The sequence below is a fragment of the Streptomyces sp. NPDC006458 genome (assembly GCF_040612135.1).
GTDB lineage: Bacteria > Actinomycetota > Actinomycetes > Streptomycetales > Streptomycetaceae > Streptomyces.
The window spans coordinates 24338-136932 of record NZ_JBEXPR010000001.1 but is presented as its reverse complement, the minus strand read 5'-3'; the positions used below and the strand labels follow the sequence as shown (position 1 = coordinate 136932).

The window sequence follows — 112595 nt, the reverse complement described above, 5'->3', positions numbered from 1 at the left end:
GCTGCTGCTCGACCCGATGCTGCGGGAGTCCCTCGGCCACCAGGGGCGTCGTCATGTCCTCGCCGCGCACGACGTACGGCACACCGCGGCGGCGGTCGCGGACGTGTACCGCGAACTGCTGGGCGGCGTACGGCAGATGGCGCCCGCCGGGGCCGGGCGGGAACTCGCGGCTGCGCGCCCCGCGCCCCTCGCCGAGGACCTCACGGCGCCCACCCCGCCCGCCCGGGACGGCGCACCCGCCGAGGACCCCGGGGCGCACCCCGCGGCACATCCGTCGACTCTCCCGCCCACCGAAGACCCGGCGGCGCGCACCACGCCCACCGAAGACCCGGCGGCGCACCCCACGCCCACCGAAGACCCCGCAGCGCACCCCACGCTCACCGAGGACCCTGCGGCGCGTCCCGCGCCCACCGAGGACAGGGAGCACATCCACTCGTGACCGCGGAAAGCACCGTCCCCTCGCCCGGCGCGCAGGCGCGGGACCACGGATCCACGCCCCTCACCCTGTTGCCGCGCAGCCATCGCCGCGCCTCAGGCTTCCTGTTCCCCGCGCGCAGACCCCGGGCCCGTCCCGCGTCCCCGCTGCCGCTGCTCGCCGCCGACGCCACGGCCGCGCTGCTGGGCACCCTGGCGCTGACCGACCGGCACCCGGTCCTGGTGGGTCTGCTGGTGGCCGCGGCCATGCTGCTGCGCCCGCACCGGCCCATGCGGGTGCCGGGCGTGCTGGACGAACTGCCCGCCGTCTGCGGGCGGATCGTGGTGGCCTGGCTGAGCCTGGCCGCGCTGCTCGCGGCATACTCCCCGCAGCACGCGCTGTCCGCCCGCACCCTGGCCGTCGGCATCCTGGTGCAGTCGGCGACGGACCTGACCGGGCGGGCGCTCGTGCACTGGCGGCGCCGGACCGCGCTGCTGCGCCGCCCGCGCGCCGCGCTCGTCGTCGGCCCGGCGCCCACCGCGCAGCGCGTGGCCGCGGCCGTGCTGCGGCACCCTCGCTGCGGGGTGCGGCCGGTCGGTGTCGTCGCCGGCCACCACGGGGGCGCCGACGGGCTGCCGGTGCTGACCACCGGCGGGGAGGTGCAGCGGGCGCTCATCCAGAACGCCGTACGGGACATCCTCGTCGTGCACCCCTCGGCGCGGGTGCAGCAGGCGCCGCTGCTGCGGGCGCTCGCCGAGTCGGGGTGCGCGGTGTGGGAGCTGGACGCCGACTCGCCCGCCCACGAGGCGCGTGAGCTGCTCGCCGGGTTCTCCTGCCGCAGGCTGCGGCTCGGCTCGGGCCTGCGCGGCAACCTCGGCAAGCGGGTGCTGGACGTGGTGGTGTCCGGGGCTCTGCTGGTGGCGGTCAGCCCGCTGCTGCTGGTGTGCGCTGCGGCGCTGCGGCTCATCGCGGGGCCGGGGGTGGTGTTCCGCCAGGAGCGCATCGGCAAGGACGGTCGCCCCTTCACCCTGCTGAAGCTGCGCACCCACCGCCCGGTGAACGCGCACGAGGCCGCCACCCGCTGGAGCGTGGCGAACGAGCGGGACATGCCGTGGTTCTGCCGCTTCCTGCGCCGCAGCTCCATGGACGAGCTGCTCCAGCTGTGGAACGTCTTCCGCGGCGACATGAGCCTGGTCGGCCCGCGCCCCGAACGCCCTTACTTCGTCGGCCAGTTCAGCCAGGCCCACCCCGGCTACGCGGCCCGGCACCGGATGCGCACCGGCATCACCGGGCTGGCGCAGATCAACGGGCTGCGCGGCGACACCTCCATCGAGGACCGGGCCCGCTTCGACAACGCCTACATCGACAACTGGTCGCTGTGGCAGGACGTCTGCATCCTGGCGCGCACCGCGGCCACGCTCGTCCGCCCGACGGGGAGCTGACCCGATGACCCTCGCCCTGCCGCTGACGCCCCGCCGGACACCGTCGCCGGTGTGGCCGGTGGTGGCCGTGGTCGCGCTGCTCGGCCTGCCGTTCACGCCCGGCGCGGAGGGCGGCGCGGGCCCGGCCGACGCCCTGTCCGCGCTGGTCGTCGGCTTCTGCGCGGTCCGACTGCTGCGGCAGCGGCGCCGGCCGCTGAGCCGTACGGCGGCGATCGTGCTGGCCCTGCCGGTGGTGGGGCTGGCGCTGGCCGCGGTCGGCGCGTCCTCGCCGGGGGCCGGGCCGGCCGGACTCGGCCGTTATCTCCAGGTGTTCGTGCTGGTCCCGGCCGCGGTCGTGCTGCTGATCCGGAACCGGGCCGATTTCCGGCTGCTGGCCTGGGCGTTCGTGGCCCTGGCTGGCTGGGAGGGCGCGGTCGGCGTCCACCAGTACGTCACCGGCACCGGCGCGTCCTACCAGGGCCGGACACTGCGGGCCGTGGGCACCTTCGGCGCGCAGGACGTGATGGGCATGGCGACCGTGGTGTCGTTCGGCCTGGTCTGCGCGGTGGGACTCGCCCTCGGGCGCGGGCCGGTCAGACAGCGCGGCATCGCCCTGGCCTGCGCCCTCGCGCTGCTGGTGCCGCTCGCGCTGTCCTTCAGCCGGGGCGCCTGGATCGCCACGGCCGTGACCTGCGTGGTCCAGCTGTGCCTGGCCGGGATGCGGCGGGCACTGAAGGCGGGCGCGGCCGCGCTCGCCGCGGGCGTGCTGCTGGTCGGCGGGTTCGGGTTCGGCACGGCCATGCTCCAGGAGCGCATCGCCAGCATCACCCAGGTCACCGACGCGCCCGACCAGTCGGTCACCGACCGGTACACGCTGTGGGCGGCGGCGACCGGGATGTGGCGCGAGCGGCCGCTGACCGGCGTCGGCCTCAAGGGCTTCCCCGAGCACCGCGACGCGCACGCCTCGCTCGCGCTGTCCTCGGGCAGCGACACCGAGGGCGCGGGGGCCGCCTTCCGCAGACAGCCGCTGCTGTCCCCGCACAACATGTACCTGCTGGTCCTCGCCGAGCAGGGGCTGATCGGACTGCTCGCACTCGCCGGGAGCTGGCTGGCCCTGCTGGTGTGCGCCCTGCGCCGACTGCCCCGGGCCCTCCGCACGTGCACGGGGCTCGACTGCGCGCTGGTCTCCTGCGGCCTGCTGACGTGGCAGCTGACCGACTTCTTCTACGCCGACATCGGCGGCCCCTCGACCGTGCTGACGGCCGTGTGCTTCGGGCTCGCGGCGTGGTGGGGACTGGCGGGCGGAGCGGACGCGGCGCACGGCGGCACGGCCTCCGCCGAGGGGGTCGTGGCACAGGACGGTCCGGCCTCCGCCGAGGGGGTCGCGGCGCGATGACCGTGACACCTTCCCGGCCACCCCGGGCCGAGGACACGGCAGGCCTGCCGCCGGCCCGTCCCAGCGAGCCGACCGGGCAGGCAGCCCGCCCCAGCCAACCAACCGGGCAGGCAGGCCGACCCAACGAGCCGACCGGGCAGGCAGCCCGCCCCAGCAAGCCGACCGGGGAGGCGACCCGCCCCAGCCAACCGACCCGGCGGGCGGCCCGCCCCAGCGAGCCGGCCGGGGAGGCGGCCGGGCACCCGCACGCCCCGGACCGGCCCACCGCCCCGGCCGCCTGGCCCACCGCCCGGACCACCCGTGCGACCGGCCTGCTGCACGCCTCCGACGAGCCGGTCGCACGGAGCGGACACCTGCCCCCCGCCGCCCGGACCGAACACGCCACCGGACGACTGCACGCCCCCGAAGGCCCCACGGCACCGGCCGGGCCGCCCCCCGCAGACCCGCACACCCCGGACCCGTCCCCCGCACACCCGCACACCCCGGACCCGCCCACCACGCCCACCGCGCCCACCGCGCCCACCGCGCCCACCCATCGCACCACCGGACACCCGCCTCCCACCGACCACCCCCCGCACACCGAGGCCCCCACCGACCACCCCCACCCCACCAGCCGGTTCCTCGCCCGTGCCGCGCTGGTCACCGCGTCCCTGTCGATGGCCGGGGCGGTGCTGGGTCTGGTGCGTGACCAGGCTCTGGCCCGCCTGTTCGGGGCGGGGAGCGGCACGGACGCCTTCCTGGTCGCCTGGACCGTGCCGGAGTTCGCGGCGACCCTGCTGATCGAGGACGGCCTCGCCTTCGCGCTGATCCCCGCGTTCAGCGTGGCCCTGGCCCGGGGGTCCCGGGGAGGCGGCGGGGACCCGGTGCGGGCGCTGGTGGCGGCCACCCTGCCCCGGCTGGCCCTGACCCTGGTCGCGGTCGGCGGCCTGCTGGTGCTGATCGCTCCCCAGCTGGTCGAGGCCCTCGCCCCCGGCCTGCCCGACCCCGGCCTCGCCGTCGACTGCACCCGGCTCACCGCGACCTGCGTGGTCAGCTTCGGCCTCGCCGGGTACTGCAGCGCCGTGCTGCGGGCGCACCGGCGGTTCTTCGCACCGGCGGCGATCTACGTCGCGTACAACACCGGCATCATCACCGGCATGTTCGTCCTCGGCGGCCGCTGGGGTGTGCGCTCGGCCGCGATCGGCGTGGCGGTGGGCGGCTGTCTGATGTTCGTCGTCCAGCTCCCGGCGCTGCTGCGGCAGTTGCGCCGTACGGCCCCCCGTGAGCAGAGCCGGGAGCAGGAGCGCGACCGCAGGGTGGGGATCGCCCTGATCGCCACCGTGCTGCTGTTCGCGCTGTGCCGTCAGTCCCAGATCCTCGTCGAGCGTTTCCTCGCCTCGCACCTGCCCTCCGGTGCCATCTCGCATCTGAACTACGCGCAGAAGGTGGCGCAGATGCCGATGGTGCTGTCGCTGATGCTGTGCACGGTCACCTTCCCGGTGGTCGCCCGCGCCCTGGCCGAAGGCGACACCGAGCGGGCCCGCAGCCGTGTGGAGCGGGATCTGGCGCTGGCCTCGTGCATGGTGCTGCTGGGCACGGCGGCGGTCGTCGCGTGCGCCCCGCAGATGGTCGAACTGCTCTTCCAGCGCGGCGCGTTCAGCGCGCGGGACACGGACGCCACCGCCGACGTCATGCGGGTGTACGCGCTCGGACTGCTCGGGCAGACCCTGGTCGGGGCCCTGGCCCGCTCCTACTTCTCCGCGGCCCGCGCCAGCTGGTACCCGGTCGGCGCGATGGCACTCGGCATCGTCGCCACGTCCTGGATCGGCGTCCTCGCGGTCGGCCCCTGGGGGGTGCGCGGCATCGCCGCCGCCAACGCCGCCGGCATCACCGTCACCGCCGCGCTGATGCTGGCCGGCATGCGCGGCCGCGGCGTCCCCGTCCGGATGCGGCCGGTGCTGCGCGAGCTGAGCCGTCCGGTGCTGGCGGCACTGGCCGCGGGCGCCGCCGGGGCGTTCGCGGCGAGCCGCTGCGCGGGGGCGCTGCCGGGCCTGGCCGCGGGCGGCACCACCGTCACCGTCGTCTTCGTCCTGCTGGGCTGGGCGCTGGGCGCCCAGGGCATCGCACCGGCACTCCGATCCGTCCGTCCCGCGACCCGAAGGCTCCCGTATGGCCGTAACCGTTGACACCGGCAGACCACCGTCGAGGACATCGGCCCCCTGGGTGGCCATGTACCACTCGGTGGCCGACTGCACCGACGACCCCTACCGCATCACCGTGACCCCCGAACGGCTCGACGGACAGCTGGCCTGGCTGCGCAGACGCGGCCTGACCGGTGTCGGCATGGCCGATCTGCTGGCCGCCCGCGCCCGCGGCCGGGCGCACGGACTGGTGGGGCTGACCTTCGACGACGGGTACGCCGACTTCGTCGGCGCGGCGCTGCCGGTGCTGCGCCGCCACCGCTGCAACGCCACCCTGTTCGTGCTGCCCGGCCGGCTCGGCGGCGACAACGCCTGGGACCCGCTGGGCCCGCGCAAGCCGCTGCTCACCGCCGAGGGCATCCGGCACGCGGCCGCCGAGGGCGTGGAGATCGGCTCGCACGGTCTCACCCACATCGATCTGACCAGGGCGGACGACCGGGTCCTGGCCGCCGAGCTCGGCGAGAGCAGAGCACTGCTCGCGGAGTTGACCGGTGCTCCGGTCACCGGGTTCTGCTACCCGTACGGCACGGTCGACCGCCGGGTCGTCGACTCCGTCGCCCTCGCGGGCTACGACTACGCCTGCGCCATCGACCCGGGCCCGCTGACCGGCCCGCTCGCCCTGCCCCGGGTGCACATCGGGCAGCGCGACACCGCCGTACGCCTGTATCTCAAGCACCGGCTGCACCGGCTGCGCCGACGCCCCGTGGGAGGCCTGTGATGAAGGCGCTGCATGTGATCACCGGGCTCGGTGTGGGCGGCGCGGAGCAGCAACTGCGGCTGCTGCTGCGGCATCTGCCGGTCGACTGCGACGTGGTGACACTCACCAATCCCGGCGCGGTCGCCGACGGACTGACCGCCGACGGGGTCCGTGTGACGCACCTCGGCATGGCGGGCAACCGCGATCTGGCCGCCCTGCCCCGGCTGGTCCGGCTGATCCGCGGCGGCGGTTACGACCTCGTCCACACCCACCTCTACCGGGCCTGTGTCTACGGCCGTCTCGCCGCCCGGCTGGCCGGGGTGCGGGCGATCGTCGCCACCGAGCACTCCCTGGGCGACGCCCAGATGGAGGGCCGCCGCCTGACCAGGGGCGTGCGCGGCCTGTATCTGGCCACCGAGCGTCTGGGCCGCTCCACCGTCGCGGTCTCACCGACGGTGGCCGACCGGCTGCGCCGCTGGGGCGTGCCCGCGCCCCGGATCGAGGTCGTCCCCAACGGCATCGACCTGACCCGCTTCCGCTTCGATCCGCTCCGGCGCCACCGCACCCGCCAGCGCCTCGGCCTGCCCGAGGGCGCGTACGTCGTCGGCGGTGTCGGCCGTCTCACCGCCGGCAAGCGCTTCGACGTGCTGGTCCGCGCCCTGGCCCTGCTGCCCGGCGACCACTGGCTGCTGCTGGTCGGCGGCGGTCCGGAGGAGAACGTGCTGCGGCGCACCGCGCACGAGGTCGGGGTCGCCGACCGGGTGCTGTTCACGGGCGAGCGCCCCTACCTCCCCGACGGCTCGCCCGGACCCGATCTGCCCTCGCTGACCTCGGCCATGGACCTGCTGGTCTCGCCGTCCCCCGAGGAGGCCTTCGGGCTGGCCGTCGTGGAGGCCCTGGCGGCGGGACTGCCGGTGCTCTACGCCTCCTGCCCCGCCATCGAGGACCTTCCGCCGAGGACCGCCCGCGCGGCCCGCCGGGTCTCGGGCGGCGCCGGGGAGTTCGCCCGCGCGGTCGCCGAGACCGGCGCCGCCGCTCCCGCGCCGCGCACCGCCCCCGAGGCGGCCCGGCACTACAGCATCACCCGCAGCGCCGCCCGGCTCATGGACGTGTACGCGGCCGCGGTCGCCCCCTCGACGTCCCCCGCACCCCAGGAAGTGAGCTCCTGATGACCGACAACCCCACCGCACAGCACCGCGCGCCCCGCCCGCTGGCCCGCGCCAGGGCCCTGCCGCCGTGGACGCTGCTCGCGGCCGGCGTGCTGGCCGGGGGCGTGCTGGGCGGCGCGTACGGCGCGCTGAAGACACCGACGTACACCGCGACCGCGTACGTCGTCGCCGTCCCCGCCGACAAGTCCGACCCGGCGTCCGCGCTCGGCTTCGCCCAGGCGTACGGCCGGGTCGCCACCCAGCTCGCGGTGCTCGGGGACGCGCAGGTGTGGGCGGGTGTGCCGGCCGCGACGCTCCGGTCCGGCGTGACGACGGCGACCTCCCCGGACGCCCCCATGGTCGCGATCACCGCCACCTCCTCGCGGCCCGACCTGGCCGCCGACATGGCCAACGCCGTCTCCCGCGCGCTGACCCGGCACGCGGCCGACAGCTCGGACGCCACCAACGTCGAACTCCAGCAGTTCGCCCGCGCCATCAAGCCGGTCGAGCCGTCCTCCGCCTCCCCCGCCCTGACCGGCCTGGTCGGCGCGAGCGCAGGCGGGCTGCTCGGCGGCATGGCCCTGCTGGTCCGGCCCCGGCGCGCCCCGCGCGGCACGGAACCCGCGGCCTCCCTGCCCGCACCGGCCGTCGCCGCCGACACCCGCGGCGCCCTGTGAAGCCGTCGTACTCGACCGAACTGATCACCGCCGACGCCGACTTCGCCGCCCTCGCCCCCGACTGGGCGCGTCTGTACCGCCGTTGCGCCGCCGCGACGCCGTTCCAGAGCCACGCCTGGCTGCACTCGTGGTGGCTGTCGTACGGCCGACGCGGGCGGCTGCGGCTGCTCCTGGTGCGGGCACCCGGGGGCGAACCGGTCGCCGCCGCGCCGCTGATGGCCGTGCGGCGGCCGCTGCCCGCGCTCGTGCCGCTCGGCGGGGCGATCTCCGACTACGGGGACGTCCTGCTGGACGACACGCACACCGAGGGCGCGGTCACGGCGCTCACCGAGGGTCTCGCGGCGGCCGCCCGCACCGCGCTGATCGACTTCCGCGAGGTCCGGCCGGGCGCCGCCGCCGAGCGGATCTTCGACCGCTGGGACGGCCCGCGCCACCGGGTGAGCGACTCGGTGTGCCTGGAGCTGCCCGCGCTGCCCATGGACGAGCTGGTCGCCCGGCTGCCCTCGGCCAAGGCCCAGCAGCGGGTGCGCGCCAAGCTGCGCAAGCTGCACGCGCTCGGCGTGCGCCGCACGGTCGTACGTCCCGACGACGTGGACGACGCGCTGCACCGGCTGCTCGAACTGCACCGGCTCCAGTGGCAGGGCCGCAAGGTGACCGGCGAGCATCTGCGGCCCCGGTTCGGGGAGCACCTGGTGCGCTCGGTCGGGCCGATGGTGCGCTCCGGGGACGCGGTGGTCACCGAGTTCCGGCTGGACGACGACGTGGTCGCGGTCGATCTGACCCTGGTCTCGCCACGCCTGGCAGGCGGCTATCTCTACGGCGCCCACCCCCGGCTGCGCGAGCGGAAGGCGGACGTGGCGGTGATGCTGCTGGACGCCTGCGCCGAGCACACCCGCACCGGCGGCCACGGCACGCTGAGCCTGCTGCGCGGGAACGAGCCGTACAAACACCACTGGCGTCCCGAACCGGTCGTCAACCAGCGGCTGTTGCTGGCCCGCCGGCGCACCGCCCCGCTGCTCGGGGCCGCCCTCGCCGAGGTCGCGGCCCGGCGGCGGGCCAAGGAACTGCTGCGCCGGAAGGAGCACGACGGTGGCGGCAGGTCCTGAGCGGGCCCGCCGCCATCCGGCGCCTGTGCGGTCAGGGCAGCCGCGACCACCAGTCGAACTTGACGCACAGCTTCCCGCCGAGCCAGTACTCGACCCAGTCGCCCATCTCCAGCGGCGAACAGTCGGCCGGGGGCTGCGGGGGCTGGGTGGGGGCCGTCGGTGTCGGCGTGGGCTCGGCCGGCGTCGGTGTCGGCGCCGGTTCCCGCGTACGGCCCGACAGCACCTGGCGGTACACGGCGGAGGCCTCGGGGTTCTGCCCGCACTGCCACACGCCGTGCGGACAGTAGTCCGTCACCGTGTTGTACAGCGGCTTGTGCTCGTCCATCCAGGCGAGCATGCGGCGCATGTACTCGGCGTTGTCGCCGTTGCGGAACAGCCCCCACTCGGGATAGGAAATGGCCTTTCCATGGGCCTTCGCGAAGTCCACATGGGCCTGAAGTCCGTAGGGCTCCTTCACCTGTTCGTCGAACGACAGGCCTTCCGGCTGGTCGTAGGCGTCCATCCCGACGATGTCGACGGTGTCGTCACCGGGATAGCACTGCGTCCAGGCAATGGCGTCCCGACCACGGCTCGGCGTGAAGTCGAAAATGAACTTCTGCCCGGACACGGACCGCATGGTGGTGACGATCCTGTTCCAGTACGCCTTCCAGGACTCGGGGTCCGGTCCGCAGCGGTGGGTGTACGTGATGCCGTTCATCTCCCAGCCGAGCACGATCACCGTGTCGGGCACCCGCAGCTCGACCAGCCGCTCGGCCAGGGTGCGGAAGTGACGGTCGAACGCCCCGGACGCGCCCTGCCGCAGCAGCCGGCGCACCTCGGCGTCGGACAGACCCGCCTCGTTGCGCTCCAGCATGGGCACGTTGAGGACGAGCATCCGGTCCTCCCGTTCGGTGCGCCAGTCGGCCCACACGTCCAGGAAGCCGGGCAGCCCCTCGATGTTGCTCCAGCGGTCGCCGGGCAGGTAGGTGTGGCCGACGCGCAGGTCGGCGCCGCCCAGCCAGGCGCTGAGCTCGGCGATCCGGGCCACGCCACGGGCGCCGTAGTCGAGGTAGGCACCGAAGGCGGGCTTCGGCTGCGCGGCCGGGGTGGTGGCCGTCCCGGGGGTCTCGGCCGGGGCCGGGGGCCGCACGGCCTCGCCGGAAGCAGCCGGGGCCTGGGCCGCTGCCGGGTCGGGGGTGGCTGCCGGGTCGGGGGACGCTGCCGGATCGCCGGCCGCGGGCGCGGGGGACGCCGGCGCGGGAGCGGGAGGGTCGCCGACCGCCACCACCGCGAGTCCCGCGGCGAAACCGGGGCCGCACGCCAGGGCGGCCGACGCCGCGACCGTCGCCGCGACCAGCGCCAGGCGCCGGGACCGGGACCGACGTTGCTGTGGGGCCATACCTGCTCCCTTCTTCTCTCTCGCGCTCAGTACTGACACTCAGTCATATGAATGGGCTTCCCGCCAGCGCCGTTACGGCGTCCGTGTGCCCCGCTCGCCCGCCCGGGTGATCCGACGTAAGGAAATCCGTCCGTGCCCCTGTTCGATGTTCGCGTTCCCGCCGTGCTGCTGCGGATCGACCGCAACCCCTTTCACCACGGAACGCTCGGGGCGGTCCGGTCCCTGGGCCGGGCGGGGGTGGAGGTCCATGTGGTCGCCGACTGCGCGCACAGTCCGGTGCGCGCCTCGCGCTTTCTGCGCGGGCTGCACGCCCCGCCGCCGCCCGGCGCCTCCGACGCGGTGATCGCGGCCGTCCTGGGCACGGTCGCCGCCCGGGTCGCGCGGCCGGCCGTACTGGTGCCGATGGACGACGCGGGCGCGGTCGCGGCGGGCCGGCTGCACGGCGAGCTGGGCTCCGCCTATCTGCTGCCCGGCCCCTCCCGCACGGCGCCCGAACACGTCGCCGACAAGGCGGAGCTGGCCTCGGTGTGCGCGGCGCTGGACGTACCGCATCCGCGGACGCTGCTGCCGGACAGCCCGGCCGAGGCCGCCGCGGCCGCCTGGCGGCTGGGACTGCCGGTGGTGGCGAAGTGGAGCCGTCCGTGGCTGCTGCCACCGGGCAGCGGACTGCGCAGCACGGTCCTGGTGCAGTCCACCCGCCAGGCGCGGGAGCTGCACGCGCGCGGTGCCGAGGCGGGCTGCGCGCTGCTGCTCCAGGAGTTCCTGCCGCCGGGTGAGAACCGCGACTGGTTCTTCCACGGCTACGCCGACCGCACGGGCTCGGTGCACGGTGGCGGGTCCGGTCGCAAGCTGCGGTCCTGGCCGCGCGCGGCGGGCCTGACCTCGGTCGGCACCTGGACGCCCAATCCGCGGGTGCGGGCGCTCGCCGAGCACATCGTCACAGGGCTCGGCTACCGCGGCATCCTCGACCTGGACTTCCGGCTCGGCGACACCGGCCACTACCACCTGCTCGACTTCAACCCGCGTCCCGGCGCCCAGTTCCGGCTCTTCGCCGACGGCGCCGGACTGGACGTCGTCCGCGCGCTGCATCTGGACCTGACCCACCGGCCGCTGCCGCAGGGGCGGCCGCGGCCGGGTCGGGAGTTCGTCGTGGAGAACTACGCGCCGCTCACCGCGCTGCGGCCGGCGTCCGCGGGCCGGGAACTGGCCTGGCACGCCGCGGACGACCGGTCGCCCGGCCGGGCGCTGCGCTCGATGTGGTCCCGGCATGTGGCGGGCAGGCTGCTGGACCGGCTGCCGGCGGCGCGGCAGGAGCCGCCGGCCGAGGTGCACCGCGTGGTCCGCCAGGGCGGGGCGCCCGTCGAGACCGACTCGGGCGCGGGCCGGCGCATCGACGACGAGAAGGCCGGCAGCCACTGACGTACGCGTGCGCCCCGGGTGACGAGGGGAGGGATGTCACCCGGGGCGCGGCGCGGCCGGTCACGGCCGCCGGGGCTCAGCGCTCGGCGCTCAGCGGTGGGACCCGGTCCGGCGGCCCCGGCGGAAGAGCAGGGCTCCGGCCGCGATCAGCACGGCGCTGACACCCGAGGCGGCGATCAGGGCCTCGCCGCTGCCGGTGTCGGGCATGTGCGGGCCGTGGCCGGGGGGCTTGGTGCCGCCCGTGTGGGGCGGGTGCGTCGTCGGGGGCTGCGTGGTGTGCGGGGGGTGCGTCGTCGGCGGGCTCGTGGTGTGCGGCGGGTGCGTGTGGGGCGGCTTGGTGTGCGGGGGCCTGGTGTGCGGCGGCTTCGTGTGCGGGGGCTTCGTGGGAGGCGGCGAAGTCGTCGGCGGGTGCGTGGTGTGCGGGGGCTTGGTGTGCGGCGGGTGCGTGTGGGGCGGCTTCGTGTGCGGCGGGTGCGTGGTGTGCGGGGGCTTCGTGTGCGGCGGGTGCGTGTGCGGCGGCTTCGTGTGGGGCGGCTTCGTGTGCGGCGGGTGCGTGGTGTGCGGGGGCCAGGTGTGCGGGGGCCAGGTGTGCGGGGGCCAGGTGTGCGGGGGCCAGGTGTGCGGGGGCCTGGTGTGCGGGGGCTTCGTGTGCGGCGGCTTCGTGTGGGGTGGCTTCGTGTGCGGCGGGGACGTCGTCTGCGGCGGGGACGACGGGGTGTCGCCGTAGCCGCCGTCGGAGGTGTCCCCGTCGCCGTAGCCGCCGTCGGAGGTGTGCTCGTCGCCGTAGCCGCCGTCGGAGGTGTCCCCGTCGCCGTAGCCGCCGTCGGAGGTGTCCCCGTCGCCGTAGCCGCCGTCGGAGGTGTCCTCGTCGCCGTAGCCGCCGTGGCCGCCCTGGTCGTCGCAGCGCTTGCCGAAGGGGCCGTCGCCCATGTCGATCGCGTCGAAGGCCTCGTCGCACAGGCCGGGAACGGAGGAGTCGGACGATTCATCGCTGTAGCCGGAGTCGTCGTCCGAGGCGGATCGCTGGTGGCCCGACGTCGCGCCGGGTGAGGCACCGGGGGTCGCCCCGGACACGTAGTCCGCGAGGGCGGGGCTGCCGCACAGGGCCAGAATGCTCGTCGCGGCGGCGGCCGCGACCATTCCCTTGCTCAGGGTCTGACGCACGCTCGTGTTCTTCCTGCTTGATGGGATGAGAAAGGCCGGCCCCGGAGCGGTGTTGAGGAACGGTCCGGGGCCGGCCGTGGCGCGGCCGCGCGATTGCTGTCGAACGACGTCAGTCGTTGACGCAGGCGTTGCCGAGCGTCGGGTTCAGCAGGGCGATCACGTTGACGGTGTTGCCGCAGACGTTGACCGGGATGTGCACCGGGATCTGGACGACGTTGCCGGACAGCACACCCGGGGAGCCGACGGCGACGCCCGTGGCGTCCGAGTCGGCGAAGGCCGGAGCGGCTCCGCCAAGGGCCAGGATCGCGCCCGCGACGAGGGCAGCGGTCTTCTTCATGGACTTTCCCTTCTTCTGCGGTCATGCCCCTATGACGGCCGAAGCCGAGCGGGCTCGACTGGAGTGGGCCCGCACCATGACCGGCAGGTTGTAGAACGAGGGATAGACGGAAGAGGCAACTGATGAACGCGAGTCGCGGGGGAATTCACTCGTACGTCCTCACAGAATTGACGCCGAGTGCGAGCAGGAGAGGCAACGCTTCGCCTGAGTGGTGGAAAATCAGGGTGATACGTTTGACGCGGACGAGGCCGCCGGAACGGGCGGGTAAAACGCCTCGTTCCGAGCGGCCCCTGACGGCGGATCAGCCGTTCTGCACACCGTTGCCGGACAGTGCCGAGATGTCGCTGAGGATGTGCGACAGCGGCTCGTCGCCCTTGGCCTGGGTGGAGTTCTCGGCGCACTGCTGGTTCTGCGGGGCGGCCAGCACGTTGATGTCCTGGACGGCGACCGGCACCAGTACCCCGAGGAGCGGGCCGACGTTGGCCTTGACCGGCAGACCGGCGCAGAGCTTGTTGACGGAGCCCTGCACCAGGGTGGCCTGCGGGCTCATGTCGCCCTTGGTCACCGAGTTGCCGAACGCGGACTGGGCGCCGTTGCCGCTGGCGGAGTGGGTGCCGTCGTCGTTACCGATGGCAAGCGCCTGGGGGGCGGCCGCCGCCGCCACACCCACGACGGACGCGGCGACCGCCGCAGCGGCCATTGCCTTCTTCAGCATTTCGCTTTCCTTTCCTGACCCACCACGCGGGTTTCGTCCCGCCTCGCGGGTTCCTGCCGACCCATCAAGCGGGTGCCTGCTCCCGCATCAACCCCAGGACACGGGATTGGTTGCGGGCATTCACCCGGAAGGATCGTTCGGCGGACGGACATTCATGGAATCCGGCCCGAATGCCCTGACGCACCCCCGCTCACGTGGGCCATTCGAGTGAATGGGGGCAACCAAGCCCGCCGAGGGGAGTTGGTCAGGAAGCTCCGGTGGACGGGGTTTCTCCAGAAGGGACTCAGCTAGTGATCAAGAAGGTTCTGGCCATCGCCGCGGTCGCCGCCTCCGTTGCCGGTGGCGCCTCGCCGGCCATGGCGATCGGCAACAACGACGGCACCCAGTCCGCCAGCGGCAACGGCGCCTCGCAGTCGTTCGGCAACTCGGCCACGTACGGCAACATGAGCCCGCAGATGGCGCTCATCCAGGGCTCGCTCAACAAGCCCTGCATCGGCCTGCCCGCCAAGGCGAACGTCGGCTCCCTGCTGGGCCTCGTGCCGATCGCCGTCCAGGACGTCAACGTGCTGTCCTCCCCGCAGAACCAGCAGTGTGTCGAGAACTCCACCCAGGCCAAGGGCGACGAGGCGCTGTCGCACATCCTGGACGACATCTCGGTGCTCGCCGGCAACGGCGCGGGCAACGGCTGATCCGTCGCGGCACATGGGCTCCCCGTGTGAGCCCTGGGGCTGTATTCCGCAGCCCCGCCCAGCGGGCCGCCGAATTCTCGGCGGCCCGCTGGCTTACCTTGCGTCGCGTGACGATCAAGAAGACCCTGCGGCTCGCCGTGCCGTGCCTCGCCCTGGCCACCACCGCGGGCCTGCTCGGCGCCGCCGTGCTCCCCGACCGGCAGGCGCCGCGCGCCATGAACATCCTCCTGATGGGCACCGACACACGGGACACCACGACCGCCGAGGAACAGCGCGAGTTCTACGCGGGCGGCATCGCCTGCGACTGCACGGACTCGCTGATGCTGGTTCACGTCTCGGCCGCCCGGGACCGGGTGAGCGTCGTCAGCCTGCCCCGTGACTCCCTCGCCGAGATCCCCCCGCACCGCGACGGGACCGGCCGGGAGTACCCGGCTCATCCCGCGAAGATCAACGCCGCGTACGCCGAGGGCGGCCCACGGCTCACCGTCGACACCGTCGAGTCGATGACCGGCGTGGAGGTCGACGGCTACCTCCAGGTGGACTTCCGGCGGTTCATCGACAGCGTCGAGCAGGTCGGCGGGGTCGAGGTGTGCACCGCGCGCACGCTGCGGGACCCGGCCACCAAACTCGACCTGTCGCCCGGCAAGCACCGGCTCGGCGGCGGGCCGTCGCTGCAGTACGTGCGCTCCCGCAAGACGGACGACAGCGCCGACCTCGGGCGCATCCAGCGCCAGCACCGGTTCCTGGTCGCGGCGCTGCGCGGGCTCCAGGGGCGCAACCTGCTGACCGACCGCGAGGGCATGAAGCCCTTGGTGCGGACCTTGATGGGCCAGGTGGAGCAGGGCCTCGACGCGGGCGGGCTGCTGGAGCTGGCGGCGGCCCTGCAGAAGGTGCCGCCCTCGGCGACGGAGTTCACCACGGTGCCGGTCTCCGGGTTCAACCCGGAGATCCCGAAGATCGGCTCGACACTGGCCTGGGACCGTGTGAAGTCCGCCGAGATGTTCACCAGGCTGCGCGAGGACCGGCCGCTGCTCAAGGTGGGCGAGGATCCCCTGCCCAAGGACCCGCCCGGTTTCGAGCCCGCAGCACCCGTCCGCGGCAGCGCGCTGGCCTGCGAGTGAGCCGTGCGGGACGGAGCCTGCGGGACGGGGCGTGCCGGACGGGGCGCACCCGGGGGCGTTCGTCCCATGATCGGAGTGCGCTGCGCCGATCGGGGGGTTTTCCGCAACCCGGGCCCCGTTCCCGCCGTTGACGATCATGCAACTCCCCACCGGAGTCCGGTTTTCGAAGGGAACGATCATGAAGAAGCTGTGGGCAACCGCGGCTATCGCCGCCACCGTCGTCGGCGCCGCCTCCCCGGCCATGGCGATCGGTGACGGCGACGGCACCCACTCCGCCAGCGGCAACGGCGCCTCGCAGGAGTTCGGCAACTCGGCCACGTTCGGCGACATGAGCCCGCAGCTCTCGCTGGTCCAGGGCTCGCTGAACAAGCCCTGTGTCGGTCTGCCGCTGAAGGCGAACGTCGGCTCGCTGATCGGCGCGATCCCGATCGCCGTTCAGGACATCAACGTGCTGTCCTCGCCGCAGAACCAGCAGTGTGTCGAGAACTCCACCCAGGCCAAGGGCGACGAGCCGCTGTCGCACATCCTGGACGACATCTCGGCCCTGTCGGGCAACGGCGCGGGCAACGGCTGAGCATCCCCGCTCCCCCGCGACGGCGGGCCACCGGTTCACGGTGGTCCGCCGTTCGCATGCCCGGGGCGGTCCGGCTCCCCAGCCGCGGTACGGCTCCTCGATCTCGTCGGCGCGGGCCGCCGGACCGCCCGCCGCTCGGCCTTCACGGACGGGGTGAGCATTCCGTCTCCCTTGGTGAACTCGTCCTCCACGAGGGCGAAGGCACACATGGACCCGGCGCGCGAGACGGCCTTGTCGGCATGGTCGACGGCCCGCTGTACCTCGGGGCGCGTCCGCGGGTCCCGGACCAGCTCGGCCGGGGGCGCGCCGGGGGACGGTCCTGCGACAACGGCCCTGGCCGGCTCACGGCGACGACGCCGTTCGGCCCACGACCACGCCCCCGCGCCCCCGGCACCCATGGCCCCCGCTCCCCCGGCACCCATGGCGACAACCCCGGCACCGGCCCTCGACAACGACCCTGGCGGGCCCGCGACAACAGGCCGCACGGCGGTCCACCGCCCCGGCCGGCCCACGACGAGGAGCCGGACCTGCCGACGGCGACGGCCCGGGGCAGCCGACGACGGCCCCGCGACAATCCGCCGCGCGCCGCCCCCGAGGCTCACATCATTCGGTCCGCCTGGCGTACCGCGTCGGCCAGTTGGCCGACCGCCGGGTCCTCGGTGCGGTCGGCCAGTTCCTCGGTCTGCTCGGCGAGGCGGGCGAGACCGGGGGTGCCCGGCAGCGGGCGGAAGCGCTCGGCGTCGCCCGAGCCGCGCAGCGCGTCGGCGAAGTACGCGGCGGCCACGGTCACCTGGAAGCGGGGGGCCGCGGTGCGCACCGAGTCGTGCAGGGACGACGACTCCAGTTGCCCGGAGCGCTCGTGCGGGGTCCGCGTCGCGGGGTCGAGCCAGCGGACGGTGGCCGTGGCGAGGTGTCCGGAGGCCCCCGGCGCGGTGCGCACCGCGTACAGCGCGGTCACCGTGTGGCCGGGGCCGACCTCGCCGCCGTCGACCCGGTCGTCCCGGAAGTCCTCGTCGGCGACGGCCCGGTTGTCGTAGCCGACCAGACGGAACTCCTGCACCGTGGCCGGGTCGAAGGCGACCTGGGCCTTGGCGTCGCGGGCGGTGAGGTCGACATGCCGGGGCAGTTGCTCGCAGAAGACCTCACGGGCGTCCTCCTCGTCGGACACATAGGCGGTGTGCCCGTCGCCGCGGTCGGCGAGGCGTTCCATCAGGGCGTCGCCGTAGTCGCTGCCGACGCCCACGCCGAAGAGGGTGATGCCGTACTCGCGGCGGGAGGAGTCGATCTTCTCCAGGATGGTGTCCGCGTCGGTGTCGCCTGTGTTGGCGAGGGCGTCGGAGACCAGCACGACCCGGTTGGTGGCGCCCTCGCGCAGACCCTCGACGGCGGTGGCGTAGCCGTTCTCCACGCCCGCGCCGAGGTTGGTGGAGCCGAGGACCTCCAAGCGGTCGACGGCCTCGTGGATCTCCTCGCGACGGTCGCCGAGCCGGGTCATCGGCAGGACCGTCTCGGCCTCGTCGGAGAAGGTGACCAGGGCGACGGAGTCGTCGTCGCGCAGCCGGTCGGTCATCACGCCGAGGGACCGCTTGGCGAGGTCCAGCCGGCCGGGCTCGGCCATGGAGCCGGAGACGTCGACGACGAAGGTGAGCGCGGCGTGCGGGCGTTCGCCCCGCTCCTCGGGCAAGCGGGTGGCGAGGCCGACCCGGACCAGCGACCAGTCCTCCTCGGAGGTGCGGGCGCCGTCCACGGAGACGGTGAAGCCGTTGCCGTCGGGGCGGTCGTACTCCTGGCGGAAGCTGTTGACGAACTCCTCCGGGCGCACCTGGGAGGGGTCGGGGGTGCGGCCCTCGGCCAGGACGCGGCGGGTGTAGCCGTAGGAAGCGGTGTCCACGTCGAGGGCGAAGGTGGAGAGCAGGTCGGGGGCCCGCTCGGTGTCCTCGCGCAGATCCTGCTCGTCGCCGGTCGGCCGCGGGGCCTGCGGGGCCGGGAAGCCGGAGGACTTGTTCCCGGAACTGTCCTCGCTGTGGCCCGCACCGCCCTCGCCGCAGCCCGTGAGCAGCAGGCCGCCCGCCGCCACGAGGGCGGTCAGCGCGCCGCCGAGCCGCCTCGCGCGCCGCCGTGTCCGTGTGCCGTAGCGCTTCATCTTCCGTGCCCCCTGGGTTCGTTGACGTCGTGGTACGTCTGCGACTGTGACGTCGCGGGGGCGCGGAACGTGCGTGACGGGGCGTTGCGGATGGGTCTCGAAGCGGGCACGAACACGGCCCGTCGAGACCGGTGGGTGATCTTCCGGTGACCTAGGAGACGACGTCCTTGCGGGCGAAACCGCGGAAGGCCAGCGCGAACAGCACCAGGGCGTACGTTATGGAAAGCGCGGTCCCCTGGATCATGCCGGACCACTCCATCCGGGGCTGGATGGCGTCGGCCCAGGCGAACTGCCAGTGCGCGGGCAGGAAGTCGCGCCAGCCGCCGAGGGCGGTCACCGCGTCCAGCACATTGCCGACGATGGTCAGACCGACCGCGCCGCCGACCGCGCCGAGCGGGGCGTCGGTCTTGGTCGACAGCCAGAACGCGAGCCCGGCGGTGACCAGTTGGGACACAAAGAGGTAGGCCACGACCACCACCAGCCGCTGCGCCGCGGTCGCCGCGTCCAGCTCGCCGCCGGTCGGGATCGCCAGTGGGCCCCAGCCGTAGGCGACGGTGCCGACGGCGAGGGCGACGACCGGCAGCAGGATCATCGCGGCGAGGCTCATGCCCAGCGCGACCACCAGCTTCGACCACAGCAGGCGCGCCCGGGGCACGGGTGCGGCCAGCAGATAGCGCAGGGAGGACCAGCCGGCCTCCGAGGCGACGGTGTCGCCGCAGAACAGGGCGACGGGGATGACCAGCAGGAAGCCCGCCGACACGAACAGGTTGACCGCGGCGAAGTTGGCGCCCGACGCGGTGGCCGTGTCCAGCAGGGTCACCTGGCCGTTGCGGCCGCCGGGCTCGCCGCCGATGGCGAAGGCGACGACCAGCACGAAGGGCAGGGCGGCGAGGATCGCGGCCATGACCAGGGTGCGGCGGCGCCCGAGCTGGCGGACCCACTCCACGCGCAGGGGCAGGGTGCGGCCCGCCCGGTAGCCGGAGGCGGCCTCGGTGAGCGTGCTCATGCGGTACCTCCGATCAGGGTGAGGAAGGCGTCCTCCAGGCGGCGGTGCGGTCCGACCGAGATGACGGGCACGTCCAGCCGGACCAGTTCGGCGACCAGCCGCTGCGGGGTGCCGTCGGGGTCCTCGCTGTCCAGCCGGATCAGCAGGCCCTCCTCGGTGCCGGTGGCGGCGGCGACACCGGGCAGCGCGGCCACCTTGTCCACCACCGCCTCCTCCAGCGGCGCGGTCGTGCCGACCAGCAGTGTGTCGCCGTTGCCGGTGATCTCGCCGACCGGGCCGGCCTGCACCAGGCGGCCGCGGTCCATCACGACCAGGTGGGTGCAGGACTGCTCGACCTCGGCGAGGAGATGGCTGGAGACGATGACCGTACGACCGGCCGCGGCGTAGCGGATCATCACCTCGCGCATCTCGCGGATCTGGGGCGGGTCGAGGCCGTTGGTCGGCTCGTCGAGGATCAGCAGGTCGGGCAGGCCGAGCATGGCCTGGGCGATGGCGAGGCGCTGGCGCATGCCCTGGGAGTAGGTGCGCACCGCGCGGGCGAGCGCGTCGCCGAGCCCGGCGATCTCCAGGGCCTCCTCCAGGTGGGCGTCCTCGGGCGGGCGGCCGGTGGCGCGCCAGTACAGCTCCAGGTTCTCCCGGCCGGACAGGTGCGGCAGGAAGCCGGCGCCCTCGACGAACGCGCCGACCCGGGACAGCACGGGCGCGCCGGGGCGGACGGCCTGGCCGAAGACGTGGATCTCGCCGCCGTCGGGCCGGATCAGGCCCATCAGCATGCGCAGGGTGGTGGTCTTGCCCGCGCCGTTCGGCCCGAGCAGGCCGAGGACCTGGCCTCTCTCCACGCGGAAGGACAGGTCGCGGACGCTGTAGCGGTCACCCCTGGCGTACTTCTTGCTGAGGTCGGTGATCTGCAGGGGCACCTCGGCCAGGGCCGGGTCCGGCGCGGGCGCGGTGGTGCGGCGGCGGGCGCCGAGCAGCAGGGCGAGGGCGACGGCGGCCGCGGCTACGGGCAGCCACCACACCCAGGCGGGCAGCGGCGCGGCGGCGGTCTCCACGCGCGGGGCGGTGGGCACGGACAGGGGGCTCTCGACGGAGACCTTGTAGGTCGCCGGGGCGGCCGGGGAGGCGTAGCCGAGGTCGGTGGAGGCGAGCACCAGGCGCAGCCGGTGGCCCTTGTCGATCTCGTGGTCGATGGCCGGGAGGGTGAGGGTGACGTCCTTGCCGTCGCGGGCGCCCTCGACGCGGACGGGCGCGACGAGCTGGGCGGGCAGCACCTGGCGGGTGCCGTCCGGCCCGACGTCGTAGACCTTGCCGAACAGGACGGCGTCCTCGGTGCTGGACTCGACGTGGACGGTGACGGCCGGCGAGCCGGTGACGCGCAGCGGGGCCGTCAGGGGCGCCGAGTCGAAGCGGGCGTGCTGGCCGGGGAAGTCGAGGGAGACGCCGACTCCGAGGGAGGACAGCCGGGCGAGGCCGCCGCCGGTGCCGAGGCCGGGCAACGCGGACACGGCGGGCGGGACCGCCCCGGCCGGGTTGGCGAAGGTCTGCTCCCGGCCGCTCAGGGTGACCTCGCGGGGGTGGGCGCGCAGGCCCGGGTAGGTGTCGGCGCTCGCGCCGCGCAGCTGGGCGGTGCCGTCGGTGGTGTCGATGCCGCCGGTGCGGGTGACGCGGAAGGCGGGGCCGGTGTCCGCGGACCTGTCGTCCTTGAGGTAGCGGTCGAACCAGGCCGTCACCCGGGAGCGGACGCGGTCCGGCTCCAGGTCACCGCCGTCGTGGCCGCCTGCGATCCAGTCGACGTCGACCGGGGCGCCGTTCGCCCGGATCGCCCGTGCGGCGGCGTCGGCGTGGCCGAGCGGGAAGAGGGAGTCGGACTGGCCCTGCACCAGCAGGGTGGGCACCTTGATGCGGTCGGCGACGGCGGACGGGGAGCGGGCGTCCAGCAGGGCGCGGGCCTCGGCGTCGGGTGTGCCGGACTCGGCGACCCGCTCGTACATCCGGCACAGCCGGGGCTCGAAGGCCTGGCAGCCGCCGCCCGTGGTGACGAAGACGCCCGCCCACAGCTTCTTGAACACCCCGTCGGGGAACAGGGCGTCGGAGAGGTTCCAGTAGGTGATCGCCGGGGCGATGGCGTCCACCCGGTCGTCGTGCCCGGCGGCCAGCAGGGCGACCGCTCCGCCGTAGGAGGCGCCGGCGACGCCCACGCGCGGGTCGCCCGGCTCGTCCAGCCGGACCTGGGGGCGGGTGGCGAGCCAGTCGATCAGTCCGGAGACGTCGGCGACCTCGCCCTGCGGGGCGTTCAGCCCGATCCTGCCGGTGGAGGCGCCGAAGCCGCGGGCGGACCAGGTGAGGACCGCGTAGCCGTCTCGGGCGAGGTCCTCGGCCTGCTCGCGGACGTCGTCCTTGCTGCCGCCGAAGCCGTGCCCGAGCAGCACCGCGGGGCGGCGGCCGGCCGTCGCGGTCGTGAAGTACGAGGTGTCGAGCCGCACCCCGTCCGCCACGGTCATGACCTGGTCGGTGCGGCGTACCGGGGGCGCGTCGTCGTCCGCGACGGCCGACGCGACCGTCCACGTACCAGCCCCCGCGAGCACGAGGACGGCGGCCGCGGCGGCGAGCAGCCGCCTGGGCCGCCGCAGCGGGCCGGGCACTCGAAGATCCATGGTGTCAACGGTACGGGGCACCGCTGACAGGCTCAGCAGACCGCAGACCGAACTCCCCGACCTCCCTGAGGCGTATACCGGGTCGTGCGCGTACCGCGGTCGTGGTACACGGACGTATGGAGATCCGCAGAGCCATGACAGCCGCCGAACTCAAGGCGGCGGAGCATCTCTTCGACGACCCCGTGCGCCCGGAGTGGGCGGACCGCTTCCTGGCCGCCGCCGGGCACCATCTCTTCCTCGCCTACGAGGGCGCGGAGCCGGTCGGGTTCGTGTCCGGGGTGGAGACGGTCCACCCGGACAAGGGCTCCGAGATGCTGTTGTACGAGCTGGGGGTCGACGCGGCGCACCGGCGCCGGGGCATCGGGCGGGCGCTGGTCGAGCGGCTCGCCGAACTGGCCCGCGAACTCGGCTGCTACGGGCAGTGGGTGCTGGTGGACACCGGCAACGACGTGGCGCTGGCGGCCTATCGGAGCGCGGGGGGTGTGACGGAGGGCAGCTGCACGGTGCTGACCTGGGAGTTCACCTGAGCAAATCCGTTTGTCCACAAGGCTGTCAGTGGGTTTCGATACAGTCGCCGTTCACAACTGACACACAGCAGCGGGGTGGGGACAGATGAAGCTGCGGCACACAGCCGCCTGGGTCGGCGTCACGGCCATAGCACTCGTGACGACCTCGGCGTGCGGGGCGGACAGCGCGCGCAAGGCCGCCGACGCGGTCGACAGCACCGACGTGATCATGGCCGCGCTGGCGCGGGCGACGGACCGTACGGAGGACGTCGGTTCGGCGCAGGTCGACATGACCGCCGACATGGGCACCGGCACGCCGGTCAGCATGGACGGCACGTACTCGTGGGGCGACGGCTTCGCGTTCGACGTCGAGATGGACACGGCGGCCGTCCAGATGCAGGCGCTCCAGGACACGCCGACGACCCGCATGCTCTTCGTGGACGGCGCCTACTACTACGACGTCGACCCGCAGCCCTCCGGCCCGCTGGCGGGCAAGGAGTGGATGAGGATCGACGCGTCGGCGGTGTTCGGGGAGAAGGGCGCCGAGGCGTTCAGCGGCAGCGCCGGCACGGGCAGCCCGGCCGCCTCCATGCGCACCCTGAAGTTCGCGCGCAACGTCTCCGACCTCGGCGAGGAGACCGTCGACGGCAAGTCCACGGTGCACTACCGCGCCGAGCTGGGCCAGAAGGAGCTGGGCAAGTTCGCGGACGCGTACACCGGCGAGGACAACCCGTTCAACTCGGTGACGGGCGCCATCGACACCATCGTGATGGACATCTGGGTCGGCGAGGACGACCTGCCGGTCCGGCTGAAGCAGGACATGGGCAACGCCAGCGTGACCATGGACTTCAAGAAGTTCGGCGCCACGGCCGCGGTGACGGCGCCGCCCGCCGCGCAGACCGGTGACCTCACCGAGCAGGTCAAGGAGATGCAGCAGGGCTGAGCCCGGGCACCTGGGCACCCGGGCTCACGAGGACATCAGTGATTGCGCGGGAAGCCCAGGTCCACGCCCGCCGGGGCCTCGGACGGGTCGGGCCAGCGCGTGGTGACGACCTTGCCGCGGGTGTAGAAGTGCGTGCCGTCGTTGCCGTAGACGTGGTGGTCGCCGAAGAGCGAGTCCTTCCAGCCGCCGAAGGAGTGGTAGCCCACGGGGACGGGGATCGGCACGTTCACGCCGACCATGCCGGCCTCGATCTCCAACTGGAAGCGTCGGGCCGCGCCGCCGTCCCGGGTGAAGATCGCGGTGCCGTTGCCGAACGGCGAGGCGTTGATCAGGGCCACGCCGTCCTCGTAGGTGTCCACGCGCAGCACGCACAGCACCGGGCCGAAGATCTCCTCCTGGTAGGCCTTGGCGGTCGTGGGCACCTTGTCGAGCAGCGAGATGCCGATCCAGTGGCCGTCCTCGAAGCCGTCGACGGTGTAGCCGGTGCCGTCGAGCACGACCTCCGAGCCCTCGGCGGCCGCGCCCTCGACGTAGGACGCCACCTTGTCGCGGTGGACCTTCGTGATCAGGGGGCCCATCTCGGAGGTCGGGTCGTTGCCGGGGCCGATCTTGATCTTCTCGGCGCGCTCGCGGATCTTGTCCACCAGCGTGTCGGCGATCGAGCCGACCGCCACGACGGCCGAGATGGCCATGCAGCGCTCGCCGGCCGAGCCGTAGGCCGCCGACACGGCGGCGTCCGCGGCCGCGTCCAGGTCGGCGTCCGGCAGGACCAGCATGTGGTTCTTGGCGCCGCCCAGGGCCTGGACGCGCTTGCCGTTCGCCGAGGCCGTGGTGTGGATGTAGCGGGCGATCGGGGTCGAGCCGACGAAGGACACCGCCTTTACGTCGGGGTGCTCCAGCAGCCGGTCCACGGCCACCTTGTCGCCGTGCACGACGTTGAACACGCCCTCCGGCAGACCGGCCTCGGCCAGCAGCTCGGCGATCCTGACGGACGCCGAAGGGTCCTTCTCGGACGGCTTGAGGACGAAGGTGTTGCCGCAGGCGATGGCGATCGGGAACATCCACATCGGGACCATCGCCGGGAAGTTGAACGGCGTGATGCCCGCGACCACCCCGAGCGGCTGGCGGATCGCGGCCACGTCCACGCGGCTGGCGACCTGGGTGGACAGCTCCCCCTTGAGCTGCACGTTGATGCCGCAGGCCAGGTCGACGATCTCCAGGCCGCGGGCGACCTCGCCGAGGGCGTCGGAGTGCACCTTGCCGTGCTCGGCGGTGATCAGCGCGGCGATCTCGTCGCGGTGGGCGTCGAGCAGCGCGCGGAACTTGAACAGGATGGACGTGCGCTGGGCCAGCGAGGACTGGCCCCAGGTCAGGTAGGCCTCCTTGGCGGCCGCGACCGCCGCGTCGACCTCGTCGACCGACGCGAAGGCGACCTCCGTGGTGACGGCGCCGGTGGCCGGGTCGGTGACCGGGCCGAAATTGCCTGACGCGCCCTCGACGGTCCTGCCGCCGATCCAGTGGTTGACGATCTTCGTCATGCCCAGTTGCTCCTTCACAGATGGCGGCGTCGGGTCGACACGTGCCGGTCGTACTCCTCGCGGGCCTTCACCGCCGACGCTCGGGTCGCGGTCTCGGCCACAGGAACATCCCACCAGGCCTGCGCGGGCGGCGCGCCCGACACTGTGTCTGCCGTTTCGGTCTCCACGTAGACACATGTGGGAGTGTCGGCCGCCCGTGCCCGAGCGAGGGCCGTCCGCAGGTCGGCCACCGTCCGCGCCCGCAGCACGGTCATGCCGAGGCTGGCCGCGTTGGCCGCGAGGTCGACCGGGAGCGGGGCGCCCGTGTAGCCGCCGTCCGCGGCCCGGAAGCGGTAGGCGGTACCGAAGCGCTCGCCGCCCACCGACTCCGACAGGCCGCCGATGGAGGCGTAGCCGTGGTTCTGCACCAGCAGGATCTTGATGGCGATGCCCTCCTGGACGGCCGTGACGATCTCCGTGGGCATCATCAGATACGTCCCGTCCCCCACCAGCGCCCACACCGGCCGCTCGGGCGCGGCCAGCTTCACCCCGATGGCGGCCGGGATCTCGTAGCCCATGCACGAGTACCCGTATTCCAGGTGGTACTGGTCCACCGACCGGGCCCGCCACAGTTTGTGCAGGTCGCCGGGGAGCGAGCCGGCCGCGTTGACGAGGATGTCCGTCCCGTCGACCAGCGCGTCGAGCGCGCCGAGCACCTGCGGCTGGGTGGGGCGCGCGGCGGGGTCGGCGGCCGCGAAGCAGGCGTCCACGCGCCGCTCCCAGTCCGCCTTGCCGTCGGTGTACCCGGCGAGGTACGCCTCGGTCACCCGGTGTCCGTGCATCGCCAGGGCCTCGGTGAGCTCGGCCAGGCCGCTGCGGGCGTCCGCGATCAGCGGGGTGCCGGCCAGCTGGTGGCCGTCGAAGGGGGCGATGTTGAGGTTGAGGAAGCGGACGTCCGGGTGCGCGAAGAGGGTGCCGGAGGCCGTCGTGAAGTCGGTGTAGCGGGTGCCGACCCCGATGACCAGGTCGGCGGCGCGGGCGAGCGCGTCGGCCGTGGCGGTGCCGGTGTGGCCGATGCCGCCGACGTCCTGGGGATGGTCGTACGGCAGGACGCCCTTGCCCGACTGGGTGGCGGCCACCGGGATGCCGGTGGCCTGTGCGAACTCGGCGACGGCGGCCTCGGCGCGGCTGTGGCGCACCCCGCCGCCCGCGATCAGCAGAGGCCGCCGCGCGGCGCGGATCAGCCGCACGGCCTCCGCCAGCTCGGCCGGGTCGGCCCCTGGTCGTCGTACGGCCCATGTGCGCGTCGCAAAGAACTCCTCCGGCCAGTCGTACGCCTCGGCCTGCACGTCCTGCGGCAGGGCCAGGGTGACCGCGCCCGTGTCGACGGGGTCGGTGAGGACGCGCACGGCCTGGAGCAGGCTGGGGATCAGCGCCTCCGGCCGGTGGACGCGGTCGAAGTACCGGGACACCGGGCGCAGACAGTCGTTCACCGACACATCGCCCGCGTACGGCACCTGGAGCTGCTGGAGGACGGGGTCGGCTGGGCGGGTGGCGAAGATGTCGCCGGGCAGGAGCAGCACCGGCAGGTGGTTGATCGTGGCCAGGGCGGCGCCGGTGACCAGGTTGGTCGCGCCGGGGCCGATGGAGGTGGTCACCGCGTGGGTGGACAGGCGGTTCGACTGGCGGGCGTAGCCGACGGCCGCGTGCACCATGGACTGCTCGTTGCGGCCCTGGTGGAAGGGCATGACGTCGGCGTGCTCCACGAGCGCCTGGCCGATGCCGGCGACGTTGCCGTGGCCGAAGATGCCCCAGGTCGCGGCGATCAGCCGGCGGCGTTCGCCGTCGCGCTCGGTGTACTGGGCGGCGAGGAAGCGGACCAGTGCCTGTGCGACCGTGAGCCTGACGGTCATCGGTATCCCTCCGTGTGGTCCGGGTGGAAGCAGATCCGCCACTCCCGTGTCGCGCCAGGGCCCGCCATGACGTTCAGGTAGTACATGGCGTGGCCGGGCTGGGCGATCGACGGGCCGTGCCAGCCGTCGGGGACGAGCACGGCGTCGCCGGAGCGGACCTCGGCGAGGGCGTCGGCGCCGCCCTCGCGCGAGGGGGAGACGCGCTGGTAGCCGAAGCCGTGCGGGCCGTCGATCTCGAAGTAGTAGATCTCCTCCAGCTCCGTCTCGCGGCCCGGCCGGTGCTCGTCGTGCTTGTGCGGCGGGTACGACGACCAGTTGCCGCCCGGGGTGATCACCTCGACGGCGATGAGCCGGTCGCACTCGAAGGCGTCGGCGGAGGCGAAGCCCCGCACCTGGCGGGCGCAGACACCGCTGCCGCGCTGCTCGACGGGAACCTCCGGCGCGGGGCCGTGGCGGGCGGGGAGTCGTCGCTCGCACTTCGCTCCTGCCAGGGCGAAGCGGCCTCCCGCGCCGGAGGCGATCTGTGTCCGGGTGTCGCGGGGCACGTACGCGAAGTCGGTGACCGACGCGAACACGCTCTCCCTGCCCAGGAGCTGGATAACTCCGTCCGGTGTGTGGACGCTACAGCCGCCCTGGAGCGGCAGCACGATCCACTCGCTGTCCCCTGTGTCGAACACGTGCGTGTCACCCGCGGCGAGTTCGAGCACGCGCAGACTGCTGTGGGTCCAGCCGGCCCGTTCGGGGTCGATGTCGACGGCGTACGCGCCGTGCGCGCTCGCGCCCCGGGGGATGTGCAGCTCCTTGCTCATGGCGGCCCTCACAGCAGTCCTACGGCGGTGTCCACGGCGGCGGCCACATCGCCGTCCGCCGGGTAGAGCAGCGAACGGCCCACGACCATGCCGCGCACGGTGGGCAGCCGGAGCGCCCCGCGCCACGTCTCGTAGGCCCCGAACTGTTCTTCGACGGAGCCTCCGACGTCTCCGCCGAGCAGCACGGCCGGAAGGGTGGTGGTCTCCATGACCCGGGCCATGTGGTCGGGGTTGTCGGTGACCGGGACCTTCAGCCAGGTGTACGCCGAACTGCCGCCCAGGCCCGAGGCGATGGCCAGGGACCGGGTGACGGCGTCGGCCGACAGATCGTTGCGCAGCCGTCCGTCGGGGTCACGACGGCTGATGAACGGCTCGACGAACACGGGGAGTCGGCGCGCGGCCATGGCGTCGATCGTGCGGGCCGCCGTCTCCAGGGTGGTGAGCGAGCCCGGGTCCTCGTAGTCGATGCGCAGCAGCAGTTTGCCCGCGTCGAAGCCGAGCCGTTCGAGGTCCTCGGGGCGGTGGCCGGTGAACCGGTCGTCCAGTTCGAACCGGGCTCCTTGCAGCCCGCCGCGGTTCATCGACCCCATGACGACCTTGTGGTCGAGGGCGCCGAGCAGCAGCAGGTCGTCGAGGATGTCGGCGCTGGCGAGCACCCCGTCGACGCCGGGCCTGGACAGGGCCAGGAGCAGCCGCCCGAGCAGACCGGCGCGGTCGGCCATGGCGAGCCCGTGGTCGCCGACGCCGAGGACACCGCGGGCCGGGTGGTCGGCGGCGATGATCATCAGCCGTCCGCTGTCGCCGACCAGGGGGCGCCGAGGGCGCCGGGCGGCGGCCTCGGCGACGGCCCCGGGGTGGTGGGCGCGCAGCCGGACGAGTTCGGCGACGTCCGCGGCGGGGAGGGCGGGGCCGTGCTCCGCCGGCTGGGGGGACGGGTGCGCGGGGCCGTGCTCCGGTGCCTGGTCCGGGTGGTGCGCCCTGCCGACCCGGCCGCCCCTCACCGCACCGCTCCCTCGCTGAGCGCCGCCGCCACCTCGGCCGCGGTCGGCATCGCCGAGGAGCACTCCAGCCGGGAGGCGACGATCGCGCCGGCGGCGTTGGCGTGGCGCACGGTCGTCTCCAGGTCCCAGCCCGCGAGCAGACCGTGGCACAGGGAGCCGCCGAAGGCGTCCCCGGCGCCCAGGCCGTTGAGGACGGTCACCGGCAGCGGCGGGACCTCGGCGCACTCGCCGTCGGCGCCGACCGCGAGGACACCCTTGGGTCCCTGCTTGACGACGGCGAGCCGGACCCCGGCCGCGAGGAGCGCCCGTGCCGCGGCGTGCGGTTCGCGCAGTCCCGTGACGACCTCCACCTCGTCGAGGTTGCCGACGGCGACGGTGGCGTGGCGCAGGGCCTCGGCGTAGAAGGGGCGGGCCGCCTCGGGGTCGCGCCAGGCCGTGTCCTTCCACAGCGTGGGGCGCCAGTCCAGGTCGAGGACGGTCGTGCCGGACCGGGCGCGGTGGGCGAGCGCCGTGAGGGTCGCCGTGCGGCTCGGCTCCTCGCTCAGGCCGGTGCCGGTGACCCAGAAGACGCGGGTCTCGCGGATCGCGTCGAGATCGAGGTCCCGGGCGTCGATCTCCAGGTCGGGCGCCTTGGGCCGCCGGTAGAAGTACAGCGGGAAGTCGTCCGGCGGGAAGACCTCGCAGAAGGTGACCGGCGTGGGCAGCGCGGCCACGGGCGTCACGAAGCGGTCGTCCACGCCGAACTCGCCCAGCGCCTGGTGGAGATACGTGGCGAAGGGGTCGTCCCCGGTGCGGCTGATCAGGGCCGTACGGCGGCCGAGGCGGGCGGCGGCGACGGCGACGTTGGCCGCGGAGCCGCCGAGGAACCTGCCGAACGTCGTCACCTGCGCCAGGGGAACGCCCGTCTGGAGCGGATAGAGGTCCACGCCGATCCGCCCCATGGTGATCAGGTCGTACGCCATCGAGTTCCCTTCGTGCGGTCGGGCCGGCTCACGGACGGGTGTCCCCTGACGGTTTGTAGTCCGGTCGCGGCAACCCTGTCAATGTTTTGTCCGGACATTCGGACCAGCGCTTGACACCCCTTCCGGCGGGCCGCACGCTGACGCCCATGACGACGACGCCGGCGCAGTCGCTCCCGACCTCACTGTCCCGCATCCGCATCGGTTCGGCGCCCGACTCCTGGGGCGTCTGGTTCCCCGACGACCCCCGTCAGGTGCCGTGGCCGCGCTTCCTCGACGAGGTCGCGCAGGCCGGGTACGAGTGGATCGAGCTGGGGCCGTACGGGTATCTGCCCACCGACCCGGCGGTACTCGCCGAGGAGACCGCGCGGCGTGGCCTGAAAGTGTCGGCGGGCACGGTCTTCACCGGCCTGCACCACGGCCCGGCCGTCTGGGAGAAGACCTGGGCGCATGTCGCGGACAACGCGGCGCTGGCCCAGGCCATGGGGGCCCGGCATCTGGTGGTCATCCCCTCCTTCTGGCGGGACGACAAGACGGGCGAGGTGCTGGAGCCGGACACGCTCACGCCCGAACAGTGGCGGAATCTGACCTCGCTGACCGAGCGGCTCGGCCGTGAGGTGCGCGAGCGCTACGGGCTGACGATCGTGGTCCACCCGCACGCGGACACCCACATCGACACCGAGGAGAACGTCGCCCGCTTCCTCGACGGCACCGACTCCTCGCTGGTCTCCCTGTGCCTTGACACCGGCCACTACGCCTACTGCGGCGGCGACAGCGTCGAACTGATCGAGACCTACGGCGAGCGCATCGGCTACCTCCACCTCAAGCAGGTCGACCCGGAGATCCTCGCCGAGGTGCGCGAGGCGCGGACCCCGTTCGGGCCGGCGGTCGCGCGGGGCGTCATGTGCGAGCCGCCGGCCGGGGTGCCCGCACTGGAGCCGGTCCTTGAGGCGGCGCGGAAGCTGGACGTCGACCTGTTCGCGATCGTCGAGCAGGACATGTACCCGTGCGAGCCGGAGCGCCCGCTGCCGATCGCCCGGCGGACCCGGGCGTTCCTGAGGTCGTGCGGGGCGTAGTGCGCGGGCCGCGCCGGCGGACGGCGCCATAGCACAGGGGGCCCGCCGCCGGGCGGGTCCGGCGCGGGCCGATGCATCACTTCTGTCACAGACATCACTCTCTCGTCACACATGTCCCGGATGTGCGGGACCCCCGTCACACCTGGACCACAGCCGCTTTCCCTCCGCCACCGGGCGTCGTTCATGGGGCACAGGCCTGGCGATCGCCAGCACCGCGCCCGGCTCCCCCGACGGCCGCCCCCGGCCGCGCCGTGGCGCACCGCAGGGAGGTGCGACTCATGACCGACCGACGGCTGTGGTCCTACAAGGAGATCGCGGCGCACATCCAGGTGCAGCCGGACACCGTGCGCTCCTACCGCAAGCACGGCCTCCTGCCGCCACCCGACCACGTGGAGGGCGGCAAGCCGTACTGGTACACCGACACCGTCCTCGCCTGGGTCGCCTCCAGGCCCGGAAACCGGGGGCGCCGGGCCGACTGACCACCGGGAAAACGAGCTGTGCCCCGCCCCCGGGGTGGGGCACAGTGCCGGCATGGACTTCTCGATCAAGCCGGTGCTGACCGGCGAGCGGACCGTGCTGCGGCCCTTCACCCAGGACGACGTGCCGGTGATGGCGCGCATCCTGTCCGACCCCGAGGTGCTGCGGCTGACCGGCAGCCCCGTCGAGGAGTTCGATCCGGACCGGCTGCGGGCCTGGTACGGCAGCCGCGGCGAGCAGAGCGACCGGCTCGACCTCGGCATCGTCGACCGGGCGAGCGGCGAGCTCGTCGGCGAGGCCGTGCTCAACGAGTGGGACGAGCACAACCGCAGCTGCAACTTCCGCATCCTGATCGGCCCCGGCGGCCGGTGCCGCGGCCTCGGCACGGAGGCCGTCCGGCTGATCGTGGGCCATGCCTTCGAGCAGCTCGGCCTGCACCGCGTGTCCCTGCACGTCCTGGCCCACAACCCCAGGGCCCGGCATGTCTACGAGAAGGCCGGGTTCGTGGCGGAGGGCGTCGACCGGCAGGCGGTGCGCCAGGGGGAGGAGTGGATCGACGCCACCCGGATGGCCCTGCTCGCGCCCGAGTGGGCGGCCCTCACCGCCACGGCTCGATGACCGTCACCCCGGCACCCGTGGCCGTGCCCATCCCGGCGAGCGCCTCCGGTACGGCGTCCAGGCCGATGGCCGACGTCACCAGCAGGTGGGGCCGCAGCACGCCCGCGCGGACCGCCTCCAGCATCGCCGGGTAGGTGTGGGCGGCCATGCCGTGGCTGCCGAGGAGTTCCAGTTCGAGGGCGATGGCGCGGGCCATGGGGACGGGGGTCGTGCCGTCGGCCGAGGGCAGCAGGCCGACCTGGACGTGACGGCCCCGCCGGCGCAGGCTCGCGACGGAGGCGGCACAGGTGGCGGGCGAGCCCAGGGCGTCCAGCGACAGGTGCGCGCCGCCCCCGGTCAGTTCGCGCACGGCGCCCGCGGTGTCGGGGACCCGCGAGGCGTGAAGGACGTGCGCCGCCCCGAAGTCACGGGCCAGTTCCAGGGCACGCGGCGAGACGTCGACGGCGACCACGCGGGCGCCCGAGGCCGCCGCGATCATCACCGCGGACAGCCCGACCCCGCCGCAGCCGTGCACCGCGACCCACTCCCCCGGCGCGAGCCGGCCCTGCTGCACGACCGCCCGGAACGCGGTGGCGAACCGGCAGCCGAGCGAGGCGGCGGTGGCGTAGGACAGGTCGTCGGGGATCGCGACGAGGTTGACGTCGGCGTGGTCGAGGGCGACGTACCGCGCGAAGGAGCCCCAGTGCGTGAAGCCCGGCTGGGTCTGTCGCTCGCACACCTGGTGGTCGCCCGCCGCGCACGAGGGGCAGGTACCGCAGCCGCACACGAAGGGCACGGTCACCCGGTCGCCGGACCGCCAGCGGGTCACCCGCCCACCGGTCGCCTCGACGACTCCGGCGAGTTCATGGCCGGGCACGTGCGGCAGGGTGATGTCCGGGTCGTGGCCCATCCAGCCGTGCCAGTCGCTGCGGCACAGGCCCGTCGCCTCGACCCGCACCACGACCCCGTGCTCCGCCGGACGCGGATCGGCCACCTCGCGCACCTCGGCCGGCTCGCCGTACCGCTCGAACACCACCGCTCGCATACGCCACCCCTTTCCGCGGCGAACTCTAGGGGCGCCGGAACGGATCTCCACAAGGGCGCGACCCCCCGCTCGTACCGCCCGTGGCGTCGCACTGCACCAAAGGTCCACTCCACATAAAGTGCGGACAAACCCGCCCTGTCCGAGCTCCAGGAGCACGAGGGGACACCGCCCGTGAGCCACTCCCCGCCGCCCGGCACACCGCGCGCCCGCATCCCCGGCCCCCAGTATCCGCCCGACGACATGCGGGTCCGCCGCGGGCTGTGGCGGCGCTGTCTGTGGGGCGGGCTCGCCCTGTGGGCGCTGACCGCGACGGTGACGTACGCGACGAGGAGCACCGCCCCGCTGCCCACGCTGATCCTGCTGGGCAGCTTCCTCGTGCCCGTCGTGTTCGTGCTGTGGGCCTACGAGAAGCACGGCCGCGACCTGGGCGTGGGGACGGTCCTCGGTTGCTTCCTGACCGGCGGCGCCCTCGGGGTGCTGGGCGCCTGGCTGATGGAGTACTACCTGCTGCGTCCGTCGCTGCGGCTGTTCACCGGGGTCGGGCTGATCGAGGAGGCGGCGAAGCTCGGCGCGCTGATGTTCATGCTGCGCGGGCGGCCGCGGATCCGCGGGACGCGGGCCGGTCTGGTGCTCGGCGCGAGCGTCGGGCTCGGCTTCGCGGCCATGGAGGGCGCGGGCTACGCGTTCGGCGCGGCCGTGTCCACCGAGGGCGTGGGCCTCAGGGCGCTGCTGGAGACGGAGATCCTGCGCGGGCTACTGGCCCCCTTCGGACACGGGCTGTGGACGGCGATCGCCGGCGGTGTGCTGCTGGCGCACCGCCGCGCGGACGGGCGTTTCCGGCTCGACGCGCCGGTGTGGGGCACCTGGCTCGGCGTCTCGCTGCTGCACGCGGTGTGGGACTGCACGCACGGCATCGCGGTCTGGCTGGTGGCCCGGCTGACCGGTATCGGGGTACGGCCGGATCTGTTCTCCGAGGGGTATCTGCCGCGGCCGACCGAGGCGCAGCAGCACATGTTCGCCGTGTTCTCGATCGCCGGGCCGGCCGTCGTGGCCCTGGCGGGGCTGCTGTGGGCGCGCTCGCTGACGCGCCGGAACCCCTCTTTGAGAAATACCCCCTAGGGGTATACAGTCGGGGAGTGCGGGCGCCACCGTGGACCCGCGTCAGCCCCATACGCCTCGACGAGGAGTAACGAGATGACCGCCCAGACCGACACCGTCACCGCCGTCTACAAGGTCAGCGGCATGAGCTGCGGCCACTGCGAGGGCGCCGTCTCCGGCGAGCTCTCCCAGATCCCCGGCGTCTCCTCGGTGCAGGCCGTCGCCGCCAGCGGTGAGGTCACCGTCGTCTCCGCCGCCGTGCTGGACGAGGAGGCCGTACGCGCCGCCGTCGACGAGGCCGGCTACGAACTGGTCGGCCGCGCCTGACCCCCTGCGCGTCACGGGCCGTACCGGGCCGCCGATACTGGCCCGGTACGGCCCGCTCTCTTTTTCTGGAGTACGGCGATGACCAGCACCCCCCAGGCACCCCCGGCCACGGCCGAGGTCGAGCTGCTGATCGGCGGGATGACCTGCGCGGCCTGCGCGGCCCGCATCGAGAAGAAGCTCAACCGCGTGGAGGGCGTGACCGCGACGGTCAACTACGCCACCGAGAAGGCCCGGATCAGCTACCCCGAGGGCATCGAGGTGGCCGACCTGATCGCCACCGTCGTAAGAACCGGCTACACGGCCGAGGAGCCCGCCCCGCCGGCCCCCGCCGAGGAGCCCGGCGAACCCCCGGGGGACGACCCCGAGACGGCGGCCCTGCGCCGGCGACTGACCGTCTCCGCGCTGCTCGCCGCGCCCGTGGTGCTGCTCGCGATGGTCCCGGCCCTGCAGTTCGACAACTGGCAGTGGCTGTCCCTCACTCTCGCCGCGCCCGTCGTCGTCTGGGGCGGGCTGCCCTTCCACCGGGCCGCCTGGACCAATGTCCGGCACGGCGCGTCCACCATGGACACCCTCGTCTCGCTGGGCACGCTCGCCGCGTTCGGCTGGTCACTGTGGGCGCTGTTCCTCGGCGACGCGGGCATGCCCGGCATGCGCCACGGCTTCGACCTCACCGCCTCCCGCGCGGACGCCTCCGCCACGATCTATCTGGAGGTCGCCGCCGGGGTCACCGCCTTCCTGCTGCTCGGCCGCCGGCTGGAGGCCCGCGCGAAGCGGCGCGCCGGGGCGGCCCTGCGCGCGCTGCTGGAACTGGGCGCCAAGGACGTGGCCGTGCTGCGGGAGGGCCGCGAGGTGCGGGTGCCGGTCGCCGCGCTGACCGTCGGCGATCTGTTCGTCGTACGCCCCGGCGAGAAGATCGCCACTGACGGCGTCGTCACCGAGGGCGCCTCCGCCGTCGACGCCTCCATGCTCACCGGCGAGTCCGTGCCGGTGGACGTGGCGCCCGGGGACGCGGTGGCCGGCGCGACCGTCAACGCCGGGGGCCGGCTCGTCGTGCGGGCCACCCGGGTCGGGGCCGACACCCACCTCGCGCGGATGGCGAAGCTGGTGGAGGAGGCGCAGAGCGGCAAGGCCGCGGTGCAGCGGCTCGCCGACCGGGTCTCCGCGGTGTTCGTGCCCGTGGTGCTGCTGGTGGCGACCGCCACCTTCGGGCTCTGGCTCGGCGCGTCCGGCGACACCACCGCCGCGTTCACCGCCGCCGTCGCCGTGCTGATCATCGCCTGCCCGTGCGCGCTGGGCCTGGCCACGCCGACCGCCCTGCTGGTCGGCACCGGGCGCGGCGCCCAGCTCGGCATCCTCATCAAGGGACCCGAGGTGCTGGAGTCCACGCGGCGCGTCGACACGATCGTGCTCGACAAGACCGGCACGGTCACCACCGGCCGGATGACCCTGCGCGAGGTGTACGCCGCCGAGGACACCGACGAGAAGGAACTGCTGCGGCTCGCGGGCGCCCTGGAGCACGCCTCCGAGCACCCGATCGCGCGGGCCCTCGCCGCCGGCGCCGAGGCGCGGATCGGCCCGCTGCCCGCGGTCGAGGGCTTCGAGAACGTCCCCGGGCGCGGCGTACGGGGGCGGGTGGACGGCCGCGAGGTGGCCGTGGGCAGGCTGTTCGACGTGGTCCCGGACGACGTGGCCCGGGCCCGCCGGGAGGCCGAGAGCGGCGGGCGTACGGCCGTACTGGCCGGCTGGGACGGGGTGGCTCTCGGCGTTCTCGCGGTCGCCGACACCGTGAAGGACACCAGCGCCGAGGCGGTGCGCGCGCTGCGGGCCCTGGGGCTCACGCCGGTGCTGCTCACCGGGGACAACCGGGCGGTCGCCGAGGCCGTGGCGCGCGAGGTGGGGATCGACCAGGTGGTCGCCGAGGTGCTGCCCGAGGACAAGGTGGACACCGTGCGGCGCCTCCAGGCCGAGGGGCGGGTGGTCGCCATGGTCGGGGACGGGGTGAACGACGCGGCCGCGCTGGCCGCCGCGGACCTGGGGCTGGCCATGGGCACGGGCACGGACGCGGCGATCGAGGCGGGCGATCTCACGCTGGTGCGCGGGGACCTGCTGGTGGCCGCGGACGCGATCCGGCTCGCGCGGCGCACCCTCGCCACCATCAAGGGCAATCTCGTGTGGGCCCTCGGCTACAACGTGGCCGCGCTGCCGCTGGCCGCGGCGGGGCTGCTGAACCCGATGATCGCGGGGGCCGCGATGGCCTTCTCATCGGTCTTCGTCGTCACCAACAGCCTCCGGCTGCGGACGTTCCGTGCGGCAAAACATGGGGGCGGTATGGAGTCCGGGGCGACCCTCACATAAGCTCTTCACAAGTCTCGCGCATCTTCCTTACGCTGGGGCATCGTTCGCCGAACGGATCTCTTGCGCATCTAACGGGACATTTGCAAGAGACGCAGATCACAGTGATGTGAACGTAACCATCGAAGGGGTTCGAAGGTCTAAGTTGGCGATGTCGGAAGGCGTCTTGGGGGGCGCCGACTGGCATCTGAGGATGTCTTGGGGGACTTCCTCAGAGATTGCGTTGCCGGGGCCACGCACACCGGGAAGCTTTGAGCGGCCCTCCCAAGCGTGTGCGTTGTCCCGGCAGACCGCACCCGAGAAAGCAGCCGCGGACCTTACGTCCGCTCTGCTCGACAGCGATTCAGGCGCTGTGTCTCTCACAAGCGCCCGGCCGGATCCCGTGGGGGGAATCCGCACCGGGACATGGGAAGGCGCCCTGGTCGTCGGCCCGTGGGGGGACCGGCGCCAGGGCGCCTTCTGCTGTTCGCACGCCGTTTTCCGCGGTCCGCCCGCCGCCTTGCGCTTCCGTACGCCCCCTGCCTTCTGTACGCCGCTTCCGCTTCAGTACGCCGTTTCCGGTCCCGTACGCCGTTTCCGGTTCCGTACGGCCTCGGACACCCGCGCACGGCGAGGCCCCGCGCCCGAGAGGTCGGGGCGGGGCCTGGAATGCTGCGGCTCTGCGCGTCGGGCGCGGGAGTGTCAGCGCTCCTCGACGGGGACGAAGTCGCGCTCGACGACGCCCGTGTAGATCTGGCGCGGGCGGCCGATGCGGGAGCCCGGCTCCTTGATCATCTCGTGCCACTGGGCGATCCAGCCCGGCAGGCGGCCGAGGGCGAAGAGGACCGTGAACATCTCGGTCGGGAAGCCCATGGCCCGGTAGATGAGGCCGGTGTAGAAGTCGACGTTCGGGTAGAGGCTGCGCTGGACGAAGTAGTCGTCGGAGAGCGCGTGCTCCTCCAGCTTCAGGGCGATGTCCAGCAGCTCGTCGGACTTGCCGAGGGCCGAGAGGACGTCGTGCGCGGCGGCCTTGATGATCTTGGCGCGCGGGTCGAAGTTCTTGTAGACCCGGTGGCCGAAGCCCATCAGGCGGACGCCGTCCTCCTTGTTCTTCACCTTGCGGATGAAGGAGTCGACGTCGCCGCCGCTCGCCTGGATGCCCTCCAGCATCTCCAGGACGGACTGGTTGGCGCCACCGTGCAGCGGGCCCCAGAGGGCGGAGATGCCGGCCGAGATCGACGCGAACATGTTCGCCTGCGACGAGCCCACCAGGCGCACCGTCGACGTCGAACAGTTCTGCTCGTGGTCGGCGTGCAGGATCAGCAGCTTGTCCAGCGCGGAGACGACGACCGGGTCCAGCTCGTAGTCCTGCGCCGGGACCGAGAACGTCATGCGCAGGAAGTTCTCGACGTAGCCGAGGTCGTTGCGCGGGTAGACGAACGGGTGGCCCACCGACTTCTTGTACGCGTAGGCCGCGATCGTCGGAAGCTTGGCGAGCAGACGGATGGTGGAGAGGTTGCGCTGCTGCTCGTCGAACGGGTTGTGGCTGTCCTGGTAGAAGGTGGACAGGGCCGAGACCACCGAGGACAGCATCGCCATCGGGTGCGCGTCGCGCGGGAAGCCCCGGTAGAAGTTCTTGACGTCCTCATGCAGCAGCGTGTGCTGCGTGATGTCGTTCTTGAACACGGTGAGCTCGTCGACGGTCGGCAGCTCGCCGTTGATCAGCAGGTACGCCACCTCCAGGAAGGTGGAGCGCTCGGCGAGCTGCTCGATCGGGTAACCGCGGTACCGCAGAATGCCCGCCTCGCCGTCCAGGTACGTGACGGAGGATTTATAGGCGGCGGTATTGCCGTAGCCGCTGTCCAGGGTCACGAGACCGGTCTGGGCACGCAGCTTCCCGATGTCGAAGCCCTTGTCCCCTACGGTGCTGTCGATCACCGGGTAGGTGTACTCGCTGCCGTCGTACCGCAGTACTACAGAGTTGTCGCTCACGTCTTCCCTCACCGACGTAGTGCCTCATCTTCGAGGTGCCCTGACTGTCTCTACCATCCCCCATTTGGCGCATGAGAGTGCACTCGGGGTCGACCATTGGGCTTATCGGCGGCACTGAGTGCCGCCAACTTGCCCATCCTGCCCCCTCCGTCGGGCCACGGGAAGTGCTCTGTGACCTTTGCGACTCGTTTGATCGATCATTTTTCGTCGCATGGGGGACGGGGCGTGGATTTGGGTGGATCCGGGCGGTCCGGACGGGGTGCCGGCCGGGTCCCTCGGTCAGCCGCCCGCGAGCCGGAAGTCCAGTGCCGTACAGCGCCGGCCGGCCGACACCGTGCGCACCGCCTGGGCTATCGCCCGGCGTGACCCGACGAGGACGACCAGCTGTTTGGCCCGGGTGACCGCCGTGTACAGCAGGTTTCGCTGAAGCATCATCCATGCTCCCGTGGTGACGGGGATCACCACGGCGGGATATTCACTCCCCTGGGAGCGGTGAATGGTCACGGCGTACGCGTGGGCCAGCTCGTCCAGTTCGTCGAACTCATAGGGAACCTCCTCGTCCTCGTCCGTCAGCACCGTGAGCCGCTGGTCCACCGGATCGAGCGAGGTGACCACGCCCACGGTGCCGTTGAAGACACCGTTCCGCCCCTTGTCGTAATTGTTGCGGACCTGGGTGACCTTGTCCCCCACGCGGAAGACTCGCCCGCCGAACCGCTTCTCGGGCAGGTCGGGGCGCCCTGGGGTGATCGCCTGCTGGAGCAGCCCGTTGAGCGTGCCCGCCCCCGCGGGACCCCGGTGCATCGGCGCCAGCACCTGTACGTCCCGGCGCGGGTCCAGTCCGAACCTGGCCGGGATCCGCCGTGCCGCCACGTCCACGGTGAGCCGGCCGGCCTCCTCGGTGTCGTCCTCGACGAAGAGGAAGAAGTCCTTCATGCCGTCGGTGAGGGGATGCTGCCCGGCGTTGATGCGGTGCGCGTTGGTGACGACCCCCGACTGCTGCGCCTGCCGGAACACACGCGTGAGCCGCACCGCCGGAACCGGGCTGCCCTCCGCCAGGAGGTCGCGCAGCACCTCCCCCGCCCCCACGCTCGGCAACTGGTCGACGTCCCCGACGAAGAGCAGGTGCGCGCCCGGCGGCACGGCCTTCACCAGCTTGTTGGCCAGCAGCAGATCCAGCATCGACGCCTCGTCCACCACCACGAGGTCGGCGTCCAGCGGCCGGTCCCTGTCGTAGGCCGCGTCCCCGCCGGGCTTGAGTTCCAGCAGCCGGTGGACCGTGGACGCCTCGGCCCCGGTCAGCTCGGACAGCCGCTTGGCCGCGCGCCCGGTGGGAGCGGCGAGCAGCACCTTGGCCTTCTTCGCGCGGGCCAGCTCCACGACGGAACGCACGGTGAACGACTTGCCGCAGCCCGGCCCGCCCGTGAGCACGGCGACCTTCTCGCTCAGCGCGAGCTTCACGGCGGCCTCCTGCTCGGGGGCGAGCTCCGCGCCCGTGCGCGTCCTCAGCCAGGCGAGCGCCTTGTCCCAGGTGACCTCGCGGAAGCCGGGCATACGGTCCTCGTCGGTCCTGAGCAGCCGCAACAGCTGAGCGGACAGGGCGAGTTCGGCGCGATGGAAGGGGACCAGGTAGATGGCGGTGACGCGCTCGCCCTCGGGGTCCGGGCCGGGCACCTTCTCCCGTACGACGCCGGGTTCCTCCCCGTCGGGGCCGGGTTCTGCCAGCTCCGCGAGGCACTCGATGACCAGGCCGGTGTCCACCTGGAGCAGTCTCACGGCGTCGGCGATGAGCCGCTCCTCCGGCAGATAGCAGTGGCCCTGGTCCGCCGACTGCGACAACGCGTACTGCAGACCCGCCTTGACGCGCTCCGGGCTGTCGTGCGGGATGCCGACCGACTGGGCGATCTTGTCGGCGGTGAGGAAACCGATGCCCCAGACGTCGGCGGCGAGCCGGTAGGGCTGCTCCTTCACGACAGCGATCGACGCGTCCTCGTACTTCTTGTAGATGCGCACGGCGATCGACGTCGACACCTCGACCGTCTGGAGGAACAGCATGACCTCCTTGATCGCCTTCTGCTCCTCCCAGGTGTCGGCGATCTTCTTCGTCCGCTTGGGCCCGAGGCCCGGCACCTCGATGAGCCGCTTGGGCTCCTCCTCGATGATCCTGAGCGTGTCCGTCCCGAAGTGCTGGGTGATCCGGTCGGCGAAGACCGGCCCGATCCCCTTGACCAGCCCCGAGCCGAGATAGCGGCGGATGCCCTGGACCGTGGCCGGCAGCACCGTCGTGTAGTTCTCGACGGTGAACTGCTTGCCGTACTGGGGGTGCGAGCCCCAGCGGCCCTCCATCCGCAGCGACTCCCCCACCTGGGCGCCGAGCAGCGCGCCGACGACCGTCAGCAGGTCACCCGCGCCCCGGCCGGTGTCCACGCGCGCGACCGTGTAGCCGTTGTCCTCGTTGGCGTACGTGATCCTCTCCAGCACGCCTTCGAGGACAGCGAGGCGCCGCTCTCCGGTGGGGTCCGCCGTTTGGTTGGGCATGGTCCGACGTTACCGGTGGGGTGTGACAGCGGAACGCGCCTTCGGCGTCCGGACCGGGCCGGCGGGCGCGGCACCGAACGGCCCTGTCACCACCCGGCCCTGTCAGGCGTCGAGCTGGTGGTCGGCCCAGACGTAGCTCGCGGGCAGCAGGTCCCCGACGGGAACGGCACGCATCCGGCCGGCCTCACCCACGATGACCTCAAGCGTGGGGAAGTAGTCGAGGAGGACCTGACGGCACCGCCCGCACGGGGGAACGACCCCCCGCTCGCGATCGCCCACAGCCACGATCGTGTCCAGCTCGTAGACGCCCTGAGCGGCCGCGGTGCCGATGAGGACCAGCTCGGCGCAGGGGCCTCCGGTGAAGTGGTAGGCGTTCACCGCGGTGACGATCCGGCCGTCGCGGGCGCGGGCCGCGGCCGCCATGGTGTGGTTGTCGCCCCGGCAGCGCGTGCTCGCCACCTGCGCGGCGGCCTCGACGAGTTCCTGGTCGACCGCGGGGACCCGCGTGGTCATCGTCACTTCCTTCGTCGCGCCGGGCCGGTTCCCCCGCAGCGTAAGGGCGCGCCCCGGCCTGATGTCGGGCGTGGCGCGCACCTCGGCTTTCCCTCCCCTTCAGAACCCCCGCGGATCCCCCCGGATCCCCCACCCAGGAGTCCTGATGCCCGGTACGACACACATGCGGGGCGAAGGGTTGCACGGACACCGCCGGGAAGTTTTCGAGGCGGCATCCATAGGATGGCGCCTGCTCAAGCAGGAGCCGTGCGGTACGCGTTGGGGGCGTGACCATGCTGGTGAACGAGTACCGGACCGACGTCGTGCCGCCCGGTGAGCGCTGGGACCTGTGGCAGGACATCGTCACGCGCACGCATCTGCCGAACCTGCTGCGCAGTGAGCACGAGGCCGACTTCCGGGCCGTCGTGCGGGTGCTGACGCTGGGCGAGGTGCAGGTCGCGGACTTCGCCTTCCCCGGGTTGGAGGCGGTGCGCAACCCTCGCGCGATTCGGCGGTACAACCCCGAGGTGTACCAGATCAACTGCCAGTTCCAGGGCACCGGAGGCATCGCGCACAACGGGCGGCAGTCCCTCTTCACGCCGGGCGACCTGGTGGTCGTCGACAGCGGCCTGCCGTACGAGGCCCGGCACACCCCGCCCGTGCCCGGCGGCGACGCGGCCTGCGTCGTCGTGACCGTACCGCGGGCGTCGCTCCCGCTGCCGCCGCGCGCGTTACGCCAGGTGCTGGCGGTGCCGGTCCCGGTAGGGCGGGGCATGGGCGGGGTGCTGTGGCGCTGGCTGGCCGATCTCGCCGTCCGGGCCGAGGAGTTCACCGAGGCCGACGCGGTCACGCTGGGCGGGATGACGACCGATCTGCTCACCTCCGTGCTCGGGCAGGCGCTGGACGCCGAGGACACCATGACCCCCGAGTCCCGGCGCCGGGCCCTGCACACCCGCACCCTGGACTACATCGACCGCAACCTCGGCGATCCCTCCCTCTCCCCGGCGGGTGTCGCCGCCGCGCACGGTGTCTCCGTACGGCATCTGCATCAGCTGTTCGCCGAGGAGGGCGCCACCCCGGCCGCCTGGATCCGGCACCGCCGGCTCGAACACTGCCGCCGCGACCTCGCCGACCCCGGGCTGCGGTCCCGGCCGATCGCCGCGCTGGCCGCCCGCTGGGGGTTTCGCGACCCGGCCGCCTTCAGCCGCCAGTTCCGTCGCGCGTACGGCATGTCGCCCCGGGACTACCGGCATCGGAGCTGAGCGCGCCAGAACGGCGCGATGGCACAGGAACGTGCAGAAATCGCCAAGATCCGTGCACTCATGGCTAATGAATTACCGCGACCGCGTGGCCATGCTTTTCCTCCGCACCACTTCTTCTCCGCAGGGGAAGCAGGGGGGAAGCCGGTGTGCGACGCGCGCGGACGCTGCCGTGGGCACCGCACGCCACCGTACGGGGTGATGGACATGCGTGTGGGAATCACCGTCGAGAGCCGGACGACCGGGACCGGCGTGCATGAACTGTGGCGCCGGCTGGCGACCGAGCCGGCCCTGCGCGGCCGGGTCCGTGTCGACAGCTCGCTCGTCCTGCCGCCCAGCGCGGCGGAAGCGCGCCCGCTGGTGCTGCTGGTGGTGCTCGAACCGGGCGCGGTCACCGAGGCGTTCGCGGGCGGCCTGGTCGCCTGGCTGGCGGCCCGCCGCGAGTGCACGGTGAACCTCACCCGCACCGACGGCACCAGGATCGTCCTGACCTCCTCGATCGTGCGCCGGTTCACCTTCCTGGAGCGGGCGGCCTTCGTCCGGGACCTCGGCACGGTCCTGGACGCGGCGGCCCGCGGCTCGGAGACGGACGGGGGCGACCGGGTGCGCTGAACTCCCCTTCGGGGGCCGCCGGTTCAGCCGGTCACGTGCCGTACGAAGCGCTCGGCCGTCTCCGTCAGGACCTCGCGGCCGTCCCGAGCCCAGAGCGCGTCGTTGAACAGCTCGACCTCGATCGCCCCGGTGTACCCGGCCTTCTCCACGTACCCGAGCCACTCCCGCATGTCGATCGAGCCGTCCCCGATCTGCCCCCGGCCGGTGAGCACGCCCCGCGGCAGCGGGGTCGTCCAGTCGGCGAGCTGGAAGGTGTGGATACGGCCGGACGCGCCCGCGCGGGCGATCTGATCGGGCGCGGTGTCGTCCCACCAGATGTGGTAGGTGTCCACCGTGACGCCCACCTGTCGTGCCGGGAACCTCTCCGCCAGGTCGAGGGCCTGGCCGAGGGTGGAGACGACACAGCGGTCGGCCGCGTACATGGGATGCAGCGGCTCGATGGCCAGGCGCACACCGTGCTGTTCGGCGTACGGCCCCAGCTCGGCGAGCGCGTCGGCGATCCGCTCGCGCGCGCCGCGCAGGTCCGTCGATCCCGACGGCAGTCCGCCCGAGACGAGGACCAGTGTGTCCGTGCCCATGATCGCCGCCTCGTCCACCGCGCGGCGGTTGTCGTCCAGGGCCCGCGCACGCTCCTGCGGCTCGATCGCCGTCAGGAATCCGCCCCGGCACAGGGTCGTGACGGTCAGACCCGCGTCGCGCACCAGCCCGGCCGCGGCCGCCACGCCGTACTCCTGGACGGGTTCGCGCCACAGGCCGACGTGGCCGATGCCCAAGTCCTCGCATTCGTGGACGAGTTCGGGGAGGGACAGTTGCTTGACCGTCATCTGGTTGACGGAGAACCTCGCGAGGCCGCTCACTGGTCCACCCCGTACACCGCCAGCAGGCACTTCATCCGCTCCTCCGCGAGCTTCGGGTCGGGGAACAGACCGAGTGAGTCGGCGAGTTCGTAGGCGCGGGCGAGGTGCGGCAGGGAACGGGCCGACTGCAGGCCGCCGACCATGGTGAAGTGGCTCTGGTGGCCGGCCAGCCAGGCGAGGAACACCACGCCCGTCTTGTAGAAGCGGGTCGGAGCCCGGAAGAGGTGGCGGGACAGCTCGACCGTCGGGTCCAGCAGTCGGCGGAAGCCGTCCGTGTCCCCCGTGTCCAGCACCCGCACCGCCTCGGCGGCCAGCGGGCCGAGCGGGTCGAAGATGCCGAGGAGGGCGTGACTGAACCCCTTCTCGTCGCCCGCGATCAGCTCGGGGTAGTGGAAGTCGTCGCCGGTGTAGCAGCGCACGCCCTGCGGCAGCCGCCGCCTCAGGTCAACCTCGCGCCCCGCGTCCAGCAGCGAGACCTTGATGCCGTCGACCTTGTCCGGGTGGGCCGCGATGACCTCCAGGAAGGTGCCGGTCGCCGCGTCGAGATCGGCCGAGCCCCAGTAGCCCTCCAGCGCCGGATCGAACATCGGGCCGAGCCAGTGCAGGATCACCGGCTCGGCGGCCTGCCGGAGCAGATGGCCGTAGACCTCCAGGTAGTCCTCGGGTCCGGCCGCCGCGGCGGTGAGCGCCCGGGAGGCCATGAGGATCGCCTGCGCCCCGCTCTCCTCGACGACCGCGAGCTGCTCCTCGTAGGCCGCGCGGACCTCGGCGAGGGTGCCCGCGGCGAGCTGGTCGGTGCCCACGCCGCAGGCGATGCGGCCGCCGACCGCCCTGGCCTCGGCGGCGCTGCGGCGGATCAGCTCGGCCGCGCCCGCCCACTGAAGGCCCATCCCGCGCTGGGCGGTGTCCATCGCCTCGGCCACCCCGAGCCCGTGCGACCACAGATGGCGACGGAAGGCGAGCGTGGCGTCCCAGTCGACGGCGGCGGGCGAGTCGGGGGTGGTGTCCGCGTACGGGTCGGCGACGACGTGCGCGGCCGAGAAGACCGTACGGGAGGTGAGGGGCGGGCCGGGGCGCGCAGCGAGGGGCTCGGCGCGCGGCTCGTAGGTGCGCAGGTCACCCTTGGCGTCGGGCAGTCGGACGGTCACAGCGCGATCTCCGGAACGTCGACGCGGCGGCCCTCGGCCGAGGACCTGAGGCCCAGTTCGGCGAGCTGGACACCGCGGGCGCCGGCCAGCAGGTCCCAGCGGTAAGGGGCGTCGGCGTAGACGTGCTTGAGGAACAGCTCCCACTGGGCCTTGAAGCCGTTGTCGAAGGCCTGGTTGTCCGGGACCTGCTGCCACTGGTCGCGGAAGGCCTCGGTGGCGGGGATGTCCGGGTTCCAGACGGGCTTGGGGGTCGCGGACCGGTGCTGGACCCGGCAGGTGCGCAGCCCCGCGACGGCCGAGCCCTCGGTGCCGTCGACCTGGAACTCGACCAGCTCGTCGCGGTGGACGCGCACGGCCCAGGAGGAGTTGATCTGCGCGACGGCGCCGCCTTCGAGCTCGAAGACGCCGTACGCGGCGTCGTCGGCGGTGGCGTCGTAGGGCTTGCCGTCCTCGTCCCAGCGCTGCGGGACATGGGTGGCGGTGAGGGCCTGCACGGAGGTGACCCGGCCGAACAGCTCGTGCAGGACGTACTCCCAGTGCGGGAACATGTCGACGACGATGCCGCCGCCGTCCTCGGCCTGGTAGTTCCAGCTCGGGCGCTGGGCCTCCTGCCAGTCACCCTCGAAGACCCAGTAGCCGAACTCCCCGCGCACGGAGAGGACTCGGCCGAAGAAGCCGCCGTCGATCAGCCGCTTCAGCTTGAGCAGTCCGGGCAGGAACAGCTTGTCCTGGACGACGCCGTGCCTGATGCCCCTGGCGTGCGCCAGCCGGGCCAGTTCCAGGGCGCCGCCGAGGCCGGTGGCGGTGGGCTTCTCGGTGTAGACGTGCCTGCCCGCGGCGATCGCCTTCCGGATCGCCTCCTCGCGGGCGGAGGTGACCTGGGCGTCGAAGTAGATCTCGATGCTGTCGTCGGCGAGGACGGCGTCCAGGTCGGTCGAGACGTGCTCCGGGTCCAGGCCGTGGCGCTCGGCGAGCGCCTTCAGCGCGTGCTCGCGGCGACCGACCAGGACCGGCTCGGGCCACAGCACGGTGCCGTCGCCGAGGTCGAGTCCGCCCTGGTCGCGCAGGGCGAGGATGGAGCGGACCAGGTGCTGGCGGTATCCCATGCGCCCGGTCACACCGTTCATGGCGATACGCACTGTCTTACGTGTCACGTCGTTCCCTTCGTCGGCGTCGTACGGGCCTGCCGTGTGCCGCGGGCATCCGGGGCGCGCGGGTGCGGGCCGCGGGTGCGGGCCGCGGGTGCCTCCGTGACCCGCGCGCATCCGGCTGTCTGTCGAGTCGTCACAGCAAGCGCGTGCAGCAAGCGCTTTCTATGTGCAGAGAAGCTAGCCGCTGATCAGCGGTCGGACAAGGCCGCAACGGTCTCGATTCGTTCGAGGGGGCGAACATCCGGGGCCAGGCGCCGTAAGGTCTGCTCGCAACCGGCCGCCCTGAGACGGCCGGTGTACGACGACGTACGACGAGGTAGACATATGCGCGACCGGAGGACTACGAGATGACGGTGACCCTGGCGGACGTGGCGGCCCGCGCCCAGGTCTCCCCCGCGACGGTGTCGCGCGTACTGAACGGCAACTACCCCGTCGCCGCCTCCACCCGTGAGCGGGTGCTCAAGGCGGTCGACGAACTCGACTACGTCCTCAACGGTCCCGCGAGCGCGCTCGCCGCGGCCACCTCGGACCTGGTCGGCATCCTCGTCAATGACATCGCCGACCCGTTCTTCGGAATCATGGCCGGGGCGATCCAGTCCGAGATCGGCGGCCCCGGCGGCCGGGCGGGCGGCGAGCGGCTGGCCGTCGTGTGCAACACGGGCGGGTCACCCGAGCGCGAGCTGACCTATCTGACCCTGCTCCAGCGGCAGCGGGCCGCGGCCGTGGTGCTGACCGGCGGCGCGGTGGAGGACGCCCCGCACGCGGCGGCCGTCGCGGTGAAGCTGCGCAAACTGGCCGAGGCCGGGACGCGGGTGGTGCTGTGCGGGCGACCGCAGGTACCCGACACCCAGGCCGTCACCTTGTCCTTCGACAATCGCGGCGGCGCCCAGCGGCTGACCGAGCACCTGCTCACCCTCGGCCACCGTCGGCTCGGCTACATCGCGGGCCCGGAGGAGCACACCACCACCCGCCACCGGCTGGAGGGCCACCGCGCCGCGCTGGCGGCGGTGGGCGTCCAGGACGACGCCGCCCGGACCGTCCACGGCCGCTACGACCGGCAGTCCGGCTACGACGCCACGCTCGAACTCCTGCGCAGAGACCCGACCCTGACCGCCGTGGTCGCCGCCAGCGACTCCGTCGCGCTCGGCGCGTGCGCGGCCCTGCGGGAGTCCGGGCTGCGCATCCCGCAGGACGTGTCCGTCGCCGGGTTCGACGATCTGCCGTTCAGTGTGGACGTGGTGCCGGCGCTCACGACCGTACGGCTGCCGCTGGCCGAGGCGGGGGCACGGGCCGGGCGCATCGCGATGGGGCGGGAGGAGCCGCCGCCGGGCGGGATCGCCGCGGTGCGAGGGGAGTTGGTGGTGCGGGGGTCCACGGGGGTACCGACGGGGTGACGCTCCGCGGGGCCAGGGGGTGTCGCCGACGGGCTGGGCGCCTCGCGGGTTCATGGGTGTTGCCGAAGGGCTGGGCGCCTCGCGGGTTCATGGGGTGGCGCCGACGGGCTGGGGCGTCCTGCGGGTTCATGGGGTGTTGCCAAAGGGCTGAGACACCCCTTGCACCCGTGGGCACGCGGGCCAGGGAGTGTTGCCGAAGGGCTGGGGCGCCCCGCAAATCCATGGGGTGTTACTGCGCGGCGCGTTCCTGGGCACTGCGCTCCACGCAGAACTCGTTGCCCTCGGGGTCGGTCAGGGTCACCCAGCCGGTGCCGTCGGCGCGGCGGTGGTCGCCGTGGATCTTCGCGCCGAGGGCGAGGAGCCGGTCGACCTCCTCGTCGCGGGTGCGGTCCTGCGGCTGGAGGTCCCAGTGGACCCTGTTCTTCCCGGACTTGGCGTCCTCGACGCGGACGAAGAGCAGGGTGGCCGCGGACGTGGTGACCAGGGCTTCGGGGTCGCCGGGGTGGTCGTCGTCGCCGAGCTCGCCGTCCAGTGCCCCGGCCCACCAGGAGGCGAGGGTGAAGGCGTCGGCGCAGTCCACGGTGATGTGACGGATGAGTGAGGTCATGGGGGTCACCGGATCATGGGGGCGGGGGCCCCTGCAAGGGAATTGCGCGCGCGGGGTGTTCGTCGCGGCTGCCGCCCGACGTCCTTGACCTCAAGTCCGGTTGAGGACGTTGGGTGTCGGTCATGAGCACCCCCGAAGAGATCAGAGAGATCGACACCCTCGTCCACCGCTTCTTCCGCGCCCTGGACGCCCGCGACTTCGCCTCCGGCTGGATGCGGCCCTACGTCACCGGCGACGCCCGGATGGAGACGCCGCTCGGTGTCAGCGCGGGGGCGGAGGCCGTGCGGGCCGCCGAGACGGCGCTCGGGCGGTTCGTTCGCACCCAGCACATCGCCTCCGGCCTCCTCGCGGAGATCGACGGCGACCGTGCCACCGCCTCCTGGAACGCGCTGATGACCCATGTGCACGCCGACGAGTCGGTCTTCACTGTCGGCGGCTTCTACGAGGGCGACCAGGTGCGTACGGGCGGGGGCTGGCGGTTCGAGCGGGTGGCGGTGCGGGCGGTGTGGACGAGGGGGAGACCGCCGGTGGGGGTCGGGGGTGGGGGTGGGGACTGAGGTCGGGGGCGGGGCCGGGTCGGGCCGAAGCCAGGTCGGGACCTGAGGTCGGGGCCGAGGGCCGGGACCGGGACCTGAGGTGGGGCCGGGGCCGGGCAGAGGTCGGCCGCCGGCCGAAGCCGGGGTCGGGGTCGGGGCCGGGCCAAAGCCGGGGCCGAGGTCGGGGCCGAGGGAACGGGAACGCGAGGGCCGACGACGTCCGTAGTCTCGGGCGGCGGGCCCTGGACCTGCTGACCCGCGGCCTCGCGCGCCCGCCCGCCATCGGCGCGGTCGCGCGGGGTCTGCTGTGGGTCGCCCGGGCGGCGCGGGCGGCGCGCTGCCACGATCCGGCCTACTTCACCCGGGTCTTCACCCGGGAAGTCGGGGCGCCCCCGAACAGGCTCCCGGAGGCGGCAGCAGCCGGGCCGAAGCCGGGGCGGCGCCGGGGTCGAGGTCGGGCCGAAGCCGAGGTCGGGACCTGAGGTCCGGGCCGGGGGGCCGGGACCGGGACCTTAGGGGGGCCGAGATCGGAGCCGGGGCCCAAGGCCGGGATCGGGGCCAGGGCCCGAGGCCGGGATCGGGGCCAGGGCCCGAGGCCGAAGTCGGGGCCGGGGTCTGAGGTCGTCTCGTGGGAAGAAGTTTCTCGGTGAGCGATGAGTTGTCGGCGCCCCGCCCGTCTATAGGGCGTAACCACTTGGCGTACGAATGAAGGAGCACTCCAATGCGGATCGTCATCACCGAATTCATCAGCCTCGACGGTGTCGTACAGGCCCCGGGCGGTCCGAAGGAGGACACCGACGGCGGCTTCGCGCACGGCGGCTGGACCGGCCCGTACTTCGACCCGGAGGTGGTCGGGGGCGCCTTCGACGCGGCGCTGGGCGAGGCGGACGCCGTGCTGTTCGGGCGCCGGACCTGGGCCGTGATGGCGTCGGCGTGGCCCGCGCGGGCCGGTGACCCCTTCGCCGACCGGATCAACTCCATCCGCAAGTACGTCGTCTCCGACAGCCTCGGCGAGTCCGACCTGACCTGGGAGAACACCGTCCGTATCCCCGTCGCCGAGGCGGTCGCGGAGCTGAGCAAGCTGCGCGAGGCCGAGGGCGGCAACGTCCTCGTGATGGGCAGCGCGACCCTTGCCCGCACTCTGATCGCCGAGGGCCTCGCGGACGAACTGCGGCTGATCGTGATGCCGGTGGTGCTGGGCGGCGGCAAGACGATCTTCCCCGACGGGGGCGAGAAGTTCCCGTTCGAGCTGGTGTCCACGGCGAAGGCGGGGACGGGGACGCTGGTGAACGTGTACCGGCGCGTCGAGGGCGAGTGAGGGCCGCGCCCCCGCGCGAAGGGAGTTCGACGGGTCGCATGGACGCGCTGCGGGCGGGGGTCTACGCTCGAACGCGACGGAACCTCTGACTGAGTCAGCGATCGGGTCGAGCCCGCGGACGTCGAGCCCGCGGACGTCGAGCCCGTGGGTATCGAGCCCGTGGACGTCGAGTCGAGCCCCCAGGCGCCGGGCCCGTAGGCGGGCAGCCGGGAAGCGGGGCAGCCGGTTGGCGCGCAGCCAGCAGGCGGGGCAGCCCGTGGCCCGGGAGCGTCGCGGGTGGTCCGTCGCCCGAGAAGGCACCGATCCCCGGGGGCAGACCATGACCGTCCAGGACATCCGCTCCTTCAACCGCTTCTACACGAACGTCATCGGCGCCCTCGACTACGGCCGCCACCTCTACGCCCCGTACACCCTCACCGAGTCCCGCGTCCTGTACGAGCTCGCGCACGCGCCCCGCACGGACGCCGCCGATCTGCGGGCGCAGCTGCACCTGGACGCGGGCTACCTGAGCCGCATCCTGAACAAGTTCGAGCGGGACGGACTGATCGAGCGCGGGCCCTCGGAGACCGACCCGCGGCGCAGAAGGATCACCCTGACCGCACCGGGCCGGGACACCGCGGGCCTGCTGGACGAGCGGGCCCAGGAGGCCGTGGAGGCCCTGCTGGCGAAGGTGGGCCCGGCCGACCGGCCGCGGCTCGCGGAGGCCCTGCACACCGTGTGGACACTGCTCGGCGACGGCCGCGCGCCCCGCCCCGAGGACGTCGTCCTGCGCGAGCCCGGCCCCGGTGACCTCGGCTGGATCGTGCAGCGCAACGCCGCGCTGTACTCCGCCGAGTACGGCTGGAACGCCGACTACGAGGGCCTCGTGGCGAGGATCGTCGCGGACTTCGCCCAGGACCACGACCCGCGTCAGGAGCGGGTGTGGATCGCCGAGCTGGACGGCCGCCGGGTGGGCTGCGTGATGTGCGTACGCGACGAGGCGCCGGGTACGGCCAGGCTGCGGCTGCTGCTCGTCGAGCCGGACACGCGCGGGCTGGGCGTCGGGGACCGCCTGGTCAGGGCGGTGACGGAGTTCGCGCGCGGGGCCGGCTACCGCGAGCTGGTCCTGTGGACCAACGACGTCCTGTCCGCCGCACGCCGCATCTACGAGCGGCACGGCTTCGTCCTGGTGGCACAGACACCGCACCGGTCGTTCGGCCAGGACCTGGTCGGGCAGGACTGGCGACTGGACCTGCGGGCGAGCGGGGACCGCCTCGGGGGGTCGTGCGGAGAATGAGGCGGGCGGTGCCGCGGAGAGTCACCGAGAGGTGACGCGAGCACGTACCGCGCGCTCGGGGCCGGGCGCCAGTAAGGTCACGAGCATGAAGCTGGCGTTCTCCACCCTCGGCGTTCCCGGTCTGCCCCTGCCCGACGTCCTGCGGCTCGCCTCGGCCCACGGGTTCCACGGCGTGGAGCTGCGGGCCCACCCGGAGGAGCCTGTCACCCCGGCGCTCGGCAGAGCCGAACGGGCCCAGGTGGCGGCGCAGTTCGAGGCTTCGGGCATCGAGCCGCTCTCCGTGGCCGGGTACACGCGGGTGGCCGGGCCGGGCCCGGACGAGCCGGTGGTGACCGAGCTGCGCGAGCTGGTGGACCTGGCCCGGGATCTCGGTGCACCGTACGTCAGGGTGTTCCCGGGCGCCGACGCGGACCAGCCCGCCGAGGACGCCGACGCCGCGGCGGCCCGCCGCCTGGCCACGGCCGCCGAGCACGCCGCCGACGCGGGGGTCAGGATCCTGCTGGAGACCCACGACTCGCACCGCACGGGCGCGGCCGTCATCCGCATCCTGGGTCTCGTGGGCCATCGCAACGCGGGCGCCCTGTGGGACGTCATGCACACCTGGCTCGGCGGCGAACAGCCCGCCGAGTCCTACGCCGCCCTCGCCCCCTACCTCGGCTACGTCCAGGTCAAGGACATCGCCTCCCCCGACGACACCCTGCCGCTCGCCCTGGGCGCCGGCGTCCTGCCGCTGACGGAGTGCGTCGACGTCCTCTCCCGGCACGGCTGGGACGGCTGGCTGTGCTGGGAGTACGAGAAGCGCTGGTACGAGTCGGCCCAGCCGCTCCCCGAGCTCCTCTCCTCCGGCCACGACCACCTGTTCCGCCTCCTCAACGAGTCGGCGTAGCACCCCGCGCGACGAGCGGCTCCCGGGGCCCGAGACACCACTCCAGCACGGCGGGCCAGGGCCCGTAACCGTCGTCGACGCTCAGATGCCCGGCCCCGGGGAGGATGTCGACGGGGGACCGGAGCGGCTCGGCGTACTCGGCGCGGGCGCCTTCGGGGCAGCAGGGATCGTCGTCCCCGGCGACGAACCGGGTGGGCGAGGGCAGCGCGAGATCGAGGTCGGGCAGCGCGAATTCGGCGATCTCCGGCTGCCGGACGACGAAGGAGCGCGAGGGCGGCGCGACGAGCAGCACCCGGTCGACCCCGACCCCCGCCACCTCCCGCCGCACGGCGCGCTGTCAGCCCTGTCGGCCCGGCTCCCCCGGGTCCGCGTGGACGTCACGGAGGCGGAACCCCCCGACGTGTTCACCGCCCTCGACACCGGCCGGCTCGACCTCGTGATCGCCGTCGACTTCGCGGCGACGCCGCCGCACACCGACCGCCGCTACGTCCGCACCGACCTGCTGACGGACATCCTGGACGTGGCCCTGCCCCCGGACCACCACCTGGCCCACGCCGACCGAGTCGCCCTGCGCGACCTGGCCACGGACCCCTGGCTGGTCGGCGACCCCCGCAGTTGCTGCGGCGCGGTCACCCGCTCCGTCTCCGCGGCCGCCGGCTTCACCCCCGACATCCGCCACGCCGTCAACGACTGGTCCGCCCTCACGGCCCTGGTGGAAGCGGGCACCGGCGTAGCCCTCGTCCCCCGCCTGCTCCACCCCCTCCACCGCACCCTCCACCTCCGCCCCACCACAGGCGAACCCCCGTCCCGCAACATCTTCGCCGCCGTGAGAACGGGCTCGGAGAGCGACGCGGTACTGGACGCGGTACTCGAGGAGTTGCGAACGGCGGCGGGGAGACGGTCGGGGGCGGCGTGAGGGTTGGGAGTGCCGCCGGGTCACCTCCAGTGCAGGGACTTGGCGACCGCCTCGAAAAGGCCGACCAGTTCCTCGGCGAAAGGATCCAGCGGCGTCGAGAAGGTGAGAAGCAGCGAGGCACCGGTTCCGGGGATTCCCACCGCGTACTCGACTGTTGTCACCGGGAGTTGATTGCCCGTCGTGTCACCTGCGTCGGGCACGACGCGGGTACGTCGTCTGAGCGCAGCCCCGGCGAAGGGCAGCACAACGTCGTCGACCACCTGCGCCCGGTGCCTCCCGGTGACCACCAGTCCGAGCTGCTCTCCCGGCGGGACCACCGTCACCAGCAAGGAGGCGGACAGCGGAACGGGGCCGACCGATGCAGTCGAGACATAGATCTCGACGCCGCCATTTCGACAGCCGTCCTCAGCTCGGTCCCGGAGATCACGAACCACCGCACGCTTGAGAGCCGCAGCGTCATCCTTGCCGTCGAACACCCGGTCGACGAGGACGCGGATCGAGCGCTTCCATTCCTCAGGCTCCAAGGGGATACGAAACCAGTCGTCCGGAACCACCAGGCCATAGTCGCCAGGAGGTGAACCGGGATCCGTTGCCCTTGCCCGCCCCGCCTTCGCATCCACCAGGCTCAGGTCCCCTTGACTTCAGCCAGTTCCAGCGACTGGGCAAGCGTCTCAGCCAGTTCGAGCAGCGCTTCGCTGAAGATCAGATTCGTCCAGGACATCCGGAGGACGAGGATGTTCTCCACCTGCGGGGGCACCACCGCATACGTCACTGTTTCCAGAACGGTCTTCTTTCGGAAGACCCCACCCGTATCGACCGACTGGATCTCCTGGATCCTCACTCCGGGACCTGCCGGCAGGACGATCTGCTCGACGCCCTGCCGGTCGGGCGAGGTGGGCAGAACGTCACGCAGCAGTTCCGGCAGCCGGTCCACCGAGCGATACCCCTCCCCGTCGTAGTCATGGACTTCGTAGACCGCCGTCACCGCTTTGGCGGCGTCCACGACGTAGGCATAGACGAAGGTGGGGTCGCTCATCTCCGCGGACTCCGCCACGCGCGCCAGAACGGACGCCAGGCCACGCACCTCGCGTCGGGGCGTCGAACCGTCCAGGTACCGCTCCGCCGCCTGCTTGGACCAAGCCTTCAGATCGGTCGCATCGCCGACAGGGAGCCGGATGCTGCCTTCCGGCTCCGCGATGAGGCAGTGCCATGGTGTTTCCTCGTTCACGCGCGCTCCCCTGTGGGCGGTCAGCCCACGGTCCAAGCCTGTTTCCACTTGCTGTACGGGTTGTCCCACTCGGTGAGGCCATGAAGCTTGTCGTTCCCGTCGCCTACCGCTGCCGCTGCCGTGTATCCCGCCCATCTATGGCCGGCAGACCGCACATAGTCCGTGAACTTCATGCCGCCCATGGCCTCGAACTTGCCGAGAATCGGGACCTCCTGAAGGGCCTTGCTGGACGCCACCCATTCGGGATTGCCGAGCGGCCGAGCACCTGCCCAGGCATCCCGGCCCAAGAGGTTTCCGACGTCCTTGAAGTCCTTCAGTGCCTTGAACGCGTCCACGGTGTCCTGGCCGATCACTTTCGGGTTCAGCACGTGTCTGAACTCACCCAGCCCGCCAAACGAGCCGGGCAGTGTCCCCGCCAGTCGCTGGGCAGCCTCCTCGGCAGCCCTGTTGGCCGCTTTGGTCGCCTTGCCCTTCAGCGTGTTCGCCGCCTTGGCGGACCTGTCGGCCAAGGCGTTTCCGACGAGAAACTCGGTCCGCGCGGAACGACTGGCGTTCTGCACGCCCCGCACCCCTGCCGCGGCGGCTTTCCCCGCGCTCAGCGCGGCCCTCCCGAGTCCGAGAGTGAGCAGCGCGATGCCATCGAGCACCAGGTCCGCGATGCTTGCGTCGCCGGTGAACACCAGGACCAGGTGGCAGGCGAGTGCCACTGCCGTCGCCAACAGGGCGATCGCATCGAGCACACCGGCCAACGCCCAGCCGACGACGGGGATCCAGCCGACGAGGAGAGAGGTCACGGCACAGACAGTGGCCACCCAGCCTGCGATGTCTGCGATGCTCTTGAGCGCACCCTTGATGTTCTCCCAGGCGCTGTCCTTGAGTTTGTCGTGATCGATGAGATCCTCAAGCGCGCGAGCCGCCTTCTCGGCTGCCCGATTCCGCGTGTCCTTCGCCTCGTGAACTCGCTCGACGGCAGCCTGGATCCGCTCGACGGCCTCGTCCCGCTTCCGCGTCAGCTCCTTCTTCCGCCGCTCATGGTCGTCGGCGCGCTCGTCGAGGGTGTCGAGGGTCCGACTCAGCGCGTCCCGCTCGTCGCGGTCGATCTCGGCATCGCGGCGGGCCCGGTCCGCGGTCTCCTGAGACGAAGCGAGGATGGATGCGTACTTCGTGTCCGGCTCGTCGTGCTGTTCACCGAGCAGGTCGGCGGCGGTCTCGAAGCGGTCCAGCACCTGTTTGAGACGCCCTACCGTCCCCTCGGCGGACTTACGGAACTCGTCCGCCGCGTCGCTCTGCCAGCCGTCCACACCGCAGAGCGCTTCGATGTTTCCGGACTGTTTTCTGATCCTGTCCGCCACACCGCGGAATCGCCTGCCCAGCCTGGCCACCTCCGCCGGGTCACCCGCCACGGGATCGGAGTCGAGTCCGACCGGCGACCAGTCCTTGGGACGAGACACGGTCAGGCCTTGCCCTTCGACTTCTTCCGCCGCCTCCGGACGGCGTCGGCCAGGGCCGTGTCGATGGCGTCGTAGGCTTCAGCCGCGGCTTTCGTGACACCCGCGAGCTTTTTCAGATCCTCTTCGAGCCTCGAACGCTTGTAGTCCCAGTTGGCCGCGAAGTCATTGAGCCTGTCCGTCAACTCCGCATGACCGATGACTTCTTGGTTCCAGCCGTACTTGTCCTCGTCGTCGAGTCGTTCCAGCTCTTTGACGATCTTCGAGAGATCAGTTGCCACGCTCTTGATCACATCGAGGTCGTCGACCCGGGTCCTGTCCCCCACTCCGCCTCCGCCATGACGCGTTGTCCGTTCCAGTGATGAACGAACGAGGGGCGCGGAGGACGCGCCCCGCGAGCGTCGACCTCGTCAGCCCTCGCCCCGCGGGAAGGAGATCTCCACGCGGCGGTTCTTCTTGCGGCTGGCCTCGGTGGCGTTGGAGGCGATGGGGTACTGCTCGCCGTAGCCGCGGACCTCGAAGGTGATGCCGGCTTGGTCGAGGGCGTCGTCGAGGATGTCGTGGACGGCGTTGGCGCGTTGCTTGGAGAGGACGTCGCCGTGCGCCGAGGAGCCGAGGTTGTCGGTGAAGCCGAAGACCCTGACCTTGGTCGCGTTCTGTGCCTTGATCTCCTCCGCGATCGCGTTGATACGGGACGTCGCCTCCGGGCCGAGTTTCGCGCTGTCCTTGCCGAAGAGGACCTCGGCCTGGAGGGCGAACTTCACGTCCGCGTTGGTGTCCTCCCGGCGTTCGTCGCCGCTCTGTTCCTCGACGACCTGCTTGATGTCCAGCACCTTCGGCTCCGCCAGGGTCGCGCCCTCGGGGAGCTTCAGGTCGGGGTCGTTGCCGTCCACTTCGACGGGGGCCGACGCGGTCGGCTCCGTGCCCGGGGGGACGCTGGGGGTGTCGTCCGCCTGGGCCGTCGTCGTGGCCAGGAGGAGCGTCGTGGCTGTCAGGGTGAGGCTCAGGGCGAGGCGGGTCGGGGTCATGGGACGGCTCATCCGGTGATCTGGATGGGGGCGGCGGCGAACATAGGCAGTTGGAAGGTGACTTCCGACGCATCGGCAGGCGGCGCCGGGAACTGCATGAACACCGGGATGGTCTCTCCCGACTTCACCGTCGAAACGGCCGTTGTGGTGAGTGGACGACCGTCGGTGTCACGCAGCACGTAATACCGCTTCTTGCCCTGTGCGTCGACCAGGGTGGCACCACCGAACGACCGACCGTGCCGAAGTACCTCCGTCTCGTCCCCACTCAGCTGGGCGGGAATCGTCACCGACTTGTCGCTGTCGTTCTTCAGTTCACCCCCCACTGTGACAAAGCCGCCCGAGTCCCGCTGTGCAGAAGTGATCTGGAGCTGAAGGCCGTTGGGCCCCTTCAACTCGGCAAGGGGCGTTCCCGACTCCCCTTCCTGCGTGCTCGCCTGGGACCCCGTGTCACGAGAAGTAGGAGCCGAAGTCTCAGGCTTCTTGCCGTCGTCACCCCCGCCCCCGCCCCCGCAGCCGACCAGACCAACAGCAAGTCCGGCTGCGACGGTCAACGCGACCATCCCCCTGTGGGCCTTAACCGTGAACCGAACGCTCATGACTCCGCTTCCTTCTCCCTCACTCGTCGCTTGCTATCAGTCAGCCAGATGGACGTCGAAGAGGTCCTCGGGTTTCGGAAGGTCGACCAAATCTTCCGGATCGAGATCCCAGACCTGTCCCTCACACTCCAGACGTGGCAGCACGTCGTCGTCGGCGCCCTCATCAGGCGGATCGAACCCGCAACGCGGTTCGATCACAGCTCTGGCTGTCTCCGTCGACTTCTTCCCCTCCGTGCCGGGGACGATGGACTCCCCGACAGGCTTGTTGGTCGTCGCCTCCACGCGGACTGTCAGCGAATCGTCCCAAAAGCACTGCGCATCGGCGTCGTTCAGCGCGGCCAGCTCGTAGGCACGATCACACGCATCCATTACCGGCCCGTTGCCGGCGAGGATGTCCTGCCACTCAGCGGGGTCGAGGATGACCTCGATCCACGCCTCGGTGAGCTGGTCCCGCGCCTCCAGTGCCGCCGCCAGCGCGGCCGCGTCGGCCGCCGTCTGGGCGCCGTTCCGATTAGCCGCCGCCTGGCCGACCGCAAGATACGCGAACGCAAGAAAGAGCAGGCCCGCCACCACCACGATGTAGATGGGGAAGGCCTGCCCTGCGTCGCCGAACCTGCTGAAGCGCGTCAGCCGCCGACGACCTCGTTGATCTTGTCGGTAATGGCGTTGTAGATCGACTGCCCGATGTCCGTCCCCGTGATCGCCAACACGATCGCCACCACCACCGCGATGATCCCCAGGTACTCCACCGCGGTCTGACCCTTGTCGTTGCGCATGGCGCTGCCCTCTCGCCGCACTGGAAACTCTGCCGTCTTCGCTAGCAGTATCCCGGGAGTGAGCCGGGGAAGAGGGCCCGTGGGCCCAACCGGGGGCCCAAGGTCCGGTCATGAGTGGCCTCCCGGACAACCAGGGGCTGTTCCCAGCCACTTGGCGGCCGCTTCGCCGCGGGTGGTGCTGTGGAGTTTGGCGAAGATGCGGTTGATGTGATTCTTGACGGTCTTCTCGGAGATGAAGCAGGCGGCGGCGATCTGGTGATTGGTCATGCCGGAGGCGATGAGGTCCATGATCTCGGCCTCCCTGGAGCTGAGTCGGTAGCCCGCTCGGTCGGGGCCTGACGTTGTCGACTGTCTCACAGCTGCTTGCAGTTGCGAAAGGTTTTGAGGTTTTATATCCCGTGTATTCGAAGGGGCTTGCTCATCGATCATTGCAGTCGCACCTCCCCGCAACTGCGCCAGCACCACCGCCCCGGCGCTCGCCGTGAAGTGGGGCCGGCCGCGCTTCACGTCCCGTACGGCCGTCACCAGTTCGTCCGTCGTGAACTCGCCGTGGACCAGGTAGCCGACGGCACCGCGCCGCAGGGCCTCCTGGACCGTCTCGGACTCGCGGCTGTAGGTGAGCATCAGCACCGGGGCGAGGCGGACCAGGTGCGGGAGGGCCGAGAGGCCGTCCAGGCCCGGCATCCGGACGTCCAGGAGGACCACGTCCGGGGCGTGCCGGGCGGCCGCCTCGCACGCCTCCCCGCCGTCCGCGGCCTGGGCCACCACCGTGATGTCCTCCCGGTCGGAGAGCAGCGCGGCCAGGCCCGCCCGGACGACCGGGTTGTCGTCGGCGACGATGACACGCAGCCGCCCGTCCTGCCCCGCTCTCACCCCGGCTCCTTCCCCGTCGGCAGCGGCATCCGCAGACGTACCTCCGTGCCCTGGTCCGCCTCGCCCGGCCCGATGTGCACGTGCGCGCCCAGGAAGTCCGCCCGCTCCGTCATGCCCAGCAGGCCGAAATGGCCCGAGTGGCGCAGGTTTTCGAGGGTCGTCCCGGGCGGGAGTCCGACGCCGTCGTCGTTCACCGTGAGCGTCAGGAGGCCGTCATCGACCGTCAGCCGGACCCTGATCCGGGTCGCCTCCGCGTGCCGGTCCGCGTTGTCCAGCGCCTCGCCGACGATCGCCAGAAGGTGGCGGGCCTGCACGCGCGGCAGCTTCGGGGGCGGGGAACCCGCGTCCGTGCGCGTCTCGTACGTCGTCCTCGGCCGCGGTCCCGGCGCGAAGTGCGCCACCCGCGCCGCGAGTTCCGCGTCGAGGTCCACCTCCGCCGCGCTCTCCTGACCCGATGCCCGTCTCAGGTCCGACAGCAGCTCACGGGACTCCGACGCGGCCCGCCGGGCCGAGCGGGCGATCAGGTCCGCCCGCGCCCTCAGGGCCGCCGGGTCCGGGCAGGGCCCGGCGGCCGAGTGGGCCAGCGCCTCGGCGGCCAGGGCCACCCCGTGCAGCGTCTTCGCCACCGAGTCGTGCAGATCCCGGGCCAGCGCGGCGCGTTCGAGGTTCACCGCCTCCGACACCGCGAGCCGCGACCGCACAGCCGACAGCGCCTCCGTCGCCTCGCCGAAGCGCAGGAGCAGATTGCGCAGGGTCGAGCCGACGGCCCCCGTGACGACGCACAGGCCGGGCAGGAGCAGGGACTCGGCGAGGTCCTCGCCGGGGCCCAGCGTGGCGTGCACCAGGAGCAGGATCAGACCCTGCAGCGAGGCGAAGCAGGCCGCGCCCCGCCAGCCGTAGACGATCCCGGCCAGCAGGGGCGTACAGACGCTGACGTACGCGAGCGTCGTGTCCGGGCCCGCCGAGATCAGCAGCAGGGCGCCGAACAGGGTGTCCGCCGCCAGCAGGCCCGGGTGGCGCAGGAGGAGCGGGCCGAAGCGCTCCCAGTCGCGGAAGAGGACGTAGGAGCCCATGAAGGTGACCACCACGGCCGCCCCGACCAGGCGGACGCCGAGGCCGGGGCCCGCGCCCAGCAGGGCCGCCGGGGCCGCCACGGCGATCATGGCCAGGCGGAAGCCGAAGACCTGGCGGCACATCGCCTGCACGGCGTTCACCTGGAGGGGCAGGGCCACCGAGTCGGCCGCCACGGAGGCCGTCCCCCACCGTCTGAGCAGCCCCGCGTTCCCGCGTGCCGTCGTCGCGATCGTCGCCACCGGTTCCCCCTACCGGCCCGTGACCGAGCCGAAGTCGGTGCCGGAGCCCAGGAGCAGGCCGGCTCCCAGGAGCAGCATCGTGGCCGGGACCATGAACGTGGTGATCATCATGGTGGCCTTGGGGACCGCGCGGGCGGCCTTGCGGCGGGCGTTCTGGGCGTCCGTGCGGCGCATGTCCTTCGCGAGGGCGACCAGGGTGTCGACGATCGGCGCGCCCAGCTCCTCGCCCTGCTGCAACGCCGTCACGAACATGGCCACCTGCTCGCTGTCGTTGCGGCGGCGCAGTTCCGCGAAGGCCTGGCGGCGGCTCATGCCGAGGTCCATCTGGCGCAGGGTGATGCGGATCTCGTCGGCCCAGGGGCCCTCGTAGCGGGAGGCCACCCGGTCCAGCGCCTGGCGGAAGCCGAGGCCCGCGCCCACCACGACCGCGAGCACGTCCAGGAAGTCCGGCAGGGTGCGCTCGATGACGTCCTTGCGGACGCGGATCGCCGACCAGATGCCGACCTCCGTCCACAGCGCGCCGAACGCCAGCAGGAGCAGGGCGACGAGGTAGTCGCCGCGCAGCAGGAACACCAGCGTTCCCACGCCGCCGAGGGCGCCGTAGACCGCCCGGCGGGCGGCGTAGCGGTCGATGGTCAGACCGCCGGGGTTGCCCGCGAGGTCGATCTTGCGGCGGTATCTGGCGACCTGCCGGGGGCCCATCAGGCGCAGCACCGCGGGGGCGTAGCGCATGCCCATGCGGTCGATGAGGGAGTCGACGGCGCCGGTGCGGGTGGCGCCGACCTCCAGGGCGAGGGCGAGGTCGCTGGGCAGTTTCGCGTCCGCCCGGTACATGCGGATCCCGGCGAAGGCGCCCCAGACGCTGAGGCCCATCAGCAGGGCGAGCAGCAAGGCCATCCCAACCTCCTCAGACGTCGATGCGGGACAGGCGGCGGATGAGGAAGAAGCCGACGGCGTACAGCCCGAAGGCGATGATCACGCAGGCCTGGCCGACCGGGGAGCCGGTCATCCGGTCCAGGGCACCGTCCTTCACGCCGTTCATCAGGAACAACGAGCCGACGCCCATGACCGGTACGGCGTACGAGGTCATGCTCACCTGGGAGAGCTGGGTGCGGATCTCGCGCCGGGTCTCCTTGCGCTCCTCCAGCGTCTCGGTGAGGTTGCGCAGGGCGCCGACGACCTGGCCGCCCGCCCGGTTGGAGAGCACCAGGGTCGTGACCAGGACGACCAGTTCGCGGGATGGCAGGCGCTCCGCGAGTTCGCCGAGCGCGTCGTCCATCGAGGCGCCCATCGCCAAGTGGCTGGCGACCTTGGCCAGTTCCTCACCGGCGGGTGCCTCCAGCTCCTCCGCCGCCATGCCGACGGCGGTGCGCAGGGCGAGTCCGGCCTGGGTGGCGTTGGCCAGGATGCGGGCCAGCTCGGGGAGTTGGTTGATGAACCGCTCGATGCGCTTCTGTCGCTGCCAGTTGAGGAACTGCCAGGCCGCCCAGACGCCGAGCAGTCCGGCGATCGGGCCGAAGAACGGGGCGAGGGCGGCCTGCCCGACCAGCCAGAGACCGGCCACCGCGAACAGCATGGCGGCGAAGAACTCGCCGGGCGTGAGGTCCAGTCCCGTCGCCGCGAGGCGCAGTTCGATGCGGCGGCCGAGGGCGGTGCGGCGCAGTCGGCGGTCCAGCCCCCGGAAGTGGCGCCTGCGGCCGGACGCCACGCCGTGGCCGCTCTCGATCGCCAGGCGCTCCACCAGGGCCTGCCGCTGGGCGCGGCCGGTGGCGTACGCGTGCACGCCGAGGACGGACAGCACGCAGGCCAGCAGGGTGAGGCCGGTGGTGAGCTGGACTAGGTTGCTCAGTTCCATGGGGCGGTCCTACCTGGCTTCTCGGGTGGCGAGCTGGTCGTCGTGCCTTGCGACGCCGTAGGCCTGCGGGATGGGCTGGCTCGCCATGTAGAGGCGGTCTGCGGTGCGGCGCGGGAGCGGGAAGTACCGGAAGGCGCCGTGGACCCGGCCGTCGGGGGTCATGGGCCGGGCGTCGAAGCGCGCCACCGTGGCCAGGCGGTACGGCTCCCCGCCGTGGCTGTCCAGGACGGCGATCTCCGTGATGCGCCGGGCGCCGTCCGCGAACCGGGTCAGCTGGACCAGGACGTCCACCGCGCTGTTGATCTGGTCGTGCAGGGCCACGAACGGGATCTCCACGTCGGACATCGAGGCCAGGGTCTGCAGCCGGGTGAGGGCGTCCTCGGCGCTGTTGGCGTGGACGGTGGCGAGCGAGCCGTCGTGGCCCGTGGACATGGCCTGGAGCATGTCCAGGGACTCGCCGCCGCGGACCTCGCCGACGACGATGCGGTCGGGGCGCATCCGCAGGGAGTTGCGCACCAGTTCGCGGATGGTGACGTGGCCCTTGCCCTCGACGTTCGGCGGCCGGGACTCAAGGCGGATCACATGGGCCTGCTGGAGCTGGAGTTCGGCGGAGTCCTCGATGGTGATGATGCGCTCGCCGTCGGGGATCAGGCCGGACAGGGCGTTGAGCATGGTTGTCTTGCCGGTGCCCGTCGCGCCGGACACGATGATGTTGAACTTCGCCTGCACCAGGCCCGCCAGCAGGAACAGCATGTGCTCGTCCAGCGAGCCGAAGCCGATCAGCTCCTGGAGGGTGAAGGAGCGCGGGAAGCGGCGGATGGTGAGGATCGGGCCGGTCAGGGACAGCGGCGGGATGATGACGTTCACGCGTTCGCCCGAGGGCAGGCGGGCGTCGACCATCGGGTTGGACTCGTCGACCCGGCGGTTGACCGTCGACACGATCCGCTCGATCGTCTGCATCAGCTGGTCCGCGGAGGCGAACCGCATCGGCAGCTGCTCGACCCTGCCGCCGCGTTCCACGAAGATCGCGTCCGGGCCGTTCACCATGATCTCGGTGACGGAGGCGTCCTCAAGGAGCGGTTCGAGGATGCCGAGGCCCAGGGCCTCGTCCACCACCCGGCGGATCAGCTGCGAGCGCTCCACGGTCGACAGCACCGGGCCCTCGCGGCTGATGATGTGCCCGAGCACCCGCTCCAGGCGCGCCCGGCGCTCCGCGGCCGCGAGCGAGCTCATCTCGGCGAGGTCGATCTCCTCCAGCAGCTTGGCGCGGTAGGAGGCGACCAGGTGGCCGTCCTCGCCGCGGCTGCCGTTCTCCTCGGGGGAGTTGATGCGTGCCCGCAGGCTCATGGCTGACCGGACTCCTCGTCGGTGTGGTCGAGTGGCATGGTGGCGGTCTTGGTGGCGTCGCCGAAGTCCCAGCCGGGGACGAAGTTGGGAATCTCCACGACGGCCGTGACCGTCACCTCGTCGCCGCCGGGAGCGGAGTGGCAGTCGACGGACAGCCAGTCGCTGACGGCCTGCGTGCAGCCCTCCTGCGCGCTCTCCCCCAGCGAGGCGCTGCGCGCCCCCGCCCTCGCCGCCGTCCCCGCCTGCTGACCGGCGTACGCGATGAGCCCGATCTGCACCCCGGCCAGGGCGACGAGGATCAGGATCGGGAGGAAGCCCAGGTACTCGATGGCCACCTGGCCGCGGTCGCGGCGCTCGGAGCCGTTGAAGTCGTTGGCGCCGTTGAAGTCGTTGGCGCCGTTGAAGTCGTTGGCGCCGTTGAAGTCGTTGGCGCCGTTGAAGTCGTTGGCGCCGTTGGAGCCGTTGGAGCCGTTGGAGCCGTTGAAGTCGTTGGAGTCCTTGGAGTCGTACGCCATGTCAGTCCGTCTCCTCCTCCACCGCACCCGCGTTCCCCTTCACCTCAAGGAACGGAAAGGCCCCGATCCCCGGGAACAGCACCGGCACCCGGAGCTTGACCTCGGCCGTGACATAGCCGCTCCCCCCGCAGGTGACGCTGCCGTCCCAGGCGTCGGGCAGCTTCTCCAGGCCGGCGGCCTGACACGCCCCGTCCCGCTCCCCCGCCGGCACCGCGGTGCCCGCGCGCACGGCCTCGTCGGCCGCGTTGCCCGCGAGCGTGAACGTGTAACCGACCAGCACGAACTGCCACATCAGCACGAGCGTGATCAGGATCGTCGGGGTCATCCCGAGGAGCTCGATCGTGACCTGCCCCGAGTCCCTCCCGGGCCGCCTCATCCCCCACCGTCCTTGCGTCGCCGCTCGCCCCGCAGCCGGCCGTGCCGCTGGGGCCCGGCCTCTGCCTTGACCAGGCCGAGTTCGCCGGCGAGGGCCCACAGGGACTGGCGGACCTGGCCCTTGGGGTCGAGTTCGTGGACGCGCCCGGCGTCGACCGCGGACTGGAGTTCCTTGAAGTGGGCGGGGATCGCGGTGGCCGCCAGGGCGGTGCCGGTGATCTTCTGGATCAGGGACGGCTGGATCTCCGTACTGCGGCTGTGGCGGTTGACGACGACCGTCGTCTCCTCGGCCTTGCGGATCTGGAGCCGGTCCCACATGCGCACCGCGCGTTTGGCGCCGCGTACGGCGATCACGTCCGGTGTCGTGACCAGCAGGGCGGTGTCGGCCATCTCGACGGCGGCCGCGCCCGCCCCGCCCAGCTGGGCACCGCAGTCGATCACCACGATCTCGTAGCGGGAGCGCAGGGCGCTGACGATCTGGCGGGCCGCGCGGTCGGTGACCTCCTCGCCGCGCTCGCCCTCGGCGGGGGCGAGGAGCAGGGCGAGTCCGGAGTCGTGGCGGAAGACGGCGTCGGCGAGGACGCGCGGGGAGATGTCGGTGATGCCGGCGAGGTCGACGACGGAGCGGCGGAACTGGACGTCCACGTAGGAGGCGACGTCGCCGGTCTGGAGGTCCAGGTCGACCAGGGCGGTGGAGCGGCCGGAGGCCTGGGCGGCGAGGGCGATCTGGATGGCGGTGAGGGTGGTGCCGACGCCGCCCTTGGCGCCGCTGACGGTGACGACGGTGCCGCCGACCCCGGTGAACACGTCGGCGCCGTGCCCGAGATGGCGGCGCACGCCGACGGACCAGGCGGCGACGGCCTGGACGCGACTGGCGAGTTCCTCGTACGACAGCGGCAGCGCGACCAGGCCGCGGGCGCCGGAGTCCATGGCGGCGGCGAACAGGCCGGGGCTGGCGTCGGTGGTGACGAGGATGACGCCGACCGCGGGGAAGCGCAGGGCGACCTCGCGGACCAGCTCCAGGGCGGGCACGGGTCCGATGCGCTCGTGGACGACGACGACCTCGGGCAGTTCGTCGACGGACTCGGCGGCGAGGCGGGCGAGGGTGTCGACGAGCTGGGTGGAGTCGACGACGGGGGCCACCGGTTCGGCGTCGGGGAGCTGGCTGAGTAGCGTCGTGATGGACCGGACCGCGTCCGCGTCGCCGACGGCCGGGAGGATCCTCGTGGGCATGCCGGGCCTCTCACTTGTCCTGGGCGAGTTCGTAGGTGCGGTCCTTGTCGGGGACGGCGGTGTCGGTACCGGGCGCGACCAGGGCGAGGCGGACGCGCTGGGCGAAGGACTCGGCGTAGGTGAGGCGCTGGGCGTCGAGGGTGGAGAGGGCGAAGGTGATGGGCACGGCCTCGGTGGCGCGGCGGGAGCGGTCGCTCGCGCCGGGTTCGAGGGGGGTGAGCTCGCCGACGTCCAGGACACGGGCGTTGGTGACGATGATCTTCGACAGGTCGGGGTCGGTCTCGCGCCTGCCCTCGAAGGTGGCGTACACGTTGACCTTGGCGCCCGGGGTGATCTTGCCGGCCACTCCGGTCGCCGCGTCGATCATGATGGCGACCTCCTGTTCCCCGGGGGCCAGTTCGGGCTGGTCGACGATCATGTCGCTCTGCAGCAGGGAGCCCTTCTTCAGGGCCGTCACCGCGATCTTGCCCCGGATGTCGGAGAGATCGGTGACCGCGTTCGAGGACAGCCAGCGCTCCGGCATGCTGATCTCGCGGAACTGGGCCGCGGTCAGGGCCGTGTAGGGCTGCACGTCGCTCTTGAGCTCGTACGCCGTGACCTCGGGGCCGACCTTGGACTTCACGTCGTTGACGACGGAGAGCACCCCGCCGAAGGCGCCGAGGGCGCCGAGGACCGACAGGAGCAGGAGTATCACGCCGCGGCGCTGACGGGAGTTCATGAACCGTGCAACCTCTATGGGGGTGGGTTGGTGGGCGGGGTGCGGTGGGTCATCCGGTGAGCATGCGGCTCTCCGAGGCGGGCGGGGTGGCGGAACAGAACACACAGCGGTCGCCGATGACGTCCAGGCCGCACCAGTGGCACACGCTCTGCCGGACCGAGGTGACCAGCTGGTAGAGGACGGACAGGTCGGGCAGGAAGCTGCAGAACTCGGTCATCCGGCCGGTCCCCCACCAGCCGGGCGACTCCGCGGGCAGCGTTGTCTCGCGCAGCCCCTGGGCGTTCCAGGCCGGGGCGAGCGAGGTGGTGACCCAGTCGGACTGGAGCTGGCCCTTGGCGACCAGCATCCAGGTGCCGAACTCGGGCCCGGCGAGGGTGGCTTCGGGTCCTACGCGGACGAGCTGGGGTTCGGGGTGGGCGACCACGGCGAACTGGCTGCCCGGCACCCAGGACCTGGCGTGCACCTTGAGGGTGACCGGGACGCGGTCCAGCTTGGCCACCGAGCCCAGGACGGCCCCGGCGTGGATGTAGTGGGTGAGCAGACGGCCCGCGGAGGCGAGCACGCCGGGGCCGAGGTCGCAGGAGGCCAGCTGGCGCAGCTGCCGGGCGAGGACGGCGATTCCCAGGGGCGGCAGGTCCGGGCGGAACAGGGCGATGCGGTCGCTCTCCAGCAGGGAGCGGACCGTGCGCAGGCGCCGTTCGACGGCCGGCGGGACGGCGGGCGAGTACACCACGATCAGATGCCCGTGCTGCTCGGCCAGCAGGGACAGCCGGGCGACCGCCTGGTCCAGTGGCTCGCGGTCGATGTCCGCGAGGACGGTCGCCGGCAGGGTGCGCTCGTCCAGTGGCGGCAGCGCCAGGTCGGCACTGGTCACGGCAACGGCAGTTGACACGCGCAGCTCCCCGGATCCCTGCCAGTCGGCGCCGCCGAGGTGTTACTCCGGCGCACCGAGATGACTTCATTGCGTGACTACCTCCGCACTTTACCCACGCGCCTGTTACCGGAGAACAGCGTTTGGTGAGCTCCTGAGGAACTACTGGCGCACAACTCGCGCCAAAACGGGTCAGGTTACGCGCAGACGTCTTCAATTCCGATGCCCGTACGGTGAATGCGAGCACCCGTCGGCCTTCCGGAGACTCTCACGCGAATGCGACCGCCCGTCGACCCACGAAGGCCCGCGAAGGCGCACGAAGACCCACGAAGGCTCGCGCGGCGAATGGCACCACCGCCGACCCCGAGGCCCGCACGGCGAGTGCGACCGTCCACCGACCCCGAGGGCTCACCCGGCGAGCGCGACCGCCCACCGACCCCCGAAGGCTCACCCGGCGAATGCGACCACCCACCCACCCCGAGGGCCCACCCGGCGAATGCGACCACCCACCGACCCCAAGGGCTCACGCCGCGAGCACACCAACTCCCGCTCCCACGACCCAGTTGGTCTGGACCTCTTGACAACTCCAATTGGTCTGGACCAACTTGGACGTCCAACGGTGGCCACCGTCCTCCCCATCCCACTCCCCCACCGGAGGCCCCAGTGGACCGCGCACAGCCCTCTCCGCCCGGCCGGAGACGACGCCTCAGCCTCTGGGCAGGGGTCGTCACCGCCGCTCTCGGCCTGTCCCTCACCACCGCCGTCCAGGCGTCCGCCGCCGACATCAACAACGCGAGGAACGCCGGGTTCGAGTCGGGACTGGCCAACTGGACGTGCAGCGCGAACAGCGGCACCACCACCGGCTCGCCCGTGCACGGCGGCACGGCCGCGCTGAGGGCCACCCCGGCCGGGCAGGACAACGCCCGCTGCAGCCAGACCGTCGCGGTCAGGCCGAACTCGACGTACACCCTCAGCGCGTGGGTGCAGGGCGGCTACACCTACCTCGGCGCAGCCGGCACCGGCACCACCGACGTGTCGACCTGGACGCCGGACTCCTCGTCCTGGAAGCAGCTGTCGACGACCTTCAGCACGGGCGCCTCCACCACGTCCGTCACGGTCTATCTGCACGGGTGGTACGGCCAGGCCGCCTACCTCGCCGACGACGTCTCGGTGTTCGGGCCCGACGGCGGCGGTGGCACCGACCCCGGCCCGACGGTCCCGGGCACCCCGGCGGGCCTCGCGGTCTCGGGCACGACCTCGACGTCGGTGTCCCTGGCCTGGAACGCCGTCTCCGGCGCGACCGGCTACAACGTCTACCGCGACAGCACCAAGGTCACCGCGGTGTCCGGCACCTCCGCGACCGTGACCGGGCTCGCGGCCTCCACCGCGTACTCCTTCCAGGTCACCGCGACCAACGCGGCCGGTGAGTCGCCCAGGTCCACGGCCGTGACCGGCACCACCGGGCCCACCGACGGGGGCGGGGGCGACGGCACGCTGCCCAAGCACGCGGTGACCGGCTACTGGCAGAACTTCAACAACGGCGCGACCGTCCAGAAGATCTCCGACGTGCCGAGCCAGTACGACATCATCGCCGTGGCCTTCGCCGACGCCACCACCACTCCGGGTGCCGTCACCTTCAACCTCGACTCGGCCGGCCTCGGCGGCTACACCGTCGACCAGTTCAAGGCCGACGTCCGCGCCAAGCAGGCCGCGGGCAAGAAGGTGATCATCTCGGTCGGTGGCGAGCGCGGCACGGTGGCCGTCAACGACTCCGCCTCCGCGGCGAACTTCGCCGACTCCGTCCACTCCCTGATGCGGACGTACGGCTTCGACGGCGTCGACATCGACCTGGAGAACGGCCTGAACGCCACCTACATGACGCAGGCGCTGCGCTCCCTGTCGGCGAAGGCGGGCTCGTCGATGATCCTCACGATGGCCCCGCAGACCATCGACATGCAGTCGACGTCCAACACGTACTTCCAGACGGCGCTGAACGTGAAGGACATCCTCACGGTCGTCAACATGCAGTACTACAACAGTGGTTCGATGCTCGGCTGCGACGGCAAGGTGTACTCGCAGGGCTCGGTGGACTTCCTCACGGCCCTCGCCTGCATCCAGCTGGAGGGCGGCCTGGCCCCGTCCCAGGTGGGCCTCGGCCTGCCCGCCTCGACCCGGGGCGCGGGCAGCGGCTATGTCTCGCCGGCCATCGTGAACAACGCGCTGGACTGCCTCGCCAAGGGCACCAACTGCGGCACCTTCAAGCCGTCGCGCACCTACCCCGCCCTGCGCGGCGCGATGACCTGGTCCACCAACTGGGACGCCACGGCGGGCAACGCCTGGTCGAACGCGGTGGGCCCGCACGTGCACGCGCTGCCGTGACGGCGGTGGACCGCTGAGCGCCAGCCGTGGCCGGAGTCCGGGCTCAGAAGAACTCCGACCACGGGTGGTCCCAGACCTGCTTCACGCACAGCACCAGGAACAGCAGCCCGGCCGGCGCCGGCATGGTGTTGCTCGGCGCACCGTTGCGCCACTCCCGCGGCGTGCGGCCGGAGTCGAGCAGCCTCAGCAGCGTGCCGGCCAGGAAGGGCAGGAAGGGCAGGAAGGCCGCGCCCGCCGGCGCTACCGCCGCACGGCCTCGCCCCCGGCGCCGGCCCTCCCGCCGCACGGACCTCGGAGACCCGGCACGCTCGGCGCTCCCCGCCCGGAACTCGAACCCGGCACGCTCGGCGCTCCCCGCCCGGACCTCGGACCCGGCACGCTCGGCGCTCCCCGCCCGGACCTCGGACCCCGGCGGGCAGGTTCGGCCGGGGTCCGGGCCCTCCGGGGACGGACTCGTGCGGGTCCCCGGACTCGCGTGCCACGGCTGTCGCCGACCGCAGCCGTGGCACGCGCACAGGCCGGGTTCTCCCCAGGGCGCGCAACGTGACGCGCCGGGGCCGCCACTCTGACGCGAGCGGCACGTTTACGCACGCCCGATTCACACCTCCGGGTGCACATCTCTGCGACTCCCGCCCAGAACAGCGAGCACGCGTACACTGCGCGGCCGATTTCCGCACGGTCCAGGCCGCCTGACCCGGCGGCCCTATTGACCTGCTCATGCCACGCCCGCACCATGAGCGCCACACCCGCACCCGGACCCGCCCACAGGGACCCCACGAGTCACCGGGAGGGTCCGCGCACGTCGCACGGAAGAACCACCCCCCGCTCCACTCCCCGTTTCCGGCGACCCCGGAATTCCCGGAGAACCAAGGAGATTTCATGCGACTTCGCATCCGCGGCTCGGGCGCCCGCAGGACGGCCGCCCTGGCCGCCGTCCTCGCCCTCGCGCTCGCCGCACCCGTCTCGGCCGACCTGACCGGCGGCAGCGCGAGCGCCGACAGCGCGGCCGGGCCGGCCCCCGCCGCCGACGACATCCGGCAGTACGAGGTCCACGTCCACAACAGCACCGCCGCCGAGCGCACCGCCGTCATGGCGGCCGGGGTGACCGTGGACCAGGCCGACGAGGAGGGCCTGGTCGTCTCCGGCCGCGCCGACCAGATCCGCGCACTGCGCGCCAAGGGCTACCGGGTCAGCGCACTGGCCGACGCTTCGAGCCGTGTCGCCGAGGACGAGATCCGGCTCTTCGACTTCCCGTCGGCCGACTCGCGCTACCACAACTACGCCGAGATGAACGCGGAGATCGACCAGCGGATCGCCGCCTACCCGGGCATCATGAGCAAGCGGGTGATCGGCAGGACCTATCAGGGCCGCGACATCGTCGCCCTCAAGATCAGCGACAACGTGGCGGCCGACGAGGCCGAGCCCGAGGTGCTGTTCACGCACCACCAGCACGCCCGTGAGCACCTCACGGTGGAGATGGCGCTGTATCTGCTGCGCGAACTCGGCGCGGGCTACGGCACCGACTCACGCGTCACGAACATGGTGAACAACCGCGAGATCTGGATCCTGCCCGACCTCAACCCCGACGGCGGCGAGTACGACATCGCCACCGGCTCCTACCGGTCCTGGCGCAAGAACCGGCAGCCCAACTCCGGTTCCTCGTACGTCGGTACGGATCTCAACCGCAACTGGAACCACCGCTGGGGCTGCTGCGGCGGCTCCTCCGGCTCGACGTCCTCGGAGACCTACCGGGGTACGGCTCCCGAGTCCGCGCCCGAGGTGAAGGTCGTCTCCGACTTCGTGCGCAGCAGGGTGGTGGGTGGCGTCCAGCAGATCAGGGCGGGCATCGACTTCCACACGTACAGCGAGCTGGTGCTCTGGCCGTTCGGGTACACGTACTCCGACACGACGACGGGGATGACGACCGACGACCGCAACGCCTTCGCCACGGTCGGCCAGAAGATGGCGTCGAGCAACGGCTACACGCCGGAGCAGTCGAGCGACCTGTACATAACGGACGGGTCGATCGACGACTATCTGTGGGGCGTGCACAAGATCTTCGGGTACACCTTCGAGATGTACCCGTCCAGCGGCGGTGGTGGGTTCTACCCGCCCGACGAGGTCATCGAGCGGGAGACCTCCCGCAACCGCGACGCGGTGCTGCAACTGCTGGAGAACGCGGACTGCATGTACCGCTCCATCGGCAAGGAGGCGCAGTACTGCTAGCCCTCGCGGGGGTGTCTAGTGCCCCGGCAGGCAGCGTTTGCCCGTCAAGGAGCGGCGTCCGGCGCGTGCTCTCGGTGTGCCGGGTGCAGGCCCTCGTACTGGATGTACTTGGGTCTGTGCCCGGTGCGGCGAGAGGGCGTGCCGGGCGTCGCGACGGGGCGAACGTTGCCTGTCGGGGCACTAGCTAGTCCTCGAAGTAGGCGTCGAGCACCTTGTCCAGCTCCGACTCCCAGTCCCTGTGCTGGGTACGGGACTTGGCCTCGATCTCGATGGGGTACCAGCGGCGGTCCGGGGTGTGGACCGTCACGGTGAACCGCTTGCCGAAGCGAGGCGACTCGGACTCGATCGCGCCGACCTCGTCCCACCGGAACTCGCACTCCTGGTCGTCCAGGGCGAGCCGGACACCGGAGGCGTCGGCGACGATGCGCGCGCGCCGGTCGGCGGCCTCGAACACGGGGCCGTCGGCGGGCGCCTCCTCGGAGGACTCTGCCGACTCCGAGGACTTCGAGGACTTCGAGGACTCCGCGGACTCCGCCGGGTCCGACGACTCGGACGACTCCGACGACTCCGACGACTCCGACGAGTCGGTGGCCTCGGGCGACCGGGAAGTCTCCGTGACCTCGCCGCCGTTCTCCTCCGCCGCGGTGACCTCGTCCACGGGCCCGGTCTCCTCCGCGTCCTTGGACAGGGGAACCGTGATCCCGGGGATGTGCGCCGGGTTCACTCCGGCGTCCAGGGGCTGACTGCTCGAACCTATGCGCTGCTCCACAGCGCAGCAGTATGGTCGACGATCCTGTGTCGGGGACAGCCAGCCCCTGCTTCGTTATACGACGATGTCCAACCCCGCCTCGGGGCCCGCCTCGGGGTCCGCCTCCGGGCCCGCCTCAGCCGAGGACTGCGAGGGCGTCGATCTCGACGAGGAGCCCGGCGGGGAGGCCGACGTAGACGGTGGTGCGGGCGGCGGGCGGGGCGGTGAGGTTCTCGACCTCGAAGTAGGCGTTGTAGATCTCGTTCATCTCGGCGAAGTGGTCCACGTCCGTGAGGTAGACGCGGATCATCATCACGTCGTCCCAGCCGGAGCCGCCCTCCTCCAGGATCGCCTTGACGTTGGCCAGGGTCTGCAGCGTCTGCTCGCGCAGCGTCGGCCCGGCGGGCGTAGGCGGCCGTCCCTCGACTGCCGGCAGGAAGCCGACCTGACCGGCGACCTGGAGGATGTTGCCCTTGCGCACTCCGTGGGAGAACCTCGCGGGCGGGGTCGGGTGGGTCTTCGGGGTGAGCGCGGTCTTCTCGGTCATGGGGTGACTTCCTTGGCTGGGGTCCTGCCGGAGTACTCGCAGCTGACGGCGTCCGCGGTACGGCGCACCAGCGGGAGCAGGGTGAGGAGTTCGTCGGCGGTGACGACGACGTTGGGCGCGGACACCGACAGGGCGGCGACGACCCGGCCGTCCGCACCCCTGATGGGCGCGGCGACGCAGTTGATGGACTCCTCGTGGCCACCCAGGTCGGTGGCCCAGCCCTGTTCGCGCACCTGCGTCAGCTCCCGGAGGTATGCCTGCGGGTCCGGTGTCGAACGGGCCGTGTACAGGGGGTAGTCGAGCTTCTCCGCGACCGCTCGCCGCTGTGCCTCCGGCAGGTCCGCGAGGAGCAGCTTGGCGACCGCCGCGACCGTGATCGCGACGGGCTTGCCGATCCGCGAGTACATGCGCACCGGGTAGCGGCTCTCGACCTTGTCGATGTAGAGCACCTCGTTCTCCTCGTACACCGCGACGTGGACGGTGTGCCCGCACTCCTCGTTGAGGCGGACCAGGTGGGCGTGCGCGATCTCCCGGATGTCGAGGTTCTCCATCGCCTCCTGCGCGAGCGCGAACAGCCGGGCGCCGAGGCGGTAGCGCTGGTCGGACTGGCGGTAGACCAGCCCGTGCTCGTGCAGGGTGCGCAGCAGGCGCAGGGCGGTGCTCTTGTGCACGCCCAGCCGCTCGGCGACCTGCCCCAGGTCGGCGGGCCCCTCGGCCAGCAGCGGCAGGATGCTCAGCGCCCGGTCGACGGTCTGGCTCATCGCGTAGGTACCTCCTCGGCGGCCTCACCGGCTCGCGTCCAGCCGGGGCCGAGTCGAAGTGTCCCCCACGCCTCGTCGTCCAGCGCGACCAGCCGGTCGGCGTGGCCTCGGGAAGGGGGCACCCCGAAGTCCCCGGGTACGGTGAGCGTGGCCGCGGCCCACAGATGCCCGTGCCGCAGCCGGTCGCGTACGGGCAGCCCCCGCAGGGCGGCGGAGAGAAACCCGGCCGCGAAGGCGTCCCCGGCTCCCACGGCGGCGGCGACGTCGACTTCCGGAGCGGGGGTGTGGCGCACCGCCTCAAGGGGCGCGGGGCTGTGCTTCATGTGCGGCGTCCGCCGCGTGGGCGCGAGCAGCCCCATGCGGCCCGCACCCGGCTCCCCACAGCCACCACCCCGCTCATAGGCCGTCGCCCCGAAACGCCCGCGCTTGACAACCACCAGCCCCGGCCCGGCCAGGGCCTCCGACAAGGCCCTGTCATCGCAGAGCCTCCACGCGTGACAGGCCTCATCGGCCCCCACGAACACGGCGTCGGCCGCACGCGCCAACTCCAGCAGCACCCCCGCCGACCCCCGCTCCCCCCCACAGGCCCGGGCGGAAGTTCACATCGAAGGAGATCAACGGCCGCCCGGCCCGCGGAGCGACCAGTTCCCTCAACAGCTCCAGGCAGTCCCGCGACAACGCGGCCGTGATCCCCGACAGATGCAGCACCCGGCACGCACGCACCACCTCCAGGTCGACGTTCGCCACGGACATCGCGGACGCCGCCGACCCCGCCCGGTAGTACGCCACCTCGTGGCCCCGCGAGCCCCGCTCCCCGGCCGTACGGAAGTACACCCCGGTGGGCCGCCCGGCATCGCGCCGTACGGCCGACACATCGACCCCGTACGACCCGACCGCCTCCACCAGGTGGTCCCCGAACCCGTCCGCTCCCACCCGGCTGACCCACCGCACGCCGAAGCCGGCGGCGGCCAGCGCGCAGGCCACGTTGGACTCCGCGCCCCCGATGCCCCGCTCCAAGGAGGGCACGTCGGCCAGCCGTCCGGGCAGAGTGGGCAGGAAGGTGACCATGGACTCGCCGAGGGCGACGACGTCGACGTGCGCGGGGGTGGGTGCGGTGGCAGTCACGATGGTCGGTGCTCCTTCAGGCCGCGCGGACCGCTCCGTTGACCCCGCGTCGGCGAGATGTGAGACAGCGGTAGCGACATACGCAACGGTCGTTGCACACAACGCAACGCACCTGATCAGGAGGTTCCATGAGCACCGAGTCGCTCGCCCGGCTGGCCTCGGAAACGATCGACCACCGTTTCAAGGGCCTCCCGCCGGACGCCGACGGGCTCACCGTCGGCGAGCTGACCGCCCAGCGCCGCAACCTCTTCACCAGCGGTTTCGCCACACCCGTGCTCGCGCTGTCGGCGGAGCGGCTGGAGCACAACCTGCGGCTGATGGAGACGTACGCCGAACGCCACGGCCTCGCCTTCGCCCCGCACGGCAAGACCACCATGGCGCCCCAGCTGTTCCAGCGGCAGATCGAGCACGGCGCGTGGGGCATCACGCTCGCCGTCCCACACCAGGTGCGCGTGGCACGGGCGTTCGGGACCGAGCGGGTCTTCCTCGCCAACGAGCTGGTGGACCCGGCCGCCCTCAGGTGGATCGCCGCCGAGCTGGCCGCCGACCCGGCCTTCCGTCTCATCTGCTACGTCGACTCCGTACGCGGCGTGCGGCTGATGGACGCGGCCCTGGCGGGCGCGGAGCGGCCCGTGGACGTCGTCGTGGAGCTGGCGGCCGGTGAGGGCGCGCGGACGGGCGTGCGCACGGAGGCGGAGTGCGCGGAGATCGCCGGGGCCGTGGCCCGCACGGGCACCCTGCGGCTGGTCGGTGTGGCGGGCTACGAGGGCGAGGTGCCCGGGGCCACGCCGGAGCGGGTGCACGCCTGGCTGCGCCGGCTGGTGGCGCTGGCCGTGGACCTGGACAAGGCGGGCCTGTTCTCCGCCACGGACGAGATCGTGGTCAGCGCGGGCGGCAGCGCCTGGTTCGACGCGGTGGCGGACGTGTTCGCCGAGATCCCCGAACTGTCCCGTCCCGTGCTGAAGTTGCTGCGCTCGGGCGCGTACGTCTCGCACGACGACGGCCACTACCGCAAGCTGACGCCCTTCAACCGGATCCCCGAGGAAGGCGCCCTGGAACCGGCCTTCCGGCTCTGGGCCCAGGTCGTCTCGCGGCCCACCGCCGGCCAGGCGTTCGTCAACGCGGGCAAGCGGGACGCGGCCTACGACCTCCATCTGCCCTTCGCCCAGGTGGTCCGTCGCGACGGTGCCGAGCGCCCGGCCGCCGGCATCGAGGTGACGGCCCTGTCCGACCAGCACGCGTGGCTGTCGACGAGCGGTGAGGCGGACCTGGAGGTCGGGGACTGGCTGGGCATGGGGCTGTCCCACCCGTGCACGTCGTTCGACAAGTGGCCGCTGATCCCGGTGGCCGAGGCGGACGGAACGGTTGTGGAATACATCCGCACGTTCTTCTAGGAGACGGGGGCAGACCGATGGACGAGCTGGTCGTCCGGGACGCGGACGTCGTGGACGGCAGCGGTGAGCCGTCGTACCGCGCCGATGTGGTCGTCGACGGCGGCAGGATCGTGTCGATCGTCAAGGAGGCCGCCGCGGCGGGCTGCCAGCGGCCGCGCGCGAGGCGCGAGCTGGACGCCGAGGGCCTGGTCCTCTCCCCCGGCTTCATCGACATGCACGCCCACAGCGACCTCGCCCTGCTGCGCGACCCCGACCACAGCGCCAAGGCCGCGCAGGGCGTGACCCTGGAGGTCATCGGCCAGGACGGGCTGTCGTACGCCCCCGTCGACGACCGCACCCTGGAGGAGGTGCGCCGGGCGATCACCGGCTGGAACGGGTACGGCGACGACATCGACTTCGACTGGCGGTCGGTCGGCGCGTACCTGGACCGGCTCGACGGGGGCATCGCCGTCAACGCCGCCTATCTCGTCCCGCAGGGCACGGTCCGCGCGCTCGTCGTCGGCTGGGAGGACCGCCCGGCCACGCCCCAGGAGCTGGACCGCATGCGGCAGTTGGTCGCCGAGGGGCTGGAGCAGGGCGCGGTCGGCCTGTCGTCGGGGCTGACGTACACGCCGGGCATGTACGCCGAGGACGCCGAACTGACCGCGCTGTGCCGGGTGGTGGCCTCCTACGGCGGCTACTACTGCCCGCACCACCGCTCCTACGGCGCCGGGGCGCTCACGGCGTACGCGGAGATGGTGGAGCTGACCCGGGCGGCGGGCTGCGCCCTGCATCTGGCGCACGCCACCCTGAACTTCGGTGTGAACGAGGGCCGGGCACCGGAGCTGCTGGCGCTGCTGGACGAGGCGCTGGACGCGGGGGCCGACATCAGCCTCGACACCTACCCCTACACACCCGGCAGCACCACCCTCGCGGCGCTGCTGCCGAGCTGGGCGGGCGAGGGCGGCCCCGAGGCCCTGCTGCGCCGCCTCGCGGACGAGGAGACCGCCGAGCGCGTCCGGCACGACCTGGAGGCCGTGGGCGCGGACGGCTGCCACGGGGTGCCCGTGCAGTGGGAGACGATCGAGATCTCCGGGGTCACCGATCCCGCGCTGGCCGAGTACGTCGGCCGTACGGTCCGCGAGTCGGCGGACGCGCGCGGCGAGGCGCCCTGGGCGACCGCGCGGCGGCTGCTGCTGCGCGACCGGCTCGGGACGGCGATCCTCCAGCACGTGGGCCACGAGGAGAACGTGCGCGCCATCATGCGCCACCGGGTGCACACCGGCGGCTCCGACGGCATCCTCCAGGGCGCCAAGCCGCACCCGAGGGCGTACGGCACCTTCGCGCACTACCTCGGCCACTACGTCCGCGAGCTGGGCGTGCTCTCGCTGGAGGAGTGCGTCGCCCGGCTGACCGCGCGGCCCGCGGCCCGGCTGCGGCTGCCGGACCGCGGGCTGGTGCGCGAGGGGTACCGCGCCGACCTGGTGCTGTTCGACCCGGCGACGGTCGCGGCGGGGTCGACCTACGGCCGGCCGCGCACCCTGCCGACGGGCATCCCGTACGTGCTGGTCGACGGCCGGTTCGTGATCGAAGACGGCCGCCGGACGGACGTGCTGGCGGGCCGGTCGGTGCGGCGCACGCCCCTGTGACGGCGTACGCCGCTGTGACCTGTCACGCCCTTCGATCAGGTCACGGCTTGGGCAGGACGCAGCCGGCGGCGCTCAGGTCGAGCTTGTTGTCGAGGCCGAAGCAGGCGGCGAGGAGGTAGGTCTGCTGGGCGTAGTTGATGCCCTGGCGGACCGTGACCGTGCCGGACTCGTCGATCTCGCAGGGGTTGTTCAGCGTGCAGCTCTGGCCGTCCTCGTTGCCGGTGTTGTTGACGGCGACGACCCGGCCGGTGCTCTGGTCGACCACGGGCGAGCCCGAGGTGCCGCCGATGGTGTTGCAGGCGGAGGTGTAGCGGAGGGAGTCCTTCCAGGTCCAGTCGCCCTCGCGCATGCGGTAGACGAACCCGTCGACCGAGCAGTTGTAGATCCGCTTCCAGTAGCCGGAGACGACGCTGATGGCGGTGCCCGCGACCGGGTGGGTGTCGTCGAGGGTGAGCGCGTCGATGCCGTAGCTGCCGCGGATCTGCGCGTAGGTGCGGGTGAGCTGGTAGACCGCCACGTCCGTGTCGGTCATCGTCGAGTACGCGATCTTACTGGCGCGCAGGGTGGCGACCCGGGTGCCGGCGGAGTTGAGCAGGCCGAAGGAGCGGCTGGACGCCTGGTCGACGACGACCTCGCCGGGCTCCGGGAACCCGCTCTCCAGACAGTGGCCGTTGGTGAGCGCCAGCGCGGGATCGTCGTCCTCGGAGTCGGGCATGCGGATGACCGAGCCGGAGCAGTTGCTGAGCGAGACGGTGCCGGCGAAGTTCACGGCCTTGACCGCGGGCGCCGCGCCGCCCGTGTCGGTCTCGGTGGCCGCGACCGCGGGTGCCGCACCCGTCCCGGTGATCACCAGGGTGGCGAGCGCGGCAAGGAGAGGCTTGTTCACGTGGGGGTCCCCTCTATGGACGGGGGCGACCGGAGGTCTTCCGATCACCCCGCATATTTGTCATGCGCATTGTTAATGCGGAGACAGGAGGGGACAAGGAGCCGTTTCCGGCCCGACTGGCTGGTTGTCACCCCGGCGCCGGATGCGCCGCGTGCGGTCAGTTGGGCTTCTTGGGCCTGCCGTGACCGAGCCCCGGCTTGCCGTCTGCGGGCGAGGAGGCCGTGGGCCGCGCGGGCTCGCCGGCGGGGGCGGTGGTGGCGGGCTGCCGGGTGGCGGGGGTCGCGGAGGGCTCGGCGCTCGCGGCGCCGGAGGCCGAGGCGGAGGGGGCCGCGCCCTCCGGCGCGGAGGCGGCCGGCGTCCCGCCGACCGGGCCGGCCCCGGGATCGGCCGCCCCCTCCCCGCCACCGGTTCCGGCGGAGTCCTCCGCCGTCGCGCCCGTACGCTCACGTGAGCCGGCCGGGTCGTCCTCGCCCGGCGACCCGAGGGAGAAGCCCGCGACGATCGCGGCGAGGGACATGACCCCGACGGCACCGGCCGCCGCGAGCAGGCGGCGGTCGGGGCGGCGCGCCGCTCGACGCGCACCGCGGCGCCGGCCACCGCGGCGCCGGCCACCGCGGGCCGGCCCGGGACCGGCTTCGGGCCCGCCGGGTCGGGCGTCGACCACCGGGGACAGCTGCGCCGTCTCGTCGTAGGAGTTCTGCCACCCGTGCGCGGACGCCGGATCGGCGTACTCGTCGTAGGCGGGAACGTGCGCGGCGCCCTGCGGGTGATACACGCTCGGCGGGACGTCGGGGACCTGGTGCGCGGCATGCACGTCGTACCCGCCGGTAGCGTTGTTCGCGGCGTTCATGGGGTACATCCCGTTTTCGGGTTGACGGTGCTCGGACATGGCCGCGCATTGTAGGGACTGGCGGGTCGGTTGGCCCAGCCACCGGCGAAAACCTGACATAGTGCCGTCTCACGTGGCGGGAAACACGGCCCCGGGGGCGTTACCGGGCCGTAAGCTCCGAGGCATGCAGGTGATCCAGTCGACCAAGCTCGCCAACGTCTGTTACGAGATCCGCGGCCCGGTGCTCGAGGAGGCCATGCGGCTTGAAGCCGCGGGTCACCGCATCCTCAAGCTGAACACCGGCAACCCGGCCGCCTTCGGCTTCGAGTGCCCGCCGGAGATCCTGGAGGACATCCTCCGCAACGTCCGTTCCGCGCACGGCTACGGCGACGCCAAGGGCCTGCTGGCCGCGCGCCGGGCCGTCGTGATGCACAACCAGACCCTGGGCATCGAGACCGATGTCGAACACGTCTTCATCGGCAACGGTGTCTCCGAGCTGATCGTGATGGCGATGCAGGGACTGCTCGACGACGGCGACGAGGTGCTCGTCCCGGCGCCGGACTACCCGCTGTGGACGGCCGCGGTGTCCCTGTCGGGCGGCACGGCGGTGCACTACCGCTGCGACGAGCAGGCCGACTGGATGCCGGACCTGGCGGACATCGAGCGGAAGATCACCGACCGCACCAAGGCGATGGTGATCATCAATCCGAACAACCCGACGGGCGCGGTGTACGACCGGGCCATGATCGAGGCCCTGACGGACATCGCCCGCCGCCACAATCTGCTGGTCTGCTCGGACGAGATCTACGACAAGATCCTCTACGACGGCGCCACCCACACCCCGACGGCCTCGGTCGCCCCGGACCTGCTGACACTGACCTTCAACGGCATGTCGAAGTCGTACCGGGTGGCCGGTTACCGGGTGGGCTGGATGTCCATCTCGGGTCCGCGCTCGCACGCCGAGTCCTACATCGAGGGCCTGACGATCCTGGCGAACATGCGACTGTGCGCGAACATGCCGGGCCAGCACGGGGTGGTCGCCGCGCTGAGCGGACGCCAGTCGATCAACGACCTGGTGCTGCCGGGCGGGCGCCTGAAGGAGCAGATGGACGTCGCGCACTCGATGCTCACCCAGATCCCGGGCGTGAGCTGCGTGAAGCCCAAGGGCGCGCTGTATCTCTTCCCGCGTCTGGACCCGCAGGTGTTCAAGATCAAGGACGACCGGCAGATGGTCCTGGACCTGCTGCGCCGGGAGAAGATCATGGTCGTCCAGGGCACCGGCTTCAACTGGCCGGAGCCCGACCACTTCCGGGTGGTGACCCTGCCGACGTCGAGGGACCTCACGGACGCGATAAGCCGGATCGGGAACTTCCTGGACGGCTACAGCCAGCCGTGACGCCGGGCCGGCCGCCTCAAACCCGGAGCGGCCGGCTTTTCGCGGTGTTTCTTTGATTCGGTCAACTTTAGACTCGATCCAAGCTAGGATGGTTTCTGTAGACACAGGAGGCCATCCATGTACGAACCGATCCGCACGAAGTCGGTCCACAGCTCGATGGCCGGCACGACCTCGGACTTCCCCCACCGTTCCCGCGAGGAGGAGCTGGACATCCAGCTCGCGGGGCATCTCGGCGCGCTGCTCGCCGTCACCGACGAGCTGCGCGCCCTGGCCCCCTCCGCCGAGCTGGACAGCGCGGCGGCATGTCTCGCCGAGCAGGTGGCACGACTGCGGGGCGGCGCCGTGCCGGTCCGCGCGGTCCCGAGCGCCACGGGCGATTCCGCCGCTCTCCACCAGCGTGCCCATGCCCTCGCGGGGCGGGCGCTGCTCGTCGCCGCGTCCCGGGCGGACACGGCGGCGGCGATTCTCTCGGCGCAGCGGATGGACGCCCACACCGAGGCTCTTCAGCCGGCCCTTCCCTGAGCCCCTCCGGGCCCTGCCACGGGCCCGTCCGGGCTCCCCTCCAACGGCCCCGGTCCGCGTGCGACCGCAGCGACGCGCGGACCGGGTGCCACGGCACTGCGTTGGCTTGAGCGGGGTGTCGCCGTTGGGCTGGGCGCCGGGGCCTGCTTCTCGTTGTCCGTGATCGCCGTTCGACTGGTCTCGCCGTGGCGGTTGTCGGTCGTTCGCGGCTTTCTGTTGTCTGTGGCTGGTCGCGCAGTTCCCCGCGCCCCTTAGGGGGTGGGTGCCGGTCGCGGTCTTTTGCTCACTGTGGCTGGTCTCGCGGTTCCTCGGGCCCCCTTGAGGGCGGGGGTGGCCTTCTCGGCTTTCCGTTGCCTGTGGCTGGTCGCGCAGTTCCCCGCGCCCCTTCAGGGCGGGGGTGCCGTTCGCGGTCTATTGCTCACTGCGGCTGGTCGCGCGGTTCCTCGGGCCCCTTTGGAGCTGGGCCAGGGGGTGGGTGGTGGAGGGTGTTGTTCCGGTTGCATACCGGGAAGGGGTCGACACCTGGCGTTAACCCTGGGCGCACGGGAAGTTGGGGTTCCGCGAGCAGTCTCCACGGTGTGAGACGAATCATGGGAATCGTTCTCGCGGCTCTGCTGGTCGGCGGTGTGGTGGTGGCCGTCGTCATCGGGCAGGGCGGTGAGGACCAGGGTGCGGCAACGAAGACCGTACGCGCGGTGATCGGGTCGGAGAAGGCGGAGTTCTTCGCCGATCCGCAGGTGGTGAAGGCCCTGGCCGCCAAGGGCTACACCGTGAAGGCCGAGACCTCCGGGTCATGGGCCATGGAGGGGCTGGAGCTGAGGGGCTACGACCTCGCGTTCCCGTCCAGCAAGGCGCCCGCCGACGAGCTGGCCCGGAAGTACGAGGTGCGGCAGCCGCTGCCGCGGCCCTTCTACTCCCCCCTCGTCGTGGTCGCCCACCGCAGCGCCGCCGAGGTGCTCGCCGGCAACGGGATGGCCACGCTGGAGCAGGGCACCGGCCGGGGGGTGCTGAGGATGGAGCCCTATCTCGCCGCCGCCCGCGCCGACCGGACCTGGCAGGAGCTGAAGGGGGCCCAGAAGTACGGGGAGCTGAGCGGCACGCTCTATGTCGCCAGCACCGACCCGGAGACCTCCAACTCCGGGGCCCTGTACCTCGCAGCGGCCTCCTACGTGGCCAACGGCGGCCGCGTCGTCGCCGACGACGAGGGACTCGACGCCACCGCGCCCCTGATGCGCAAGCTCGTCAGCGTGCAGGGCGCCCAGCAGTCCAGCTCGGACGCGGCGTTCCGGGACTTCGTCAGCGGCGTCGGCAACCCGCTGGTCCTGGTCTACGAGTCGCAGGTGGCCTCGCTGCTGAACGAGCAGCAGGACCCGGGTGACCTGACCGTGCTGTACCCGGACACCACCGCCAACAGCGACCACACCGTCGTACCGCTCACCGAGAACGGCCGGGCGATTGGTGAACTGCTGAGCGACGACAAGGAGTTGCGGCGGCTCGCGGTGAAGCACGGATTCCGGCCGCAGGGGGCGGCCGCCGAGTTCACCGCGGCCACCAAGGCCCACTCCGCCCACCTCAACCAGACGCTGACCGGCGTCCGGCAGGCGCCCGTGCCCACCTCCGCGGTGCTGCACGAGATGGCGCGCCGGACCCGGCACTAGGGGGAACTCCGCATGACCGACAACGACTTCACCCTCACGCCGCCCGAGCCCGTCACGGCCGTGCCCCGGGACAGGGCCGGCGGGCTGGTGCCCGTCGAGGACGGCGTTCGCGACGACATGGCGCGCAAGGCCGCCGACTATGTCTCCGGACTCGCCGTGCTCGACGCCCGCTCTCCGGAGTTCGCCGGCAAGGTCGGGGAGATCACCGCCCTCGGCGCCGGGGAGATGCGCACCGCGGCCGCGCAGTCCAACCGCATGCTGGAGCGCACCGTGCGCTCCCTGCCCGACAAGGGCGGGGACGCGTCGGCGAAGGTCGCCGGGTCGCTCGTCGAACTGCGGCGCGTGGTCGAGGACCTCGACCCGCGCGACCTGCCCGCCTCCAAGGGGCGCAAGTTCCTCTCCAGGCTGCCCGGCGGCAACAAGCTGCGCGACCACGTCGCCAAGTACGCCTCCGCCCAGGGCACCCTCAACACAATCGTCGGCTCGCTGCGCGGCGGCCAGGACGAACTGCGCCGCGACAACGCCGCGTTGCAGACCGAGCGGGTGCGTCTGTGGGAGACCATGGGCAAGCTCCAGGAGTACGTCGTCCTCACCGAGGCCCTGGACACCGCCGTGGAGCAGCACATCGCCGGGGTCGGCGACCCCGGGGCGGCCGACTCGCTGCGCGCCGACGTGCTCTTCCCCGTGCGGCAGAAGCACCAGGACCTGCTCACCCAGCTCGCCGTGTGCGCACAGGGCTACCTCGCCATGGACGTCGTGCGGCGCAACAACGAGGAGCTGATCAAGGGCGTCGACCGGGCCGCCACGACGACCGTGTCGGCTCTGCGCATCTCCGTGATGCTGGCCTCCGCGCTCGACAACCAGAAGAAGGTCGTCGAGCAGGTCAACGCCCTGCGCGGCACCACCGAGGACCTGATCCGCGGCAACGCCGAGATGCTCGCCACGCAGAGCGGGGAGATCCAGCGCATCGCCGCCGACCCGGCCGTCGGCGCCGAGACCCTGCGCACCGCGTTCCAGCAGATCTATCGCACCCTCGACGCCATCGACACCTACAAGGTGCAGGCCACCGAGGTGATGGCGACGACCGTGGAGAACCTCACCGCCGAACTCCAGCACGCGGGCGCCTTCCTGGCGCGCAGCCGCTCGCAGTCCGCGCTGGAAGGCGGCCTCGGATGAGACGTGTGCTCGCCGCGGCGCTCGCCGGTGCCGCCCTGCTCACCGCCTGCTCGTCCCAGGACGAGCCCGACCGCCCCGCCGCCACCTACCAGGCCGGCACCCTGCGCGTTCTCGCCTCCAGCGAGCTCGCCGACATGACGCCGGTGCTGGACAGGGTCCGCGAGAAGACCGGCATCACCGTCCGGCCCACCTACATGGGCACGCTGGACGCGGTCGACCTGCTGGCGCGGGGCAGGGCCAGGGGGACGTACGACGCGCTGTGGCTGTCCTCGAACGACTATCTGCGGCTGCGCCCGGAGGCGGCGAAGGAGGTCGTCTCCGAGACGCCGGTGATGTCCAGCCCGGTCGCCATCGGTGTGCGCCCTGCCACCGTGCGGGAACTGGGCTGGAAGCCCGGGAACGTGACCTGGGCGCAGGTCGGGCAGGCCGTCGCCGACGAGAAGCTCACCTACGGCATGACCGACCCGGCGCGCTCCAACTCCGGCTTCTCGACGCTGATCTCGGTGGCCTCCGCGCTGTCCGGGGCGCAGTCCGCGCTGACGGACGCCGATGTCGAAAAGGCCACGCCCCGGCTGAAGGAGTTCTTCCAGGGGCAGAAGCTGACCTCGGGTTCCTCGGGCTGGCTGGCCACCGCCCACCAGCGGCGCGGTGACGTGGACGCGCTGCTCAACTACGAGTCCGTGCTCACCGGCATGCCGGACCTGACGGTGATCCGCCCGCGCGACGGGGTCGTCACCGCCGACTACCCGCTGTCCTCGCTGACCTCGTCGAACGGCACGGCCCGCGAGGACGTGCGACGGCTGACCGAGGCGCTGCGCTCGCCGGAGATCCAGCGCGAGATCACCACCCGTACGCACCGCCGCCCGGTCGTCCCCTCCGTGGACCCGGCGCCCGGACTGGACACCGAGCGGCGCCGCGAACTGCCCTTCCCGGGCAGCCGGTCGGTCGCCGACGGACTGCTCGACTCCTACGAGAACGAGCTGCGCCGGCCCTCGCGCACGGTCTACGTCCTGGACACCTCCGGCTCGATGGAGGGCGACCGGATCGAACGGCTGAGGGCGGCGCTGGCCGGGCTGACCGGGGACTTCCGGGAGCGCGAGGAGGTCACGCTGATGCCGTTCGGCTCGGACGTGAAGAGTGTGCGCACCCATGTGGTCGACCCCGAGGACCCGGGCAAGGGCATGAAGGCGATCCGCGAGGACACCGACGCGCTCACCGCCGAGGGCGACACCGCGATCTTCACCTCGCTCCAGGAGGCGTACGAGCACCTGGGCGACGGACGGGACACGTTCACCTCGATCGTGCTGATGACGGACGGCGAGAACACCACCGGCGCGAGCGCCGAGGAGTTCGACGCCTTCTACGCCGGGCTCGACCCGGCGCGGCGGGCCACCCCCGTCTTCCCCATCCTCTTCGGCAACTCCGACCGCGGGGAGCTGGAGCACATCGCCGAGCTGACCGGCGGCCGTCTGTTCGACGCCCAGCAGGGCTCGCTGGACGGCGCCTTCGAGGAGATCCGTGGCTATCAGTGAGTATCTGGGGTCCCGGAAGAACATCACCGGGAGCGTGTGCGGGCTGGCCGGGCTCGCGCTCACCTTCACCGGGCTCGCGGGCACCTACTGGCCGGTAGTGGTCCTCGGACTGTACGGCGCGGGCGCGCTGATCGCCCCGCCGGAGCGGCCGGCGCTGCCTGACTTCCCCGACCCGTCGGCCCAACTGGACGAGCTGCGCGCGGACTTCGGCAGACTTCGCGACTATCTCGCGGACGTGGAGCTGCCGCCGGCAGCCGCCGGGGGCCTGACCGAGCTGACGGACCTGCTGGCCGCGCTGCTGGAGCCCGGCTGGGTCGCCGAGGCTCTGGCCCGTGACCCGGAGGGCGTGCACGCGCTGTCCCGGATGGTGCGCCAGGACGTCCCGGAGGCCGTCGACACCTTCGTACGGACCCGGTGGTGGCATCGGATGACGCCCGGCCAGGAGCCGCCCGAGCGGCATCTGGAGCGTCAGCTGGGGCTGCTGCGCCGGGAGGCGGAGACCCTGGCGGCCGGCCTGCGGGAGATCGAGGTCCGCCGCCAGGAGACCCACACCCGGTACCTGGAGGACCGGGGCGGGAGCGGTGACATCTAGGGGCTGACGTGCGGGAAGAGCGCCAGGACCCGCCCGTAGCCGCGCACCTGCGGCAGCCAGGGGGCGGGGTCGGCGCGAAGTCGGCGCGGGGTCGGCGCTTACCTGGCCGTCGCCGCCGCCGAAAGCCGGTGTCGGGGGCCGGTGTCGGGGCCGTCGGCGTTGTGGCGGGCGGGCGCGGCCTCGCCCCTGCCGGAGCCTGCGGCCACGATCCCGCCGTCGGGCCGCACCGCCGGGGGCTCGGGTCAGGTCACGGGCACCACGGCCACGCACCACGGCCACGCAGCACGGCCCCGCACGCCATTGTGCGGGGCCACTGTTCGTGACAATGTGCCGCCTCCCGCGGCCGGCGTGACGATCACTGGGCAGGGCTCCCATCGGGGCCGACCGCGGGGGATCCAGGGGGGCTCGCGCCCCGTCTTCTCTTACGGGTCGTTCCTCCGGGCCGTCAGCCCAGGCGCTCGACCAGAGCGCGGTACTGGTCCCACAGCTCCTTCGGCGTGTGGTCACCGAAGGTGTTGAGGTGCTCGGGCACCAGCGCGGCCTCCTCGCGCCACACGTCCTTGTCGACGGTGAGCAGGAAGTCCAGGTCGGAGTCGGACAGTTCGAGGCCGTCGGTGTCCAGGGCGGCCTTGGTCGGCAGCACGCCGATCGGGGTCTCGACGCCCTCGGCCTTGCCGTCCAGGCGCTCGACGATCCACTTCAGGACACGGCTGTTCTCGCCGAAGCCGGGCCAGACGAACTTGCCCTCGTCGTTCTTGCGGAACCAGTTGACGTAGTAGATCTTCGGCAGCTTGGACTGGTCCCGGTCCTTGGCCACGTCGACCCAGTGACCCATGTAGTCGCCCATGTTGTAGCCGCAGAACGGCAGCATGGCGAAGGGGTCGCGGCGCAGCTCGCCGACCTTGCCCTCGGCGGCGGCGGTCTTCTCGGAGGCCACGTTGGCGCCGAGGAAGACGCCGTGGTCCCAGTCGAAGGACTCGGTCACCAGCGGGACGGCGGTGGCGCGGCGGCCGCCGAAGAGGATCGCGGAGATCGGCACGCCCTTGGGGTCCTCCCACTCGGGCGCGATGATCGGGCACTGCGAGGCGGGGACGGTGAAGCGGGCGTTGGGGTGCGCGGCGGGCACCTCGGACGCGGGCGTCCAGTCGTTGCCCTTCCAGTCCGTCAGGTGGGCCGGGGTCTCCTCCGTCATGCCCTCCCACCAGATGTCGCCGTCGTCGGTGAGCGCGACGTTGGTGAAGACGGAGTTGCCCCACAGGGTCTTCATCGCGTTGGCGTTGGTGTGCTCACCGGTGCCGGGCGCGACGCCGAAGAAGCCCGCCTCGGGGTTGATGGCGTACAGGCGGCCGTCCTCGCCGAAACGCATCCAGGCGATGTCGTCGCCGATGGTCTCGACCGTCCACCCGGAGATCGTCGGCTCCAGCATGGCCAGGTTGGTCTTGCCGCAGGCGGAGGGGAAGGCGGCGGCGACGTACTTGGACTCACCGGTGGGCGGGGTCAGCTTCAGGATGAGCATGTGCTCGGCCAGCCAGCCCTCGTCGCGGGCCATGACGGAGGCGATGCGCAGGGCGTAGCACTTCTTGCCGAGCAGCGCGTTGCCGCCGTAGCCGGAGCCGTAGGACCAGATCTCGCGGGTCTCCGGGAAGTGGGAGATGTACTTCGTCTGGTTGCACGGCCACGGCACGTCCTGCTCGCCCGGTTCCAGCGGGGCGCCGAGGGTGTGGACGGCCTTGACGAAGAAGCCCTCGGTGCCGAGCTCGTCGAGGACGGGCCGGCCCATGCGGGTCATGGTGCGCATGGAGACGGCGACGTAGGCGGAGTCGGTGATCTCGACGCCGATCGCGGACAGCGGCGAGCCGAGCGGGCCCATGCAGAAGGGCACCACGTACATGGTGCGGCCCTTCATCGAGCCGCGGAACAGGCCCTTGTCACCGGCGAAGATCTCCCGCATCTCGGCGGGGGCCTTCCAGTGGTTGGTGGGGCCCGCGTCCTGCTCCTTCTCGGAGCAGATGAAGGTGCGGTCCTCGACGCGCGCGACATCGGTGGGGTCGGAGGCGGCGTAGTAGGAGTTCGGGCGCTTGACCGGGTCGAGCTTCTGGAAGGTGCCCTTCGCGACCAGCTCCTCGCAGAGCCGCTCGTACTCGGCCTCGGATCCGTCGCACCAGACCACGTTGTCCGGCTGAGTGAGTTCGGCTATCTCGTTGACCCAGGTGACCAGTTCCTGGTGGTTGGTGGGGACGACGGAGGGAGCCGCGATGTCTCGCGCCACGATTGCTCCTAAGAGAGGGTTTTTTGTCCTGTTCTGCCCCGTGGGGGCTGCGACCCGGATGCTTCGTAGGCGCTCATCCGGTGCCGACCGCACTCATTTGATCATCCGACGTTCCCGCCCATCTGTCCAGAGGACCTCACAGGTGAGCGGAGTGAGGATCGCCACGTGTGACGGCGTTTCTTTGCGTCCACATGGCGTTCGGCAAAAAGTTCTTTGCCTTGACAGGGCGCGAACGGCCGACAGGAGACGTGAGATGATGCCCACTCCCGGCAGGTCATCTCGCTCCGCTGACCCGTAACTTACGGTTCCGTAGGTACGATGCGACGCATGACTGCGTCCGCAACCGACGCGCCGCTGGACCCGCCGGACCCCGGCCGCGGTCCCGTCGCGCCCTCGCTTCCGTATCCGGTCAAGCCCAGACTCCGGGGCTGGCTGCACCTCGGCATGTTCCCGGCCGTGCTGATCGCGGGCCTGGTGCTCACCGCGCTGGCGGACTCCCCGCGCGGTCGCGTGGCCTGCGGAATCTATGTCCTCACAGCCTGCCTGCTGTTCGGCGTGAGTGCCCTGTACCACCGGGGCAACTGGGGCCCGCGCATGGACGGCCTCCTGCGCCGGCTCGACCACGCGAACATCTTCCTGATCATCGCGGGCACCTACACCCCGCTGACCCTGCTGCTCCTGCCCGACGGGAAGGGGCGGTGGCTGCTGTGGAGCATCTGGGCCGCGGCGGCGGCCGGGATCGTCTTCCGGGTGTTCTGGGTCGGCGCCCCGCGCTGGCTCTACACCCCCTGCTACATCGCCATGGGCTGGGCCGCCGTCTTCTTCCTGCCCGACTTCATGCGCGCGGGCGGCATCGCGGTGCTGGTCCTGGTCATCGTGGGCGGCCTGCTCTACAGCGCGGGCGGTGTGATCTACGGCATCAAGCGGCCCAACCCCTCCCCCCGCTGGTTCGGCTTCCACGAGGTCTTCCACTCGCTCACCCTGGCCGCCTTCGTCGTGCACTACGTCGGCATCTCACTGGTCGCCTACCAGCACGCGTAACCCGCACCCTCACTCTTCGGCCACGGTCCATCGGACCGTGGCCGCTTTTCATGCCTCCGGGCGGATGCCAGATTGACAGTGACCGCATTTTGAGAGTTACTCTCAATTCATGGCCGCTTCCAGCATCTGCCGCCGGTCCCCCGGCGACCGCCCCTGGGCACGGGCCGTGGTCAGCGTGTGCCTGGTGGTCCTCGCCTTCGCCGCGCTCCTCGGCAGCCGTACGGCGACGGAGTCCGGCTCCGGCGTCACGCCGCTGTCGCTCTCCCGGGCGGCACTGCGCGTCTGCGCCCTGCCACTGCACGGGCTGCCCGGCACAAACCCATGAGACGGGTCCGGGGCCGCATGCCATCCTGGCCCCGTGAGCGCACCCGAGATCCATGTCCAAGTCAGCCCCGACCTCGCCCTGTTCGTGCCGCACGGCCGGCGCGGCGGCGCCACCGCCCTCGCCGTGGACGGCGTCTCCACCCTCGGGCATGTCGTGGAGTCCCTCGGCGTGCCGCTGACCGAGGTCGGCGCGCTGGTCGTGGACGGACGCGAGGTGCCCGTCTCGCACGTGCCCGCGCACGGCGAGTCCGTCGAGGTCCGCCCGGTGCCCCGCCCCCAGCAGGTCCCCGGCGCCCCGCTGCGCTTCCTGCTCGACGTGCACCTCGGCACCCTCGCCCGGCGGCTGCGGCTGCTCGGCGTGGACACCGCCTACGAGTCCACCGACATCGGTGACCCGGCGCTCGCCGCCCGCTCCGCCGCCGAACGGCGGGTCATGCTCAGCCGCGACCGCGGACTGCTGCGGCGCCGCGAGCTGTGGGCCGGCGCCTACATCTACAGCACCCGCCCGGAGGACCAGCTCCACGACGTCCTCGACCGGTTCGACCCCGAGCTGAACCCCTGGAGCCGCTGCACCGCCTGCAACGGCGTCCTGCGGCAGGCCACCAAGGATGAGGTCGCCGACCAGCTCGAACGCGGCACCCAGGCGTCGTACGACGTCTTCGCGCAGTGCCGCGCGTGCGGGCGGGCCTACTGGAAGGGCGCCCACCACGACCAGTTGGAGGCGATCGTCGAGGGCGCGCTGAGCAGGCGCGCCCGGCGTGGCTGAAGCGGGCCGGGAACCGGCAGCCGGACACGGCACGGCCCCGGACCCGGTGGTCGTACCCGGGTCCGGGGCCGTGCCGCGGCGCCGGTGATCCTCAGCGGCGTCTGACGATGTCGCCCCTGCCGCAGGCGATGCCGTCCTTGTCGCGGTCCAGGCGGTGACGGTCACGGCCGTGGACCGCGAGCCCGGTGCCGTAGCCGTTCTTCTTCAGCCAGGTGCACCGCTCGTTCTGCGGCACCGCGGGGAACTTCCACGGCACGCACTGGCTGATGGTGCCGTAGGAGTGGTCGCAGCCGTCGTAGCCCTGGGGCATCGTGATGCCCTGGTGCCGGGAGTGGCCGGTACCGCCCGAGGCCATGGCGCTGTGGTCGTGTCCGCCCGTGGCGGCCGAGCCGCCGGTGGCGGACCCGTTCGCCTCGCCCGCCGCCAGGCTCCTCTCCAGATCCGTGGCGTACGCCTGCACCCGTGCCTCGGCGACCTGGCCGGAGGCGCCGACGCGCACCCACTTGGACACCGACGGCACGCCGTTGGCATCCACCACGCTCAGCATGTAGTACCCGGGCGGCGCGATGTTCGGGTTGCTGGTCAGGCTGAGGTCGATGGTGTTGCCGTCGACGTTCATCGGCAGGTCGACGTAGCGCTGGTTCGGGTCGGAGGAGTGGGTGACCGCGGCCGGGCGGATCAGCGAGGCCTTGACCACCGGCTTGTCGACCGTGATGCGCTGCGTGCTGCCGTACGCCCACGCCGTGTGCGCCAGCGAGGTGATCTGCGGCCGGGCGCCCCGGAACAGGTACGGCGGCTTGTAGATCGACACGCGCTGGTCGAAGGAGCCGTCGCCCGGGTTGTTGCCGATGCTCATGACGCGGCCGTCGGGCAGCAGCACGGACGAGGAGTGGTACGTCCGCGGGACCGGGTCGGTGGCCAGGCCCGGCTGGAAGGCGTTGGTCGCCGGGTCGTACATCGAGGCCTCGAAGACGGGATCCTCGCGGTAGGTGTGCAGGGCGCCGCCGGTCTCCAGGACCTTGCCGTCCGGGAGGATCACCGCGGAGACATACACCTTGCCCTGGTCACCGGTCTGCGGCTGGCCGTTCTGGTACTTGCCCTGCGGCAGGTTCGGTCCGGGAACATAGGCCGGCGAGGCGGCCTTCATGTCGATGACGTCCACGAGCCGGTGCGCGTCGGGCGAGACGGTGTGGTTGCCGCCGCCGATGGTGATGACCTTCTGGTCCTGGGCGGGCGGCAGCAGCACCGACATCGACTGGTCGCGCTCGTCCTTCTTGCGCAGGCCCGGGATCTCGCTGATGGTGTTCGCGTCGTAGTCGTAGACCGAGGCGCCGGTGCCGGACAGGCCCACGCCGAAGACATGGCTGCCGGTGTAGAAGAGGCGGCCGTCCTGGAGCAGGATCATCGACGGGTACAGGCCCCAGAAGGCCCAGGCCTGCTTGGCCTCGCCCATCGGCAGCCACTTGTTCTGGGCGTAGGAGAAGTGCTCGTTGACGACCGTGCCGGAGGAGTCCTCACCGAGGCCGCCGAGCGAGATCACGTCGCCGTTGCCCCTGACGGTGGCCGACGGGTACCAGTGCCCGGCCAGCATGTCGTTCGTCCTGACGTACTTGTCGGTCGCCGGGTCGAAGATGTAGCTGGTCTTCAGGCCCTTGTAGCCGACGCTGCCGTCGGGGGCGGCGTAGTCCTTGTTGCCGCCCATCACCAGCACGCGGCCGTCCGGGAGCTGGACGTGCCCGGCGCAGAAGAAGTCCGACGGCGTCGGGATGTCGGTGTAGGTGCCGGCGACCGGGTCGTACAGGGTGGTCCTGAAGGTGCCGGCCCTGAACATGTCGAGGTCGTTGCCGGAGCCTGCGATCAGCAGCACCTTGCCGTTGTGCAGCAGCACCGAGTGGATGGCGCGCACCGGCGACTGGAGCGTCTGGACGGTCCACTCGCCCTTGCACTGCGGTCCCGTGCCGCCCGCCTCGCAGGGGTCGGGCTCGGCGGGGACGGTGGCGTCCGTCATCGCGTAGTCGTCGGTGGTGAGCCGTCCGACGCCGTAGAGGGCGCCGCCCCAGGTGACCTGGTCGGTGCCCGGCGGAATGACCGGGGTGCGGACCTCGGTGCGGCTCCAGCCCGCGGACTGCTGAAGGGTCTTGAGGTCGGTCCAGTAGACCCAGCCCAGGGTGGTGTCGTGGCGGAAGATGGTGAAGGCCACGTCGGGTGTCGTGGACTTGTACCAGAACGACAGGTCGTACTGGTGGCCCGCGGTGACCTGCGGGGCGCAGGAGTTCTCCAGCATCATCGTCTTGCGGTCGCCGTCGCCGCGCCGGGTCAGCTCGATCCGGACGGCCTTGCCGCCGGCGTGCGCGTCGTCGGTGACGGTGAAGGTGAAGTCGTTGTCTCCCCAGCCCGACTTCTCGAAGCACTGCGGGAACTGGGACGGCCCGTCGATGATCTCCAGGCCGGGGTTCTTGACCAGGTTGGTGGCGGCGGTGGCGGGTTGGGCGCCGAGCGGGCCGAGGCCGAGCGCGGCGGCGAAGAGGATGAGGGATGTGGTCAGGACGCGGCCGGTTCTCCCGCGTGCTGGTCTTCGGGCTCGAAGGTGCATGGTCGTCCCCCCTTGTTCACGAACCCCTTGCCGGGGAGGGACCCCCGGGGCGGCTTTCGGGCCTCGGGGGTCTCCCTGGTGTCCACGGGTGGGAAGCGGCCCAGGGCGGGCCGCCGGGTTCACCCGTCGTTCTGGATGCGCAGGACGTCGATCCGGCCGCCGCCCTCGCCGAAGGTGGCGACGGGTGTGGCGTGCGCGAACAGGTCCCGCAGCGTGGGCAGATGCTGTCGCTCGCCGCGCAGCGCGGGCGTGGACACGACGTAGTCGATGTCCTTCCAGCCGTGCGGCAGCGTCTTGGTGACGGCCGGGTCCTGGTCCAGCTTGTAGTGCCAGATGACGCCCGTGCCCGGCCGGTACCCGGCGTCGACCGCGTCCAGCCACAGCACACCGTCGGTGACGAGCCGCACCTTCGCGCGGTCGCCGACCTCGGTGTCGTGCAGCCAGCGCGCGGCCTGGCGGTAGACGCCGTTGTCGTCGGCGGACATGGCCGCGCGGTCCCGGTCGTACCAGTGCGGGGCGACGAGTACGGCCCCGGCGGCGAGCGCGGCGACGGCCGCGGCCGGGCGCAGCCAGGCCCGCGGGGCGGGCAGCCGGGTGACGGCGGCCTGGACGAGCCCGGCGACGGTGAGTGCCAGGAACGGCAGGACCTGCACGATGTACATCTGCGGCAGATAGCCGCCGGGCCGCATCGCGACCAGGGCGAGGACCAGCACGGCGAGCGCGGCGGGCCGCAACTGCCGTACGGCCAGGGCGACAAGGGCCGCGACGGCCCCGCCGATCAGCAGATACGGGTCGCGGTCCAGCCAGTCGGTGAACAGCCGGTGCGCGTCGGTGCCGTCCTGGAACGCCGAGCCGCTGCCCTCGCGGCCGCCGAGCTGGAACTTCAGCGTGCCGAGCAGCGAGACGTGTCCCGCGCCGGGCAGCAGCTCGCCCTTGAGCAGGGCGTACAGCGGATAGAACAGCACGGTCAGCACGAAGCCGGAGCCGAAGCCCGCGAGGGAGAACTTTCGGGTGCTGGCGTGGCTGCCCTGCCACACGGCGACCACCAGCACGGGCAGCAGCACCGCGATGGTCTCCTTGGAGAGCACCGCCAGCGCGAAGGCGATGCCGGCGGCCACGTGGTGCCACAGATGGCGGCGCGGCGAGAGCGCGAGGGCGACGGAGACGAGGACCCACAGGACGGCGAAGTTGTCCAGGTAGATCTGCCGGTGCAGGACGACCGCTAGCGGGGAGAGCGCGTACAGCAGCGTCGCCGCCGCGGCGGTGGGCCGGGCGAGACCGAGGCGCCGGCCGATCACGTACAGCAGGACCATCGCCGCCGCGGCCACCGGCAGCATCGCGATGCGGCCCTGGACGTAGGCGGGCAGATCGGGCAGCAGCCAGTCGGGCGCCCAGGACATTCCGGCGAGCTGGATCCAGCCCAGCGGCGGGTGGTCGTACCAGTAGGTGTAATGCGCGAGTTCGCCGTGCCGAACGGCCCACGCCTGGGCGAGATACGTCCCCTCGTCGTCGTTGGGAAAGGGGAAATTGCCAATTCCGATTACTCTCACCAGAATGCCGACGGCGAGAACAGGTGCAACCCAGAAATAACCGCGCTGTAACACACTCCCGCGCGTGGAGCTGGTCCCGCCCGAATCCCCGGACACCGGCCGGAGAACGGAAGGAGAACCTTCGGAACGGTCGAGTTCGGCATCACGCGCACGGGCGTGCGGTATCACTGTCCCCATACGGAATCCCCCCACCCACTTCTGCACCCGACTCTCGCGGACCTCTCCCTTGAAACCCCCCGGAATCAGGCATGCCGATGCATCATGACACAGCTTTCGGCCAGGCATAAGCAGAACTTCAAGCTCCACTTGCGGTGGTGATCACCACCGCCGGGCCTCATTGCCGGGGAAATAACGAACCTGCTAGCTTTGTCCTGAAACTTACTCACGGACCTGCTTCGGCCATGCCCGAGAAACCGGTCCACGAAGATCACAATCGCCCACGGAAGTCGTGTCCCGCCGGGGGGCCGCAGACGGACACTGAACGTTCCGGGCGAGCGATTCGTACCACTGGTTTACACAGCAAGGATGACCAGAAAGACCGAGGGGGGAATTCGTGGTCTCCGTTGTGCTATTCATCGATTCCATCGTGCTCATGGCCGCCGCCGGCGTGACGCTGTGGTGGATGCTGCACGCCTGGCGCACGCCCGAGACACTGGAGTCGACGGCCTTCGCGGCACCCGACGGCCGCGCCGAACTGTCCTTCTCACTGCTGGTGCCGGCTCGCCACGAAGAAGCGGTCCTGCGGCACACGGTCGAGCAGATGCTGCGCATCGACCACCCGTCCTACGAGATCATCCTGATCGTCGGCCACGACGACCCGGGCACCTCCGCCATCGCCCATGAACTCGCCGCCGAGCACCCGGGCACCGTGCGCACGGTCGTCGACACCCACGAGAAGAAGAACAAGCCCCGCGCCCTCAACACCGCCTTGCCCTACGCCCGGGGCCAGGTCGTCGGGGTCTTCGACGCCGAGGACGTCGTGCACCCCGAGCTGCTCAGCCACGTCGACTTCGCCTTCCGCCGCGAGAGCGCCGACGTCGTCCAGGGCGGGGTCCAGCTGATCAACTACGAGAGCAGCTGGTACAGCCTGCGCAACTGCCTGGAGTACTTCTTCTGGTTCCGCAGCCGACTGCATCTGCACGCCCGCAAGGGATTCATCCCGCTCGGCGGCAATACGGTGTTCGTGCGATCGGATCTACTGCGTGAGACCGGCGGCTGGGACGGCAACTGCCTCGCCGAGGACTGCGACCTCGGCGTACGGCTGTCCTCCGGCGGTGCCAAGGTCGTCGTCGCCTACCACTCCGCGCTGGTCACCCGCGAGGAGACCCCCGACTCCATCAAGGCGCTCTACAAGCAGCGCACCCGCTGGAACCAGGGCTTTCTCCAGGTGCTGCGCAAGGGCGAGTGGCGCCGGCTGCCCGGCCTGGGCCAGCGGCTGCTCGCCCGCTACACCCTCAGCACCCCGTTCGTGCAGGCCGCGACCGGCGTGATGATCCCTCTCGGCATCCTCTTCGCCGTCATCGGCGGTGTGCCGCTGCCGTTCTCGATGTTCGCCTGGCTGCCCATGCTGCCGATGGCGGCGATGATCGTCTTCGAGGCCGTCGCGCTGCACGACTTCGGCCGTGAGTACGGCTTCCGGATCGGCTTCGGCCACTACGCCAAGCTGATCCTCGGCGGCCCCGTCTACGCCGTCATCCTCGCCGCCGCGGCCCTGCGCGCGGTCTGGCGCGAGTACACCGGCCGCCGCGACTGGGAGCTGACCTCCCACGTCGGCGCCCACCTCGCCCAGCAGACGCCCCAGCCCCAGGAGGCACGATGACGGCGCCGCCCGCCGATGTGTCCGTCGTCGTCCCCACCTTCAACGAATCCGGCAACATCCGCGAACTGCTCACCCGCATCGGCGCCGCGATCCCGGCCGGCATGCGCGCCGAGGTCGTCTTCGCCGACGACTCCACGGACGACACCTGCCAGGTCGTCGAGGAGGCGTCCGCCGACTGCCCCCTGCCCGTGATCCTGCACCACCGGGATGTCCCCGAGGGCGGCCTGGGCGGCGCGGTCGTCGAGGGCATCGAGCGCGCGTCCGGCAGGTGGATCGTCGTCATCGACGCCGACCTCCAGCACCCGCCGGAGCTGATCCCCGCCCTCGTGGCCCGGGGCGAGGCGACCGGCGCCGAACTCGTCGTGGCCAGCCGGTACGCGGCCGGCGGCGACCGCACCGGCCTGGACGGCGGCTACCGCAGACTGGTCTCCAGCGCCTCCACGCTGGTCACCAAGTCCCTCTTCCCGCGCGCCCTGAGCGGGCTGACCGACCCGATGAGCGGCTTCTTCGCGATCCGGCGCAGCGCCGTCGAGCGGGGCTCGGCCGGAACCGAGCCGGAGGAGGGCCTCCAGCCGCTCGGCTACAAGATCCTCCTCGAACTCGCCGTACGCTGCCGTCCGCGCGGTATCGCCGAGGTGCCGTACTCGTTCGGCGAGCGGCATGCCGGGGAGTCCAAGTCGACCGCCCGCGAGGGGCTGCGCTTCCTGCGCCACCTCGTCACCCTGCGCACCGCCGACCCCCGGGCCCGCGCGGTCGTGTTCGGCCTGATCGGCCTGTCCGGCTTCGTCCCCAACCTGCTGCTGCTCTGGCTGCTCACCCGCTGGGGCCTCTACTACACCCCGGCCGAGATCGTCGCCAACCAGGCCGGGCTGCTGTGGAACTTCGCGCTGATCGATTCCTTCGTCTACCGCAACCAGCGGCGCCACCACCATCGCGCCGTACGGCTGCTGTCGTTCGCGGCGGTGGGCAACGCCGACCTCGTCGCCCGCATCCCGCTCGGCGCCCTGCTGATGAGCTCGGCGGGCATGGCCCCGGTGGCGGCGACCGCGCTGGCGATGGCCGTCGTGTTCACCGCGCGGTTCCTGGTCGTGGACCGGCTGCTGTACCAGCGTCTGAGCGGGCGTCAGGCGGAGCCCGCCAGGGTGCCCGCGCCCGAGCCGGTGGTGGATCGCGTGCCGGATCCACTGGGCTGACGGGCAGTCGCACGAGCCGGGCCCGAGGCGTGACGGCGCGCCTCGGACCCGGCTTTTCCGTGTCGGCCCGGTCTCCCGTCCGGCGCAGCCCGGTCTCCCGTCTGGCGCGGCCCGGTCTCCCGTCTGGCGTGGCCCGGTCTCCCGTCTGGCGTGGCCCGGTCTCCCGTCCGGCGCAGCCCGGCCTCCCGTCCGGCGCGGTTCAGGGGGTGAGCTTCTCCCGCAGGGCCGCCTCGTCCGTCACGGGCAGGTCGCACACGAAGTTCCGGCAGACGTACGCCGTCGGCGCACCGCCCAGCAGGGTGCGGTCGGCCAGCAGGGGGAACTCGTCACTGCCGACCGTGCCGTACGCCACGACGGCGCCCGGCGCGGTGGACAGCAGCGCGGTGCGGTGCAGGGCGCGCGCGGCCGGGTCGTCGGCCGAGGGCCCGACCACGGCGACCTCCCGCGGTCCGTCCAGCAGCGCCTCGGCCACGGCCAGCCCCCAGCCGATGAACCGGGGCACCCGCGGGCCGAGCGCCTTGACCACGCCCAACGCCCGCTCGGCGGCGGCCCGGTGGGGCTCGGCCCCGGTGTGCGCGGAGTAGCTCAGCAGGGCGCCCGCGGCCGCCGACCAGCCGGAGGGGGCGGCATTGTCGGTGGGGTCCTGCGGCCGGCGGATCAGCCGCTCGGCGTCGGCGGCCGTGTCGTACAGCGCGCCCGAACCCTCGTCCACGAACCGGGCCAGCACATGGCCGAGCAGCAGCCCGGCGAACTCCAGCCAGACGCCCTCACCCGTCACCGAGGCTAGCGCGAGGAAGCCCTCGGCGACATCGGCGTAGTCCTCCAGCACCCCGGCGTTCGCGCCGACCCGGCCGTCCTTGCTGGTCCGGGCGAGCCTGCCGTGGTCGTCCAGGTGGACCCGGACGAGCAGATCCGCGGCGGCGACCGCGGCCTCGACCAGGTCCGGCCGGTCGAAGCAGGCCCCGGTCTCGGCGAGCGCGGCGACGGCCAGCCCGTTCCAGGCGGCGACGACCTTGTCGTCCCGGCCGGGAGCGGGGCGCTCGGCACGGGCGGCCAGCAGACGGGCCCTGACCGACGCGATCCGCTCGGCGTCGAACACATGCTCCTGCTGCGGGAGTTGCAGCACCGAGGAGCCCTCCTCGAAGGTGCCCTCCTCGGTCACACCGAAGTGCTGGGCGGCGAGGCCGGCGTCGTCCCCCAGCACCTCGGCGAGCTGCGCGGGCGTCCACACGTAGTAGGCGCCCTCCACGTGCCTGCCGCTGCCGTCGTCGCTGTCGGCGTCGAGCGCGGAGGCGAACCCGCCCTCGGGGGTGCGCAGTTCACGCACCAGGAAGTCGGCCGTCTCCAGGGCCACGCGCCGGGCGAGCTCGGACCCGTCGGCACGCCAGAGGTGGGTGTAGACGCGGCACAGCAGCGCGTTGTCGTACAGCATCTTCTCGAAGTGCGGAACGACCCACTCCCGGTCCACGGAGTAACGGGCGAAGCCGCCCCCGAGCTGGTCGTAGAGACCGCCCCGGGCCATCCGCTCACAGGTGTCCCGCGCCATCTGCAGGGCGCCCTCGGCGCCGGTCCGGGCGTGGTGGCGCAGCAGGAACTCGATCACCATGGACGGGGGGAACTTCGGCGCCCCTCCGAAGCCGCCGCGCCGCGCGTCGTACTCCCGGGTCAGCCCGAGCAGCGCCTGCGCCAGCTCCTGCTCGCCCGGCGCCTCGGTCCCGCCGAAGTCCATCTCCCGCCCGGCGAGGTCCCGCACGATCTTCCCGGCGACCTCGGCGACCTCGTCCCGCCGCTCGGTCCAGGCCTGCCGGACGCCTTCCAGCACCTGCCGGAAGGACGGCATGCCGTGCCGCGGGGCGGGCGGGAAGTACGTCCCGAAGTAGAACGGCTCCCCCTCGGGCGTGAGGAACACCGTCATCGGCCAGCCGCCCTGCCCGGTCGCCGCCTGCACGGCCTCCATGTAGACGGCGTCGACGTCGGGGCGCTCCTCGCGGTCGACCTTGACGCTCACGAAGTGCTCGTTGAGGTAGTCGGCGGTCGCCTGGTCCTCGAAGGACTCGTGCGCCATGACATGGCACCAGTGGCAGCTGGAGTACCCGACGCTGAGCAGCACCGGCCGGCCGCTCCTGCGCGCCTCCTCGAACGCCTCGTCCGACCAGGGCCACCAGTCGACCGGGTTGTCGGCGTGCTGGAGAAGATAGGGGGACGTCTCATGGGCCAGTCGATTGGGCATGGGTCCATCCTGCCCCAGTGCCCCCACCCCGGACGTCAGGCGGCTACCACCTGGTGACCTCAAGTTGCGCGACACCGGCGGGCGGAGCGGTGACCACCTTGAGATACACGGTGGCGCCCTGGTCGGTCTGGAGGCAGTACGCGCCGCCGCGCTGCGACGTCAGGACGTATGTGCCGTTGCGCTCCACGCTCTCGGCGCACTCGTCGGCCGTCGGGTCGGCACCCGATCCGGGCCACTGGGCCAGCCTCGCGGCGGAGCCGGGCACGAACAGATCCGGAGGGCCACCCGTCGACGATCCGATGATGACGTCCCCGCCCTTGGGGGCGCCGTTCGCGACGACCAGCGGCTCGCCCGGCGTGTCGAAGTCGATGTACGACCCCGAGTTCGTCGTATCGGCCTCGATCTTCTTGTGCTCGTACACCGGCTGGGGCGGTTCGGCGCCCTGCGCGGGCTCGCTCTGCTGCCCGGCGGGCGGGTTCGCGCCGGTGGACCGCGGCGCGGCCGACGACCGGGTGGCGGGCGGCGCGCCCTCGTCGCCGGCGTCGTCGGACGAGCCCGGCCTGCCCACCATGATCGTGACCACGATGCCCACCACGGGAATCACGATGCCGACGACCCACCAGGCCCAGCGGGGCGGATGCGGCTGATGCGGTGGCTGTGGCGGGGGCGGAGGCGGTGGCTGGTACGGCTGATGCGGTCCCGGCGGCGGACTCCTGAATGAGCCGTTGTCCGCGGACATGTGCCACCCCGTCTTCCCGTCGATGCCGTCTGTCGTGACGATGACGGCGATCACCATAGCCACCCCGGCGGTCGCGCACACCAACACGGCTCTTCCCGCGCCCAGTTGTGTGCCCGACGTGCAGGAGCCCGCCCGCCCCCTCGCCCCGGCGGTCCGTCCGCAGCACACTTGGCCCGACAGCGCTGCCGCAGGAGGGGGACGTGGCATGAGGGACGGTCATCGGGCGGAGGCCGAACGGCTGTTGGTACGAGCCGTGGAGGAGGAGATACGGCGATCGGGGGGCCGCGGCGACGGCACGGCACTGCTGGCACGCGCGCGGGGCGCCTTGGACGACATGGCGGCGGCAGCGGCCGAGGAGTACGACGCCTACGTACGGGCGGTGGAGGAGTCGGAGGCCGGGCGGCTCTCGTTCTCGCAGCGCTACGCCCGTGCGGGCGGCGGGGCTCCGCTGCTGGTGGCGGCCGTGGCGGCGGGAGCCGCGGTGGTGGCCGACCTGGCGCTCGGGACCGGGGCCGGGACCGCGCTGGGCGCGGGCGCGGCGGTGGGGGTGGCCGGGGCCGCGGCGACGGTCGTGAGGGTGGCCGGGTCGCATCTGCCGGCCGCGCACCGGCAGGCGGGGGCCGCCGCGCAGCCCGGCGGGCGGGAGGCGCTGCGGCTGCAGTGGCTGACCGCGCTGGAGGTGCGCGGGATCAGACCCTACCTGGACCAGCAGCGGATGCTGGCGGCGCGGACGGGCACCAAGAAGGCGGCGCCCAGGCTGCTGGGCCAGGACAAGAGCGGCGCGGCCCGCATCCGCAGGGCGCTGGAGCAGTCGTTCGGTCAACTCCCCGAACCCTCGGGGCCGTTCGCCGGGCGGCGGGAGGAACTGGCCCGCATCCGGCAGTGGGTGCAGGCCGCCCGCGCCCACACCAGCACCCGGCCGACGGTGGTCGTGCTGTACGGGGCGTCCGGCAGCGGCCGTTCGACGCTGGCGGTGCGGGCGGCGCACGATCTGCGGGACCAGTTCCGCGGGGCGTGCCTGGTGGATCTGCGCGGCGACAGCCCGCAGGAACCGCCGCTGCCGACCCGGGACGCCCTGCTGCATCTGCTGAACCGGCTGGGCGCGCCGCGCGAGCAGCTGCTCTTCCGGGAGCGCTCGTCGGCGGACCAGCAGCTCAAGCGGCTCAGCGAGCTGTACCACCAGCATCTGACGGGCGTGCCCGTCACCGTCGTGCTCGACGACGCCTCCGACCCGGAGCAGGTGCGCACGCTCGTCCCCGAGCGTTCCGACAGCCTGGTGCTGGTGACCGCGCGGGAGCCGCTGGAGCTGTCGGCGGACGTGTCGGCCTGGGTGCACCAGCTGCCCGTGGAGCCGCTGGAGGCGGACGGCGTGGAGGAACTGCTGGGCACGCGGGACGGGCCGTACGACGCGGAGGCCGCCGAGCGGATCCGGACGCTGTGCGGCGGGCTGCCGCTCGCGCTGCGGATCGCCGGGTCGTCGCTGGGAGCGCGGTCGGCGAAGACACTGGCCGCGGACCTCGGGGCGTACGGCCCCGTCGAGCCGGTCCAGCGGGCGCTGTGGCTGCGCTACACCGACCAGTCGGACACCGCCCGCAGCCTGCTGCGGCGGCTCGCCCTCGCGGGACGCACCTCGCTGGGCGCGGCGGCCGCCGCCTCCCTGCTGGCCACCGACGAGGCCGAGGCGACCCGGCATCTCGTCGCCCTGTCCCAGGCGGGCCTGCTCGACCATGTCCGCGGCGACCGCTACCGGCTGCACGACCTCGTACGGGCCTTCGCGCACGCCCGGCTGCTGGACGAGGAGGACCCGGCCGAGCGGACGGCGGCGCAGGAGCGGCTGATCGTCAACTACGCCGACCTCGCCGACTCGGTGCTGCGCCTGGTCGACGGCAACATGTCCACGCGCTCGGACCGCTTCGGACCGCACGGCTTCACCTCGCTGGACGAGGCGCTGCGCTGGCTGGACGACGAGTCCAGCTTCATCACCGCCACGCTGCGGCACGCCGAGGGCGTGAACCAGGCGGCCGTACTCAACCTGCTCGGCGCCCTGTGCGACTACTGCCTGCTGCGCGGCGACCTGTACCGGCTGGGCGAGATCAACGAGCTGGCGCAGGCCGTGGACCAGGGGCTGCTGATCCGCTCCGTGCAGTGGCGTACCGGCATCGCGGCCCGGCAGCTGGGCGAGCTGGACCGGGCGCGCACCACACTGACGTCGGTCGTCGACCTGTACCGCGAGGCGCATCACGAGGCCGGCGCGGCACGTGCCCTGTGCTCGCTGGGGATCACCCTGCACCACCAGGGAGCTCTGACCGAGGCGGCGGCGAAGCTGCGGGAGGCGCTGGACCTCCAGGCCGCGCCCCAGCTGGCCACGGACCGGGCCTGGACGATGCACGCGCTGGCGGCGGTCGAACGCGACCGCGCGCATCTCGCCGAGGCCCTGGACCTGCTGAACCGCTCGCTGGAACTGCACCGCGCGGGCGAGTCCGTGCACGGCGAGGCCTGGGCGCACTACCAGCTCGGTCAGCTGCGGCTGCGGCTCGGCGACGTACCGCACGCGGAGTCGGAGCTGCGCCGAGCCCTGGAGCTGTACGGCAGAACGCGGGACGCCCGCGGTGAGGCGTGGGCGCTCACCCAGCTCGCGCGGGCCCGGCTGGTGGCGGGCGACGCAGCACCGGCCGCCGAGGCACTGGGCCGGGCGGAGGCCCGCCACCGGGAGAACGAGGACGCCCGCGGTGTGGCCTGGACCCTGTACTACCTGGGCCAGGCACTGGAGGAGTCCGGCGACCTGGACCGCGCGGTGCGGGCCCTGGAACGCTCACGCACCATGTTCTCCCGCATGCGGGACGTCTACGGCCTCGCCTGCGCCCGCCACCACTCGGCCCGGGTGACCCGCGACCAGCGCGCCGCGCAGACCGGCTCGCTGCGCAACTCCGGCTTCGCCCGCCAGCTCCTGGTGGACGCCCGCGCCGACTTTCAGCGGATCGGGGTCGCCCACGGCGAGGCGTGGACCTGCCTGGAGCTGGCCGTCGTGGACGCCGGCAACGCGCGCACCGCCCAGGCGCTCGCCCTGTGCGACGAGGCCATCGGCCTCTTCGCCGGCTACGGCGACCGCCGCGGCGAGGACTGGGCCCGCTTCCTGCGCTGCACGCTCCTGCCGTACGCGGCCCCCGGCGGCCTCGACGTCGGCACCGCGGTCGCCCAGGAGGAGCTCACCCAGCTGTCCCGCGGCGGCCATCCTCTGCGCGACGAGAAGCTGGAGGACTTCGTCGAGGCTTTCCAGCTGCTGCTGGAACGCGGTGTGACCCTGGAGGCGGGGTGGCAGGCCTGGCGCCTGCGGATGGTCCCGGACCGGCATGCGCGTGAGGTGATGGGGGTGGCCGCGGGGGCGGGGTCGTAAGGGCGGTGTCGTGGGGGGTGTCGTGGGGGTGAGGCGAGGCGGTGGCGTGGGGGTGGTGTCCCGGCGGGGCCGCTTCTGCCCTACGGCGACGGCCGGCCGGACAGCCCGGCGGGCGGCTCGGCGGGACCGGGGACGCGGTGACGCGAGGTCTCCCGCCCGGGGTCGCCGAGCCGCGGTGGCGGCGGGCGGAGGGTCAGCCCTTGGCGGGTGAGGCCTCGCCCGCACCCGAGGAGGCGGGGGTCTCCGCCTCCGGGTCGGGGGTCTCCTTGAAGTCGACCTTGCCCATGTGGCGGTTCATCGACTTCATCAGGCCCCACACGGCCAGGGCCATCACCGCGAAGACGATGAAGCCGAGGACGCCGGGGGTCACCTTGTCCTTGTCGAGTTCCTTGGCGAGGGGGACGAGGTGGGTCAGTGCCAGGCTTGCGGTCATGTCAGGCATTGTCGCGGATGCCCGCGAAGAGGTCGTCCTCGGGGAGGGAGGTGTCCACGAGCGACTTGGCGAGCTCGTACTCCTCCGTCGGCCAGACCTCCTTCTGGATCTCCATCGGCACCTTGAACCAGCCGCCGTCGGGGTCGATCTGCGTGGCGTGCGCGATCAGCGCCTTGTCACGGATCTCATAGAACTCGGCGCACGGAACATGCGTGGTCAGAGTGCGCTCGGCACGCTGGAACTCGTCCCAGCGCTTGAGCCACTCCCCGTACGGCGACTCCAGCCCGCGGTCCAGCATCGCGTGGTGCAGCGCCTCGGTCCGCGGCCGGTTGAAGCCCTGGTTGTAGTAGAGCTTGAGCGGCTGGTACAGCGGCCCGAACTCCGACTCCGGGTACTTCTCGGCGTCCGCCGCCCCCTCGAACGCCACCATCGAGATCTTGTGGGTCATGATGTGGTCGGGGTGCGGATATCCGCCGTTCTCGTCATAGGTGGTGATCACCTGGGGACGGAAGGAACGGATCTTCTTCACCAGTTCCCCGGCCGCCTTGTCCACGTCCTCCAGGGCGAAGCAGCCCTCGGGCAGCGGCGGCAGCGGGTCGCCCTCGGGCAGGCCCGAGTCGACGAAGCCGAGCCATTCCTGCTGCACGCCGAGAATCTCGCGGGCCTCGTCCATCTCTTTCTTGCGTACCTCGTGGATGTGCTCCTCGACGTACTTGTCGCCCTGCAGCTTCGGATTGAGGATGGACCCGCGCTCGCCGCCCGTGCAGGTCACGACCAGCACGTCCACCCCCTCGGACACGTACTTGGCCATGGTGGCCGCACCCTTGCTGGACTCGTCGTCAGGGTGGGCATGGACGGCCATCAGTCGCAGCTGGTCAGTCAAGACACAATCCTCAAGTCGAAGTCGGCGCCCTCGGTGCGTCGGCGCGATCGGCGGCTTCTATAGTGACCGAATCGGGGGGCGAATAATTCCGGCTCCGGGCCCCGGAGCCCCTTTCGGGACATACGTCCCGCACTGCCGAGAGGACGATCATGAGTACGGCGAGTACGCGAGTGCCCGAGGGCCGTTACGGCCGCTCCTCGGACGAGCGCGCCGACCGCACACTCAAGGTCGTCGGCATCACACTGGGCGTCGCACTGCTGGCCGGGGTGGGCTGGTTCGGCTACCACCATGTGGTGAGCACCGACATCAGCGCCGAAGTGATCAGCTTCCAGGCCGAGGACAAGCGGGTCCAGGTGCATCTGGAGGTGCGCAAGGACTCCGGCGCCACCGGGTACTGCACGGTCCGCTCCCAGGCCCCGGACGGCTCCGAGGTCGGCCGGGCCGACTTCCGCTTCGACGGCTCGGCCACACGGATCGACCAGGTCGTCACCCTCCGTACGACGTCCCGGGGCACGACCGCCGAGCTGGTCGGCTGTCACGAGGACTGACGTCAACCGACCGCTGCCACCACGCATCGGAATACGCGACGCTGACCTGCGTTGACGGGATTTTGGTGACTTATGTCCTCCCCCTTCCGCCGCTGAATTGTTAGGCTCGTGGTTTCGCCCACTCGTGAAGGAACATTCTTCTGGGTAGGGCGATGCTTTGTATTCCCAGTACCGACGAGGAGCACCTGTGACCCAGACCAGCGAGAACGTCACCTGGCTGACCCAGGAGGCGTACAACAAGCTCAAGGACGAGCTTGCGCACCTTACTGGTCCTGCGCGCACGGAGATCGCCGCCAAGATCGCGGCTGCGCGCGAGGAGGGCGACCTGCGCGAGAACGGCGGGTACCACGCGGCCAAGGAGGAGCAGGGCAAGCAGGAGCTTCGTGTGCGCCAGCTGACCCAGCTTCTGGAGAACGCCCAGGTGGGCGAGGCCTCGTCCTCGGCGGACGGCACCGTGGGCCCCGGCATGGTCGTGACGATCGCCTTCGACGGTGACGAGGACGACACGCTGACCTTCCTGCTCGCCTCCCGCGAGTACGCCAGCGCCGACATCGAGACCTACTCTCCGCAGTCGCCGCTCGGCTCCGGGGTGATCGGTCACAAGGTCGGCGAGGACGCGGACTACGAGCTGCCCAACGGCAAGAAGGCCTCCGTGCGGATCCTCAAGGCCGAGCCCTACCAGAACTGACCCACCACAGCCTTTCCGGCGGGCCCCCGGTGTCCTTCGCGGCACCGGGGGCTTTGTCGTGCCGTGCCGTGCGCGGCCCGGTCAGGCCGAGCCGCGCACGGCCGCTCCCGGCCCGGGCAGCGGCCGTGCGCCGGCCGGACTCAGGCGGAGGCGGAGCGGTACTTGCGGACGGCCAGGGTGCGGAACAGGACGATGATCAGCACCGAGTAGATCAGCGAGGCCCACACCGGGTGCTCCATCGGCCAGGCGGTCGAGTCGGACACCCCGGGATTGCCGAAGAGCACCCGGCAGGCCTGGACCGTGGCACTGAACGGGTTCCAGTCGGCCACGTGCTGCAGCCAGGGCGTCATCTGGCTGGAGTCCACGAAGGCGTTCGAGATGAACGTGACCGGGAACAGCCAGATCAGTCCGCCGGAGGTGGCCGCCTCGGGCGTGCCCACGGACAGGCCGATCAGCGCGCCGACCCAGGTGAACGCGTACCCGAGCAGGAGCAGCAGACCGAAGGCGCCGAGCACCTCGCCGAGGCTGGCGTGGGTGCGCCAGCCGACCAGCAGGGCGACTATCGCCAGGACGAACAGGGTGAGAGCCGTCTGCACCAGGTCGGCGAGGGTCCGCCCGGTGAGCACCGCGCCGCGCGCCATGGGCAGCGAGCGGAAGCGGTCTATCAGGCCCTTGTGCATGTCGTCGGCGATGCCCGCGCCGGCTCCGGCGGTGGAGAAGGTGACGGTCTGGGCGAAGATGCCGGCCATCAGGAACTCGCGGTACACGGAGGGTTCCGTGGTGCCGCCGATGTTCATGGAGCCGCCGAAGACATAGCTGAACAGCACCACGAACATGACGGGCTGGATCAGCCCGAAGATGATCATCTCCGGGATGCGCGTCATGCGGATCAGGTTGCGCTTGGCGACGACGAGCGAGTCCCGGATCGACTGGACCACAGGGTTGCGGCTCGGCGCGACGGGTACGGCGTCGGTGACGGCGCTCACTGGCCGCCCTCCATTCTGGGGGTGCGGGAGCGGGCGTCGGCGGGGGCGCCCTTGCCGTTCTCGTCGTTCTCGGGCTTGGTCTCGGCCGTGTGTCCCGTCAGCGACAGGAACACGTCGTCGAGGGTGGGGCGGCGCAGACCGATGTCGTCGAGCTCGATGCCTCGCGCGTCGAGCTCGCGGATGACCTCGGCGAGCAGCTTGGCGCCGCCAGTGACGGGCACCGTGAGCTTGCGGGTGTGGTCCTCGACGTTGGTGTCGCCCTTGCCGAAGCCGGTGAGCACCTCGGAGGCGGCGCGTATGTCCTCGCGGTTGTGCACGACGACCTCGACGCGCTCGCCGCCGGTGCGGGCCTTGAGCTCGTCGGAGGTGCCGCGGGCGATGACCCGGCCGTGGTCGACGACCGCGATGTCGTGCGCGAGGTGGTCGGCCTCCTCCAGATACTGCGTGGTCAGCAGCAGGGTGGTGCCGCCGGAGACGAGTTGCTTGATGACCCCCCACAACTGCTGGCGGTTGCGCGGGTCGAGGCCGGTCGTCGGCTCGTCCATGAACATCACGGGCGGAGACACCACGAGTGCCGCGGCCAGGTCGAGTCGGCGCCGCATGCCGCCGGAGTAGGTCTTGGCGGTGCGGTCGGCGGCCTCGGTCAGGTTGAACTGTGCGAGCAGCTCCTCGGCGCGGGCCTTCGCTGCCTTGGCCCTCATCTGGTAGAGCTGGCCGACCATCTGCAGGTTCTCGCGGCCGGTGAGCAGCTCGTCGACCGCCGCGAACTGGCCGGACAGGCCGATCGAGCGGCGGACCTCGTTGGGGTGCTTGAGCACGTCGAGGCCGGCGACGATCGCCCGGCCGCTGTCGGGGCGCAGCAGTGTCGTGAGACAGCGGACCGTCGTGGTCTTGCCCGCGCCGTTGGGCCCGAGCAGGCCGAGGACAGTGCCCTCGGGGACATCGAGGTCGACGCCGTCCAGTGCCCGTACCTCCCCGAAGGTCTTCACCAGACCTTCGGCATGAATGGCGCCTGGCATATGAGTCTCCACATTGTTGAGGATGCTTCGGAAAGCCTAGATTCGTGCTCTTCGTTCCTGCTCGGGATTTATCGAGACCGTCGGAGTGCGGCCATCTTCGTCGTGACCCGGCGGAGCGTGGCCACGGCCATACCGTATCGCGATGTATCGCGATGCTCAATGGGCTTACTTCGAACGGGTGATGCCCGGAGCCACGGCCTCGGGCGACACCCGCGCACACCTCAGCCGACGACCGTGAACGCCCGGCCGATGAGCCGTGAACAGCACGGCGGGTGATGGCGGGTTGAAGGGTCGGGTTCCGGCCTCCACCGTCGGTCGCCGGACCTCGGACGGTGTCAGCGACGTGTCAGGTTCGGCGGCTCTCCGTCAGTCGCGGGACAGGGACGCGGCCGACGGCGGGTCGCGGACGTGACCGGCCGCCGGGACGGGGACCTGTGGGTCGCCGGGTCGCGGACGTGTCGGTCGAGGTCGCTCGGTTCGCCCGCCGCGGGCGGCGGGCAGGGCGGCTCAGCCGATGACCGTGTACCCGGCCTCGCGCAGCGCCTGGCCGACCTCCGCGCAGTGGGCGGGCCCCTTCGTCTCCAGATGCAGATCCACCTCCGCCTCCGTGAGCCCGAGTCGGGGATCGGTCCGTACATGGCCCACGTCGAGCACGTTAACGTCGACCACTGACAACACCCCCAGCAGCGTCGCGAGCGCCCCCGGCCGGTCGGTCAGCCGCAGCCGAACCGCCAGGTAGCGGCCCTGCGCGGCCATGCCGTGCCGCAGCACCCGCTGGAGCAGCACCGGGTCGACGTTGCCGCCGGACAGCACCGCGACCACCGGTCCCTCGAAGGCCCCCGGGTCGCTGAGCAGCGCGGCGACCGGGCTGGCCCCGGCCGGTTCCACGAGGAGCTTGGCCCGCTCCAGGCACAGCAGCAGCGCGGTCGCCAGCTCGTCCTCGGTGACCGTGCGCACCTCGTCCACGTACTCGCTGACCAGGGCGAACGGCACGTCACCGGGCCGTCCCACCCTGATCCCGTCGGCCATCGTCACCGGGCTCGACACCACGACCGGATGCCCCGCCGCCAGCGAGGGCGGGTAGGCGGCCGCGCCCTCCGCCTGTACACCGACGATCCTCACGTCGGGCCGCAGCCCCTTCACCGCGACCCCGATGCCCGCGGCGAGACCGCCCCCGCCGATGCCGACGACGACCGTGCGCACCTCGGGGCACTGCTCCAGGATCTCCAGACCCACAGTGCCCTGACCTGTGATGATGTCCGGGTGGTCGAAGGGGTGGATGAGGACCGCGCCCGTCTCACGGGCGTACTCCTGCGCCGCCGCGAGCGACTCGTCGACGACCTGGCCGTGCAGCCGCACCTCGGCGCCGTAGTCGCGGGTGGCGCTGATCTTGGGCAGAGGCGCGCCGTTGGGCATGAACACGGTCGCCCGCACTCCCAGCAGGGAGGACGCCAGCGCGACACCCTGCGCGTGGTTGCCCGCGCTCGCCGCCACCACACCGGCGGCCCGCTCCTCGGGCAGCAGGCCGGCGATCCGGACGTAGGCGCCGCGCAGCTTGAACGAGCCTGTCCTCTGGAGGTTCTCGCACTTGAGGTGGACGGGCGCCCCCACCAGCCGGCTGAGATACCGGCTGCCCTCCATCGCGGTCACCCGCGCCACCCCCGCGAGCATCTTCCGCGCCCCGCGCACGTCGTCGAGGGTGACCGGCGGCAGGGGATCGGCCTTGAGGTGGTTCATGACGCAAGTCTCGCAGTTCACCCCCGTCGATCACGGCTGTGACCAACCTCCGAGACCGGATTGCGCGGGCCCGGTACGGCCCGTCCCCCATCCGCGTACTCTGTCCCCCAACTCAGCCGCCCTTTCATGAAGTGAGCCTCCGGCCATGCCCACAACACCTGACATGTCGATGGACATGACGACCGTCGGTGACACCGGCCTTCTCGACTCTCTGCAGCACGAGGTGGCGGTATTCGCCCGCCGTGCCGAACAGACCCGGCTCGGCGGGGTCGGGCAGCTGCGCAACTCCATGGATCGTGCCGCCTACCTGCTGCTCAATCGGCTCGACAAGGAGGGCCCGATGGGCGTGAAGGCGCTCGCCGCGAGCATGGGGATCGACTCCTCCACGGTCACCCGGCAGGTGGCGCCGCTCGTCGACACCGGGCTCGTCAAGCGCACCTCGCACCCCGACGACGGCCGTGCCGTGGTGCTCCAGCTGTCCCCGCGCGGGCTGTCGCGGCTGGCCGAAGTGCGCTCCTCGCGGCGTCAGTTGATGGACGATCTGACACACGACTGGGCGCCCCAGGAGCGCGAGGCGTTCTGCACGCTCCTCACACGCTTCAATGACGCCCTGTCCGCCCGCATGTCCACGGCGGGGATGCCGGGCCAGGACCCGGCGACGGCCACCTGACCGCGACGACACCACGACCGGGGCGCCCGCGCGCAGACCGCCTGCACGCCGACCGCAGGGAGCAGTCCGTACGCGGGCCCCGCCTCTCCCGCCGCCCGGGAGCCGCTCACAAGAAGCCGCACCCGCGCGGGCCGCTCACACGAGGGCCGCACCCGCCAGGGGCCGCCTGCACGAGGGCCGCACCCACCGGGGGGAGCCGCTCACACGAGGGCCGCACCCACCCGGGGCCGCCTGCACGAGGGCCGCACCCACCGGGGGGAGCCGCTCACACGAGGGCCGCACCCACCCGGGGCCGCCTGCACGAGGGCCGCACCCACCGG

Annotated in this window: 101 protein-coding genes and 2 pseudogenes (1 of these 103 cut by a window edge); 47 read left to right on the top strand and 56 right to left on the bottom strand. The window is 72.1% G+C overall.

Features of this window, described 5'->3' with window-relative positions:
• The 8 genes and pseudogenes from ABZZ79_RS00635 to ABZZ79_RS00600 form a co-directional block, all read left to right on the top strand.
• Nucleotides 1-127 (top strand): annotated as a pseudogene (locus ABZZ79_RS00635) (glycosyltransferase) (its annotated part extends 995 nt beyond the left edge of the window); the annotation flags it as partial.
• 308 nt (nucleotides 128-435) lie between these two features.
• The gene (locus ABZZ79_RS00630; RefSeq protein ID WP_356684934.1) at nucleotides 436-1857 is read left to right on the top strand and encodes an exopolysaccharide biosynthesis polyprenyl glycosylphosphotransferase; all 1422 of its coding nucleotides are present in this window, start codon (nucleotides 436-438) and stop codon (nucleotides 1855-1857) included.
• Nucleotides 1858-1861: 4 nt separating this feature from the next.
• A complete protein-coding gene (locus tag ABZZ79_RS00625) occupies nucleotides 1862-3232 on the top strand; it encodes an O-antigen ligase family protein (RefSeq protein ID WP_356684932.1) in 1371 nt (456 codons plus the stop codon).
• Nucleotides 3233-3585: 353 nt separating this feature from the next.
• Entirely contained in the window at nucleotides 3586-5397 is a 1812-nt protein-coding gene (murJ, locus tag ABZZ79_RS00620; RefSeq protein ID WP_356685832.1) for a murein biosynthesis integral membrane protein MurJ, read from the top strand.
• The gene (locus tag ABZZ79_RS00615; RefSeq protein WP_356684930.1) at nucleotides 5381-6130 is read left to right on the top strand and encodes a polysaccharide deacetylase family protein; all 750 of its coding nucleotides are present in this window, start codon (nucleotides 5381-5383) and stop codon (nucleotides 6128-6130) included. The genes murJ and ABZZ79_RS00615 overlap by 17 nt, the downstream gene beginning before the upstream one ends.
• The gene (locus tag ABZZ79_RS00610) at nucleotides 6130-7278 is read left to right on the top strand and encodes a glycosyltransferase (protein WP_356684928.1); all 1149 of its coding nucleotides are present in this window, start codon (nucleotides 6130-6132) and stop codon (nucleotides 7276-7278) included. The genes ABZZ79_RS00615 and ABZZ79_RS00610 overlap by 1 nt, the downstream gene beginning before the upstream one ends.
• Nucleotides 7278-7934, top strand: a complete 657-nt coding sequence (locus ABZZ79_RS00605) for a lipopolysaccharide biosynthesis protein (protein ID WP_356684926.1) — start codon at nucleotides 7278-7280, stop codon at nucleotides 7932-7934. Before ABZZ79_RS00610 ends, ABZZ79_RS00605 begins: the two co-directional genes overlap by 1 nt.
• The gene (locus tag ABZZ79_RS00600; RefSeq protein WP_356684925.1) at nucleotides 7931-9040 is read left to right on the top strand and encodes a GNAT family N-acetyltransferase; all 1110 of its coding nucleotides are present in this window, start codon (nucleotides 7931-7933) and stop codon (nucleotides 9038-9040) included. The genes ABZZ79_RS00605 and ABZZ79_RS00600 overlap by 4 nt, the downstream gene beginning before the upstream one ends.
• A gap of 31 nt (nucleotides 9041-9071) precedes the next feature.
• Here ABZZ79_RS00600 and ABZZ79_RS00595 read toward each other — a convergent pair whose 3' ends face one another.
• Complete coding sequence (locus ABZZ79_RS00595) at nucleotides 9072-10418, bottom strand: glycosyl hydrolase (protein ID WP_356684923.1); 1347 nt, start codon at nucleotides 10416-10418, stop codon at nucleotides 9072-9074.
• Nucleotides 10419-10550: 132 nt separating this feature from the next.
• On the opposite strand from ABZZ79_RS00595, the gene ABZZ79_RS00590 reads away from it, so the two are divergent.
• A complete protein-coding gene (locus tag ABZZ79_RS00590) occupies nucleotides 10551-11837 on the top strand; it encodes an ATP-grasp domain-containing protein (RefSeq protein ID WP_356684921.1) in 1287 nt (428 codons plus the stop codon).
• 90 nt (nucleotides 11838-11927) lie between these two features.
• Here the strand turns inward: ABZZ79_RS00590 and ABZZ79_RS00585 are convergent, their stop codons facing one another.
• From ABZZ79_RS00585 to ABZZ79_RS00575, 3 genes are all read right to left on the bottom strand, one after another.
• On the bottom strand, nucleotides 11928-12911 hold the full coding sequence (locus tag ABZZ79_RS00585; RefSeq protein ID WP_356685831.1) for an LPXTG cell wall anchor domain-containing protein: 984 nt from the start codon (nucleotides 12909-12911) through the stop codon (nucleotides 11928-11930).
• 199 nt (nucleotides 12912-13110) lie between these two features.
• Nucleotides 13111-13338: a chaplin gene (locus ABZZ79_RS00580; protein WP_356684920.1), complete on the bottom strand. Its 228-nt coding sequence runs from the start codon at nucleotides 13336-13338 to the stop codon at nucleotides 13111-13113.
• A 301-nt stretch (nucleotides 13339-13639) separates the two neighbouring features.
• The gene (locus ABZZ79_RS00575) at nucleotides 13640-14053 is read right to left on the bottom strand and encodes a rodlin (RefSeq protein WP_356684918.1); all 414 of its coding nucleotides are present in this window, start codon (nucleotides 14051-14053) and stop codon (nucleotides 13640-13642) included.
• Nucleotides 14054-14343: 290 nt separating this feature from the next.
• Between ABZZ79_RS00575 and ABZZ79_RS00570 the strand changes: the two genes are divergently transcribed.
• The 3 genes from ABZZ79_RS00570 to ABZZ79_RS00560 all read left to right on the top strand — a co-directional run bounded on the left by ABZZ79_RS00570 (nucleotide 14344) and on the right by ABZZ79_RS00560 (nucleotide 16437).
• Nucleotides 14344-14742, top strand: a complete 399-nt coding sequence (locus ABZZ79_RS00570) for a rodlin (RefSeq protein WP_356684916.1) — start codon at nucleotides 14344-14346, stop codon at nucleotides 14740-14742.
• A gap of 107 nt (nucleotides 14743-14849) precedes the next feature.
• Nucleotides 14850-15863 carry an LCP family protein gene (locus tag ABZZ79_RS00565; protein WP_356684914.1) on the top strand — a complete coding sequence of 338 codons (1014 nt, stop codon included), beginning with the start codon at nucleotides 14850-14852 and terminating at the stop codon, nucleotides 15861-15863.
• A 178-nt stretch (nucleotides 15864-16041) separates the two neighbouring features.
• Entirely contained in the window at nucleotides 16042-16437 is a 396-nt protein-coding gene (locus ABZZ79_RS00560) for a rodlin (protein ID WP_356684912.1), read from the top strand.
• A 598-nt stretch (nucleotides 16438-17035) separates the two neighbouring features.
• Here the strand turns inward: ABZZ79_RS00560 and ABZZ79_RS00555 are convergent.
• The 3 genes from ABZZ79_RS00555 to ABZZ79_RS00545 all read right to left on the bottom strand — a co-directional run bounded on the left by ABZZ79_RS00555 (nucleotide 17036) and on the right by ABZZ79_RS00545 (nucleotide 22240).
• Nucleotides 17036-18580, bottom strand: coding sequence for a von Willebrand factor type A domain-containing protein (locus tag ABZZ79_RS00555; protein ID WP_356684910.1), 1545 nt, complete (start codon nucleotides 18578-18580; stop codon nucleotides 17036-17038).
• 151 nt (nucleotides 18581-18731) lie between these two features.
• Entirely contained in the window at nucleotides 18732-19586 is an 855-nt protein-coding gene (locus tag ABZZ79_RS00550; protein WP_356684908.1) for an ABC transporter permease, read from the bottom strand.
• Nucleotides 19583-22240 (bottom strand): alpha/beta fold hydrolase, encoded by a 2658-nt coding sequence (locus ABZZ79_RS00545; protein ID WP_356684906.1) that lies wholly within the window; start codon nucleotides 22238-22240, stop codon nucleotides 19583-19585. The genes ABZZ79_RS00550 and ABZZ79_RS00545 overlap by 4 nt, the downstream gene beginning before the upstream one ends.
• A 116-nt stretch (nucleotides 22241-22356) precedes the next feature.
• On the opposite strand from ABZZ79_RS00545, the gene ABZZ79_RS00540 reads away from it, so the two are divergent.
• Nucleotides 22357-22767 (top strand): GNAT family N-acetyltransferase, encoded by a 411-nt coding sequence (locus ABZZ79_RS00540; protein WP_356684904.1) that lies wholly within the window; start codon nucleotides 22357-22359, stop codon nucleotides 22765-22767.
• 85 nt (nucleotides 22768-22852) lie between these two features.
• On the top strand, nucleotides 22853-23689 hold the full coding sequence (locus ABZZ79_RS00535; protein WP_356684902.1) for a hypothetical protein: 837 nt from the start codon (nucleotides 22853-22855) through the stop codon (nucleotides 23687-23689).
• 35 nt (nucleotides 23690-23724) lie between these two features.
• Here ABZZ79_RS00535 and mmsA read toward each other — a convergent pair whose 3' ends face one another.
• The 5 genes from mmsA to iolC form a co-directional block, all read right to left on the bottom strand.
• The gene (gene mmsA / locus ABZZ79_RS00530) at nucleotides 23725-25227 is read right to left on the bottom strand and encodes a CoA-acylating methylmalonate-semialdehyde dehydrogenase (protein ID WP_356684900.1); all 1503 of its coding nucleotides are present in this window, start codon (nucleotides 25225-25227) and stop codon (nucleotides 23725-23727) included.
• 14 nt (nucleotides 25228-25241) lie between these two features.
• The gene (iolD, locus tag ABZZ79_RS00525; protein ID WP_356684898.1) at nucleotides 25242-27119 is read right to left on the bottom strand and encodes a 3D-(3,5/4)-trihydroxycyclohexane-1,2-dione acylhydrolase (decyclizing); all 1878 of its coding nucleotides are present in this window, start codon (nucleotides 27117-27119) and stop codon (nucleotides 25242-25244) included.
• On the bottom strand, nucleotides 27116-27928 hold the full coding sequence (gene iolB / locus ABZZ79_RS00520; RefSeq protein ID WP_356684896.1) for a 5-deoxy-glucuronate isomerase: 813 nt from the start codon (nucleotides 27926-27928) through the stop codon (nucleotides 27116-27118). Before iolB ends, iolD begins: the two co-directional genes overlap by 4 nt.
• Before the next feature lie 8 nt (nucleotides 27929-27936).
• Entirely contained in the window at nucleotides 27937-28797 is an 861-nt protein-coding gene (locus tag ABZZ79_RS00515) for a deoxyribose-phosphate aldolase (protein WP_356685829.1), read from the bottom strand.
• 128 nt (nucleotides 28798-28925) lie between these two features.
• Nucleotides 28926-29891 carry a 5-dehydro-2-deoxygluconokinase gene (gene iolC, locus ABZZ79_RS00510; RefSeq protein WP_356684894.1) on the bottom strand — a complete coding sequence of 322 codons (966 nt, stop codon included), beginning with the start codon at nucleotides 29889-29891 and terminating at the stop codon, nucleotides 28926-28928.
• A gap of 146 nt (nucleotides 29892-30037) precedes the next feature.
• Between iolC and ABZZ79_RS00505 the strand changes: the two genes are divergently transcribed.
• The 3 genes from ABZZ79_RS00505 (at nucleotide 30038) to ABZZ79_RS00495 (ending at nucleotide 32059) form a co-directional block, all read left to right on the top strand.
• Nucleotides 30038-30964, top strand: coding sequence for a sugar phosphate isomerase/epimerase (locus tag ABZZ79_RS00505; RefSeq protein ID WP_356684892.1), 927 nt, complete (start codon nucleotides 30038-30040; stop codon nucleotides 30962-30964).
• Nucleotides 30965-31242: 278 nt separating this feature from the next.
• A complete protein-coding gene (locus ABZZ79_RS00500; RefSeq protein ID WP_356684890.1) occupies nucleotides 31243-31443 on the top strand; it encodes a MerR family transcriptional regulator in 201 nt (66 codons plus the stop codon).
• Nucleotides 31444-31495: 52 nt separating this feature from the next.
• Nucleotides 31496-32059 (top strand): GNAT family protein, encoded by a 564-nt coding sequence (locus ABZZ79_RS00495; protein ID WP_356684888.1) that lies wholly within the window; start codon nucleotides 31496-31498, stop codon nucleotides 32057-32059.
• Here ABZZ79_RS00495 and ABZZ79_RS00490 read toward each other — a convergent pair.
• Nucleotides 32040-33083 (bottom strand): zinc-dependent alcohol dehydrogenase family protein, encoded by a 1044-nt coding sequence (locus ABZZ79_RS00490; protein ID WP_356684886.1) that lies wholly within the window; start codon nucleotides 33081-33083, stop codon nucleotides 32040-32042. The two genes, ABZZ79_RS00495 and ABZZ79_RS00490, sit on opposite strands and share 20 nt — an antisense overlap.
• A gap of 171 nt (nucleotides 33084-33254) precedes the next feature.
• Between ABZZ79_RS00490 and ABZZ79_RS00485 the strand changes: the two genes are divergently transcribed.
• From ABZZ79_RS00485 to ABZZ79_RS00475, 3 genes are all read left to right on the top strand, one after another.
• Nucleotides 33255-34202 (top strand): PrsW family intramembrane metalloprotease, encoded by a 948-nt coding sequence (locus tag ABZZ79_RS00485; protein ID WP_356684884.1) that lies wholly within the window; start codon nucleotides 33255-33257, stop codon nucleotides 34200-34202.
• A gap of 75 nt (nucleotides 34203-34277) precedes the next feature.
• A complete protein-coding gene (locus tag ABZZ79_RS00480; RefSeq protein ID WP_356684882.1) occupies nucleotides 34278-34508 on the top strand; it encodes a heavy-metal-associated domain-containing protein in 231 nt (76 codons plus the stop codon).
• A gap of 78 nt (nucleotides 34509-34586) precedes the next feature.
• Nucleotides 34587-36863, top strand: coding sequence for a heavy metal translocating P-type ATPase (locus tag ABZZ79_RS00475; RefSeq protein ID WP_356684880.1), 2277 nt, complete (start codon nucleotides 34587-34589; stop codon nucleotides 36861-36863).
• 678 nt (nucleotides 36864-37541) lie between these two features.
• Here ABZZ79_RS00475 and ABZZ79_RS00470 read toward each other — a convergent pair.
• The 3 genes from ABZZ79_RS00470 to ABZZ79_RS00460 all read right to left on the bottom strand — a co-directional run bounded on the left by ABZZ79_RS00470 (nucleotide 37542) and on the right by ABZZ79_RS00460 (nucleotide 41879).
• Entirely contained in the window at nucleotides 37542-38831 is a 1290-nt protein-coding gene (locus ABZZ79_RS00470) for a citrate synthase (RefSeq protein WP_356684878.1), read from the bottom strand.
• 279 nt (nucleotides 38832-39110) lie between these two features.
• Nucleotides 39111-41366, bottom strand: a complete 2256-nt coding sequence (locus tag ABZZ79_RS00465; protein ID WP_356684876.1) for an ATP-dependent RecD-like DNA helicase — start codon at nucleotides 41364-41366, stop codon at nucleotides 39111-39113.
• Nucleotides 41367-41468: 102 nt separating this feature from the next.
• Nucleotides 41469-41879: a cytidine deaminase gene (locus ABZZ79_RS00460; RefSeq protein WP_356684874.1), complete on the bottom strand. Its 411-nt coding sequence runs from the start codon at nucleotides 41877-41879 to the stop codon at nucleotides 41469-41471.
• 272 nt (nucleotides 41880-42151) lie between these two features.
• On the opposite strand from ABZZ79_RS00460, the gene ABZZ79_RS00455 reads away from it, so the two are divergent.
• Both ABZZ79_RS00455 and ABZZ79_RS00450 read left to right on the top strand, forming a co-directional pair.
• A complete protein-coding gene (locus ABZZ79_RS00455; RefSeq protein ID WP_356685828.1) occupies nucleotides 42152-43120 on the top strand; it encodes a helix-turn-helix domain-containing protein in 969 nt (322 codons plus the stop codon).
• A 204-nt stretch (nucleotides 43121-43324) separates the two neighbouring features.
• Nucleotides 43325-43729, top strand: a complete 405-nt coding sequence (locus ABZZ79_RS00450; protein WP_356684872.1) for a hypothetical protein — start codon at nucleotides 43325-43327, stop codon at nucleotides 43727-43729.
• 23 nt (nucleotides 43730-43752) lie between these two features.
• Here the strand turns inward: ABZZ79_RS00450 and ABZZ79_RS00445 are convergent, their stop codons facing one another.
• From ABZZ79_RS00445 to ABZZ79_RS00435, 3 genes are read right to left on the bottom strand one after another with little or no spacing between them, the layout of a single operon-like run.
• On the bottom strand, nucleotides 43753-44586 hold the full coding sequence (locus tag ABZZ79_RS00445) for a sugar phosphate isomerase/epimerase family protein (protein WP_356684870.1): 834 nt from the start codon (nucleotides 44584-44586) through the stop codon (nucleotides 43753-43755).
• Nucleotides 44583-45734 (bottom strand): dihydrodipicolinate synthase family protein, encoded by a 1152-nt coding sequence (locus ABZZ79_RS00440; RefSeq protein ID WP_356684868.1) that lies wholly within the window; start codon nucleotides 45732-45734, stop codon nucleotides 44583-44585. Before ABZZ79_RS00440 ends, ABZZ79_RS00445 begins: the two co-directional genes overlap by 4 nt.
• On the bottom strand, nucleotides 45731-46888 hold the full coding sequence (locus tag ABZZ79_RS00435; RefSeq protein WP_356684866.1) for a Gfo/Idh/MocA family oxidoreductase: 1158 nt from the start codon (nucleotides 46886-46888) through the stop codon (nucleotides 45731-45733). The genes ABZZ79_RS00440 and ABZZ79_RS00435 overlap by 4 nt, the downstream gene beginning before the upstream one ends.
• Before the next feature lie 344 nt (nucleotides 46889-47232).
• Here ABZZ79_RS00435 and ABZZ79_RS00430 point away from each other — a divergent pair, with 344 nt between their 5' ends.
• Complete coding sequence (locus ABZZ79_RS00430) at nucleotides 47233-48279, top strand: LacI family DNA-binding transcriptional regulator (protein ID WP_356684864.1); 1047 nt, start codon at nucleotides 47233-47235, stop codon at nucleotides 48277-48279.
• Between the two features lie 229 nt (nucleotides 48280-48508).
• On the opposite strand, the gene ABZZ79_RS00425 is transcribed toward ABZZ79_RS00430, so the two are convergent.
• Nucleotides 48509-48886, bottom strand: a complete 378-nt coding sequence (locus ABZZ79_RS00425; RefSeq protein ID WP_356684862.1) for a VOC family protein — start codon at nucleotides 48884-48886, stop codon at nucleotides 48509-48511.
• 122 nt (nucleotides 48887-49008) lie between these two features.
• Here ABZZ79_RS00425 and ABZZ79_RS00420 point away from each other — a divergent pair, with 122 nt between their 5' ends.
• The 4 genes from ABZZ79_RS00420 to ABZZ79_RS00405 all read left to right on the top strand — a co-directional run bounded on the left by ABZZ79_RS00420 (nucleotide 49009) and on the right by ABZZ79_RS00405 (nucleotide 52902).
• Entirely contained in the window at nucleotides 49009-49443 is a 435-nt protein-coding gene (locus tag ABZZ79_RS00420; protein WP_356684860.1) for a nuclear transport factor 2 family protein, read from the top strand.
• Nucleotides 49444-50143: 700 nt separating this feature from the next.
• Nucleotides 50144-50740 carry a dihydrofolate reductase family protein gene (locus ABZZ79_RS00415; protein WP_356684858.1) on the top strand — a complete coding sequence of 199 codons (597 nt, stop codon included), beginning with the start codon at nucleotides 50144-50146 and terminating at the stop codon, nucleotides 50738-50740.
• Between the two features lie 319 nt (nucleotides 50741-51059).
• Nucleotides 51060-52016 (top strand): bifunctional helix-turn-helix transcriptional regulator/GNAT family N-acetyltransferase, encoded by a 957-nt coding sequence (locus ABZZ79_RS00410; protein ID WP_356684856.1) that lies wholly within the window; start codon nucleotides 51060-51062, stop codon nucleotides 52014-52016.
• A gap of 85 nt (nucleotides 52017-52101) precedes the next feature.
• Complete coding sequence (locus tag ABZZ79_RS00405; protein WP_356684854.1) at nucleotides 52102-52902, top strand: sugar phosphate isomerase/epimerase family protein; 801 nt, start codon at nucleotides 52102-52104, stop codon at nucleotides 52900-52902.
• Here the strand turns inward: ABZZ79_RS00405 and ABZZ79_RS00400 are convergent.
• Complete coding sequence (locus ABZZ79_RS00400; RefSeq protein ID WP_356685826.1) at nucleotides 52886-53218, bottom strand: alpha/beta hydrolase; 333 nt, start codon at nucleotides 53216-53218, stop codon at nucleotides 52886-52888. The two genes, ABZZ79_RS00405 and ABZZ79_RS00400, sit on opposite strands and share 17 nt — an antisense overlap.
• Between ABZZ79_RS00400 and ABZZ79_RS00395 the strand changes: the two genes are divergently transcribed.
• The gene (locus tag ABZZ79_RS00395) at nucleotides 53114-53818 is read left to right on the top strand and encodes a LysR substrate-binding domain-containing protein (RefSeq protein ID WP_356685825.1); all 705 of its coding nucleotides are present in this window, start codon (nucleotides 53114-53116) and stop codon (nucleotides 53816-53818) included. The genes ABZZ79_RS00400 and ABZZ79_RS00395 overlap by 105 nt on opposite strands.
• Nucleotides 53819-53838: 20 nt before the next feature.
• Here the strand turns inward: ABZZ79_RS00395 and ABZZ79_RS00390 are convergent, their stop codons facing one another.
• The 18 genes from ABZZ79_RS00390 to ABZZ79_RS00305 all read right to left on the bottom strand — a co-directional run bounded on the left by ABZZ79_RS00390 (nucleotide 53839) and on the right by ABZZ79_RS00305 (nucleotide 68015).
• Nucleotides 53839-54438 carry a hypothetical protein gene (locus tag ABZZ79_RS00390; protein ID WP_356684852.1) on the bottom strand — a complete coding sequence of 200 codons (600 nt, stop codon included), beginning with the start codon at nucleotides 54436-54438 and terminating at the stop codon, nucleotides 53839-53841.
• Between the two features lie 5 nt (nucleotides 54439-54443).
• Entirely contained in the window at nucleotides 54444-55046 is a 603-nt protein-coding gene (locus ABZZ79_RS00385) for a hypothetical protein (protein ID WP_356684850.1), read from the bottom strand.
• Between the two features lie 20 nt (nucleotides 55047-55066).
• Nucleotides 55067-56497 (bottom strand): putative T7SS-secreted protein, encoded by a 1431-nt coding sequence (locus tag ABZZ79_RS00380; RefSeq protein WP_356684848.1) that lies wholly within the window; start codon nucleotides 56495-56497, stop codon nucleotides 55067-55069.
• Nucleotides 56498-56499: 2 nt separating this feature from the next.
• Nucleotides 56500-56820: a hypothetical protein gene (locus ABZZ79_RS00375; RefSeq protein WP_356684846.1), complete on the bottom strand. Its 321-nt coding sequence runs from the start codon at nucleotides 56818-56820 to the stop codon at nucleotides 56500-56502.
• Between the two features lie 84 nt (nucleotides 56821-56904).
• Nucleotides 56905-57522: an OmpA family protein gene (locus ABZZ79_RS00370; protein ID WP_356684845.1), complete on the bottom strand. Its 618-nt coding sequence runs from the start codon at nucleotides 57520-57522 to the stop codon at nucleotides 56905-56907.
• A gap of 8 nt (nucleotides 57523-57530) precedes the next feature.
• The gene (locus tag ABZZ79_RS00365; RefSeq protein WP_356684843.1) at nucleotides 57531-58118 is read right to left on the bottom strand and encodes a hypothetical protein; all 588 of its coding nucleotides are present in this window, start codon (nucleotides 58116-58118) and stop codon (nucleotides 57531-57533) included.
• A 36-nt stretch (nucleotides 58119-58154) separates the two neighbouring features.
• On the bottom strand, nucleotides 58155-58748 hold the full coding sequence (locus ABZZ79_RS00360) for a pilus assembly protein TadG-related protein (RefSeq protein WP_356685824.1): 594 nt from the start codon (nucleotides 58746-58748) through the stop codon (nucleotides 58155-58157).
• Nucleotides 58745-58894, bottom strand: coding sequence for a hypothetical protein (locus ABZZ79_RS00355; RefSeq protein WP_356685822.1), 150 nt, complete (start codon nucleotides 58892-58894; stop codon nucleotides 58745-58747). The genes ABZZ79_RS00360 and ABZZ79_RS00355 overlap by 4 nt, the downstream gene beginning before the upstream one ends.
• A gap of 108 nt (nucleotides 58895-59002) precedes the next feature.
• Nucleotides 59003-59767 carry a response regulator transcription factor gene (locus ABZZ79_RS00350; RefSeq protein WP_356684842.1) on the bottom strand — a complete coding sequence of 255 codons (765 nt, stop codon included), beginning with the start codon at nucleotides 59765-59767 and terminating at the stop codon, nucleotides 59003-59005.
• Nucleotides 59764-60963, bottom strand: coding sequence for an ATP-binding protein (locus tag ABZZ79_RS00345; protein ID WP_356685820.1), 1200 nt, complete (start codon nucleotides 60961-60963; stop codon nucleotides 59764-59766). Before ABZZ79_RS00345 ends, ABZZ79_RS00350 begins: the two co-directional genes overlap by 4 nt.
• Nucleotides 60964-61089: 126 nt before the next feature.
• Nucleotides 61090-61977 (bottom strand): DUF5936 domain-containing protein, encoded by an 888-nt coding sequence (locus tag ABZZ79_RS00340; RefSeq protein WP_356684840.1) that lies wholly within the window; start codon nucleotides 61975-61977, stop codon nucleotides 61090-61092.
• Nucleotides 61978-61987: 10 nt separating this feature from the next.
• A complete protein-coding gene (locus tag ABZZ79_RS00335; protein WP_356684839.1) occupies nucleotides 61988-62935 on the bottom strand; it encodes a type II secretion system F family protein in 948 nt (315 codons plus the stop codon).
• 9 nt (nucleotides 62936-62944) lie between these two features.
• Nucleotides 62945-64282, bottom strand: a complete 1338-nt coding sequence (locus ABZZ79_RS00330) for a CpaF family protein (protein WP_356684837.1) — start codon at nucleotides 64280-64282, stop codon at nucleotides 62945-62947.
• The gene (locus ABZZ79_RS00325; RefSeq protein WP_356685818.1) at nucleotides 64279-64617 is read right to left on the bottom strand and encodes a TadE/TadG family type IV pilus assembly protein; all 339 of its coding nucleotides are present in this window, start codon (nucleotides 64615-64617) and stop codon (nucleotides 64279-64281) included. The genes ABZZ79_RS00330 and ABZZ79_RS00325 overlap by 4 nt, the downstream gene beginning before the upstream one ends.
• A gap of 181 nt (nucleotides 64618-64798) precedes the next feature.
• The gene (locus ABZZ79_RS00320) at nucleotides 64799-65173 is read right to left on the bottom strand and encodes a pilus assembly protein (protein ID WP_356684835.1); all 375 of its coding nucleotides are present in this window, start codon (nucleotides 65171-65173) and stop codon (nucleotides 64799-64801) included.
• A complete protein-coding gene (locus tag ABZZ79_RS00315) occupies nucleotides 65170-66405 on the bottom strand; it encodes an AAA family ATPase (RefSeq protein ID WP_356684833.1) in 1236 nt (411 codons plus the stop codon). Before ABZZ79_RS00315 ends, ABZZ79_RS00320 begins: the two co-directional genes overlap by 4 nt.
• A 10-nt stretch (nucleotides 66406-66415) precedes the next feature.
• On the bottom strand, nucleotides 66416-67123 hold the full coding sequence (cpaB, locus tag ABZZ79_RS00310) for a Flp pilus assembly protein CpaB (protein WP_356684831.1): 708 nt from the start codon (nucleotides 67121-67123) through the stop codon (nucleotides 66416-66418).
• 49 nt (nucleotides 67124-67172) lie between these two features.
• Nucleotides 67173-68015: a hypothetical protein gene (locus ABZZ79_RS00305; protein ID WP_356684829.1), complete on the bottom strand. Its 843-nt coding sequence runs from the start codon at nucleotides 68013-68015 to the stop codon at nucleotides 67173-67175.
• A gap of 642 nt (nucleotides 68016-68657) precedes the next feature.
• Here ABZZ79_RS00305 and ABZZ79_RS00300 point away from each other — a divergent pair.
• On the top strand, nucleotides 68658-70373 hold the full coding sequence (locus ABZZ79_RS00300; RefSeq protein WP_356684827.1) for a glycoside hydrolase family 18 protein: 1716 nt from the start codon (nucleotides 68658-68660) through the stop codon (nucleotides 70371-70373).
• A 43-nt stretch (nucleotides 70374-70416) separates the two neighbouring features.
• Here ABZZ79_RS00300 and ABZZ79_RS00295 read toward each other — a convergent pair whose 3' ends face one another.
• Nucleotides 70417-70659 carry a hypothetical protein gene (locus ABZZ79_RS00295; RefSeq protein ID WP_356684826.1) on the bottom strand — a complete coding sequence of 81 codons (243 nt, stop codon included), beginning with the start codon at nucleotides 70657-70659 and terminating at the stop codon, nucleotides 70417-70419.
• A 593-nt stretch (nucleotides 70660-71252) separates the two neighbouring features.
• On the opposite strand from ABZZ79_RS00295, the gene ABZZ79_RS00290 reads away from it, so the two are divergent.
• Nucleotides 71253-72599: a M14 family metallopeptidase gene (locus ABZZ79_RS00290; RefSeq protein WP_356684824.1), complete on the top strand. Its 1347-nt coding sequence runs from the start codon at nucleotides 71253-71255 to the stop codon at nucleotides 72597-72599.
• A gap of 184 nt (nucleotides 72600-72783) precedes the next feature.
• Here the strand turns inward: ABZZ79_RS00290 and ABZZ79_RS00285 are convergent, their stop codons facing one another.
• The 4 genes and pseudogenes from ABZZ79_RS00285 to ABZZ79_RS00270 form a co-directional block, all read right to left on the bottom strand.
• Nucleotides 72784-73368, bottom strand: a complete 585-nt coding sequence (locus ABZZ79_RS00285) for a hypothetical protein (RefSeq protein ID WP_356684822.1) — start codon at nucleotides 73366-73368, stop codon at nucleotides 72784-72786.
• Between the two features lie 115 nt (nucleotides 73369-73483).
• Nucleotides 73484-73894: a RidA family protein gene (locus tag ABZZ79_RS00280; protein WP_356684820.1), complete on the bottom strand. Its 411-nt coding sequence runs from the start codon at nucleotides 73892-73894 to the stop codon at nucleotides 73484-73486.
• Nucleotides 73891-74655 (bottom strand): IclR family transcriptional regulator, encoded by a 765-nt coding sequence (locus ABZZ79_RS00275; RefSeq protein ID WP_356684818.1) that lies wholly within the window; start codon nucleotides 74653-74655, stop codon nucleotides 73891-73893. Before ABZZ79_RS00275 ends, ABZZ79_RS00280 begins: the two co-directional genes overlap by 4 nt.
• Nucleotides 74652-75723, bottom strand: a pseudogene (locus tag ABZZ79_RS00270) (sugar kinase). The gene ABZZ79_RS00275 and the pseudogene ABZZ79_RS00270 overlap by 4 nt, the downstream one beginning before the upstream one ends.
• Before the next feature lie 185 nt (nucleotides 75724-75908).
• On the opposite strand from ABZZ79_RS00270, the gene ABZZ79_RS00265 reads away from it, so the two are divergent.
• A complete protein-coding gene (locus ABZZ79_RS00265) occupies nucleotides 75909-77174 on the top strand; it encodes an amino acid deaminase (RefSeq protein WP_356684816.1) in 1266 nt (421 codons plus the stop codon).
• 17 nt (nucleotides 77175-77191) lie between these two features.
• Nucleotides 77192-78802 carry a D-aminoacylase gene (locus ABZZ79_RS00260; protein ID WP_356684815.1) on the top strand — a complete coding sequence of 537 codons (1611 nt, stop codon included), beginning with the start codon at nucleotides 77192-77194 and terminating at the stop codon, nucleotides 78800-78802.
• A 40-nt stretch (nucleotides 78803-78842) separates the two neighbouring features.
• Here ABZZ79_RS00260 and ABZZ79_RS00255 read toward each other — a convergent pair whose 3' ends face one another.
• Both ABZZ79_RS00255 and ABZZ79_RS00250 read right to left on the bottom strand, forming a co-directional pair.
• Entirely contained in the window at nucleotides 78843-79688 is an 846-nt protein-coding gene (locus ABZZ79_RS00255; protein ID WP_356684813.1) for a serine protease, read from the bottom strand.
• Between the two features lie 157 nt (nucleotides 79689-79845).
• Complete coding sequence (locus ABZZ79_RS00250; RefSeq protein WP_356684811.1) at nucleotides 79846-80577, bottom strand: hypothetical protein; 732 nt, start codon at nucleotides 80575-80577, stop codon at nucleotides 79846-79848.
• 124 nt (nucleotides 80578-80701) lie between these two features.
• Between ABZZ79_RS00250 and ABZZ79_RS00245 the strand changes: the two genes are divergently transcribed.
• The 6 genes from ABZZ79_RS00245 to ABZZ79_RS00220 all read left to right on the top strand — a co-directional run bounded on the left by ABZZ79_RS00245 (nucleotide 80702) and on the right by ABZZ79_RS00220 (nucleotide 87393).
• Nucleotides 80702-81913: a pyridoxal phosphate-dependent aminotransferase gene (locus ABZZ79_RS00245; protein WP_356684809.1), complete on the top strand. Its 1212-nt coding sequence runs from the start codon at nucleotides 80702-80704 to the stop codon at nucleotides 81911-81913.
• 117 nt (nucleotides 81914-82030) lie between these two features.
• Nucleotides 82031-82435, top strand: a complete 405-nt coding sequence (locus ABZZ79_RS00240) for a hypothetical protein (protein ID WP_356684808.1) — start codon at nucleotides 82031-82033, stop codon at nucleotides 82433-82435.
• A gap of 590 nt (nucleotides 82436-83025) precedes the next feature.
• Nucleotides 83026-84093, top strand: coding sequence for a substrate-binding domain-containing protein (locus ABZZ79_RS00235; protein ID WP_356684806.1), 1068 nt, complete (start codon nucleotides 83026-83028; stop codon nucleotides 84091-84093).
• A gap of 12 nt (nucleotides 84094-84105) precedes the next feature.
• Nucleotides 84106-85269 (top strand): toxic anion resistance protein, encoded by a 1164-nt coding sequence (locus ABZZ79_RS00230; RefSeq protein WP_356684804.1) that lies wholly within the window; start codon nucleotides 84106-84108, stop codon nucleotides 85267-85269.
• Nucleotides 85266-86801: a substrate-binding and VWA domain-containing protein gene (locus ABZZ79_RS00225; protein ID WP_356684801.1), complete on the top strand. Its 1536-nt coding sequence runs from the start codon at nucleotides 85266-85268 to the stop codon at nucleotides 86799-86801. Before ABZZ79_RS00230 ends, ABZZ79_RS00225 begins: the two co-directional genes overlap by 4 nt.
• Nucleotides 86788-87393, top strand: coding sequence for a hypothetical protein (locus tag ABZZ79_RS00220; protein WP_356684800.1), 606 nt, complete (start codon nucleotides 86788-86790; stop codon nucleotides 87391-87393). Before ABZZ79_RS00225 ends, ABZZ79_RS00220 begins: the two co-directional genes overlap by 14 nt.
• A 445-nt stretch (nucleotides 87394-87838) precedes the next feature.
• Here ABZZ79_RS00220 and ABZZ79_RS00215 read toward each other — a convergent pair whose 3' ends face one another.
• Nucleotides 87839-89662: a phosphoenolpyruvate carboxykinase (GTP) gene (locus ABZZ79_RS00215; RefSeq protein WP_356684798.1), complete on the bottom strand. Its 1824-nt coding sequence runs from the start codon at nucleotides 89660-89662 to the stop codon at nucleotides 87839-87841.
• A 327-nt stretch (nucleotides 89663-89989) separates the two neighbouring features.
• On the opposite strand from ABZZ79_RS00215, the gene ABZZ79_RS00210 reads away from it, so the two are divergent.
• The 3 genes from ABZZ79_RS00210 (at nucleotide 89990) to ABZZ79_RS00200 (ending at nucleotide 91793) form a co-directional block, all read left to right on the top strand.
• Nucleotides 89990-90703: a hemolysin III family protein gene (locus tag ABZZ79_RS00210; protein ID WP_356684796.1), complete on the top strand. Its 714-nt coding sequence runs from the start codon at nucleotides 89990-89992 to the stop codon at nucleotides 90701-90703.
• A gap of 109 nt (nucleotides 90704-90812) precedes the next feature.
• A complete protein-coding gene (locus ABZZ79_RS00205; protein WP_356684794.1) occupies nucleotides 90813-91028 on the top strand; it encodes a hypothetical protein in 216 nt (71 codons plus the stop codon).
• A 33-nt stretch (nucleotides 91029-91061) separates the two neighbouring features.
• Nucleotides 91062-91793 carry a Mut7-C RNAse domain-containing protein gene (locus ABZZ79_RS00200; protein ID WP_356684792.1) on the top strand — a complete coding sequence of 244 codons (732 nt, stop codon included), beginning with the start codon at nucleotides 91062-91064 and terminating at the stop codon, nucleotides 91791-91793.
• A 91-nt stretch (nucleotides 91794-91884) separates the two neighbouring features.
• Here the strand turns inward: ABZZ79_RS00200 and ABZZ79_RS00195 are convergent, their stop codons facing one another.
• Nucleotides 91885-94386: a galactose oxidase-like domain-containing protein gene (locus ABZZ79_RS00195; protein WP_356684790.1), complete on the bottom strand. Its 2502-nt coding sequence runs from the start codon at nucleotides 94384-94386 to the stop codon at nucleotides 91885-91887.
• Nucleotides 94387-94505: 119 nt separating this feature from the next.
• Nucleotides 94506-95936, bottom strand: a complete 1431-nt coding sequence (locus tag ABZZ79_RS00190; protein WP_356684788.1) for a glycosyltransferase family 39 protein — start codon at nucleotides 95934-95936, stop codon at nucleotides 94506-94508.
• A 592-nt stretch (nucleotides 95937-96528) separates the two neighbouring features.
• Between ABZZ79_RS00190 and ABZZ79_RS00185 the strand changes: the two genes are divergently transcribed.
• Nucleotides 96529-97755: a glycosyltransferase gene (locus tag ABZZ79_RS00185; protein WP_356684787.1), complete on the top strand. Its 1227-nt coding sequence runs from the start codon at nucleotides 96529-96531 to the stop codon at nucleotides 97753-97755.
• Nucleotides 97752-98948, top strand: a complete 1197-nt coding sequence (locus ABZZ79_RS00180) for a glycosyltransferase family 2 protein (protein ID WP_356684785.1) — start codon at nucleotides 97752-97754, stop codon at nucleotides 98946-98948. The genes ABZZ79_RS00185 and ABZZ79_RS00180 overlap by 4 nt, the downstream gene beginning before the upstream one ends.
• Nucleotides 98949-99147: 199 nt before the next feature.
• Here ABZZ79_RS00180 and ABZZ79_RS00175 read toward each other — a convergent pair whose 3' ends face one another.
• Nucleotides 99148-101178 (bottom strand): thioredoxin domain-containing protein, encoded by a 2031-nt coding sequence (locus tag ABZZ79_RS00175; RefSeq protein ID WP_356684784.1) that lies wholly within the window; start codon nucleotides 101176-101178, stop codon nucleotides 99148-99150.
• 43 nt (nucleotides 101179-101221) lie between these two features.
• The gene (locus tag ABZZ79_RS00170) at nucleotides 101222-101773 is read right to left on the bottom strand and encodes a hypothetical protein (protein WP_356684782.1); all 552 of its coding nucleotides are present in this window, start codon (nucleotides 101771-101773) and stop codon (nucleotides 101222-101224) included.
• A 349-nt stretch (nucleotides 101774-102122) separates the two neighbouring features.
• Between ABZZ79_RS00170 and ABZZ79_RS00165 the strand changes: the two genes are divergently transcribed.
• Nucleotides 102123-105311: a tetratricopeptide repeat protein gene (locus ABZZ79_RS00165; protein WP_356684780.1), complete on the top strand. Its 3189-nt coding sequence runs from the start codon at nucleotides 102123-102125 to the stop codon at nucleotides 105309-105311.
• A 193-nt stretch (nucleotides 105312-105504) separates the two neighbouring features.
• On the opposite strand, the gene ABZZ79_RS00160 is transcribed toward ABZZ79_RS00165, so the two are convergent.
• Nucleotides 105505-105753 carry a hypothetical protein gene (locus ABZZ79_RS00160; RefSeq protein ID WP_356684778.1) on the bottom strand — a complete coding sequence of 83 codons (249 nt, stop codon included), beginning with the start codon at nucleotides 105751-105753 and terminating at the stop codon, nucleotides 105505-105507.
• On the bottom strand, nucleotides 105746-106606 hold the full coding sequence (gene mca, locus ABZZ79_RS00155) for a mycothiol conjugate amidase Mca (RefSeq protein WP_356685816.1): 861 nt from the start codon (nucleotides 106604-106606) through the stop codon (nucleotides 105746-105748). Before mca ends, ABZZ79_RS00160 begins: the two co-directional genes overlap by 8 nt.
• A 170-nt stretch (nucleotides 106607-106776) precedes the next feature.
• Between mca and ABZZ79_RS00150 the strand changes: the two genes are divergently transcribed.
• Together ABZZ79_RS00150 and greA are read left to right on the top strand one after the other, a co-directional pair.
• A complete protein-coding gene (locus ABZZ79_RS00150) occupies nucleotides 106777-107175 on the top strand; it encodes a DUF4307 domain-containing protein (RefSeq protein WP_356684776.1) in 399 nt (132 codons plus the stop codon).
• A gap of 187 nt (nucleotides 107176-107362) precedes the next feature.
• Entirely contained in the window at nucleotides 107363-107863 is a 501-nt protein-coding gene (greA, locus tag ABZZ79_RS00145) for a transcription elongation factor GreA (RefSeq protein WP_356684774.1), read from the top strand.
• Between the two features lie 140 nt (nucleotides 107864-108003).
• Here the strand turns inward: greA and ABZZ79_RS00140 are convergent, their stop codons facing one another.
• The 3 genes from ABZZ79_RS00140 to ilvA all read right to left on the bottom strand — a co-directional run bounded on the left by ABZZ79_RS00140 (nucleotide 108004) and on the right by ilvA (nucleotide 111605).
• Entirely contained in the window at nucleotides 108004-108849 is an 846-nt protein-coding gene (locus tag ABZZ79_RS00140; protein WP_356684772.1) for an ABC transporter permease, read from the bottom strand.
• Nucleotides 108846-109868 (bottom strand): ATP-binding cassette domain-containing protein, encoded by a 1023-nt coding sequence (locus ABZZ79_RS00135; protein WP_356684769.1) that lies wholly within the window; start codon nucleotides 109866-109868, stop codon nucleotides 108846-108848. The genes ABZZ79_RS00140 and ABZZ79_RS00135 overlap by 4 nt, the downstream gene beginning before the upstream one ends.
• Nucleotides 109869-110375: 507 nt before the next feature.
• The gene (gene ilvA / locus ABZZ79_RS00130) at nucleotides 110376-111605 is read right to left on the bottom strand and encodes a threonine ammonia-lyase (RefSeq protein ID WP_356684767.1); all 1230 of its coding nucleotides are present in this window, start codon (nucleotides 111603-111605) and stop codon (nucleotides 110376-110378) included.
• A 163-nt stretch (nucleotides 111606-111768) separates the two neighbouring features.
• On the opposite strand from ilvA, the gene ABZZ79_RS00125 reads away from it, so the two are divergent.
• Complete coding sequence (locus tag ABZZ79_RS00125) at nucleotides 111769-112275, top strand: MarR family transcriptional regulator (RefSeq protein WP_356685814.1); 507 nt, start codon at nucleotides 111769-111771, stop codon at nucleotides 112273-112275.
• The last annotated feature ends 320 nt before the right edge of the window (nucleotides 112276-112595 follow it).

What these genes read in the sequence shown, in the direction of transcription:
- ABZZ79_RS00625 (WP_356684932.1), top strand. Translation starts at nt 1,862, where the DNA reads ATGACCCTCGCCCTGCCGCTGACGCCCCGCCGGACACCGTCGCCGGTG.
- ABZZ79_RS00615 (WP_356684930.1), top strand. Translation starts at nt 5,381, where the DNA reads ATGGCCGTAACCGTTGACACCGGCAGACCACCGTCGAGGACATCGGCC.
- ABZZ79_RS00610 (WP_356684928.1), top strand. Translation starts at nt 6,130, where the DNA reads ATGAAGGCGCTGCATGTGATCACCGGGCTCGGTGTGGGCGGCGCGGAG.
- ABZZ79_RS00605 (WP_356684926.1), top strand. Translation starts at nt 7,278, where the DNA reads ATGACCGACAACCCCACCGCACAGCACCGCGCGCCCCGCCCGCTGGCC.
- ABZZ79_RS00595 (WP_356684923.1), bottom strand. Translation starts at nt 10,418, where the DNA reads ATGGCCCCACAGCAACGTCGGTCCCGGTCCCGGCGCCTGGCGCTGGTC.
- ABZZ79_RS00580 (WP_356684920.1), bottom strand. Translation starts at nt 13,338, where the DNA reads ATGAAGAAGACCGCTGCCCTCGTCGCGGGCGCGATCCTGGCCCTTGGC.
- ABZZ79_RS00575 (WP_356684918.1), bottom strand. Translation starts at nt 14,053, where the DNA reads ATGCTGAAGAAGGCAATGGCCGCTGCGGCGGTCGCCGCGTCCGTCGTG.
- ABZZ79_RS00560 (WP_356684912.1), top strand. Translation starts at nt 16,042, where the DNA reads ATGAAGAAGCTGTGGGCAACCGCGGCTATCGCCGCCACCGTCGTCGGC.
- ABZZ79_RS00555 (WP_356684910.1), bottom strand. Translation starts at nt 18,580, where the DNA reads ATGAAGCGCTACGGCACACGGACACGGCGGCGCGCGAGGCGGCTCGGC.
- ABZZ79_RS00550 (WP_356684908.1), bottom strand. Translation starts at nt 19,586, where the DNA reads ATGAGCACGCTCACCGAGGCCGCCTCCGGCTACCGGGCGGGCCGCACC.
- ABZZ79_RS00545 (WP_356684906.1), bottom strand. Translation starts at nt 22,240, where the DNA reads ATGGATCTTCGAGTGCCCGGCCCGCTGCGGCGGCCCAGGCGGCTGCTC.
- ABZZ79_RS00540 (WP_356684904.1), top strand. Translation starts at nt 22,357, where the DNA reads ATGGAGATCCGCAGAGCCATGACAGCCGCCGAACTCAAGGCGGCGGAG.
- ABZZ79_RS00535 (WP_356684902.1), top strand. Translation starts at nt 22,853, where the DNA reads ATGAAGCTGCGGCACACAGCCGCCTGGGTCGGCGTCACGGCCATAGCA.
- mmsA (WP_356684900.1), bottom strand. Translation starts at nt 25,227, where the DNA reads ATGACGAAGATCGTCAACCACTGGATCGGCGGCAGGACCGTCGAGGGC.
- iolD (WP_356684898.1), bottom strand. Translation starts at nt 27,119, where the DNA reads ATGACCGTCAGGCTCACGGTCGCACAGGCACTGGTCCGCTTCCTCGCC.
- iolB (WP_356684896.1), bottom strand. Translation starts at nt 27,928, where the DNA reads ATGAGCAAGGAGCTGCACATCCCCCGGGGCGCGAGCGCGCACGGCGCG.
- iolC (WP_356684894.1), bottom strand. Translation starts at nt 29,891, where the DNA reads ATGGCGTACGACCTGATCACCATGGGGCGGATCGGCGTGGACCTCTAT.
- ABZZ79_RS00505 (WP_356684892.1), top strand. Translation starts at nt 30,038, where the DNA reads ATGACGACGACGCCGGCGCAGTCGCTCCCGACCTCACTGTCCCGCATC.
- ABZZ79_RS00500 (WP_356684890.1), top strand. Translation starts at nt 31,243, where the DNA reads ATGACCGACCGACGGCTGTGGTCCTACAAGGAGATCGCGGCGCACATC.
- ABZZ79_RS00495 (WP_356684888.1), top strand. Translation starts at nt 31,496, where the DNA reads ATGGACTTCTCGATCAAGCCGGTGCTGACCGGCGAGCGGACCGTGCTG.
- ABZZ79_RS00490 (WP_356684886.1), bottom strand. Translation starts at nt 33,083, where the DNA reads ATGCGAGCGGTGGTGTTCGAGCGGTACGGCGAGCCGGCCGAGGTGCGC.
- ABZZ79_RS00480 (WP_356684882.1), top strand. Translation starts at nt 34,278, where the DNA reads ATGACCGCCCAGACCGACACCGTCACCGCCGTCTACAAGGTCAGCGGC.
- ABZZ79_RS00475 (WP_356684880.1), top strand. Translation starts at nt 34,587, where the DNA reads ATGACCAGCACCCCCCAGGCACCCCCGGCCACGGCCGAGGTCGAGCTG.
- ABZZ79_RS00465 (WP_356684876.1), bottom strand. Translation starts at nt 41,366, where the DNA reads ATGCCCAACCAAACGGCGGACCCCACCGGAGAGCGGCGCCTCGCTGTC.
- ABZZ79_RS00460 (WP_356684874.1), bottom strand. Translation starts at nt 41,879, where the DNA reads ATGACCACGCGGGTCCCCGCGGTCGACCAGGAACTCGTCGAGGCCGCC.
- ABZZ79_RS00455 (WP_356685828.1), top strand. Translation starts at nt 42,152, where the DNA reads ATGCTGGTGAACGAGTACCGGACCGACGTCGTGCCGCCCGGTGAGCGC.
- ABZZ79_RS00450 (WP_356684872.1), top strand. Translation starts at nt 43,325, where the DNA reads ATGCGTGTGGGAATCACCGTCGAGAGCCGGACGACCGGGACCGGCGTG.
- ABZZ79_RS00430 (WP_356684864.1), top strand. Translation starts at nt 47,233, where the DNA reads ATGACGGTGACCCTGGCGGACGTGGCGGCCCGCGCCCAGGTCTCCCCC.
- ABZZ79_RS00425 (WP_356684862.1), bottom strand. Translation starts at nt 48,886, where the DNA reads ATGACCTCACTCATCCGTCACATCACCGTGGACTGCGCCGACGCCTTC.
- ABZZ79_RS00420 (WP_356684860.1), top strand. Translation starts at nt 49,009, where the DNA reads ATGAGCACCCCCGAAGAGATCAGAGAGATCGACACCCTCGTCCACCGC.
- ABZZ79_RS00415 (WP_356684858.1), top strand. Translation starts at nt 50,144, where the DNA reads ATGCGGATCGTCATCACCGAATTCATCAGCCTCGACGGTGTCGTACAG.
- ABZZ79_RS00410 (WP_356684856.1), top strand. Translation starts at nt 51,060, where the DNA reads ATGACCGTCCAGGACATCCGCTCCTTCAACCGCTTCTACACGAACGTC.
- ABZZ79_RS00405 (WP_356684854.1), top strand. Translation starts at nt 52,102, where the DNA reads ATGAAGCTGGCGTTCTCCACCCTCGGCGTTCCCGGTCTGCCCCTGCCC.
- ABZZ79_RS00370 (WP_356684845.1), bottom strand. Translation starts at nt 57,522, where the DNA reads ATGACCCCGACCCGCCTCGCCCTGAGCCTCACCCTGACAGCCACGACG.
- ABZZ79_RS00365 (WP_356684843.1), bottom strand. Translation starts at nt 58,118, where the DNA reads ATGAGCGTTCGGTTCACGGTTAAGGCCCACAGGGGGATGGTCGCGTTG.
- ABZZ79_RS00355 (WP_356685822.1), bottom strand. Translation starts at nt 58,894, where the DNA reads ATGCGCAACGACAAGGGTCAGACCGCGGTGGAGTACCTGGGGATCATC.
- ABZZ79_RS00345 (WP_356685820.1), bottom strand. Translation starts at nt 60,963, where the DNA reads ATGTGCCGCCAGGTCTTCGGCTTCCGCCTGGCCATGATCGCCGTGGCG.
- ABZZ79_RS00340 (WP_356684840.1), bottom strand. Translation starts at nt 61,977, where the DNA reads ATGGCCTTGCTGCTCGCCCTGCTGATGGGCCTCAGCGTCTGGGGCGCC.
- ABZZ79_RS00335 (WP_356684839.1), bottom strand. Translation starts at nt 62,935, where the DNA reads ATGGAACTGAGCAACCTAGTCCAGCTCACCACCGGCCTCACCCTGCTG.
- ABZZ79_RS00330 (WP_356684837.1), bottom strand. Translation starts at nt 64,282, where the DNA reads ATGAGCCTGCGGGCACGCATCAACTCCCCCGAGGAGAACGGCAGCCGC.
- ABZZ79_RS00320 (WP_356684835.1), bottom strand. Translation starts at nt 65,173, where the DNA reads ATGAGGCGGCCCGGGAGGGACTCGGGGCAGGTCACGATCGAGCTCCTC.
- ABZZ79_RS00315 (WP_356684833.1), bottom strand. Translation starts at nt 66,405, where the DNA reads ATGCCCACGAGGATCCTCCCGGCCGTCGGCGACGCGGACGCGGTCCGG.
- cpaB (WP_356684831.1), bottom strand. Translation starts at nt 67,123, where the DNA reads ATGAACTCCCGTCAGCGCCGCGGCGTGATACTCCTGCTCCTGTCGGTC.
- ABZZ79_RS00290 (WP_356684824.1), top strand. Translation starts at nt 71,253, where the DNA reads ATGCGACTTCGCATCCGCGGCTCGGGCGCCCGCAGGACGGCCGCCCTG.
- ABZZ79_RS00280 (WP_356684820.1), bottom strand. Translation starts at nt 73,894, where the DNA reads ATGACCGAGAAGACCGCGCTCACCCCGAAGACCCACCCGACCCCGCCC.
- ABZZ79_RS00275 (WP_356684818.1), bottom strand. Translation starts at nt 74,655, where the DNA reads ATGAGCCAGACCGTCGACCGGGCGCTGAGCATCCTGCCGCTGCTGGCC.
- ABZZ79_RS00265 (WP_356684816.1), top strand. Translation starts at nt 75,909, where the DNA reads ATGAGCACCGAGTCGCTCGCCCGGCTGGCCTCGGAAACGATCGACCAC.
- ABZZ79_RS00260 (WP_356684815.1), top strand. Translation starts at nt 77,192, where the DNA reads ATGGACGAGCTGGTCGTCCGGGACGCGGACGTCGTGGACGGCAGCGGT.
- ABZZ79_RS00250 (WP_356684811.1), bottom strand. Translation starts at nt 80,577, where the DNA reads ATGTCCGAGCACCGTCAACCCGAAAACGGGATGTACCCCATGAACGCC.
- ABZZ79_RS00245 (WP_356684809.1), top strand. Translation starts at nt 80,702, where the DNA reads ATGCAGGTGATCCAGTCGACCAAGCTCGCCAACGTCTGTTACGAGATC.
- ABZZ79_RS00240 (WP_356684808.1), top strand. Translation starts at nt 82,031, where the DNA reads ATGTACGAACCGATCCGCACGAAGTCGGTCCACAGCTCGATGGCCGGC.
- ABZZ79_RS00235 (WP_356684806.1), top strand. Translation starts at nt 83,026, where the DNA reads ATGGGAATCGTTCTCGCGGCTCTGCTGGTCGGCGGTGTGGTGGTGGCC.
- ABZZ79_RS00230 (WP_356684804.1), top strand. Translation starts at nt 84,106, where the DNA reads ATGACCGACAACGACTTCACCCTCACGCCGCCCGAGCCCGTCACGGCC.
- ABZZ79_RS00225 (WP_356684801.1), top strand. Translation starts at nt 85,266, where the DNA reads ATGAGACGTGTGCTCGCCGCGGCGCTCGCCGGTGCCGCCCTGCTCACC.
- ABZZ79_RS00210 (WP_356684796.1), top strand. Translation starts at nt 89,990, where the DNA reads ATGACTGCGTCCGCAACCGACGCGCCGCTGGACCCGCCGGACCCCGGC.
- ABZZ79_RS00205 (WP_356684794.1), top strand. Translation starts at nt 90,813, where the DNA reads ATGGCCGCTTCCAGCATCTGCCGCCGGTCCCCCGGCGACCGCCCCTGG.
- ABZZ79_RS00195 (WP_356684790.1), bottom strand. Translation starts at nt 94,386, where the DNA reads ATGCACCTTCGAGCCCGAAGACCAGCACGCGGGAGAACCGGCCGCGTC.
- ABZZ79_RS00185 (WP_356684787.1), top strand. Translation starts at nt 96,529, where the DNA reads ATGGCCGCCGCCGGCGTGACGCTGTGGTGGATGCTGCACGCCTGGCGC.
- ABZZ79_RS00180 (WP_356684785.1), top strand. Translation starts at nt 97,752, where the DNA reads ATGACGGCGCCGCCCGCCGATGTGTCCGTCGTCGTCCCCACCTTCAAC.
- ABZZ79_RS00175 (WP_356684784.1), bottom strand. Translation starts at nt 101,178, where the DNA reads ATGCCCAATCGACTGGCCCATGAGACGTCCCCCTATCTTCTCCAGCAC.
- ABZZ79_RS00165 (WP_356684780.1), top strand. Translation starts at nt 102,123, where the DNA reads ATGAGGGACGGTCATCGGGCGGAGGCCGAACGGCTGTTGGTACGAGCC.
- ABZZ79_RS00160 (WP_356684778.1), bottom strand. Translation starts at nt 105,753, where the DNA reads ATGCCTGACATGACCGCAAGCCTGGCACTGACCCACCTCGTCCCCCTC.
- mca (WP_356685816.1), bottom strand. Translation starts at nt 106,606, where the DNA reads ATGGCCGTCCATGCCCACCCTGACGACGAGTCCAGCAAGGGTGCGGCC.
- ABZZ79_RS00150 (WP_356684776.1), top strand. Translation starts at nt 106,777, where the DNA reads ATGAGTACGGCGAGTACGCGAGTGCCCGAGGGCCGTTACGGCCGCTCC.
- ABZZ79_RS00135 (WP_356684769.1), bottom strand. Translation starts at nt 109,868, where the DNA reads ATGCCAGGCGCCATTCATGCCGAAGGTCTGGTGAAGACCTTCGGGGAG.
- ilvA (WP_356684767.1), bottom strand. Translation starts at nt 111,605, where the DNA reads ATGAACCACCTCAAGGCCGATCCCCTGCCGCCGGTCACCCTCGACGAC.
- ABZZ79_RS00125 (WP_356685814.1), top strand. Translation starts at nt 111,769, where the DNA reads ATGTCGATGGACATGACGACCGTCGGTGACACCGGCCTTCTCGACTCT.